We start from the raw sequence: 112,302 nt of genomic DNA on the forward strand, positions 1-112,302 counted from the left end.
GGCGGGTGCGGGGCCCGGCCCCGCACCCGCCGCGCCGGGCGGATTACTTCAGCTTCGTGCCGGTGGACCGCAGGTTGGCGCAGGCCTGCGTGACGCGCTCGGCCATGCCCTTCTCGGCCGACTTGCCCCAGCTGCGCGGGTCGTAGACCTTCTTGCTGCCGACCTCGCCGTCGACCTTCAGCACACCGTCGTAGTTGCGGAACATGTGGTCCGCGATCGGCCGGGTGAAGGCGTACTGGGTGTCGGTGTCGAGGTTCATCTTCACCACGCCGTTCTCCAGCGCCGTGAGGATCTCCTGCTCCGAGGAGCCGGAGCCGCCGTGGAAGACGAAGTCGAACGGGTCGGTCTTGCCGGACTTCGCGGCGAGGCCGTCCTGCAGCTGGCGCAGCAGCTCCGGGCGGAGCACGACGTTGCCCGGCTTGTAGACGCCGTGGACGTTGCCGAAGGAGGCGGCCAGCAGGTAGCGGCCCTTCTCGCCCAGACCCAGCGCCTCGGCGGTCCGCTCGGCGTCGGAGACGGTGGTGTACAGCTCGTCGTTGATCTCGTGCGAGACGCCGTCCTCCTCGCCGCCGGTCGGGGTGATCTCGACCTCAAGGATGATCTTGGCCTTGACCGCCTCGGCCAGCAGCTCCTGCGCGATGCGCAGGTTGTCGTCCAGCGTCTCGGCGGAGCCGTCCCACATGTGGGACTGGAACAGCGGGTTCTGCCCGGCCGCGACGCGCTCCTGCGAGACCGCGAGCAGCGGACGCACATAGCCGTCCAGCTTGTCCTTCGGACAGTGGTCGGTGTGCAGCGCGATGTTCACCGGGTACTTCTTGGCGACGATGTGCGCGAACTCGGCGAGCGCGACCGAGCCGGAGACCATGTCCTTGCTGTACTGGCCACCCAGGAACTCGGCACCACCGGTGGAGATCTGGACGATGCCGTCGCTTTCCGCCTCGGCGAAGCCCCGCAGCGCGGCGTGCAGCGTCTGCGTCGAGGTCACATTGATCGCCGGGTAGGCGAACTTGCCTGCCTTCGCCCGGTCGAGCATCTCGTTGTAGATCTCAGGGGATGCGATGGGCATCTGTCCGCTCCTTGTGATGTGCGCGGGTGAGGTTCTTGGCCCTGACCTAGGGGGAGTCCTGCGGCGACGTCATCGTCGCGGCCATCCTCCCAGACTCCGTCGATTGCTCCACCCGGCGCTCGCGGGGACCACACGGACGGGGGTGGGTGGTTTCACGTGAAACCAGATCAGCTCAGGCCCCGGATCAGCTCAGACCGAGGTCGGTGAGCGAATACGCCGGTACGTAGGCCAGCCCGGCGTCCGCGATCGCGGGGGCGGCCCCGCGCTCGACGATCGTGGCGACCGCGACGACCTCGGCGCCCGCCTCGCGCGCCGCCTCGACGGCGGTCAGCGGCGAGCCGCCGGTGGTGGAGGTGTCCTCGACCACCAGCACGCGGCGGCCCGCGATGTCCGGGCCCTCGATCCGCCGCTGCAGACCGTGGGTCTTCTGCGCCTTGCGGACGACGAAGGCGTCGAGCCTCCGGCCCCGCGCGGCGGCCGCGTGCAGCATGGACGTGGCCACCGGGTCGGCGCCCAGGGTCAGCCCGCCCACCGCGTCGTAGTCCAGGTCGGCCGTGGCGTCGAGCATGACCTGCCCGACCAGGGGCGCGGCCTCGGCGTCCAGGGTGATCCGGCGCAGGTCGATGTAGTAGTCGGCCTCCTTGCCGGAGGAGAGGGTCACCTTGCCGTGGACCACGGCCTTGTCCTTGATCTGCTGCAGCAGGGCGTCACGCGCTTCGCTCATGCTCACGAGCTTAGGCGGTGCTCTTCCACCGCGTTACGCCAGCTCGCGCCAGCTCCATGTCATGGAGATCTCCAGCGGGTCGATGGGCGTGACCAGGCGCGGAAGGGTGTTCAGACCGTTCGGCGGCCCGGACTGCGGCTCGACGCACACCGCCTCCTGCTGCTCGTCGTAGACCACGACCCATTCGCTGCGGCTGGTGACCTTGAGTTCGAGCCGCTCCGGCCAGGTCAGCGTGACATCCACGCCGTCCGGCATGCCGAAGCAGTCGTCCCACGGGCCGGGGCGCGGCTGGACGCGCTGGCCGGTGGGGAGGTGGTTCTCACCGCGCTCCTCCTGCCACTCCGCGGTGAAGGACAGCTCGACGTCGGCGCCGCCCCCGCCCAGGTTACGCAGGAACCACGGGTGCCATCCGGCCTGCGCCGGGAAGGAGTCGCCATCCGTCTCCACGCTCATGGTGACGGTCAGCGCGTCCGCGGTCAGGTCGAAGCGCTGGGTGACCCGGCCCTCGTACGGCCACGGGTCGGCGAGGTCGTAGGTGAAGGTCGCGCTGTCCGGTCCGGTGCCGACCGTGCGCCAGGCGAGGTCCCGGCCGGTGCCGTGGATCGCGTGCGGCGGGGAGTTGACGGGCAGCTGGTGGCTCCGGCCGCCGTCGCGGAACCGGCCCAGCTCGACCCGGCCGCACCAGGGCACCATCGGGAAGGACCCGTACCGCGGGCCCTGCCGCAGCAGCTCCGTGCCACCGATGCGCAGCGAGCCGATACGGCAGCCGTTCTCGGGCGAAACGGTCAGCTCGGCGTCCCCGGCGGTCAGCCGGACGCCCTTGGTCTCCGTAGTCTCTTCGGTCACGCCCCGACCCTATGCGCAGCCGCTCGGCGGCGGCGAGCGATCAGAGGTGGCTTACGGGCAGCTCACCTACGGCGGCGCAGCACACGCCGTCCGACGACGACGGCCGACGCGAGCACCACGGCCGCGGCGGGCGCCGCCCAGCGCAGCGCGGCACCGGTGGACCCGGCCTCGGGCGCCGGTACGGGGGCGTAGCGGCCGCGCGGCGGGGCGTGGTCGACCTCCTCGGTCGAGCGGCCGATCATGGTGCGGCGGGCGTGCGCGGCCTCGGCCGGGGGCTCGTCGTCGTCCAGCCCGCCCAGTTCGGCCAGCTCGCTGACATCGCCCACCGAGTCGACGTCGTCGAGGTCGCCGATGTCGTCCACATCGATGTCCTCGGCCTCCTCGGGCTGATCGGTGGCGTCGGTGCGCAGCGGCAGCTCCGCCTCCGCGAGGGGGTCGTGATCGGCGGGCCGGGCGATCGGGGACGCCTCGAGACCGGACGCCAGCGACGCACCGAAGCGGTCCAGCATGCGGCGGGCCACCGTCTCGGTCGCGTGCGCGTCGAACTCGGCGAGCCGACCCTCGCTGCGCACGGTCCCGGAGCAGCGCAGCCCCGTACCGCCGCCGTCCACGGCCCGGGGCGTCAGGGTCAGCGCCAGCTTCACCGAGCCGCCGCCCCGCACCTCGGTGCCCTCGCCCTCGGCCTCCACGCCATCGCCGCGCTCCGTGACGCGCAGCGCGCCACGGTAGGTGATGGTGGATCCGCCGATGCGCAGCCGCAGCCGCCCGGCGAGCGGACCCGCGTCCTCATCGGCGTCCTGCTGGAGCCCGGGAACGCAACGGGCGATGCGGTCGGGATCCGAGAGCGCCTGCCGGACGGTGTCGACGGGAAACGGAACGAACACCTCATGCTCCATAGCTCAAGACACTACCCATCGCGCGTTCGCTGAGACCCCATCCCACGCAACTTTCGCCCTCGACGTACTCAGTCCCCGTAGCGCGGGTGCATCAGGGTCGACGGCGGCAGACCGGGCTCCCCGCTCCGTCCGGCCGCGCGCCGCGCCGCGTCCAGACCGGCCGGGGTGAGCGAGCGCGGGCGGGGGCCGTGGGGGTCGAGGGCCAGCGGGGGCGGGGTGCGGGCGGCGAGCAGGAATCCCCAGTCGCGCGGCCCGTCCCCCGCCGACCCGTACCCCGCCCGCTCGCCGCCCGCCGGGCGCGCCGCCACCACGTACGGCACCGTCCGCAGCCCCACCGAGCGCATCGTCGCGTCCACCGTCCAGTACGCGCGGGGCCGCGGGCCGAAGGGGCCCGCGTGGACGGCGAGCCGCCCGCCGGGGGCCAGCGCCCGTTCCGCGAGGCCGTAGAACTCCTGCGAGTACAGCTTGGTGCTCGGCGTGAGGCCGGGGTCGGGCAGATCGCTCACCACGACGTCGTACGCGGCGCTCCGGCGCAGCCAGTCGAAGGCGTCCGCGGTGACCACCCGCACCCTCGGATCGCGGTAGGCGTCCGCGTTGAGCGCGGAGAGCCCGGGGTCGCGGCGGGCCAGCCGCACCACCTCCGGGTCGCGCTCGACGACGGTCACCGACCGGACCCCGCCGTACCGCAGGACCTCGCGGGCCGCGAGCCCGTCGCCGCCGCCGAGCACCAGGACCCGGCGGTGCGGTCCGGCCGCCATCGCGGGGTGGATCAGCGCCTCGTGGTAGCGCATCTCGTCGTGCCCGCTGACCTGCAGCCGCCCGTCGAGGAACAGCGACAGCGGGCGCCCGTGGGTGCGGCCGCCGGTCAGCACCACCTCCTGGACCCCGGTGCGCACCGCGACGCGCACCTCCGGCCCGTACACGGCCTGCCGGGCGGCCCGTTCGAAGGAAGGGGTGAGGATGGCGCCAGCCGCCAGCAGGCCGAGCACCAGGGCGTTGCCGACGATCAGCGCCCACCGGGACCGTGCGCTCAGATCGCGGCGGAACAGCCACAGCACCAGCGCCCCGCCCGCGACCGCGTTCACCGCGCCCGTCACCAGCGCGCCGGTCAGCTGGCCGAACGCGGGCAGCAGCAGAAACGGGAAGGCGAGCCCGCCGACCAGCGCGCCCACATAGTCGGCGGCGAACAGATCGGCGACCGCGCCGCCCGGGTCCTGCCGCCGCACCCGCTGGATGAGCGTCATCAGCAGCGGCACCTCGGCGCCGATGAGCACGCCGATCGCGAACGAGAAGCCGACCAGCGCGGAGCGCGACTGCCCCCACCACGCGAAGCACGCGTACAGGGCCATCGCCGAGCAGCCGCCGAGGAGCGCGAGCACCGCCTCGACGGCGCCGAAACCGGCCGCGGCGCGGGGGCGCAGCCGCTTGGCGAGCAGCGAGCCGACGCCCATCGCGAAGACCATCACCGACAGGACGACGGAGGCCTGGGTCACCGAATCGCCCACCAAGTAGGAGGCGAGGGCGACGAGTTCGAGTTCGTAAACCAGCCCGCAGGCGGCGCAGACGAAGACGGTCACGAGGATGAGGAAGCGGCCGAACCCGGCCCGCACGGGCAGCCGCACCGGACTCTCAGACTCCGGCGCGGGCATCGGGGATTCGGTCACGAACGGAACGCTACGTTACAAATCACCCACGCCTGGTCACCCACAAGGGTGTACTGACTGCCGCTCATCCGTACACCGCATCATCCGCACACCGGATCAGCGGGGGATCAGCGGGAGGACACCGGGTGGTCGCCGGGCGGCCGGAGCCGCATCGGTATGGACGTCACGCCCAGGCAGGTACGGGTGGTGACGAGCCGCCCTTCCTGCGGATACGCGTGCCAGGTACGCCACCCCACCGTGCCCTCGTGCCACTGCGCGAGCAGCGCGGTGAACGCGTGCGGGGCGCCGGGGAACGTCCCCGCCAGGCCGTGCGGATGGTCGGCGACCAGGGCCAGTAACTCCTGGGCCCGCCCGGCGAACGACCCCTTGGACAACTCCTCGACGCGCGCCGCGAATTCGTACTCGCGGCCGTCGACGAGGGTGGAAACGCCCAGCGGGAGCGGGGTGCTGCTGCCGGACATGCAGGCGACGGTCTCAGAACAGCGCCCGTCCTCCGCTTCGAGGAGGACCTGGTGCGAGGCCCCGAGAAGCCTCAACTGCACTGCGAAACCGTGCAGTCGGAGGTCGAGCACGGCCAGGGCCGGAAGCGGTTCCCGCCCCAGGGCCCAGGCCAGGTCATCGGCGCGGGTGTCGGTGTAGGCAGTCTTGAGGGTCGTGAGCATGGGTCGGCTCCGCAAGCACGCAGGGGAAAGGTGGGCCGGCTCGCCCCGCGGTGGTCCGCCCCGCAGTGGTCCAGGGGGCTGCGGATACTCCGGCTCGTGCCCACGTGGGGTCCGTAGGGCGGTGGTATACGGAATCATGAAATGGTCGACGCCACATCGTTTTTACCCACCTTCGCCGGGTTTCCACCCCCTAGGGCGGTCCCCAGCTCAAGTGTTCAACACAGCTGCGCCCGGCGCACGTTGGCGCGCCGGGCGCATTCACACGGGGCGGTTCCCCCGAGGGGCGGCTCAGGCTCAGGAACCTCCCCCGCAGCCGCCGCCACCACCGCCACCGCCGCCACCGCCACAGCCCCCTCCGCCGCCGCAGCTACTGCTGCTGCCGCCGCAGCTGCTGCCGCCGTGGTGGTGGCCGCCACCGCAGCCACCGCCGCTCGAACCACCACTGCCGAGCCACCAGCCGCCACCGGCGCCCCCGGACGAACCCGCCCCGTAAGCCCCCCGGCGCTTCCTGGCCTTCCCGGCGCTCAGTGCCGCCACCGCCATGACCGCGAAGACCACGACGACGAACACGATGACAAATCCCATGGGGTCCTCACTCCTTCCATCCCCCGTAGCGAGCCCCCGTAGCGAGGTACCGCTCTGTCGTGCCTGACCAGCTCCTGCCCGGCTTGGTCCCCGTCAAAAGCCGAGTTGAGCAAGTTCTGAGGGTCCTATTGACGAGACGGCCCCCGACCTGCCCAGCAGGGCAGTCCAGGGGCCGTCTGTGCCTCACTGGGCCGTCTGTGGGCCGTGATCTTCCTCGGAGACACGCTGGAACACCGAGTCGATGGCACGGCGGGCACGGTCTCGGCTGTCGGGCATCAGGTGGGCGTACACCCGCAGCGTCAGCGCCGGGTCAGCATGCCCCATGTACTCGCTGACGGCCTTGATGTTCTCACCCGCGTCCAGCAGCGCGGAGGCGTAGAAGTGCCGCACGGCGTGCATCCCGTGCTCCCGCGCCGACTCGTACTTGCCGTTCTCGTCCGCTTCCGGGATGAGCCCAGCGACCGCGAGAGCGGGCTTCCACTCCTTGTTGTTGAAGTTGCTCCGCCACACCATGCCCCCCTGTTCAGCCGTGAAGATCAGCCGGAAGGACACCAACGGGCCTTCCGGCGTCTCCCACGGAAGCGTGATCTCCACGGGCTTGAAGGCATCCATGTGCGCCTGAAGAGAACCCGCCACGTAGTCAGGCAACGGTGCATCTCGCGTCTTGCCGCCCTTGGGGAGAGCGAACACCGGGTGCCCTTCTACGTGCTTGATCTGGCGAACAACATGGAGTGTGCGCCCCTCGAAGTCGATGGCGTCCTCAGCCAGGCCGAACACCTCGCCCTGACGCGGACCGCATCCGGCGCCAACATCGACCATCGCCCGATACCGCTCCGCAAGAGCCGCCCGAACGGCGAACACCTGGGCGGGCAACCACGGGACGACGAGATAGGGAGCAGGCTTGGGCCGCCGGACGGTCCGTGCTCCACACGGGTTGCGGGCCAGCAGCGTGTCATCGACAGCAGCGGACAGGACCGACTGAACGTCCGCGAAGATGTTCCGGGCGTAGGACGGGCCGACGCCGGGTTTCGCTTCCAGGGCGGCGACGAACTCCCTGATGTGCTCCGGCCTGAAGGTCCCGATCGGTCGAGAGCCAAGCACCGGGTAGGCATGCAGCCGCAGGCGTCGGCCGAGTTCCTTCCTGGTCATCGCGCTGGGTGTCTTGCTGTCCAACCACTTCTCGGCGTACTGCCGGAACGTGATCTGCATCGACTTGGGGTCGGTGTACTGACCGCGCGTCATGTCCGTTTCGATGGCGCTGAGCCACTTCTCGGCGAGGCGCTTCTTGCCGTCGGGGAAGCTCTTGGACTTCTCGGTGCCGTCGGGGCCGATGTAGCGGGCCCGGTAGCGCATGCCCGTGCCGTACCGGTCGGTCTTGACACGGACGGTCTTGCCGTCGGCGGTGGTCTCGGTTTTGTACCAGCGGTCTTGGATGTGGCCAGCCATGCGGGGCTGACTCCCTTCTCGGTAGCAGGGCAGGGGAGGGCTGCAGAGCGGCCTTCCGGCCCGTTTCGGGGGTTGCGGCAAACCAGGTGCTAGGCGCTAGTTCGCTGGTCAGGTGCCTGATCGGGTGCCAGCCGAGCTGCTAGACCTAGCGGCGGGGGGGCGCTAGATCTAGCAGCGCTCCGGCGGGGCTCAGGGAGGCAGAGACGGGGGTCTCGGATGGCTTCCTGAGGGGGTTTTCGCGGGTGCTGGGGCTGTGCCTCCCTGCCTCCCTGATGTGGCATCTGTGCTGGTCAGGCAGAGGGAGGGAGAGCAGGGAGGCGGTCAGGGAGTTCTCCCTGTCTCCCCGGCCCGGCGGGTGCTGCCTCCCTGCCGGGCCGGGGAGGCTCAGGCCGCGTCTTCGAGGGCGGTCCGTTCGGCCTCCCATGCCTGTACGGCGGCCGGGTTGAAGCGGAGGTATCGACCGACGCGGAAGCCGGGCGGGCCGATGCGCTTGCGGCGCCACTGGTACACGGTTTCGACGCTCGGGAGGCTGAACATGGTGACCAGGTCTTCGGGGGTGAGGTAGCGGTCCGGGAGGCCGCCGCGCAGGATCGCGCGCGGGTCGGTCGGCTCTTCGGTAGCCATGGCGGTGGTGACTCCTCGTGTCCGTGATCGGGTGTGCGGGAGTGCGGTCCTAGAGATTTGGGGGAAAACAGCGTCCGCAGCGCCCGTAGCGTCCGTGCGGCTCGTTCACACAGGTCGCGGGTGGTGCGGGGTGTGGACGCTGTGCGGACGCTGGAAGTCGTAGCGTCCGCACAGCGTCCGCGCTCCGGGCAGCGGTGCGGCTGCCCGGTCCGGAAAGCTCCGGATGGCGTCAGTCGAGCTCAGGTAGGGTTTCTGGCTTGGGGATGGGGGCCACAGGCGGCCATGCGGGGCCGGTAGTGGCGTCGGAGACTGCGGACGCTGGCCCCTCTTCCGCGTCGATGCGGGAGAGGACGAACAGCCGGTGCCGGTGCCGGTCCTCACTACGCTGCGTGTCGTCCACGGCGACACCGGCCGCGCGGAGCAGCGGGGCCAGTCGGCGGACGCGTCCGCCCGCGCGGGTGGCGTCCTTGGGCCAGCCTTTGACCAGCCCTTCGGGGGCGGGCAGTTGCTCCAGCAGGGCTCCGGCGGTGCCGCGCCAGGTTCCCGCAGCTTCCACCAGGGCGACGATTGCGGAGCCGAACGCGTCGCCTTCCAGGGCGTCGGTGGCCACGTTCGCTGAGGTGGCGAGGTAGGCGGGCAGGGTCTGCCAGCCCTGGACCTGGTCGACGGCCGCGAGGACGCGGGCGAAGTCGGCCATGCGGGGCATGCTCTCCAGCCGCACGGTGGGCAGCACTGCGAGCACGGAGGCCAGCAGGTCGAACAGGGCCGCGATGACGGCTGGGCGGACCGCTTCGAACGCCGCGTCCAGCTCTTCCTCCGTGCGGCGGCGGTCCTCGCTGATGAGCTGGAGATCGAGCATCAGCAGCCGCTCCGCCAGGTCCCCCGCGAGGGCTCCGGCGTCGATGGTGGTCATGGCCAGCACCCGCCGGAAGGAGAGCACCACCACGTCGTCATCGGAGTACAGGGCCCGGTCGATGACGCCATCCCCGGTCACGGCCTTGCACAGCGTGTCGGACAGCCACGGCGGGATCGATGAGACGTTGTCCAGGCACAGCGCCCAGGAGTTGAACGCCTGCACCGACCACGCCTTGACGTCCCTCGGCTGGCTGCGCTTGCTGGCCGGTGAGGGGTCGATCAGGTTCACGACCATTTGCGCGGTCTTCGACTTCCCCGTGCCCTGCTCGCCCTTGAACGTCAGAACCGGGTGCGGGATCGTCGGAATCCACGCGGCCACCAGCCAGCCGCACAGCTGCCGGAACGCGGACTCGTCCATGTTCAGCAGGCCGTGCAGCTTGGACAGCCCGTCCCCGTCCAGCACCGGCGCGGGCATGGGCGCCATGGCTCCGGACCGCCGGAAGAGCACGGGCGAGCGGGGCACGGTCTGCCAGCCGTACGGGCTGACCGTGACGCACTGGCCGTCGGCGGTGCCCAGATCCACCACGATGGCGCCAGCAGGGTCGGTGCCCACCCGCAGGTGTGCGGGGACTGGGTCGGTTGCGTCCGCGTCGCCTTCCAGCACGGTCATCGCATCAGCCAGCGCGGACTGAGAGGGCACCTCACCGTCGAAGGTGTCGGTGAACAGCCGGGAGAGTCGCTGCCGCAGACCGCCGCGCCCCTTGAACGGCAGGGCGAGGTTCGGGCCGTCCATGGCCACCGCGTACGGCCGTCCGTCCTCCGACATCACCAGCTCGTACCGCTCCCGCGCCAGCGCGACCAACCGCGACGCGGCGGACGGCTTCTTGCCCCCGTCCGACCCGTTCCCGGCCGGGTGCTGGTTGGTGGTCGGTCGGGAGCTCCCGACCGGGGCGGGGTGCACGTGCCCGTTGACGGGCCTGGTCTGGGTGCTCATACCGACACCACCCCCGCGTGCGGCCGACCATCACACGGACGCGTACGGGGTGCGTCACACAGCCGCGTGCCGTGCGCGCGGTTGGCGCGCGGCTCCGCGCGGAAGGCGCGCGGTTGGGTGTCGTGGGCGCGCGGTTGCGCGCGGCTGGCCGCGCGGTTGACGCCCGTCGATCGATGGCTGACGGGCGTCGATCGACCGTTGACGCACCTCGTTCCCGGTCGACTGGTCGACTCCAGCCGCGCGGGGTCGGCGGTCGATCGGTCGACGGGGGTCGAGGCGTGGTTGACGCCCGTCGACCGATCCCGTCCGGGTGTGTGGAGTCGGCCGACCCTGGCGCCCGTACGCTTCCCGCCCGTCGGGGGAACGGCGTACGCGTCGGCGGCCGACTGTGCAGCGTGCGCGAGTCGAGCCAAGCCCAACCAGTCGAGCACAGCCGCGCCATGCCCGTGACGGCACCCGTCACGGCCGTCACGCCCCCCGTGACGCTGACAGTCACGCAGGTCATCGGCCGACTGGGCAGCGCATGTGTGTCGGTCCAGCACCGACCGATCGACCACCAGCGGCGAGGTGGACGCAGGGGTGGAAGTCGGGTGGACGGCCGGGGTGTTCACGCCGTTCATGGCGTTCACCGGCAGGGCGTTCATGGGGTCCGTACCGCTCACCGTGGACGGCTTGGTGTTCACGGCCGGGGCATTGGCGTTCACGGTGGACGGCTCGGTGTTCACGGTCACCCTGCTGGGGGCCCTGTGGGCGCACAGAAGCAGCGCCACAGAGATCGGGAGTCGGTCGGCCTTCCGGTCGTTGCACGAGCGGCAGGCCAGTACGAGGTTCTCCGGGCGCCAGGTGAAGAGCAGGGAGATTGGCACCACGTGGTCGAGGGTGGCCGTCCGGAGGTCGGTGAACGGCGTCCAGCAGTAGGAGCAGCGGGCCCCGTCCCGCCGGGCGAGGGTGCGCTTCCTCGCCCGGCGGCGAGCCGCGTTCAGATGCGGGGTGGCGTGGTGGCTCATGCGGCCTTCTCCAGGTCTCGCACGGAACCGGGGATGGTCCAGGTGATGGGCTGGCCGGTGAGCCGGGTCCGGAGGGTGTCCACGGCCCGGTTCATGAGCTTCTGCGTACGCGTGTGGGACAGGGAGATGACTCCGGCGATCTGCTCCACGGTCAGGTCATCGAAGATGCGGAGGGCGATCACCTGCCGGTCACGGGCGGGCAGTGCCGCCAGGACGCGATTCAGGTCGATGGTCAGAGCGATCGTGCCTTCCGGCGAGGAGTGGGCATCGCTCGCGGGCTTCTCCTCGGCGCCGAAGTCGGCCGCCGTCTCGCGCCAGCTCCGGGAACTCTGCCGGTACAGGCCCAGGGTCCAGCGCGCTTGCTGCGCGACGAAGCCGTACAAGTTCCCTTCCTTGGCCGGGTCGATCTTGTGCAGCGTGCGGCCGATCTCGATGAACGTGTCCTGCGCCAGGTCCATGGCCAGGTCACGCTGATGGACACGGCGCCAGAGGTAGGACACCGTCCAGTCGAAGTAGCGCTCGTACAGCCGTCCCCAGCGCTCAGCATCGATCGGCGGCTGACTGCGGTCCGGCAGTCCGAGTTCCGTGGCGGTCTTGCCGTACACGGCCGTCAGCAGCTCCACGTACCGGGCCCGAGGTACGCCCTCGCCCCGCTCCCACAGCTTGATCCGGGTGAACAGCGGGTGGTTGTGCACCGGCAGCTTCACGTCCCGCTCCGCAGCCTCCAGCCGCAGCCGGTCGGCCAGATCCGACAGCTCCCAGCCGCACTCAAGACGCGCCGCGTACAGAGCAGTGACCTGCTCGGTGGTCCGTTCCTTGATGGCTCCAGGCATCATGGAGATACCCCTTCGAGGGTCGGGGAGCGGCTGACTGCTTGGCGGTAGGTGGCCGCTCCTTGCTTTGCCCTGGCCTTGACCAGGGCTTTTCGCGTTTCAGCGCACGCCAGACAAGCGGTCTCCGATCGACCAATCCGACCGGCGGGCACATCCCTAAGGTTCCCTAGGGCACCCTAGGGTGTCAAGGGGTACAGTAGGGACCGCGTCCACTGAGACAAGGGAGCTAGGGAGATGTCAGAGCAGGCCGACAATCGAGCGCCGTACGCGCAGATTGCCGCCCACTACACAGAGCTGATCACGTCCGGCGACCTACGGCCGGGCACGCTCCTGCCGAGCATCAAGAACCTCGCGCAGGAGTGGAAGGTCAGTACCGCGACCGCTGAGAAGGCGTTGCGGAAGCTGCGCAATGACGGGCTCATCAGGGGCATTCACGGAATCGGTACGGAGGTAGTAGACCGTCCGGCCCCGATGTCTTCGGGATCGCAGCGCCAGGACCGAGGACGCCAGACCGGCTCCAGTTGGGGATCCGGCGAACGGTCCGACTCTCACGAGGCATCAGTGGTGTCGGCACCCGCAGACGTGGCCCAAGCACTGGACATCAAGCCTGGCTCGGACGTGGTCAGGCGACGTCGCGTGTATCGCGACCGGCACGGCATCGTCGCGCATTCCACCTCGTGGATCCCCGCTCGGTACGCCAACCTGGTTCCGCAACTGACGAAGAGCGATCGTCTGACCGGGGGGACTTCGCTACAGCTCATCGCCCAGGCAACCGGCCGACCGATCAGTCATCGGATCGACAGTGCGTCGGCGCGCCTGCTGACGCCGGAGGACGCGGAGCTCTTGGAGCTGGATCCCGCGAAGCCACCGACAGAGCCAGTAGTCGTGATGACGGCGAAGTTCGTCGACACTGAGGACAACGTCGTGGAATACGGCGTCGACCTCGGAGGCCCTGGCCGTACGTGGCGGACGGAATCGGAAGTCACCCAGTGACGGCCGTCAACGCCCGTCGGCCGTTCTGTGTCCTCATGGCAGGACTCCCCGGCTCAGGTAAGACGACTCTGTCCCGTGCGCTTACAGCCCAGGGCTTCGTCAGGCTGTGTCCAGACGAAGAGATGTATCGCCGACATGGCGTGTACGGCGTCGACTTCCCTCGGGGCACGTTTCCGACCCTTGAGCGCCCAATCCTCGAAGAGATCTCCCAGGAACTCCGTGGGCAACTCCGGGCCGGGCGTGACGTGGTGGTCGACCATGGTTTCTGGACACCGGACGACCGCGCTCATTGGCGTTCGCTCGCGACCAACGCGGGTGCGAGCACGGTGCTCGTCTACCTGGAGGCGAGCCACGAAGAACTCTGGGCCCGTGTGAGCAAGCGCAATGCCCAGCATGCGGCCGATCCGAACTCGATCTACTTCGCCGAAAGTGACTTGCTCCGATACCGAACCCGGTTCGTACCTCCGGAGCCAGACGAACCGCACCTCATGTACAACGGCGACCCCGATCCGGTGCTGAAGGCGCTGGACGAAGCGACCCCGCAGGGCGGGAGATAGAAGGAGCGGCCAAGGCCGCACGACCATTAGCAGCTCGCTGCGCTCGCGCGCGGCGGCCGATGCGAACTCTGGGCGCCGTCGCGCGCTCCAGGCAAGCGTGGCGGACAAGCGGCTGCAACACCTGGTGTTGCAGCTCTCCGTCCGACGCTCAGCAGGACGCGAAGAGACCACCCGCGCCGGGCGAGGGTGGTCTCTTCTGCTTCCCGACCAGAGGTTCAGCATCCGTAGCGTCCGCAACCCGCCGCCTCCTAAGAGCCGCTTGACCTGCGAAAACCGGCTCTTAGTAGCGGGGGGTCTGGACGCTGCGGACGCTGACGGACGCTACGCATTTCGTTTTAGCGTCCGCAAGAATCATGCAGGTCAGAGGGGATGCGGGAAGCTCGGCGGACGCTGCGGACGCTATTTTCTCTTAAATCTCTAGGACAGGGCTTGGGGCGGCCTTCCAAGGGGGGAGGATCGGGGCGCTCAAGGTCGTCTCCCCTCCTTAAGAGCCATCAGCACCACGAGAGAGCGGCAGGGGCCTGGCGACCCTCTCCGTCGTCCACCGCCTGCCCCTTGGAAGGCCCCAGGACGGCTTTTCAGCGGGGGCGACGGCCATGCCAACCCGCTGAAAAGCCGTCCTGGGAAGTCCCGTGCGCGGGGGAGGCTCGACGTCGCTTACCCCCCTGATGCCATCTGCCCCAGGTAAAAGCCGCCCGGACAAGCAAGAAGAGCACCAGGGCGGGGGTGCTCTTCTTGCTTGTCCGGGGCCTGAGACGCGAGCGGCTTTTACCTGGGGGGCTCCCCGCATGGCCGCTCTGAGATGCTGCGGCGCCGCGCCGCCCACGGCGCGATGGGAGCTCCCGCCATGGGCGCCCGAAAGACGTCCGCCGAAGGCGGTCCTTCTCGTCCTTTCCGCTCTGACCCGCATCCAGCCGGGGGAGCCGTACCCCCCCTCTACCCTCTCTACCTTGCAGGTCAGAGCCCGTTACCACCCCCTCTACCGAGGTAAAGGGCCCCCGCTACCTCAGCAGCGGGCGAAGACCACCTATCCCCAGTGCGCATGGGTCGGCGACGGTGCGCGGTAGAGGGGGAGGGCTTTACCTGGGCGCGTCCGGCCCCGACGTGACGCGAAGTGTGAGGACTGGCCCCAGCAGGTGTGACGGGCCGTGTGATGCGGTGTGACGGGCCGCTGTTACGCCCGCGTCACGGCGCGTCTGCCTAGGGGTTTGGGTGTTACGCGCCAGTCACGCGTGACGGGCGTTAGGCGACCGTTACGGAGCCCTTGGGCGCCTGATAACGGTGGGTAATCGTAGTGGTTAGTGGCTACTGCCTAATGGCTACCGGCAAAGGCCCGGTAGGGCCCTGTGAGAGGCCGCAGGGGGTCGTTCTACTGGCTACTGGCAACCTTTGCGGTAGCCAGTAGCCAGTAGCGGTGTGTGGCCGTTCAGGCGCGGGCGCGAGCGAACCACGCCGACGATTCCCACGCTCCCCCGCCTGGCGCGCTCCAAAGCGTAGAACGGGTGTCAGGGTCGCCCCACGAGGGTGTCAGGCACGGTGTCAGAGGGCGTTACCGCCGGGTGTCAGGGCTCGTGACACCCGCGTGTGCCTAGGGGTTTGGGTGTCACGGCCGGTCTGACAGTCAGAGGATGTCAGGCCGTTGTGGGAGTCCCACGCGTTGCCTCCCACACGCTGCGGGGGTCCCACGCTGTGTGGGGGGCGCTGACCTGGGCGTGGGGGTGTGGGACCCCCACAGCGAGAAGGACGTGAGCCTGCTTGAGTGGAAACTCGCGCGCCGCTCGTCCTCGCTGTGGGACCCCCACGGCGGCGCGGCCCGCCGTCAGGCCAGAGCTCCCGAGTGCTGAGGCGCCCCAAAGACGTCCGCCGAAGGCGGTCCTTCCCGACCACATCTCAACGTCACGCTCAGCTACTGGGTAGTGGGTAGTGGGGCCCAACACCCCGCTACCCACTAACCCCCAATCCCTCGCCCATAGCGGCCCTCAACAGGGGCATCCCAGTAGGCACCCCACTACCCACTACCCACTACCCACTACTCACTACCCAGTAGAAGCAACAGAACGTAACTGCCAGGGTCGGCCCCTAGCGAGCGCTAGAGGCTCTTCGGGCCCCGGCGCCGGGCCGTCTGTGGGCCGCCCGAGGGTGGCCAACGACGACAGACGACGACAGTTGACGACAACTCTTCCCCTGCTCAGAGACGGCGCGTTGGGGACCGGCGCAGGTGTCCAACCGTGAAGGTAAGTTGAGCAAGTCCAGAGGTTCGATGGGGACACGCCCGTGGCTCACAGCCGCCGCAGGCGCGCCACGGCCTCGCGGAGGACGTCCTCCCGCTTGCAGAAGGCGAATCGGACCTGGCTCCGCCCGGCGTCCGGGTCGTCGTAGAAGACCGCGTTGGGGACCGCGACCACGCCGCAGCGCTCCGGGAGGCTCCGGCACAGCGCGATGCCGTCCTTCTCGCCGAGGGCCGCGACATCGGTGGTGATGAAGTAGGTGCCCTGCGGACGGAAGACCTCGAAGCCCGCCTCGGTGAGCCCGTCGGCGAGGATGTCGCGCTTGGCCCGCAGCCCCTCCCGGAACCCGGTGAAGTAGCCGTCCGGAAGCCTCAGCGCCTCCGCCACCGCGTACTGGAACGGGCCCGCGCTGACGAAGGTGAGGTACTGCTTCGCGGTACGGACGGCCGTCACCAGCGGCGCCGAGGCCGTCACCCAGCCCACCTTCCAACCGGTGAACGAGAACGTCTTCCCGCTCGACGAGATGGAGACGGTCCGCTCGCGCATCCCGGGCAGCGAGGCGAGGGGAATGTGCTCGCCGTCGAACACCAGGTGCTCGTAGACCTCGTCGGTGACCACGAGGAGGTCGTGCTCGACGGCGAGGGAGGCGATGGCGGTCAGCTCGTCGCGGGTGAGCACCATGCCGGTCGGGTTGTGCGGGCTGTTGAGCAGCAGCAGCCGGGTGCGGGGCGTGATGGCGGCGCGCAGGGCGTCGAGGTCGGGGCGGAAATCGGGGGCCCGGAGCGTGAGGGGGACGCGGGTGGCGCCCGCCATGGCGATGCAGGCCGCGTAGGAGTCGTAGAACGGCTCGAAGGCGATGACCTCGTCGCCCGGTTCCAGCAGCGCCAGCATCGACGCCGCGATGGCCTCGGTGGCGCCCGCGGTCACCAGGACCTCGGTGTCGGGGTCGTAGGACAGCCCGTAGAACCGCCGCTGGTGCTCGGCGATGGCGGTCCGCAGCTCGGGGACGCCCGGGCCCGGCGGGTACTGATTGCCCCGCCCGTCCCGGAGGGCCCGTACGGCCGCCTCGCGGACCTCCTCGGGCCCATCGGTGTCGGGGAATCCCTGGCCCAGGTTGATCGCGCCGGTACGCGCGGCGAGCGCGGACATCTCCGCGAAGATCGTCGTGCCGTGCCCGTCGAGCCGTCGGTTCAGCAGCGGCCTGCCGCCCATGTCTCCACCATTCCCTCTGCCGGTTCCAGCCATGGTCACACCGCCTCATGGGGCGGGGAAAGTTCCGCAACGGCCCTGGACACGACAAGAACCCGGTAGCGCGCCGTCGTCCTGACGGGCGGCGCGCTGGCCGGGTTCTCGTGCTGCTGTGCCGCTGTGCCTGTGTGCTGCTGTGCGTGTGCTGGCCGACCGGCCTGCTCAGGCCTCGTCGTCGCCCGGCTTCTCGTCGTCGCCGGACTCGGCGTCGGTCTCCAGGCCGAGCTGTTCGACCAGCCAGCGGTCGAACTCGATCGATGCCCGCACCCAGCTGACCGTGCTGGATACGAAGTGCTCCAGGCTGACGCCGGTGCCGATCAGCATCTGCGCCTCACCGATCAACCGGACCGTGCCGTCGTCGTTGGTGTGGCTGTAGACCTTGGGCCACAGGGTGCGGCGGTTCCAGTCGTCGATCACCTCGAGCAGCTGCGGCTTCACTTCGATGCCGTGCGGCCGGTCGTAGAACGTCCGGACGGAGAAGACCTGCTGCTCCTCCTCACCACGGAACATGAAGTAGGTGCGGAACTGCTCCCACGGCGCCGCGAGGTCTCCCTCCTCGTCGACGACGTACTTCAGCTCCATCTGCTCCAGAAGCTGCTTGACCAGGTCCTGGTCGGGCAGCACGGGGCCGCTCGGACCCGCCGGTTCGGGCTCGGGCTGGCCCCCGAAATTCGGAATCGAGGACGGGTCGATGCTCACCGTGGATTTCCCTTCGTATGGATACCGCCATCCTCCCTCACACCCGCCCCCGCCGTACAACCCTGACCGGACCTTTGCGCGATCAAGACAGGGGCGGTGGTTCAGCGCGCCGGGCCCACCAGGAGGCCGTCTCCGGCCCTCTCGACCCGGACCGTGTCGCCGTCCCGGACCTCGCCGGAGAGGATCTCCCTGGCCAGCCGGTCGCCGATCGCGGTCTGCACCAGACGGCGCAGCGGGCGCGCCCCGTACGCCGGGTCGTTGCCCTCCTCGGCGAGCCAGGCCAGCGCCTCGGGGCTGACCTCCAGGGTCAGCCGCCGCTCGGCGAGGCGCCGGGCGAGCGCGGCGATCTGCAGTTCGGCGATGCGGGACAGTTCGTCCTGGCTGAGCGCGGAGAAGACCACCAGGTCGTCCAGGCGGTTCAGGAACTCCGGCTTGAAGGAGGTACGGACCGTCTCCAGGACGCGTCGCTTCTTCTCCTCCTCGCTGAGCAGCGGGTCCACCAGGTACTGGCTGCCCAGGTTGGAGGTGAGCACCAGGATGGTGTTGCGGAAGTCCACCGTCCGGCCCTGGCCGTCGGTGAGCCGCCCGTCGTCCAGCACCTGGAGCAGGATGTCGAAGACCTCGGGGTGGGCCTTCTCCACCTCGTCCAGCAGCACCACGCTGTACGGGCGGCGGCGCACCGCCTCGGTGAGCTGGCCGCCCTCCTCGTAGCCGACGTAGCCGGGCGGGGCGCCGACCAGCCGGGCGACGCTGTGCTTCTCGCCGTACTCGCTCATGTCGATGCGGACCATGGCCCGCTCGTCGTCGAAGAGGAAGTCGGCGAGCGCCTTGGCCAGCTCGGTCTTGCCGACACCGGTGGGGCCGAGGAAGAGAAACGATCCGGTGGGCCGGTCCGGGTCGGCGATCCCGGCCCGGGTCCTGCGCACGGCGTCGGAGACGGCCCGTACGGCCTCGGTCTGGCCGATCAGCCGACGGCCCAGCTCATCCTCCATGCGCAGCAGCTTCTGGGTCTCGCCCTCCAGCAGCCGCCCGGCCGGGATGCCGGTCCAGGAGGCGACCACATCGGCCACGTCGTCCGGGCCGACCTCCTCCTTGACCATGGTGCCGCGGTCCTCCTGCTGCACCTCCGCCTCGGCCTCCGAGGCCTCGGCCAGCTCCCGCTCCAGGGCCGGGATCTCCCCGTACAGCAGCTTGGAGGCGGTGCCGAAGTCGCCGTCGCGCTGGGCGCGCTCGGCCTGGCCGCGCAGCTCGTCCAGCTTCTCCTTCAGCTCACCGACCCGGTTGAGGCCCTGCTTCTCCTTCTCCCAGCGGGCGGTCAGGCCGCGCAGCTCCTCCTCCTTGTCGGCGAGGTCGCGGCGCAGCTTCTCCAGCCGCAGCTTGCTGGCCTCGTCGGTCTCCTTGGCGAGCGCCATCTCCTCCATCTTCATCCGGTCGACGGAGCGCTGCAGCTCATCGATCTCTACGGGTGAGGAGTCGATCTCCATGCGGAGCCGGGAGGCGGCCTCGTCGACCAGGTCGATGGCCTTGTCGGGGAGGAAGCGGGAGGTGATGTACCGGTCGGAGAGGGCCGCGGCGGCCACCAGCGCGCCGTCCGCGATCTGCACCTTGTGGTGCGCCTCGTACCGGCCCTTGAGGCCGCGCAGGATCGCCACGGTGTCCTCGACGGTCGGCTCGGCGACCAGCACCTGCTGGAAGCGGCGCTCCAGCGCGGCGTCCTTCTCGATCCGCTCGCGGTACTCGTCCAGCGTGGTCGCGCCGACCATGCGCAGCTCACCACGGGCCAGCATCGGCTTGAGCATGTTGCCCGCGTCCATGGACGAGTCGCCGCCCGCGCCCGCGCCGACCACGGTGTGCAGCTCGTCGATGAAGGTGATGATCTGGCCGTCGCTGGACTTGATCTCGGCGAGGACGGTCTTCAGCCGCTCCTCGAACTCGCCCCGGTACTTCGCGCCCGCGACCATCGCGCCGAGGTCGAGCGCGACCAGCCGCTTGTCGCGCAGGCTCTCCGGCACATCGCCCTTGACGATGCGCTGGGCCAACCCCTCCACCACGGCGGTCTTGCCGACGCCCGGGTCGCCGATCAGCACCGGGTTGTTCTTCGTACGCCGCGAGAGCACCTGCACCACGCGCCGGATCTCCTGGTCCCGGCCGATGACCGGGTCGAGCTTGCCCTCGCGCGCGGCGGCGGTGAAGTCCGTGCCGAACTTCTCCAGCGCCTTGTACGTGCCCTCCGGATCGGGAGTCGTCACCCGCTGTCCACCCCTGGCCTTCTCGAACGCGGCGAGCAGCGGCTTGACGCTCGCCCCCTGCTGGTCGAGCAGCTCCCCGGCCTGGCCGCCCTTGGCGGCGACGCCGATCAGAAGGTGCTCGGTGGAGATGTAGTCGTCGCCGAGGTCCTTCGCGCGCTGCGCGGCGTCCACGAGGACCGCCTGCAGTTCGCGGCTGGCCTGCGGCGGGGCCACGGTGGAGCCCTGCACGCTGGGCAGGGCGGCGAGCAGCCGCTCGGCCCCGTTCCGTACGGCGGCCGCGTCGGTGTCGACGGCGGCCAGCAGATCCATGATGTTCTCGTTGTCCTGCCCGGACAGCAGGGCGAGCAGCAGATGGGCCGGGGTCAGATCGGCGTGCCCGGCGGACACCGCCCGGTCATTGGCCGCGCTCAGCGCCGCCCGGCTCTTGTTGGTCAGCTCGGCGTCCACGTACCTGGCTCCTCCTCATCGCGCTGCGGCGGACCACAATCCTGCCTGCACAACCAATCCTGCCGTGCACAACATGCGTAAAGTTGAGTCTATTCCACTCAACTGTGTCTCCGCCAGCGTTCTGGCCATAGGTTCCCGTCCATGGCCCTCGATCCACGCAACCCGGACCCCGCGTACCTCGCCTTCTGGCGCGAACGCCACCTCTGCACCCTCACCACCCTGCGCCCCGACGGCACCCCGCACGTCGTCCCGGTCGGCGTCACCTACGACCCCGAAGCCGGGCTCGCCCGTGTCATCGCCAGCGGTCACAGCCGCAAGGCCGCCCACGTCCGGGCGGCGAGCGAGTCGGCGGACGGCGCGCGGGTCGCCGTCTGCCAGATGGCGGGCAAGCGGTGGGCCACGCTGGAGGGGACCGCCCGGGTACGTACCGAACCCGAGCTGATCGCCGACGCGGAACGCCGCTACGCGGAACGCTACGAGCGCACGCCCCGCCCCAACCCGCACCGCGTCCTGATCGAGATCACGATCACCCGGGCGATGGGACGGGGGTGAGGCGCGCGAGGCTCACCGCCGGCCGGGAACCCCCGCACCGATCAGGGGTCGGCCCCGTCGATCCGCGCGTAGGCCTCGGCCATCTCGCCGCCGGTGTCGTACACCACCACCTGCTCGTCGCCGACCACCCACGCGTCGTGGCCGGGCGGTATCACGAACACGTCGCCGGGCCCCACCTCGGCCTCGGCGCCGTCGTCCATCCGCAGCCGCATCCGCCCCCGCACCACGACCCCGCAGTGGCGGACCTGGCAGCTCCGGGTACCGGCCAGCGGCCGGACCGACTCCCGCCAGCGCCAGCCGGGCTCGAAGGTGCCCACGGCGAAGTCCAGCCCCGTCAGATGCAGCCTCTCCAGATGACCTCCAGGGAAGTCCCGCCGCTCATCCGGCTTGTCCAGCGTCTTGATCTCCAACATGTGCGGTACCTCCTCCCACACCTCCATGGTGCGCCCGCCGCGGGCCCCGGCCACATGAGCGAGGCCCGGCGACCGTAGAGGTCACCGGGCCTGTCGCGCTGCCGAAGGGAGACGCTAATCCCTGCGCTTGGGCTTGGGACGCCAGACGACCAGGGCACTGCCCTGGTGGACGTCCTGGTAGGGCACCAGGTCGCGGCGGTACGAGGCGTGGACCTGGGCCTCGCGCTGCTGCATCGCGGCGGCCGCGCCCTCGACGGCCGACTGCAGCTCGGCCACGCGCGACTGCAGCGCGGCGACCTGGTTCTCCAGCTCGATGATGCGCTTGATCCCGGCGAGGTTGATCCCCTCGTCCTGGGACAGCTGCTGCACCTGGCGCAGCTGGTCGATGTCGCGCGCGGAATACCGCCGGCCGCGGCCGGCGGTACGGTCCGGGGAGACCAGCCCGAGGCGGTCGTACTGACGCAGGGTCTGCGGATGCAGGCCGGAGAGCTGAGCGGCGACCGAGATGACGTACACCGGCGATTCGTCGGTCAGCTCGTACGGATTACGTGACCGGCCGGGTCCCCTGCCTCCGAGGCCCCCTCGGCCGTGCGTCTCCATTGGGTCATGCTCCCTTCGCGGCCTGGAACAGCTCCGCCCGCGGGTCATCGCCCGCGGTCGCCTCCCGGTAGGACTCCAGCGCCTCACGAGCGGCAGTGCTGAGGTCCTTCGGCACCGTCACCTCGACGGTGACCAGCAGGTCGCCGCGGGTGCCGTCCTTGCGCACCGCGCCCTTGCCACGGGCGCGCATCGTGCGGCCGCCCGGCGTACCGGCCGGCAGCTTCAGGGTGACCGGCGGGCCGCCCAGCGTCGGGACCCTGATCTCGCCGCCGAGCGCCGCCTCCGGAAGGGTGACGGGGACGGTGACGGTCAGGTTGTCGCCGCGCCGGCCGAAGACCGGATGCGGGTCCACATGGACGATGACGTAGAGGTCACCGGCCGGACCGCCGGTCTCGCCCGGGGCGCCCTTGCCGCGCAGCCGGATCCGCTGGCCGTCGCTGACGCCCGCGGGGATACGGACCTGCATGGTGCGAGCGGAACGGGCCCGTCCGCTGCCCTTGCAGGTCTCGCACGGGTCCTGCGCGATCAGGCCTCGGCCCCGGCACTCCACGCACGGGTCGGTGAGCGAGAAGCCGCCCCCGCCGCCCCGGCTGACCTGCCCGGTGCCGACGCAGGTCGGGCAGACCCGCGGGGTGCCGTTCTTGTCGCCGGTGCCGGAGCACGACTTGCACGGGGCCTGGCTGGACATCCGCAGCGGGACGGTGGCCCCTTCGACGGCCTCGGTGAAGCTGAGCGTCACCTCGGACTCGACGTCCTGGCCGCGCCGCGGCTGGGTCCGGGTGGGCCCGCCGCGGTTGAAGAGACCGCCGAACACGTCGCCGAGCCCACCGCCGAAGCCACCGGCACCGCCCGCGCCACCGGGGCCGCCCTGGGCGCCCCCGAAGAGGTCCCCCAGGTCGAAGTTGAAGCTTCCGGTGGAGCCCGCCCCGCCCGGCCCGGGGCGGAAGCCCCCGTTGCCGAACAGGGAGCGGGCCTCGTCGTACTCCTTGCGCCGCTTGGGGTCGCCGAGGATGTCGTTCGCCTCGGAGATCTCCTTGAAGCGCTCCTCGGCCTTGGCGTCGCCCTTGTTGGCGTCCGGGTGGTACTCGCGGGCGAGCTTCCGGTACGCCTTCTTGATCTCCGCCTCGGTGGCGTCCTTGGGGACGCCGAGAACCTTGTAATAGTCCTTCTCGACGAAGTCCTTGGTGCTCATCCCCGACGTCCCTCCTCTCCTGGTATTCCTGCCGTCACCGTCGCGTCAGCCCTCTTCCGGGCCACCGCTCTCCTCGTCCGGCGCCGTGCCGTCGCCTTCGCCCGGGCCCTTGGACGAGGCGCCCGGCTGGGGCTCGGCGACCGCGACCCGCGCCGGGCGAATCGTTCGTTCGCCGATTCGATACCCCGGCTGGAGAATCTGCACGCACGTCGTCTCGGTGACATCCGGCGCGTACGAGTGCATGAGCGCCTCGTGCACCAGCGGGTCGAAGGGCTCGCCCTCCTTGCCGAACTGCTGCAGGCCCAGCTTCGCCGCCACGGTCTCCAGCGATTCGGCGACGGACTTGAAGCCGCCGACGAGTTCGCCGTGCTCCCGCGCCCGGCCGATGTCGTCGAGCACCGGAAGCAGCTCGCTCAGGAGGTTCGCGACCGCGACCTCCTTGACCTGCACCCGGTCCCGCTCGACCCGGCGCCGGTAGTTCTGGTACTCGGCCTGGATGCGCTGGAGGTCGGCGGTCCGCTCATTGAGGGCGGTACGCACCTGGTCCAGCTGCGCCTGAATGGCTACCTGTTCCATGTCCCCGGCCGGGGCGCCCGGACCCGCCTTGTCGGCGGACCCGGCGCCCTTCGCCGCGTCGTCGGGGGTCTGCGCGGCTTCGGAGGGGACGTCGGGCTGCTCCTCGAAGCCCGGAGTCTCCTCCGTCACGCGGCACCACCCTGGCCCTTGTCGGCCTTCTCGTCGTCGACGATCTCGGCGTCCACCACGTCGTCATCGGCCTTGGCCTGGGCGCCCTCGGCACCATCCGCACCGGCGGCACCGGCCTCACCGGCGGCGGCGTCGGTGTTGGCGTACATCGCCTGGCCCAGCTTCTGGCTGACCGCGGCGACCTTCTCGGTCGCGGTGCGGATCTCGGCGGTGTCCTCGCCCTTGAGCTTCTCCTTGAGGTCGGCGACCGACTCCTCGACCTCGGTCTTGACCTCGCCCGGGACCTTGTCCTCGTTGTCCTTGAGGAACTTCTCGGTCTGGTAGACCAGCTGCTCGGCCTGGTTGCGGGTCTCGGCGGCCTCGCGGCGCTTGTGGTCCTCCTCCGCGTACTGATCGGCCTCGCGCATCATGCGGTCGATGTCGTCCTTCGGCAGCGCGGAGCCGCCGGTGACGGTCATCTTCTGCTCCTTGCCGGTGCCCAGGTCCTTCGCCGCGACGTGCATGATGCCGTTCGCGTCGATGTCGAAGGTGACCTCGATCTGCGGCACCCCGCGCGGGGCCGGCGGCAGGCCGGTCAGCTCGAACATTCCGAGCTTCTTGTTGTACGCGGCGATCTCGCGCTCGCCCTGGTAGACCTGGATCTGCACGGACGGCTGGTTGTCCTCGGCCGTCGTGAAGATCTCCGAGCGCTTGGTCGGAATGGTCGTGTTCCGCTCGATCAGCTTGGTCATGATGCCGCCCTTGGTCTCGATACCGAGGGACAGCGGGGTGACGTCCAGCAGGAGGACGTCCTTGACCTCACCCTTGAGGACACCGGCCTGGAGGGACGCGCCGATGGCGACGACCTCGTCCGGGTTGACGCCCTTGTTGGCGTCCTTGCCGCCGGTCAGCTCCTTGACCAGCTCGGCGACGGCGGGCATCCGGGTCGAGCCGCCGACCAGGACCACGTGGTCGATCTCGGACAGCGAGATACCCGCGTCCTTGATGACGTTCTGGAACGGGGTCTTGCAGCGCTCCAGCAGGTCCGAGGTCAGCTGCTGGAACTGCGAGCGGCTGAGCTTCTCGTCCAGGTGCAGCGGGCCCTCGGCGGAGGCCGTGATGTAGGGCAGGTTGATGGTGGTCTCGGTCGAGCTGGACAGCTCGATCTTCGCCTTCTCAGCGGCCTCGCGGAGGCGCTGGAGAGCCATCTTGTCCTTGGACAGGTCCACGCCGTTGGCGTTGTTGAACTGCTTGACCAGGTAGTCGACGACGCGCTGGTCCCAGTCGTCACCACCGAGGTGGTTGTCACCGTTGGTGGCCTTGACCTCCACCACGCCGTCGCCGATCTCCAGCAGCGAGACGTCGAAGGTGCCGCCGCCGAGGTCGAAGACCAGGATGGTCTGGTCGTCCTTCTCCAGCCCGTAGGCGAGCGCGGCGGCGGTAGGCTCGTTGACGATACGCAGGACGTTGAGGCCCGCGATCTCACCGGCTTCCTTGGTCGCCTGGCGCTCGGCGTCGTTGAAGTACGCCGGGACGGTGATGACCGCGTCCGCGACCTTCTCGCCCAGGTACGCCTCGGCATCCCGCTTCAGCTTCTGCAGGATGAAGGCGCTCATCTGCTGCGGGTTGAAGTCCTTGTTGTCGAGGTTGACCTTCCAGTCGGTGCCCATGTGGCGCTTGACCGACCGGATGGTCCGGTCGACGTTGGTCACCGCCTGGCGCTTGGCCACCTCGCCGACCAGTACCTCGCCGTTCTTCGCGAAGGCGACGACGGAAGGCGTGGTCCTGGCGCCCTCGGCGTTGGTGATGACGGTGGGCTCACCGCCTTCGAGAACACTGACGACGGAGTTCGTCGTACCCAGGTCGATGCCGACCGCACGTGCCATTTCGGGATCCTCCAGCTACAGCATTGAGTGGAACAGGCTCAAGCGTGCATGATCCGCTTTTCGCTGTCAACAGACATGAGTCGTCACGGCTCAACTTTTATATGAGTCTTATGATCAAGAGAGCATTTGAGGAGGTCAGCGGGCGGGGCCGGGCGAGCGACGCAGATCACCGGCCGGTCGACTACATGGCCGTGCACCCGGCCGGGTAATCTCGGTAAGACAAAATAAGTTACTGCTTAGTAATTCCCGCTCTCGCAGGTTCGAGGAGCCCTTATGCAACTCGCCGCGATCATCGTGTCGCTGGTCCTCATCGCGGTCGGCGTCGCCCTGTTCGGCCGCGCCATCCTGCAGATCTACCGCTTCGTGACGCTCGGCCAGCCCGTCCCCGCGGGCACCCGGACGGATGACCCCACCGGGCGTACGGTCACGGTGGTCAAGGAGTTCCTCGGGCACACCCGGATGAACCGCTGGGGCATCGTCGGGGTGGCGCACTGGTTCGTGGCCGTGGGCTTCTTCTCTCTGCTGCTGACGATCGTCAACGCCATCGGCCAGCTCTTCCAGTCCGACTGGCTGCTGCCGGTGATCGGCGACTGGCTGCCGTGGGAGATCTTCACCGAGGCCATCGGCCTGATGACGACGCTGGGCATCCTCACCCTGATCGTCATCCGGCAGCTCAACCGGCCCGACGACGCGGGCCGCAAGTCCCGCTTCAGCGGCTCCAACATCGGCCAGGCCTACTTCGTCGAGGCCGTCATCCTCATCGTCGGCCTGTCGATCATGACGCTGCGGGCCCTGGAGGGCGTCCAGCACGGCGTCGACCACTACGAGATCGGCTTCTTCGCCTCGTACCCGCTGATCGCCGCCTTCAAGGGGCTGAGCCTCACCACCATCCAGAACCTCACCTACCTCGTCGCCATGATCAAGATCGCGACGTCGTTCATCTGGATGATCACGGTCTCCCTCAAGACCGACATGGGCGTGGCCTGGCACCGCTTCCTGGCCTTCCCGAACATCTGGTTCAAGCGTGAGGCCGACGGCGACGTGGCGCTCGGCGCGCTGCTGCCGATGGTGAGCGACGGCGAGCCGATCGACTTCGAGGACCCGGACGAGGACGCCCAGTTCGGCGTCTCACAGATCGAGCACTTCTCCTGGAAGGGCATCCTCGACTTCTCCACCTGCACCGAATGCGGCCGCTGCCAGTCGCAGTGCCCCGCCTGGAACACCGGCAAGCCGCTCTCGCCGAAGCTGCTGATCATGTCGCTGCGCGACCACGCGCACGCCAAGGCCCCGTACCTGCTCGCGGGCGGCGGCAAGGATGCCGAGGGCGAGGAGAAGGCCACCGCGGAGCAGCTCAAGGACGTGCCCGCGAGCGCCCTCGCCGAGGCCGAGCGCCCGCTGATCGGCACGCTCGAAGAGAATGGCGTCATCGACCCGGACGTCCTGTGGTCCTGCACCACCTGCGGCGCCTGCGTCGAGCAGTGCCCGGTCGACATCGAGCATATCGACCACATCGTCGACATGCGCCGCTACCAGGTCATGATCGAGTCGTCCTTCCCGAGCGAGGCCGGGACGATGCTCAAGAACCTGGAGAAGAAGGGCAACCCGTGGGGTCTTGCCAAGAAGCAGCGGCTGGCCTGGACGAAGGAAGTCGACTTCGAGATCCCGGTCGTCGGCAAGGACATCGAGGACCTGAGCGAGGTCGACTACCTGTACTGGGTCGGCTGCGCCGGGGCCCTGGAGGACCGCGCCAAGAAGACCACCAAGGCCTTCGCGGAGCTGCTGCACATCGCGGGCGTCAAGTTCGCGATCATGGGCGGCGACGAGGCGTGCACCGGTGACTCGGCCCGCCGCCTCGGCAACGAGTTCCTGTTCCAGCAGCTCGGCCAGCAGAACGTCGAGATGCTGAACATGGCCTTCGGCGAAGATGCTGACGAGGGCGTCGTGGTCGAGCAGGCGAAGAAGAAGATCGTCGCGACCTGCCCCCACTGCTTCAACACCATCGCGAACGAATACCCGCAGCTGGGCGGCCACTTCGAGGTCATCCACCACACCCAGCTGCTCCAGCACCTCATCGACGAGGGCAAGCTGATCCCGGTCACCCCGGTCGAGGGTCTGATCACCTATCACGACCCCTGCTACCTGGGCCGCCACAACAAGGTCTACACCCCGCCGCGCGAGATCATCGCCAAGGTGCCGGGCCTGCGGAACGAGGAGATGCACCGCCACAAGGAGCGCGGCTTCTGCTGTGGCGCGGGCGGCGCCCGGATGTGGATGGAGGAGCGGATCGGCAAGCGCATCAACAACGAGCGCGTCGACGAGGCCCTGTCGCTCAACCCGGACATCGTCTCCACCGCCTGCCCGTTCTGCCTGGTCATGCTGACGGACTCGGTCAACGGCAAGAAGAATGATGGCAAGGTGAGCGAGTCGCTCCAGGTCGTGGACGTGGCGCAGCTGCTGCTCGACTCGGTGAAGACGCCCGCCGAGCCGGAGGGCGACGGCGAGTCGGCGAAGGCCCCGGAGCCCGCGCCGGTGAAGTGACCCGCTGAGCTACGACGCACCGAGGCCCGCCTGCGCGGTTCGCAGGCGGGCCTCGTGCCGTACCTACGGCCTTACCCCCTCGGCTTGCCGTTCTTGGGCGGCGGCAGCGTCTGCTCCGTCCAGATGACCTTGCCCTCCGCCGTGTACCGCGTCCCCCACCGGTCGGCGAACTGCGAGACCAGGAACAGCCCGCGGCCGCCCTCGTCCGTCGTCGCCGCGTACCGCAGATGCGGCGAGGTGCTGCTCGTATCGGACACCTCGCAGATCAGGCTGCGGTCACACAGCAGCCGCACCCGGATCGGGCCGGTGGCGTAGCGGATGGCGTTGGTGATCAGCTCGCTGAGGATCAGCTCGGTCGTGAACGCCACGTCCCCCAGCTCCCACTCCGCGAGCTTCCCGGCCACCGCCGCCCGCATCTCGGCGACCTGGGCCGGTTCGGACGACACCTCCCAGTCGGCGATCCGCCCCGGCTCCAGGATCCTCGTACGGGCGACGATCAGCGCGATGTCATCGCTGGGGCGCTCGGGCAGCAGCGCGTCCAGCACCGCGGAACAGGTCTGCTCCGGGGAGCGTCCGGGGTGGGACAGGGCGTCGCCCAGCATTTCCATGCCCGTCTCGATGTCCCGGTCGCGCTTCTCGATCAGCCCGTCCGTGTAGAGCACCAGATGGCTGCCCTCGGGCAGTTCCAGCTCGGCCGTCTCGAACGGCAGCCCGCCCAGGCCCAGCGGCGGGCCCACCGGCAGATCGTTCAGGAACTCCACCGAGCCGTCCGGGCTCACCACGGCGGGCGGCGGATGACCGGCGCGGGCCATGGTGCAGCGCCGGGTGACCGGGTCGTAGATCGCGTACAGACAGGTGGCCCCGATGATCACCTCACCGCCGCCGTCGCCGTCCGCCAGGGCGCTGTGGCCCTCGTCCTGGTCGATGCGGGCGATCAGGTCGTCCAGATGGGACAGGATCTCGTCCGGGGGCAGGTCGAGGGTGGAGAAGTTGTGCACGGCGGTGCGCAGCCGCCCCATCGTGGCCGCCGCGTGCAGCCCATGGCCGACGACGTCGCCCACCACCAGCGCGACCCGCGCGCCGGGCAGCGGGATGACGTCGAACCAGTCGCCGCCGACGCCCGACTCGGCGGGCAGATAGCGGTACGCGACGTCGAGGGCGTTCTGCTCGGGCAGCACCCTCGGCAGCAGGCTGCGCTGGAGGGTGACGGCCATGGTGTGCTCGCGGGTGTAGCGGCGGGCGTTGTCGATGCTGACGGCGGCCCGGGTGACCAGCTCCTCGGCGAGCGAGACGTCGTCCTCCTCGAACGGTTCGGGCTTCTCCGCGCGCATGAAACTGGCCACGCCCAGCACCACGCCCCTCGCCCGCAGCGGGACCGTGATCATCGAGTGGATGCCGCAGTCGACGATCTTCCGGGCCTGGTCAGGGTCCTGCTCCTGCCACCCCCCGTGGTCGCTCAGCACGGGTACGACCGTGACGACGCCGGTGCGGAAGCCCTGGGCCTGGGGTGCGTTCGGGGTGAACCGGATCAGCTGGCCGAGCGGGTAGAGCGGCACGTCGTCGCGGATGCCGCTGAGCGCCGTACGCCGCAGGGGCGTGGGGCGGCCGTCCGCGCTCCCGCCGCCGCCCGTCGTACCGGCGGCGCCGTCCTGCGGCTCCTCGCCGCGCAGGACGGAGTCCGCGAGGTCGACGGAGACGTAGTCGGCGAACCGGGCCACCGCGTACTCCGCCAGCTCCTGCGCGGTGCGCACCACGTCCAGCGTGGTGCCGATGGACACGCCCGCGTCGTACAGCAGCTTCAGGCGGTTGCGGGCCAGGTCGACCTTGCCGGACAGCGCGCGCAGCTCGGTGGTGTCGCGCAGGGTCGCGACGCTGCCGGGCGGGCCGCCGTTGCGATCGGTGGGGCGGTGGCTGACGGACAGCAGCCGCTCGCCCGCCGTATGCACCTCGTCGGTGGCCGGGCGCCCCGAGACCAGCAGCTCGGCCGTGTACGGATCGAAGCCCAGCTCGGCGACGAGACGGCCCTCGGCGTCCTGGGGCAGGTCGAAGAGGCGGCGCGCCTCGTCGTTGGCGAGCACCAGGCGGCCGTCGCCGCTGACGATCAGCACCCCCTCGCGGACGGCGTGCAGCACCGCGTCGTGGTGCTCGTACATCCGCGTCATCTCGGCCGGGTCCAGACCGTGGGTCTGGCGCCGCAGCCGCCCGTAGACCAGCGCCGTGCCCACCGTGGCCAGGCCGAGCGCGGCCGCGGCGGCGGCGAACAGCAGCGGCAGCTGGTGGTTGGCCGCGCCGCTCACCTTCTTGATCGTGATCCCGGCCGAGACCAGGCCCACGACCTTCCCGCGCTGGTCGAGGACGGGCACCACGGAGCGCACGGAGAGGCCGAGCGTGCCGGTGAAGGTCTCCGTGACCGTACGGCCCTTCACCGCACCCTCGATGCTGCCCATGAAGTGCTTCCCGATCCGGTTCGGGTTGGGGTGGGTGTAGCGGATCCCGTGGGTGGACATGGCCACGACGAAGTCGACGCCGGAGCCCTTGCGGGCCCGCTCGGCGAGCGGCTGCAGCGCGGCGGTCGGATCGGCGCCGCGCATCGCGGCGGCCATGCCCGGGGCGTTCGCGAAGCTCTCGGCGACGGCCATCGAGCGGTTACGGGCCTCGCGCTCGCTGTCGTACCGGGACTGCAGGACGAGCGCCACCACGGCGGCGACGACGAGCAGCAGCACGACGCCCACCTGCAGGACGAAGACCTGGCCCGCGACCGTACGCACACCACGGCCCGGGCGGCGGCGCTTCCGGTCGCGCCGACGGCCCCGGAGGCCCTGCCCCTCGTAGCGCTCCCGCGCCCGCGGCGACTGGTGTGCCTGGGGCACCTCGGTTTCGTGCGCCGCGGCGTCGTGCCCGTTCCGCTCGCGGGCACTCCGTTGACGGCGGGGGCCTTGATGGCCGCGCTGATTCCGCCAGTCGGTCATGGTCCGGGCCAAGGGGACCCGTGATCGACCGAATAGTCCGGCCATGTCGTTATTTTTAGCACCCTCGTGCTGTGGCGGGCGAGCGGCATCCGCCGCTGCCGGCCGGCCACTCCCGTCCGACATCGCGCCTACACCCCGCTCGCACCCTCCATGGGTCTCGGTGCCTCACCCGTCACTGACGCATCGTGCGCATCGCACATGGCTGCCCCCGCTCGCCCGCTTCGAACATGTACCGATCCTGGCCGTGAAGTATCCCTTCTCACAACAAGGTTGTGGATCCCTACAGGATCATGCCCCACCCGGGGGTAGGTAAATGTCCTGGACGGCCCTTGTGCTCCAAAGGTCATCTTTACAGTCAAGCGGACTGATCACTCCCGTAACCTCCTTTACGCCCCACCCGTGCGCGCCACGAGCGCCCCTCGACCGCGCCGCGAGCGCCGCCCGGATCGCCCTCCGGGTTACCGCCCGGTTGCCTCCAGGAGGGCATCCGGGTTGCCTTGAGGTGGCCGTTCAGATGGCCGTCCAGTTGCCGTTCAGGTTGCCGTTCAGTTGCCGTTCAGGTTGCCGTTCAGTTGCCGTTCAGGTTGCCGCGACCCTGCCGCATGGGTTAGGGGTGACCGATGACGCCCGCGCCTCCCCCCACGCGACACTCCGGCCACACCGGCCGCACAGGCCGCACCGCCCTCGCCACCTGCGCGGTGTGGGCCGGTGTGCTCGCGCTGCTCACCGGATGCGGAGTGGGTGACTCCGGCGACGGGCCACCACAGGACCGGCGTCCGTCGTCGGCCGCGACATCCGGAGGGGCCCAGCCCGCGACCGCCCCCGTCCCGCGCGGCAAGGGCAGCGAGCTGCCCGACGACGTCAACGGCGACCGCTACCCCGACCTCCAGCTTCCGGTCCCGCCCCGCAAGCGCGGCCTGCCCAGCCGGATCGCCTTCGTCCACGGCTCGGACGACGGCCTCCGCCCCACCACCCGCACCGTCCTCCGACGGGCCGACCTGGGCCTGCCCGACGGCGACGTCGCCGTAGCGGGCGCGACCGAGGTGGCCACCGCCGACCTCGACGGCGACGGCTACGCCGACGTGACCACCACCGGCGGCGAGCGGCTGAGCGCCGCCGAGGCCAAGCGCACCCACGCCACGGTGCGGACCGCTCCGTACATCGCCTGGGGCAGCGCGGGCGGCCCGCCGCACGCCCGCGCCGCCGCCCGCGTCCAGCTCACCGGCCCCGCCGACTCCGTCGATCCGCAGCGGCCGACCGTCGGCGACTTCAACGGCGACGGCCACCACGACCTGGCGGTGGTCCGCGCGGACCGCCGCTCGTTCCTCGTCCTGTACGGGCCGTTCAGCCGCGCGGGACAGCCCGCCAGGACCGTGCCGCACCGCAGCCCGTTCCGCGGCAGCCACGCCGAGATCGGCGACCTCGTCGCCGACCGGATCCGCGGCGACCGCCCCACCGACCTGGTCGTGCACGGGCTCAGCGCGGCCACCCAGTCCGGCTCCACCCTCCTGACCGCGGGCCCACGGGGGCTGCGGCACACCGGGCGGACGCTGCGGAAGGGCAACTCGATCACGTTCGGCGACTTCAACGGCGACCGCCGCCGGGACGTCGCGGTCGGCGCCAGCGGCACCCGCGCCGACGAAGGCGGCGACGCTACGGAGAAGCCGGACATCGGCCGCACGGTGAGCGTCTACTACGGCGCCGCCACGGGCCGCTTCGTCCGCTCCTCCCCCTCCCTCCCGGTGCCGGGCATGTCGGGGACGATGGTGGCCGCCGACACCGACGGCGACGGCTCCGACGAGCTGGCCGTCCCGCTCGGCTCCGGCGGCGCCCGGCTGCTGGCCCCGCGCCCCGGCCGTACAGGCCGTGCCGGCCCTGCCGCCGTGGTTCGCCACACCCTCACCCGCACCGCCCCGGCCCGGGTGGACGGCAAGCCCGTACGCCCCGACGAGCGCGCCGCCCGGCTCTACGGCGCGGCGGACTTCGATCACGACGGCAAGGACGAGGTCGTGCTCGCCTGGGGCCCCGGCATCGCCTTCTCCCTCTACGGCGAGGGGCCCGAGCGCTGGTGGATCACGAACGGCTCCTCCGACAAGATCACCTTCTCCAGCAGGCCCTTCACGGGGGCCCGTTAGCACTCCGGCAGGCCCTGGCGGGGGGTAAACCCCCCAGGGTCCCCCTAAGGGATGTCACAGCTCGGCAGCAATGCCGGGCCTGTCCCTCCGCTCCGGCACCCCACCCCCCGCGACCGGGTACGTTCGAATGGTGGCTGGATTCAGGATCGGACGCGGACGGGACTCCCACACCGCGCAACAAGGGCAGCAGCAGCAGCGACCGCAGCAGCAGCCGCACGGGTCGCAGGACCCGTACGGCCGCACGCAGCCGCAGTGGCAGCAGCCCTCCTCACAGGGAGAGCCGGAGTACTTCGGCAGCCAGGACCCGTACTACGGGCCGGGAGGCGGCGCACCGGGCCAGGGCGGCCAGGGCGGCGCGTACAGACCGGGACCGGGCGGACCGCCCCCCGGCGGACCGGGCCCCGGCGGACCGGGTCCGGGCCCCGGCCCGGGTGGCCCCGGCGCCTTCGCGGACAACAACGCCGGTCATACGCAGGCGTTCAGCGTGGGCGAGGCGCCCGACGCGTACGACCCGTACGGCCAGGGCCCCGGTTCGTACGACGACGGCAGCACCTATCGCGCCGGGTCCTCCACCGTCCCGCCCGCCGGTCCCCGGCTGCACTGGAAGCAGCTGCTGAGCGGCATCGTGCTGCGCCCGGCGGCCACCTTCTGGCAGATGCGCGACTACACGGTGTGGATCCCGGCCCTCATCGTGACGTTCGTCTACGGCCTGCTGGCGGTCTTCGGCTTCGACGACGCCCGTGCCGACGTCCTCAAGGCCCCGCTGGGCAACAGCATCCCGTGGATCCTCAGCGCGGGCGTCGCGGTCGTCATCAGCGCCCTGGTGCTCGGCGCGGTCACCCACACCCTCGCCCGCCAGCTGGGCGGCGACGGCACCTGGGGACCGACGATCGGCCTCTCGATGCTGATCATGTCGATCACGGACGCGCCGCGGCTGCTGTTCGCGGTCTTCCTGGGCGGCGACAGCCCCCTGGTCCAGGTGCTGGGCTGGGCGACCTGGCTGGCGGCGGGCGCGCTGTTCACGTCCATGGTGAGCAAGTCGCACGACCTGCCGTGGCAGAAGGCGCTGGGCGCGTCGGCGATCCAGCTGGTCGCGCTGCTGTCGCTGGTCAAGCTCGGAACCCTGTAGGCGAGGGGCCCTGATCGGCCTGATCGGGCCCCTCTACCGTCTACGCGTCGAGAACCTGCCCGTCGCGCCGCACGACGGGCGGCGCGACGCTCCAGGGGAAGTTGATCCACTGCTCGGTGCGCTTCCACACGTACTCGCACTTCACCAGCGACTGCGACTTCTCGTAGATCACCGCGCTGCGCACCTCGGCGACGCTCCCGAGGCAGAAGTCGCGGACCAGCTTCAGCGTCTTGCCGGTGTCCGCGACGTCGTCGGCGATCAGCACCTTCTTGTCGGAGAAGTCGATCGCGTTGGGCACGGGCGCGAGCATCACGGGCATGTCGAGGGTGGTCCCCACGCCCGTGTAGAACTCCACGTTCACCAGGTGGATGTTCTTGCAGTCCAGCGCGTACGCCAGCCCGCCCGCGACGAAGACCCCGCCACGGGCTATGGACAGCACGATGTCCGGCTCGTACCCGTCGTCCGCGATGGTCTGCGCCAGCTCGCGGACGGCCGTGCCGAACCGCTCGTACGAAAGGTTCTCGCGCTCCTCACTAGTCACCAGCGGTCACACCTTCGTCTGGTGGAAGTTCTGGAACGACCGCGAGGGCGTGGGCCCACGCTGCCCCTGATAGCGGGAGCCGTACCGCGCCGAGCCGTACGGATGCTCGGCGGGCGAGGTCAGCCGGAACATGCACAGCTGCCCGATCTTCATCCCCGGCCACAGCTTTATCGGCAGCGTCGCCACGTTCGACAGCTCAAGGGTCACGTGCCCCGAGAACCCGGGGTCGATGAAACCGGCCGTCGAGTGCGTCAGCAGCCCCAGTCGCCCGAGGCTCGACTTCCCCTCGAGCCGCGAGGCGAGGTCCACCGGAAGCGTGACGACCTCGTACGTGGAGGCGAGCACGAACTCCCCCGGGTGCAGGATGAACGCCTCATCCCCCTCCGGCTCCACCAGCCGCGTCAGATCCGGCTGCTCCACCGCCGGGTCGATATGCGGATAGCGATGGTTCTCGAAGACCCGGAAATACCGGTCCAACCTGACGTCGATGCTCGACGGCTGCACCATCGCCGGGTCATACGGATCGATTCGCACCCGTCCGGCGTCGATCTCCGTCCGGATGTCCTTGTCTGAGAGAAGCACGGAACGAGGATACGCAGTGGCGCGGGCCCGGCCCCACCAGGGACCGGGCCCGCGCCCACGATCTTCGTTCGACTACCGCAACTACCCGCGACTACGCGCTGCTGCTACCGCTCTACCGCGACTCGCGCGCCACCGGCACCGAATGCCGGAGCCTCGCGCAACGCGGACACCGCAGCAGCCGCCCGGGCCCGATGCGGTCGACCGTAAGGTGCCGCATCGGGAACGAAGCGGTGCTGAACACATGCCCTTCGGCACAACGGACGACGGTGCGCTCCATTGAGTCCCTTCCCCATGAACGTGGATGAGCGGACGACAAAAGCCACATTAGGGGATCAACCGCGGACCACTCCAAGCGGCACTCCGCCCCCACACGGTACGCCCCAACTCCCGCACTCCCACAGCGCCTTCCCCCACTCCACCCCACCGAGAAGCCCCTCGAACTCCCCCCGAAAACCGCGAAAACCCCACAGCGAATGCGGCGGGGTCAACCATGGGGTACAGTGAGCGACGATGCGGCACCGAGGGATCGGGACCGTCTCGCGGGTGTAGTTTAATGGTAGAACATGAGCTTCCCAAGCTCAGAGCGCGAGTTCGATTCTCGTCACCCGCTCCATACGAAAGCCCCAGGCCAGCGGCCCGGGGCTTCTTTGTTGTCTAGACCTCTCTACGCCTCCCGTGCCCGTTGCGTGCCCGATGGGCTCCGGGCCGCCTCACGCTGTGCCCGTACGCGAGCGTCCAGGGCGGCGGCGACCTCCTTCTGACGCTCCAGGTTCGAGTGCTGGTAGATCAGCGCTGCCCGCTCCGAGGACTGTCCAGCGCGAACCATGGTGTCCCTGAGCGTCGCCCCGGACTGGGTCGAGAGCGTGTGCCCGGTGTGACGAAGATCGTAGAAACGGAAGTCGTCAGGCAGACCGACTTTCGCGCGTGCCCGTCGCCACTTCCTCCCAAAGGAGGAACGGCGGAACGGCGCTCCCTTCTCCCCCACGAACAGCAGCCCGTTGGGCTCCTTCTCGGCGAACCACTTCACGTGCCGCTCCAGGTCCTTCCGCAGGAAGCCGGGCAGCACGATGAACCGCTTCCCCGCTTCGGACTTGGTATCGCCCACCACTCGCCGCCCGGTCGTCAGCTCCGGCGCCGCCCGACGAACCCACACACCGACCGTCTCAAGGTTCACATCCGGCCGCCGCAGCTCGGCTTGCTCCTCGGGCCGCGCGGGCCCATACGCCGCGATGTAGACCATGAGGCGCCAGCGGGGCCCGATGGCGTCCGCGAGGTCGTCCACCTGGTCCACGGTGGCGATGGGCCGCTCAGGAGCCGACTCCTTGCCTGCCCCGCGAATCCGGCACGGATTGCGGCGGATCAGCTCGTCCTCAACAGCGGTTTCCAGGATGGCTTTCACCAGACGGTACGACTTGGCGACGGTCGTTTCCCCGGTGGCCTTCAGCCGCTCAGCGCGCCACGTGCGCACCCGGGGCGGGGTGATCTCGTCCAGGTCCCAGGCCCGGAACGTGGGCAGGATGTGCAGCCGCAGGAGACGCCGGTACAGCTCGTCAGTGGTCGCCGAGAGGTCTCGTTCGTCGACCCACTGCACCGCGTACTCACCGAAGTTGACCGCCCCCGCGTCGGGGTCCTGCCAGTCACCTTTGCGTACCTCCGTCTGCTGCTCAGCCAGCCAGTCATCTGCCTCCCCGGCCGTGGCGAAGGTGACTGGTGCCGGGCGGTCGACCCCATCGGGACCGAGGTACCGCGCCTGATAGCGGCCGGAGTGCAGCTTGCGAACACGGCCGAAGCGTCGCTTCTTCGATGGCTTCTTCTTCGGCATCAGGCAGCCCGCCCGAGGCGCCGACGCCGAGGCTGGACCGTATTGGCGTCGATGTACTCCTGAATGACGCGCTCCGGGATGCGGACGTGCCGCCCCACCTTCACGTACCTGATGCGCCGTTCGGCGATCAGCCGCCGGGGGAAGCGGTCTGTGGTGCCCAGCAGCTCGGCCACCTGGGCGACGCTGAGGTACCGGTCACGCATGGGTCGGTTCTCCTTCTGTTCCGGGAGCGGGGGTGATGGTGGCGGTCAGCCATTCCTCGGCGGGGGTGAGGCCGGTACCGGCGTAGGCCCAGTGGGCGAGGACGAGCGTGGTCTCGTCCTGGTCCAGGTCGGCTTGGGCTCGTCGCCATGCGGCGCGGGCATCGCGGAGCGCCCCGAGGGTGGTGGAGTAACGGCGGGATTTGGTGGAGAAATGGCCCCGGAAGCCGAGCATGTGAGCCCAGGCGCGGAGCCGGAGGTGTTCCAGCTCCTTGCGCGCGCCGAGGGCCCAGGCGGTGCGGATGAGGCGGCGGGCATGCTCGGTGATGTCGAGGTTGGCGACTTCAGCGATGAGCCGTATCGGCCGGTCCAGGGCACCGGTGGCTGTCTCGGCGCCCTTCGTCGCGTACTTGGCGATGTACGCGGCCACGGCCCGGTCGGTCAGCTCCTGCTGGCCGTTGAAGTCGGCGCCCCGGATGGGCCGTACGTCGAGTTCGTCGCCAAAGGCGAACGTGTGGGCCCGTCCGTCGATGACCGGCCCGGCAACCTGTGCCTTGGGGGTAGCCGCCTGGATGGCGTCGGTCAGCAGCTCGACCGTGGCCCAAGCCGGAGGCGGGGTGTCGCCACCGCCGGGACCGTCGATGCGGATCACGGCATGGAAGTGAACGGCGCCGCGCTTCTGGTACTCGGCGACCTTGGCGAAGGACAGCCGGGCGTGGTTGCGAAAGGCTCGCTGGCTGAGTCCGGCCCGCTTGGCGGCCTCTCGCCGAAGGTAGATCGAGAAGCGCCGCCAGAGCATGCCCGCGTGGGCGTTCCAGAGCACCGCGGATTCGTAGTCGTACCGGTGCGGGGCGAGCGGTGTGCCAAGGGCGTCGTCCTCCTGGTCGTGGCGGACGCCGCACCGGCACCGACGGATGGTGCGAGCCGGGCCGGTGGGCCGGTTGTGGACGGGGCCGAAGCTGGGCGCGGTGAAGGTGGCGAAGACGCGCGGGTGGGCGGTGACCGCTTCCGGTGTGCCTTTGCCGCCGCGTAGTCCGGCGGTGATCAGGTGGAAGGTGTCGCGGCGGTAGGTCTCGGCGCAGGCCGCACAGCGGGTGGTGCGGCGGTTGTTGCAGCGGACCAGGAGATGCCCGGCGGGCAGTTCGGTGGAGTCCAGGTGTCGGAGGATGCGGCCGATCTCGCCGGTGTCGCGGTTGACGTGGTGTTCGGTGCGGTGGCCGTCGAGGCGGATCGGGGTGGTGCAGCCTCCGAGGCCGGAGAGCTGGCGGAGCAGGGCGGGCATGGTGCCGAGCGCCGCGAGGTTGCCGAGTTGGGGCAGCGGCGGCGGGGTGGTGCGGGTGATGATGGGTGTCACCTCTTTCGAGGGGTCGGGCTGCCGGGGCGGCGGATGCTTGGCGGTATCGAGGCCGCCCCGGCAGTCGAGTTCGTTGTGGGTCAGCGGTGGCGCTGGCTGGTGAGCAGCGAGCGCATGACGACAGCGGCCACGGCGACGGATATGGCCGTGACGACGACGGCGGCCAGGAGCGCGGTCACAACGACGCCGACCGCGAGAACGACACCGACCGTCCGGGCACTGGGCCCGAGCAACGACGTCTGCCGAGCAGGCCCAGCCACAGGAGCGTGCTGGCAGGAGCAGGCCGGGGCGTGGCTGTGCTGAACCGCCGGAGCGGTCGGGGCGGGCGTGTAGACGGTCGGTGGGGTGGGGGCTTCGGGGTACTTGGGTCGGAACATGGCGATCTCCTCTTGACTACTCGTCTAGTCGTGTTCGGGGTTGACTGTGTCGACGCCGGAGCGCGTACCGGACTCCACGAAGGGCGCGAGGCCGGTGTGGGCGAGCCAGAAGCCGAACAGTGCGATGACGACGACGACCCACATGCGGACGCCCAGGAACTTGATCGCGAACCAGGCGATGACGCCGAGGACAAAGACCAGGGGCAGGCTGACGGTCACGGGCGATCTCCTTTCAACGGACGGGGCAACGGTGGGTGCGGGCCGCCAGCTCAGCAGCGGCCCGGGTGTCGTAGTCGGCGGAGAAGTCGCAGCGCGGAGCGGTGCACACGGCGGTGTGCTTCTCACGGCCCCGCAGATCGTTGGCGGTGCCGACGCGGACCGGACCGATGCGGATGACGCTGCGGAAGCGGCGAGGCGCGGGCATCAGCCGTTCTCCCCTCGGCCGGTGAAGTCGTCGGCGTGGTCGGCCAGCCAACGCCTGATCTCCGCTCGTTCTTCGATGTCGGCAGCGAGGATGACCGGTTCGGCGATGCTCACGGCCTCAACGAACCTGTCGCGACGGGTGAGTTCGGCAGCGCGCTGGAGGGCGTTCAGGGTGGAGGGGCGCACGGGTGACGTCTCCTTGATCACTTGAGGTGGGTGGCGATGGCGTCGGCCAGCGGCGCGGGGACGCCGAGGCGGGCGCGCAGGGTGTCGGTGTCCATGGGTGAGCCGGTACGGGTGCGGTGCTCGTTGGCGAGCTTGCGTGCGTGGGCGATGAGCGCGGCCGGTACGTGCGGCGCGGGAGTCTTCGGCGGCTCGGGCTCCGGTTCGACGGAAGACTCCGCAGTTTCCGGTTCGGCCGGGGCCGACGCGGTTTCGGCGGCTGGTGCGGTGTGGGCAAGCAGCGTTCCGCCGAGGAAGGCGACGGCTGGCCATCCAGCGACGAGGATGCGCAGCCAGGCCGGTACGTCGGTCAGGTCGAGCAGTCCGGCGGTGGCGACGTTGGCCCCGAGCGACGCGACCAGGGCGACGACGAACCAGCACCAGGCCGCCGCTTTGGACGAGCCCGACCGCAGCCGCTTCCAGGCCGCCACAAGCAGCAGGTCGACGGAGATCGGGTAGGCCCACGCCTTCCACCCGGTCTGCCCGGCCGCCGAGGCCAGGTCGTGCAGGTGGGCGAAGGACAGCGCGGCGGCGATGACCGCTTGCACCAGCACCGCGTCAACGCGCCCCAGGTAGCCACGCACGTCTACCCCTCCTCGCGGATGTGGCTGCTCGGTGGGATGGCGCGGGGGCCGAGTACGGCGAGCAGTTCGGCGCGCTCAGCTTCGGTGCGGGCATCCCGGTAGAGGCGGTGTGCGTCGGCCAGGGCGGTTGCGTAGTCGCCAGCTCGTACGGCGGTCTCGATCCGGCGAATCGCCTGCCACATCTCGTCGTGCATGTCGGACCTCCTTTCAGGCGTGACGGGGTAGGGACATGGCGCGATGAGGTCGCGCCGACCGATGATTGGGGGCGGGCTACTCGGTGACCGGCGACGGCTTGAGGAGCGATGTCGGAGCACTCACCGGAACGGTAGGCGCGTCCGACCGGAACGGTTCGAGCGCAGGCAACACCGGCACCAGGTGAGCGTGTTCGCGGCAGACAGCGGCAGCGTCACCAAGCGACAGATACGGCGGGCGGATGCGGGACCAGCCGCCCGAGGTGTCCCCGGCAACGGCCAGGCCGGGCCGCTCAGGAGCGATGGCGCAAGCCGCGCCGACCGCTTCGGGGGCGATGTCGCCCAGTGCCATCTTGGCGGAGGCTTCATCGTTCACGCGGTGACAGACCCTGCCGGTCAGCTGAGCCCGAAGCATCGTCGCTCCCTTGCCCAGCTCGGCGCCGAACCGCTGCCCACACACCTCCAGGTAGATGCCTGCCGCCCGGCCGAGTTGGGTGAGCCGGATGAGCTGGGTGACCATCTCGTCCCGCCGTTCCTCGTCCTTCCGCGTGGCGACGAGGAACAGCTCGGCCACCTCGTCCACGACCAGCACCACCGGCACCGGCCGCTCATCCACCGGCAAGCCCCAGATGTCAGAGGTGATCTCTTCATCCGGCGTACTCGGAGCGATGCCCTGCCGAGCCTTGATCAGGTCATACCGCTCCTCCATCAGCCCGACGAGCACGGGCAGCAGGTCAGCCGCCTGACTGGCATCGGTGGCCAGCGCCGACAGCCGAGGAGCGAACGGCGCCAGCTCCACACCCCGCTTGCAGTCGATCCCGACCAGCGCGACCGGTTGCCGCGCCAGCCCGGATATCAGGTGCCGCAGGAACATAGACTTCCCCGACAGCGTCGCGCCCAAGGTGAGCTGGTGCGGAACGGCCCGGTAGTCCCGTACGAAGGGCGTCGCGTCCTCCCGCAGCGCCACCGGCACCTTGAGGAGGCCGCCCGCCATCTTGCGGGGCATCCGCACCTTCCGCAGCACGTCGAAGCCGATCAGCCGCAGCTCGACCACCCCTGGCTTCACGACATCCACGTACACGCCGTGAACGCCCCAGGCATGTCGCAGCCGTTCGGCCGAGGCCGCCACGTCTGCCGGTTCCTGCCCTGGTGCCAGCCGAAGCCGAACCCGCAGCCCGGTCGACGTGGGCCGTATGAGCCCCCGGCGAGGAGGCACCGGCTGCACCTCCCGATGGGTGAGCGCCTGTGTCGCCCAGGCCCTCAGCCGGGACGGCGGAACGGTCAGCCCGCACGCATCCATCACGGACCCGTACGACCCCAGCAGCTTCACCGTGGAGACGGGCAGCCCGATCGTGGACCAGTACGCGGCCGGGTGCCGGGCCCGGAGGTAGGCGGCCCCGCCAACCGTCGCGGCGACCGGACCACCCACCTCCATCAACGTCATGACGTCGTTCATCAGGCTCAGGCCCCCGCACCAACCGGCATGGCAGCCGGAGCGATGGCGTCAGCGCGGAAGGCGATGCCGTGCCGCTGCTGCCCGTTGAACACGTTCTCCCACGGCCGGGCGATCAGCCCGAACAGCGTGACCGGCGAGCCGAGCGCCAGCCCTTCTGTCACCCCGCTCTCCGGCACAGTGACCTGAAGCAGGGAGGATTCCCCGCCGTCGATGTAGACGACGCCCAGGCGCATGAGCGTCTCACCGCTCTGGGCGTCCTTGGCGATCTCGCCGGTCTGCCGGTCCCTGACCTTGGGCTCCGGTGCCTCAGTCAGCAGCACCGTGGCACCAGAGGTCTCGACACGGATGGAACGCAATTACTTCTCCTTCTCTCGCAACATCACCCACCTAGTTGTCTAGATGAGTACCAGTGGTCGAACCCGATCGCGCCGGGAACGATCACCACCATGCCACACCACTCAGCCACTCGTCTATACGAGTATGGGTGTGCGTGCGTACGAGTTGAGAGAAGCGGCCCGCCACGGCCGCACAGCGCACCATCCGGCCGCCGCCTGTCAGGTGGCGGGGAGCTGGTAAGCCAGGACGTAGGCGTCAGCGGCCATCACGGTGTCGCAGACTTCGACCGCGCGCCCCTCGGAGTCGAAGGCGGTACGGATCAGCGAGATCACCGGGACGCCGGAGGCGAGCTGGAGCGTGCGCACCTCGGCGGGCGAGGGCATCCGGGCGCGGATCTCCTCATCGAAGTGGTCCAGACGGTGCCCCAGCTCTTCGAGCCGGGCGTAGATGCCGCCGGGGCCGGGGTTGGGCTGGGCGATCGGGGTGTTCCGGGCCAGGTCGAGCGGCAGGTACGAGGTGGCGAACTCCACCGGTCGCCCGTCCAGCAGATACCGGCGCCGACGTGCCAGCACCTTGCGCGGCGAACCGAGCCGGGCCGAGATGTCCGGCGACGGCCGCTCTTCCTTCACCTCCAGGCCGTCCACCTCCGGACGGCTCCCCGCAGCCTCGGCCTCCACGGTAAAGGCTGCCTTCCCCTGATCACGATGGCGCCGCGCGAACCGGTCCGAAGCCAGCCGTCGCACGGGAGGTCGCGGCCGGACGAAGACCCCCTTGCCATGCTCGGAGACCACCAGCCCCTCTTGCTGGAGCAGCGACAACGAGTTGCGCACGGTCATCCGGGACACTGCGAAGTGCTCGACCAGCTCAGTCTCCGAGGGCAGCTTGTCGCCCTCCCTGAACCGTCCCTTGTCGATCGCTTCCCGCAGCGCGTCGGCGATCTGCCGGAACACCGCCCGGTCGCTCGTGGGGTCCAATACACCCAGAACAGCGGTCAGAGAAGGCATATGCACATACTCCTTTAGGTATCTAGACGAGCGGCTAAGCGGTGTTGCTACGGTGGAAAGCCTAGCCAGCCGAGAGGGGCGTGGAACGTGAGCACTGAGCGCCCGCACTCCGTGAGCGTCGCCGGAGTCATCGTTGACGACGCTGGCCGTGCGTTGCTGATCAAGCGACGGGACAACGGTAAGTGGGAACCGCCCGGCGGCGTGCTCGAACGCGAGGAAACCATCCCCGACGCCCTGCAACGGGAAGTCCTCGAAGAGACCGGCATCAAGATCGCGCTCCCCGCGACCCTCACCGGCGTCTACAAGAACATGACCGGCCTGATCGTCTCCATGGTCTTCCGCTGCGAGGCCATCGACGGCAGCCCCACCACCGGAGCGGAAACCCGCGCCCTGCGCTGGGTCACCCGCGACGAGATCACCGAGCTTGCCGACGAGGCATACGCCATCCGCGTCCTGGACGCGATCGACAACGCGAGCCCGCCAGCCGTCCGCGCACACGACGGCGTGCGACTCATCTAGCACGCACCCACGATTCATCGCCCCTACCAGCACGAAGGAACTTGTATGGACGAGTATATGAGTAGTCCGCGAGTTTGGGGCCTGATGTGCCCAGGATTTCGAGAAGAGGTGACCCGTGCCCGCCGCTGGACCCGCGACATCCTCAGCGGCCACCCCTGCGTGGACAACGCCGAGCTGATCGTCAGCGAACTCGGAAGCAACGCCCTCAACCACACCGCCAGCGGCCGCGACTTCGGCACCTTCCAACTCACCCTGTCGCTGCTACCTCAGACCGTCACCATCTCCGTCAGCGATGCGGGCGCAAGCCCAGAACCTCACGTCACCGAGGCCGACCTGTACGACACCCACGGCCGCGGATTAAGCATCGTCATGGCCCTGGCCTGCCGCGTCGACATCACCGGCAACCAGCACGGCCGCACCGTCACCGCCCAGCTCGTAGCCCAACAGAAGGCCGACCGATGACATCCCACCCGGAGCGCAACGACGGCTCGGACCTGGACCAGCTCCACCGCGATGAGATCACCGTGACGATGAACTGGGTCATCCGCACCTGTCAGGAGATCATCCGCGATCACTGCCACAAGACGTTCTGGGTCCCCACCGGCACCTCAACCGGCACCACGCCGACCACGGACCACCTCATCAACTCGGCCCGCACCGACGTACTCAACAGGCTCCGCCACCAGCTCGACGGCGCCGAGTCCATCATCAGCAACGCCGAGCACGAACGTGCCAAGCGCAAGCAGTGAGTTACAACCTTCTCTACGGGTTCAAGGCGCCGCGCAAGCGCGGCGCGCGCGGCCCGGCGGTGCGGGCCGCCGCTCATGTCTCCGCCCCGCTCCGGCCCGACCGCCGGGCCGCGCGCCAGCAGCAGGCACCTTGGCTGAGGAGAAGAGGGTCCGTCGTGGCTGGGGGTCGGCTCCACGGCTTTAGGCACCTCCCCGGTCCGGGTCCCGCGTCGGGCAAGGCCAGGGGGCCACTCGTGCTAATTCCGGGCAGGTCCAAAGACTGCCCGAGTTGCCAATGAGCGTACGGCCCCCTGACCATGCCCGACCCCAGACCGGGCAGGCCACCGCCCAAACCCGCTCCACCGACCTGGTTAGCTGAAGATTTTGGCCAGCGCTGCTACTTTTTTGAGCTCTTTAATTTCTTCCGTCGAGGAGCCTCGTCGGACAAAGACACGATCGCCGCAGTAAGTGACGTCCTTTTGCCCTGGGATTAGTATCCGAATCACCGACATGCCCTTGTACTCGACGGTGTCGATCCCAGAAAGGATCTGGGTCGCCAGGGGCTCGCTAATGGGCTGCTGAGAGATTTTCGCGACAAACCTCTGCACGTAGGAATCCAGCGACATTTTTTTCAGCTTAGCCTCCCTTTCAATGCCGACCACATGATGCGACCCCACTTCAACCGGATCAATCCCATCTAGGATTTGGATCCGATTCGCATGGGACTCGTTATCTGCAACCCCGATGAACAGATAGCCTTCGACACCTGGCTTTACGTTAGCGATCGCACAAATCGTCTCAGTCAGGCGCTCAAAGATGGAATCGTTCCATGCGCGTTGACTGTCGAGTTGGAGCAACCCTTGCTTGAACTCGTATCGACTTGTTTCAATTCTTGACCTGCGAAGAGAATTCTCGAAATCGAGAGCGAGTCCGGGGCCATGACCGAATACAGGCGGAACCCTCGCCGTAAAGTTGCGCTGAATCAGGCCGGTAATTACGTCAATATTCGAAGTGCGATCCTCAGCCGAGGTATAGTGGCGAGCGCTCTTCAGTCGACGTCCGATTCCCCTAAGCGCGGAGACAATCGACGCGTAGTCGTCAGGAGATTTCTGCTGCCGAACAATCAAATCAAAGAACGACATAAAGATGGCATAGAAGGGCGTCCTGATCGGGTTACCACTATTTCCTGACCGCACCAAATTTCGTAGCCCGTTAGGAGAAGAAAGTTGGTCATCCATCACTTCAGCGAGTACAGAAAACGTCGACTGGATCTCTTCCTCTAGTCGACGCACCCCGTAAGCGGCCAGGTTGCGCTCGATACGCTTATGCTTTTCGCTCTGGGCATCATAGATTTCGTCGAATTCTTCTTTACTTGCCGGAAATGGGTTCCCCAGAAGGATTGATGCGGCGATATCGGCAACCATTTGCTCGTCGTCGCCTTCACGGAGTTGCTTGACGTTTAGGATTCCATGGCGAATCCAAACCGTATCCTCTGCTCTTACTCCGTACTGTTGCTTTTCGCGGGAAGATTCGATTGAAATACTCGGCATATCATGCAGCAGTAGGACATCGTCAGATACATCACCGCGCAGTGAACTTGCCACGGTCCGGACGACTTCAGAAAATGGGTTGAGCATCCCAGCTTGCCGCTTCTCCTGCACGCTCAACTGGCGCCCATTCGAATTGATTCTACTGAATACATCCGTAATTTGCTGCTCAGTTTGCGTGGGAAAGATCGTAACTGCCAACTGATAGTCCACTAAGTTTGCGCATTTTTCAGCCGGAAGCGGCATCAGAGTTTCTACCGGTTCGAACGCTTTTGAGTCTGCGGCTTGCCGGGCGCGGGCGCTCTGATTCAAATCAAAGTACATGCCGCAGTAGTCATATTTTTGCTCAATGAAGGCAAAAATTGCGTCAAGCCTCTGCATTCCGTCGATAATCTCATACTTGCCGCTACCGTGAATTTCTGGGCGCTCGGCAAGTAGGATCAGAGGAATCGGGTAGCCGTCCAAAATGCTATCGATTAGCAGTTGCTTTTCAGCTACAGACCAGACTAGTTTCCGTTGATACCGCCTGTTGACCAACAGGGCATCGTCCCTGAACAAACGGTATGCCTCCGTGACGCTCATACCTCGCGGCGTGATGGAGACATGCATCTCGCTAGCCAATGTCCACTCCAGGGGCTTGGGAACGCTAGACGGTAGCTTGGCACGCCCAGGGCGCTGTGTCCCAGAGTTTCCCAAAGATAGCTGTATGTGACTGACGTCCAGGACAGATATCAACGGCAGCGGACAGCGGGGAGTGGCGCGGACCTCAGCGGCAGTCCGTCGCTCGGCCCGGCGTCGGGGCGGACCGAATCGTGATGGGGCTTGTGAGCGGTGATCACTAGGCGAAGAGCCGTGCCCGATGCGTGCCCGATCGAGCGGTGAACGACGGTCAATCAAGGTCTTCGATGAGTCCCCTCACGGCGCCGCCGTCTACCCGTACCAGCAGGCCAGGTCCGGTTTCACGGCCGCCAGGCCCGGTGATTCCCAAGCTCAGGGCGCGAGTTCGATTCTCGTCACCCGCTCCACCACAAAGCCCCAGGCCAGCGGCCCGGGGCTTCTTTGTTGTCTAGACCTGGTTGAGCGTCGCGCACCAGATTCGCACCACTCGCGGAGTCCTCGGCGGTCTTCTCGGTCGAGCGCTATCGTGACAGCAGAGACGGCCGACAGGGAGAGTCCGATGACTGCCGCCCATGACTAGGCCGCAGTTCAGCGCACGTGGGAATCGTTGGGCTTCGAACCGTTTCGCGAAGATCTGTGGATCATGAAGCCACACCTGCGAGACCACGAAGACGCAGTGCAACGGCTGGAGGCCACACTCGCACCGCACCTCAGCCCCTTCTGAGCCTGAGGGCAACCGGTGGTGAATCACAGCCCGAAAGCGCCCGACCGCCCCGGTTCTGTGTAGCGCACATAGGGCTTGCTGGGACCGAAGCACGCACGCCTAAGCAGGCACCAAGTCGCTCAGCACCTTGTTGAGCGCAGCGTCGACAACGGGCGTCGCCGCCGTGACCTGGCGCAGGTCGTCAGCTTTCAAGTACCGGTAGCTCTGGGGCGGATGGAACGTGCCAGCAGCCCGCAGGGCGGCGAGGGGGACCGGCTCACTACTGATCACTCATCGCACCCATGTGCGCCCCCGACGCAGGGGGTCAGAGGGGCTTGGCACTCCTCGATCCTCAGATGCTCGTCGGGCGGGCGCGTGTGGTCAGGCCCGGGACGACGAGGGTGAGCCAGCGGGTTCGGGCAGCGGGTGGCTGGTCGGTGGGGGCGGTCGAGAAGAGGATGTAGATGTCGTTGACGGTGACGTCGGGGTGGATGTCGCCGTCGGCCTGGCCTGCCTGGATGAGGGCGGCCACGGCCGCGCCCGCACGGTCCTCGGCGGCGCGATCACCCGGCTCGGCATCGAGGGCCTGAGCGACGGCCTTGACCGCGCGGTCGGTCGCGGACGCCTCGACGACGCGGCCGAGGAACGCGGTCAGTTCGTCCACGGCGCGGGCGCCGGCGGTGACGCGTTCGAGCACGGCTTCGGCGTCGTCGGCGATGCGGGCGACGTGCTCGGCGACAACGGCCGCGACCAGGTCCGTCTTGGTGGGGAAATGCCGGTACAGGGTTCCCACGGCCACGCCCGCCGCGGCGGCTATCTCGTCCATCCCGACGTCGGGCCCGTGTGCGGTGATCTGCTCGCCAGCCGCGGCAAGGATCTTCTTGCGGTTGCGGACCGCGTCCGCGCGCGGCGCTTTGGCCTGGGGCATGTGACTCGTCAACCCTTCCACTTGCATCAAGGTGAACTACGGTTCAGGATAGATAGTGAACCGATGTTCATCTTAGTCATGAGGATTCGACATGCCCAAGACCGCCCTTGTCACCGGCGCCTCCTCCGGCATCGGCGAGGCCACCGCTCTCAAGCTGCGGGAGCTCGGCTACACCGTCTACGGAGCCGCCCGCCGCACCGACCGGCTGCGGAAACTCGCCGACCACGGCATCCACGCGCTGGCGATGGACGTCACCGACGACGACTCCCTGCGCACCGGCGTCGACCGCATCATCAGCGAGACCGGCCGCATCGACGTCCTGGTCAACAACGCCGGTTACGGCTCCTACGGCGCCCTCGAAGACGTCCCCTTGGACGAGGCGCGGCACCAGTTCGAGGTCAACGTCTTCGGCGCTCTGCGGCTGGCCCAGCTGGTTCTGCCGCACATGCGCGCCCAGCGCAGTGGCACCGTCGTCAACATCACCTCGATGGGCGGCAAGATCTACACCCCGCTCGGCGGCTGGTACCACGGCACCAAGTTCGCCCTCGAAGCCCTCAGCGACTGCCTGCGCCTGGAGGCCAAACCCTTCGGCATCGACGTCGTCGTCATCGAACCCGGCGGCATCGCCACCGAATGGGGCGGCATCGCCGCCGACAAACTCGAAAAGTCGTCCGTCACCGGCCCCTACGCCCGCCAGGCCACCGCTGTCGCCGCCTCCCTGCGCTCCGAGGCCAACGCCAAGCGCAACTCCCCGCCCGCCGTCATCGCCGACGCCATCGGCAAGGCCGTCACCGCCCGCCGCCCCAAGCCCCGCTACGCCACCGGCTTCGGCGCCCGGCCCCTCATCGCGCTGCGCCGGGTCCTGCCCGACCGGGCCTTCGACGCCCTCATCTCCCGTGCGGTGGGCCTGCCCCGCTGACGGTTCGAGCAAGGCCGAACGCAGCCAGGCTGCGCACATGCTCCCCGCTGGGGCGCCTGACACAGAGGCATCACACCATCACGTAGCTCTGCCACCTCTCGCTGAGGCGGGCTGGGGCGCATCGGCTCGCCCCAGCCCCGTCGCCGTCGGGCTTCCCGCGCCACAGCCTCTCCACCCGGTCCGGGGCAACGCTCAAGGGCACGATGGTTCGGGCCGGTTACGAACAGGTCCGCTCCATCGCCGCCGCCCTGGCAGGAGACCGCGAGGCCGCCGAACGCGTGGAGCTCACACTGCCGGGGACCGGCGTCTGCGGCGGCGCCGGGTTGTTCGATGAACCCGCCGATGCCGAGGCCAACGGCGGCGGCTGCTGCGCCGCCCCGCCACCGTCCAGATCGACGACGCACCCAAAACCGGTGGCTGCTGAGGGATCCCCGAAGCGGCTGTGACCGGCTCTCTTACGGACCGGTCGCGGCCGCAATGCGGTAGCCAGCCCCACAACACCGCACCAACAGGACCGCTCGCCGCACGACCCGGCTTGCTGCCAGGGCTGACGCTCATGGCGGCCAGAATCGTTTGGCCGTACACCAGGTGAGGTTGCGATCACCTGTAGTTACAAATGAAACGTCATTCTTATCATCCCGGCTGATCAGCGTGGTCGCTGCTGCCGGTGATGCGCCGCTTCACTCCAGCGTTGAGGAAGGCGTAGCGATGAAGATCATTTTTCCGTACGGCCCCACGATAACCGCGGTCGGCGCAGGGCTCTGCCTCGCGGTCATGCCGACCGCGTCGGCCGGCGCCGACGATGGGACCCAAGTGCGGTGCAACGACATCCCCGGCCTGGTGGATGCGATCAATGAGGCCAACACCAACGGCGGTCGCATCACCCTCGCGCCCCGCTGCACCTACACCCTGACCGCTCCCGACAACACGGACGACGGGCTTCCGGAGATCACCGGGAATGTGACCATCACCGGCCGCGACACCACCATTCGACGCGACCCGGACGCGGCGGAGAGCTTCCGCATCTTCCACGTGGTGGAAGACGGCACACTCACCCTGAAATCGCTCACGATCAGCGGCGGCCTCATCGGAGGCTCCGGCGGCGGCATCCTGAACGAGCAGGGCACGCTGAATTTGAACGACACGGGCATCAAGAACAACTTCGCAGCCACCGGCGGTGGCCTCTCCAACATCGGTGGACAGCTCACCCTCGACCGCACCACCGTCGAGCGCAACACCTCGGCCAGCTTCGGCGGCGGAATCTCCAACGACGGTGGCGGCACGATGACGATGAAGGGCGGGGCCCTGCGCAAAAACCGTGCGGTCAACAGCAACGGTGGCGGCCTGGAGAACATCCTGGGGACCGCGTCCCTGGAGTCCGTATCGGTCCAGGGCAACACCGCACTGGTGGGTGGCGGTATCCGCAACCCGAACGGCTCCACCGTGAACCTGAAGTCGACCACCCTCAGGGACAACATCGCGGTGACAGGCGCCGGCCTCTCCAACCTCGCCAGCACCGCCACACTGGTCGACAGCCTGGTCACGCGCAATACGGCGATCACCGCCGGCGGCGGCATCCTCAACGAGGCGGGCGGCCAGGTCACGCTCACCCGCACCAGGGTCGTCAACAACGCCCCGGACAACTGCTCCCCCGAAGGCAGCGTCCCCGGCTGCACCAACTCCGCCACCAGCGTCGCCCCGCCGCCCTCGCAGAAGTTCCTGCCTGACGACGACGTCAAGGACGACGTCAAGGACGACAAGTGAGCCCCTTGGGCTGAAACGCAGCCACGAGCCCCTGACCCAAGTCCAGCACGTGCTGGGACGGAAAGCTCGTCACCGCACGCGGACCGCCGCACTGCGACAGGTCTGTGGCGGGTCGTCGTGACCTGCTCGGCGACGCAGAAGGGCAGGGCTCACTCCCTGGGTCCCGCCCTTCTGCTGCGCGTGGCTGTTCGCGATGATCTTCGGTCACACCGGCCGCATCTGATGTCTGCGACTGCGACTGCGACTGCGTACCCAGCGCTGGGACGAGGACTGGGGCATTCCCCGCCTTGATTTCGGCGGCCCGGTCACCGCAGAAGAGATCGACCGGGCGGTCTCGGACGGCGTGGCGGACGCCGAGTGATCGTCGTCGGCGAAACTTCCGGTCTGGTCGCTGCCCCATCGACATCCCCGTTGACGAACGCGACGCAGAGCAACGGCTGGAGACCACACTCGCACCGCACCTCAGCCCCTTCTGACCTGCGTGGGCCGATGTCGACGTGCACCTGTGTCGAAATACCGAGCAAGAAGCCGTGGATCATTGACGTGACGCCGTCCACGTCGGTGTCTTCGGCGAGTTCTCCTGAGGCGATGCCGCGTACGACGCACGCCCTGATGCGTGCTCGGTCCGCTGCGCGGCGCGCCGCTACGACCTTTCGCGCTCCGGCCTCGCCCGCTCCCGGTGCCCGGACCGGCGATGTAGTGCTCGACGGCCTTCTCGAACAGTCCCTCCTTCGAGCCGAAGGCACCGTAGAGGCTCGCGGAGGACAGCCCTGTGGTCTCACGGAGCTGGGCCAGCGATGTCGCTTCGTAGCCCTGTTCCCAGAACAGCAGCATCGCGGCCTCCAAGACGGCCTCCATGTCGAAGATGCGGGGACGGCCGACGGGGGACACGGCGAAGCCCCACGCCGGTCCGCGAGCGAGCGCACGAGTCGTTCCCCGTTCCGGCACCGGTGGTGATGGCGTGTACCGGATTCATCGTGATCATGACCGAGACGCTGATACCCGCGATCGCGCTGACGCGCGGGGCACGGCGGAAGCCGCTCCTCCTCGCGGGCCTGCTCGGGTCCCTCGTCGCGAACGCCGTCACCGCGGTATCGCCGTCGTTCACGGTCGCTCTTGTCGCCCGGTTCGTCGGGGGAGCCTTCTCCGGTCTGCTGTGGGGCATGCTCGCCGGATACGCCCGGCGTATCGCCGCACCTGAGCACGCCGGGCGTGCCCTTGCCATCGCCATGACCGGAACGCCGGTCGCGCTCTGCGTCGGAACACCACTTGGCGCCTGGCTGGGCTCGACGGTCGGGTGGCGCTGGTCCTTCGCCGCGATGTCACTGCTCAGCGTCATCGTCATGGTCTCCGCGAAGTTCCTCGTGCCCGACGCCCCGGGGCAGTCGGCGCGGACACGCGCTCCGCTCAGCCGAGTGCTGGGCATTCCCGGCGTGGCGACCATCCTCGCCGTCGTCTTCGTCTGGATGCTCGCGCACAACCTGCTCTACACCTACATCGCTTCCTACCTGCAGCAGATGCGTCTCGCGCTCCGGCCCGACGTCGCACTTCTGTTCATCGTCGCCGGGGCGCTTCTCGCCGCCGCGCAGCAGTCCACTGTGCTCGTGCTGCTCGCGATCGTGGTGCTGTGGGGGCTGTGGTCGTCGATGGCGTGGGCGCACCGGTTCTTCCAGCCGGGATGATCGGCGGCGTTCTGCTCCTCGTGGGTGCGGCGGTCGGTGCCGTTGAGGGCGAACGGGCGGGGAGGGGAGAAATTTCGTGATGGCTAGCGTTCCACGGCCGCTGGGACAGCACGGCGTCGGCCGGTGACCTGCGAGGCCGGAAGACGTCCGGCCTTGGACGTGCCGGTCAGAGTGTCGCCGTCGACCGTGACCGCGAAGGCCAGGTTCAGGCGCAGGGGCTTGGTGATGGCCTGCTTCCAGGTGAGTCGGTCATCCTCGAGGGTGATGTCGCTGAGTGGGACGTTCTCTCCTGCCCCGTGGGCTGCCCCGGTCAGGACACCGTCCTGCCGGGCGAAGTCGACCACGGCTTCGATCCTGCCGATCGGGGTGGAGATGGACAGGTCCCAGACGCCTTCTGCGGCCATGGTGCTGTTCTTCCTTACGAGTGCGGTGTGGTTGAAGTGCGGTGTGGTTGAACTGCGGGGCGGCATGTGTGGTCAGAGGCCGGCGGGAACGGGGCCTTCGTGGCGCCAGACGGTGCCGCGCCGCTCATAAGCGAACAGTTCTTCGACAGCGTGGGCGATCTGAGGGCCCACCATGCGCTCCAGCAGGTACAGGCCCAGGTCGAGGCCGGAGGTGACGCCGGCCCCGGTGACGAGGTCACCGTCGTCGACGACGCGGGCGCTGACCGTGTGGACGCCAGTGGCGTCGAGCAGGTCCAGACCCATGTGGTGGGTGGTGGCGTAGCGGCCCTCCAGCAGGCCGGCCATGGCCAGGACGAGCGAGCCGCCGCACACCGCGCTGAGCGTCACCTCGGGGTTGTCCCCAGCCGCCTTCAGCAGTGTGGGCAGCTCGGTCGTCAGGGTGCGGCCCAGCAGTACGGGGATGAATTCGTCCTGCTGCCGTTCCCCGGCCGCCGCATCGTGGTCAGGGACCTCGCCGGGCTCTCCCACGCGGCCCGAGGCGCCGGGGACCAGGATCAGGCCCGCGCGTGCGGGGTCCAGGGCGGCAGTAGCGCGCAGTACCAGGCTCCCGGTGCCGCTGACCACGTCACGCGGTCCTTCCGCGGAGACCAGTTCCACACTCACCGCGCCGCCGGAGGCGGTGCCGCCGGCGTACAGCACTTCGTAGGGGGCGACGACATCGAGCGGATCGAAGCCGTCGAACAGGATGATCTGGGCATGCATGGAGAAGTTCCTTCGCGGGCGGTCGGCATCCGGCCCTTGCCGGTGTCGCTCCCGACGCTAATCGGCCGTCAGCCTGTCCCCAATTGGCTTTAGTGACGCCTTTCAACGGAATACCGCCAGGGCTGTAGGCAAGGCTCTTCGCCGGCCCGGTCAACACGCCGGAGTGAGGGCGATGCCATGGGATGGCGGCAATGAGATCAGCGTCAGCTGAGCACGCGGCCCGAGGGCGGCTACCGGGTGCGGCTGCGGATTCCCCTCAGCACGGACTGAGACCGCTGGAGCCCACAGCGGCGCCCGAGCCCGCCGCCATCCGCTGCTCCAGTACACGGGACACGGAATGCCGGAGATCATCGTCGGCCTTTGTGGCCCACTCATTGAACAGCGCCACCGCTTCGGGCCCCGCGTCCTGGGGGAGCCTGCGTCGATGGGCGGCTTGGGGTCGTATTCCATGGCCAGCTGCGAGAGTTTCGCGGACTTTTCTCCGAGGACGTGCGCAATGACCGTGAGGCCGAAGTCGATGCCCGCGGTCACGCCGCCGCCGGAGAACCTGTTCCGATCGATGCACACTCGCTCCGTCGACACCTCGACGCCCAGCCGCGCCAGATGGTCACGGGTGGACCAGTGCGTTGCCGCGCGATAGCCGTCGAGCAGCCAGGCCGCGGCGAGGGCGAGTGACCCGGTGCAGACCGAGGTGATGTACGAGGCCGTCGCACCAGATAGTCACTCCGGTGTCGGAGACAACCGGTTCGAGTGTGCTGGATATCAGGTGGACCTTCATGCCCGCGCCCCAGAAGGCCGTGTGCGGACCGATGAAATCCAGTGTCGGCGCGGCCGCGGCGCTGGAGGCGTTACGCGAAGCCCATATTGACGGGGCGCGCGTCGTGTCCATTCGCAGTGGTGTCTTCGCTCTTGCCGAGTCCGGCCTGCTCGACGGGCTGACCGCCACGACACACTGGCGGGCGGTGGACCGCCTTGCCCGACTCCACCCCGCCGTACTCATCGATCCGGACGTTCTCTACATCGACCACGGCCACCGGCACCAGCCCAACCGCCTACCGCCAGACCTTCAGCCGCCGCTGAGAGCCTGTCGGGTGGCGGTTGATGACGCCGCGACATCGCCACCTTGACCGCGGCCTCTTGCGGTCAGCTGCGGCGCGGGCGTCGATCCCGGCTGCCAACTGGGCTTCGGCCGTGGACCAGTGGGAGGAAGACCTCGTCGACGATCTCGGTGAGGGTGGCGTCCGGCACGGCCGGGGCGCCGCTCGTCACGTATTCGTTGCGCAGCAGTGCCGTGGGGGCGGACGCGACCCGGGGGTGCAGTGCCTCGGGTGCGGCTTCGCCGCGGGCCACCGCCCGGCCGAGGACCGTCAGCCATGCCGCCTGGTGTGCGTCGCCGCCGGCCGCCGGGTCGCGCAACTCGGCGACCAGTTCCCGCGTGCCGTCGGCCGCCGCGATGAGGCCGCGCAGGATCTCTCCGTACGGTGACGACCAGGTGCTGTTCGCACGCCGCAGCAGTTCCAGCGCGTCCTCCCGCAGCGAGCCGGTGTCCGGCACCGTGGCCTCGGTGGCGGCCAGTCGGCGGTACGCGGCGGCGCCGAGCGCGACGCGGTTCGGCCAGCGGCGGTAGATCGCGTTCTTGTTCGTGCCCGCCCGCCGGGCCACCGCGTCCATGGTCAGACCCGGGACGCCGGACTCCCGCAGTATTTCCGCCGCCGCCCGCAGAATCGCCTCCTCCAGCACGGCGCCACGCCGCCGCTGCGCCCCGGCCTCGCGCCCCGTGTCCGTGGACTCCGGCACTGCTTGTCCCCTCTCGTCGTACACCTTGGCTTCTACGGTACGGAACGTACTCGTCCCACGCTCTGCCGAGCCGCCTCCACTACGGTTTAAGGTACGCTCCGTACCTTAAACTTTTCGGCAGATCGGCAGAGAGGATCGCCGTGCGCGTCTTCGGCATCAACTTCGACACCGGCTTCACCAGCGCGGGGACCACCACCCGCGAGCCCTTCGACCCGGTGACCGTCCGCCGCGAAATGGAGATCATCCACGACGAGCTGCGCTGCGACGCCGTACGGATCACCGGTGGCGACCGCGACCGGCTGGAAACAGCCGCCCGCCTCGCGGCCGAGGCCGGACTCGAGGTCTGGTACTGCCCGTTCACCAACGACCTCACCCAGGACCAGCTCCTGGACTTCCTCGCCGACAGCGCCGGGCGCGCGGAGAAGCTGCGGCGCGAGGGCGCCGAGGTGGTCTTCCTCACCGGATCGGAGATCTCCCTCTTCACCCCGGGCTTCCTGCCCGGCGACACCTTCACCGAGCGGGCCGCCGTCCTCTCCGACCCCCAGCGGCTGCGTACCGCGCTGGCCACCGTGCCGGTCTTGATGAACGCCTATCTCGCCAAGGTGACAGCCGCCGTGCGGGCCCGGTTCACCGGCCGGATCGGGTATGCGTCGCTGCCGTTCGAGGGGGTCGACTGGACGCCGTTCGACATCGTCACCACGGACGCCGGTTACCGCGACGCGCAGAACGCCCCCCATCTCGCCGACGGGCTGCGGGCCCTGACCGCGCACGGCAAGCCGGCGGCGGTCACCGAGTTCGGATGCGCCCCTTACCGGGGAGCCGCCGCCGTCGGGAGCCGTGGCGACGCGGTCATCGACTGGGACGAGCGGGCCCGCCCCGCGCGGTTCAACCATCCGGTCGCCCGCGACGAGCAGGAACAGGCCGACTACCTTCGCGAACTCCTCGGCCTCTTCGAGCACTCCGGGATCGACGCAGCCTTCGTCTACGCCTTCGCCCGCTACGACCTGCCGCATGACGAGGACAACGACGACCGCGACTTCGACAAGGCGTCCTTCGGCATCGTCAAGGTCCTCACCGACGGCCGCACGGGTACGACGTATCCCGGCCTGCCGTGGGAACCGAAGGCCGCCTTCAACGCGCTCGCGGAGTACGGCCGCGGCCGTGCGTAACGGCAGCCGCCGCACCGCACGATCACGACTGGGGCCATCTTCAGCAACGCCGAGCACGAACGCAGCCCTTGATTCATCTATCGATATTCGATAGATTTCCATCGCAACTCGATGGAAGGACGGGCCATGGGACAGCTAGCAGTGCGTGCGCTTCGCGCCGTGCTCGTGGTGGTGCTCGCCGGCACCGTGTTCGTGCAGGCGTTGATGGTGTGGGTGTTGGTCACCGGGAGCGATCCGGAGGACGGGGCGCTCCCGCTGACCGCGCTGCGCGTGATCACGGTCCTGGGCACGGGCGCGGCCCAGGTCGCGCTGGTCAGCGTATGGCGGCTGGTGACGATGGTGCGACGCGGAACCGTGTTCTCCCACGCCGCCTTCCGGTACGTGGACGCCGTGATCGGCGCGATCGTGGCGGCTGCCCTCCTGTGGTTCGCGGTCACGGCCCTCAACGCGCCGGGCCAGCGGGACGACCCGGGCGTCACCGTCATCATGGGCGGGATCGGCCTGGCCATCCTGGGGGTCGCGCTCATCGTGCTCGTGCTGCGGATGCTGCTCGCCCAGGCCGTCGCGCGTGACGTCGAAGCGGCACAGATGCAGGCCGAGTTGGACGAGGTGATCTGATGCCGATCACCGTCGACATCGACGTGATGCTGGCCAAGCGGAAGATGTCCGTGGGCGACCTCGCGGACCGCGTAGGGATCACGCCCGCCAACCTGGCGGTACTCAAGAACGGCCGCGCCAAGGCGGTGCGTTTCGCGACGCTCGCCGCGCTCTGCGAGGTGCTCGAGTGCCAGCCGGGCGACCTGCTGCGCTGGGAGACCGAGGACGCCCCGGGCGCATGACGTCCCCCGGCGGGCGTGAACCGCCTGGTCCATGGACCAGCCACCGAAGTTTGTTGTCCGGACCTGACCGTCCGGGGGTCAGCGGCGCAGGCCGCGGACTCCTCTGGGGGTGCCGACGCCGGTCGGGCCGTCGTAGCCGATCTTGGCGGTGCAGAGGTAGGAGCCACCGCAGGAGCCCGTGGATCCCTGGTCGATGTCCCAGAACGCCGAGCGGTGGGCGTACGGGTAGGAGTTCGGGCGGTCCGCCGGGCCCGGCTTCCCCGCCAGCGCGTACATCCCGGCGATCAGCGCGCTGGACACGCTGGTGCCGCCGATCACCCTCCAGCCCGGGGAGCTGAACGTGGAGTAGAGGGCGAAGCCGGTGGCCGGGTCGGCGAGCGCGGAGACGTCCGCGACGGTGCGCCTGGGGCAGTCGGGGTCGGTCTGGAAGGGCGGCTTGGGCTGGAACTGGGAGCAGCCGGAGCCGGACCGGCTCCAGGCGCTCTCGTACCAGCCGGAACGCTTCTTCTGCGGGCCCGGCACCGGCTGGAGCGAGCGGTCCAGCCGGGTGCCCCCGGCAGCGGTGACGTACTGGGATGCGGCGGGATAGATGAAGCCGTTGTAGCCGCCGTTGCCGGAGGCGCCGACGAAGGCGATGCCGGGGAAGTTGAAGTAGGTCTGGTCGAGGGCCAGCTGGGAGGCGCTCTCCGGCAGGCCCCAGCTCATCGAGATGTACTTCGCGCCCTGGGTGCGGGCTTGAGCCACCGCCGTGAGCATGTTGCTGAGGGAGTTGGTGTCTGCCTCGACGAGCAGGATCTTGCAGCGGGGGCAGGCGGCACTGACAGCCTCGATATCGAGGGCGGTCTCAGTCGCCCAGGCAGGATCGGTGAGCGGTGGCGGGGTGCTGCCGCCGTTCTGGTTGATCTTCCGGAAGCAGCCATTGGCGGTGGTGCACGGCGGCAGATGGAACGTACGCCGATAGACCGCCAAGTCGCTCTCGGCCTTGGGGTTGTCGAACGCGCTGACAACCGCCACCGTCCGGCCCGCGCCCGCGTGAACGGGCAGTCGGTACGCACTTTGGATGTCGCGGGGGTGGTAGCCGGGCGGGTTGGTGCTGTCGGACGACGAGTTCGCCATCGCCGGAATGTCCGTTCGCAGCTCGGCCAGACAGGTGACCGTACCCGGCGAGGGGCTGCAGACGGGCTCGGAGGCCACCGCCTTCCCCGCCCGGCCTGCCGCCCGGCCTGCCGCCCGGCCTGCCGCCGGGGCCGGGGCCTGGGCCGTAGCCGCTGACCGTTGGCCTCCGGTGCCTACCGCCTGGGCGTTCGCACCGGCAGGGACGAAGGCCAGGCTTGCCACCAGGGGCACTGCGCCCAGCAGCACCCGCACTATGTGTATGTGTCTCATGGCCTTCTCTGATGCCTTGGGATTAATCGGAATATCCGACCAGACATCAGGAATGCTTCGAATGGAGCAGCGATCTCACCGCTTTGGCCCTCGACAAGTGAGAAGCTCCACCGCTCGCTCCCACCGGAACCGGTCACGGCCCCCGCCCGCCTTCGGCTGATGCGGTTCGTATTCGGCGACGAGCACTCCCATCTCGTCGCGCAAGCGGTTCAAGCTCTGCCGGTACGCGGGATGGGCGGCCTGGGCGGCGTTGAGGTACGGCAGGGCGGCGGTGGGGATGCCCAAGCCGTACGCCTCGCACAGGACGCCCACCGCCAGGGTGTCGGCGATCCCGGCGGCCCACTTGTTGATCGTGTTGAACGTCGCCGGGGCGACGGCGATCGCGTCCGCGGGCGGGAGGGGGCGCGGGTCGCCGGGGGAGCGCCAGGCGGAGCGGATCGGGTAGCCGGTCTGGGCCTCGACGGCCTGGGCGTCGATGAAGCCCAGGCCGTGGGGCGTGGCGATCACGCCCACGTCCCAGCCCCGCTCCTGCGCCGCGTTGATCAGCTTGCCGACGTCACCGGCGATCCCGGCCGCACAGACGACGACGTACAGGAACGGCTTCTTCCGCTCACTCACGTGGGGACTCCCGGTTTTCGGCTGAAGTGGTGCGGCGCGATGAGTTTTGCCGGGGGCGGCGGTCCTACTGTCGACACCGGTACCGAGGAGGCTTCTCATGCGCAGCGTGACCTATTCGATGAACGTCTCACTGGACGGCTACATCGTCGGGCCGGACGGCGGCTTCGACTGGACGGCGCCCGACGAGGATGTCTTTCGCTTCTGGATCGACGAGATCCGGGAGGTCGGCGTCCACCTGTTGGGGCGGCGGCTGTACGAGACGATGCTGTACTGGGAGACCGCCGACCAGGATCGCTCGCTCGACGACGCGGAGCTGGAGTGGGTCGCGCTCTGGAATCCGCTCCCCAAGGTGGTGTTCTCCACCACGCTGTCGGCGGTGCGGGGCCAGGCCCGGCTGGCCTCCGGTGGGCTGGCGGAGGAGATCGAGCGGTTGCGGGCCGAGCCGGGGGAGGGGGAGATCGCGATCGGCGGCGCGACGCTCGCCAGCGAGGCGGCCTCGCTGGGGCTGATCGACGAGTACCGGGCCATGGTCTACCCCGTGCTGGTCGGCGGTGGCATTCCGTTCTTCCCTCGGCATGAGCGCCGGGTGGATCTCGAACTCGTCGAGACCCGCACCTTCAGCTCGAAGTTCGTCTACCTCCGCCACCGCGTGGCGCGCTAGCGCGTCCGTCAGCCGGTGCGCGCGTCTCCGGCGAGGAGTTCGCCCAGGCCCTGGCGGGTGGCGGCCAGCACCACGCGGTCCTGGGAGCGCAGGACGTAGCCGGGGTGCAGGTCCCAGACCAGGCCGGGTTCCCGTGCGTCACCGTCGTACGTAGCCGCCAGGTCGCGTTGGCGGTCCGCGGGTTCCGCCGCGTCTAGGGCGATCACCCGCCAGGCGCCCGGGGTGAACGCCTCGGCGACCGTACGGCCTTCCAGCTGCGGGTGCCCGGCGACGTGCAGGGCGGCGAAGACCAGCACCCGGCGCTCGACCGGTATGGCGCCCAGGATCTGGCGCCCCATCATCGCCCCGGCGAAGGCGGGCGCCGCCAGGGTGGAGACGCTGCGGCTGCGCGTCAGGGCCTGGGGGTGGGCGGCGCGCAGGGTGCGGTAGACGGCGGTGGCGAACTGGTCGTCGTACAGGCGCAGCCCCACCCGCAGCCGGGGTTTGACGGAGCGGGCGTAGAGCGTCGCTTCCAGGTTGGTGGTGTCGGAGCTGGTCAGGGCCAGCAGGGCGTGGGCCCGCTGGATCTTGGCGGCTTCGAGGACGCCTTCCTGGGTGACGTCGCCGGTGACGGTCGGCACGCCCAGCCTGCGGGCCAGCGGGATACCGCGCGCGCCGGGGTCCTCTTCCACGCACACCACGGGAATGTCCATCTCCCGGAGCCGGGCCAGGACGCGGGTGCCGATCTTGCCCAGGCCGAGCAGGACGACGTGGCCCGAGAGGCCGCGCGGGGGTCGGCGCAGCGCGGACGCGGTACGGAACGTGCCCAGCGCCTCGAAGGCGGCGGCCACTAGGACGGGCAGCAGGAGCAGTCCGGTCAGCCCGGACAGCAGTTGGAGGATCTTGCGCGCGGTCGGCTCGTCGAGCGCCGGTTCGTCGATGGCCAGGACGTCCAGCACCGTGAGGTAGGCCGCGTGGACGAGACCGTCGCCGGTGAGCCGCCAGGAGGCGAGGGTGAGCGCGAGTACGGCGATCACCATTCCGGCGACGGACCAGCGCAGTCGGCGGGAGAACAGCGAGGCGAGGGGCACGCGGCGGCTGCCGAGCCGCCGTGACGGCATGGGTGATCCGGTGGCGGAGACGGCGTCGAGCACCACGGTGCCACGGCCGGTGGCGGCGGCGACCTCGGCGTCGCCGGGCAGCAGGCTGGGCCCTTCGTCGCCGCTGCTGTCCGAGCCCTCGCTGCCGCCGGGGTCGCTGGTGGTGGACGAGAGCAGGGCGAGGGTGCACAGGCCGGGGTCGGGGATCTCGTCGCGGCGGGGCGGGGTGCGTTCGGCCGCGCGCAGCAGCAGCCCGTCGGCCTGCACCACCTTGCTGGTGCCCGCGATGGCGGTGGCGGCCAGTGCGGGCGCGACGGTGTCGGCGTCCGAGAGGACGGTGGCGGAGGCGTCCAGCTCCGCCGCGTCCATGCCGGGGTCGGCGACCCGGGCCGCCTGGTCGAGGAGGTCTTCCAGGTGCTGGCCGAGTTTGCGGTTGTAGAGCCGGATGACCAGCCGCAGCCGGGGGTTGAGGCGGCGGGCGCGCAGGGCGGCGTGGATGTTGGCCTCGTCGTCGTCATGGACGAGGGCGAGCGCCGTCGCGCCCTCGACGCCCGCCTCGGTCAGCACGCCGTCGTCCAGGGCGTGGGCCTCCACGACGCGCACGCCCGCGTCCGGGTCGTCATCGGCCACGGGGTCGGCAACGGGGGTGGCCACGGGCTGCCGGGGCAGGGGAACCCGTCCGACGGCCGCGGTGAACCGGCCGAAGAGCGTGGCGGCGGGGCCGCCCGCCATCCGCTGCCCCGTGGGCTCCGCCAGGGGAACACCGCCCGGGATGACGACCGTGACGCGTGCCCGGTAGACGCCGTGGAGTTCGGCGGCCAGGCGGTGCGCGAGCGCGTCGTCACCGCAGACGACCATGTGCGGTGCGGCCGGGCCGGGTGGTGCGGCGGATGAGGAGAACACGACGTCGAAGCCCCCGTTGGTTGTTGACGTGGTCGGTCAGCTCAAGGCGTAGTAAGGCGAAGTACCGCAGCCACATATATCCGGCGTACGGCGGTGGCGTCACGGCGGTGGCGTCACGGCGGTGGCGACCAGGCGGATGCCCACCGCCGTATCGTCGTCTCGACGCCGCCGCACCGGGGCACGCCCGGGAGGGGGAGGGGAACGGAACGATGAGCGAAGACGAAGACCCCGCGAGCGACACGGGCGACGCGGGTCCCGCGGGTCCCGCGTCGCCGGACGCCGACCGCGTACAGCTCGTATCCCACCGTCCGCTGATCGTGCACACCCTGCCGTCCGCCCCGCGCGCCGCGGTGCTCCTCCTGCACGGAGGGAGCGCGGACGGCCTCGCCCCTCCCCCGCCGCTCAACCTGCCCGCTCTGCGGATGCGCCCGTTCCGCAGCGCGGTGTCGCGGGCCCTGGACGAACGGGGGCTGGTGCTCGCCTCCGTGCGCTACCGGTGCCGAGGGTGGAACGGCCCGCGTGCCGACGCCGCGCACGACGCCCGAGGCGCCCTCGACGAACTCACCGCCGGGCTCGCCGGACTCGCCGAACTCACCGCCCCCGGTCTGCCGGTCGTCCTGGTCGGCCACTCCATGGGCGGCCGCGCGGCGCTCCTGGCCGGGGGACACCCCTCGGTGCTGGGCATCGTCGCGCTCGCACCGTGGTGCCCGCCGAACGAACCGGTCGCCCATCTGCGCGGCAAAGCCATCGCCGTCCTGCACGACGAGCGCGACCGGATCACCGAGGCCGAGCACTCCTGGCTCTTCGCCGAGCGGGCGCGGCACGCGGGCGCCCAGGTCCACACGATCGCGATGCGGCACGGCGGCCACACCATGCTGCGCGGCGCCCGCCACTGGCACCGGCTCACGGCGGACCTGGTCGAAGCCATCCTGGACGGGTCCCCCATGCCGACCGCCTCACGGTCCACGGCCGGTCGTCGGGCTCGCACGAGTTCAATCTGACGGCGTGGCCGGGGACCGCATGCCGAGCCACTGCTCGGCGCCCCAGGCCTCGAACCGCTCCACCTCGGTGAACCCCAGCTTCGCCGCGAGACGCATCGAGCCGATGTTGGCGGTCTGGGTGGTGAGCACCACCGGCTCGCCGGGAAGCGCGTCGTCGAGCCAGCCGAGTGCCGCCGCGCACGCCTCGGCGGCGTAGCCGCGTCCCCACGCCCGCGGCAGGAACAGGTAGCCGAGATCGGCCTTCCCCATGGCAGCCGGGCGACGGTGCCCCGTCGCTCTCCTGAGCAGGATCTGGCCGATCATCGACCCGTCGAGATCAACGACGAAGCTCCCGGGCCACCGCTCGGGCGCCCTGGGCATCGCGCGCTGCAGCTCGTCGCGCGGGCGGGGACCGCCGAGGTAGGTGTGCACCTCCGGCGAGGCGAGCAGCTCGATGAACGCCGCGCGGTCCCGGGCCTCGGGCTCACGGAGCACGAGCCGCTCGGTCCTGATCGGGGCAGGTGGCCAGGCGACGGCGCCTAGGTCAGTCATGCGGGCCAGCTAATCAACCGCGCGGGGCCCGGGCCAGTGGCCCGGGGAGCTGGTCGGGGAAGCGGGGCGCCCGGAGCGGGTTCGGGCTCACCCCTTGACGCCGGGTTCCGGCGTGGGCACCATCCTCCCACCTTCAGTGAGAAAAGTTATCACTGTGCGATAAGAGTGAGGTGTCGATGCGCGTAGGGATCCTTGGGCTGGGCGAGGCCGGGGCGCTGTACGCCGCGGGTTTCGCGGAACATGGCTGGTCCGTCGTGGGATACGACCCCGGCGACGTGCCGACACCGCCCGGCACCGCCCGCGCGGGCAGCGTGGCGGAAGCCGTCGCCGGGGCCGATGTCGTGCTGGGGCTGACGGGGGCCAAGGCGGCCGCGGCGGTGGCGGCGGAGGCGGCACCGCATCTGCGGGACGGGGCGCTCTTCGCGGACATGAACGCTGGAGCACCGGACCTCAAGCGGACCATCGACGGCGTCGTCGCCGAGGGTGGGCGAGCGGTCTTCGCGGACGTATCCGTGATCGGTTCGGTGCCCGCGTACCGCCACCGCACGGCGCTGGTGGCCAGCGGCCGGGGCGCTCCGGCGGTGGCGGAACACTTCGGGGCGCTGGGTGCGCCGGTGGAGGACCTGGGCGGGGAGCCGGGGGCGGCGTCGGCCCGCAAGCTGCTGCGCAGCCTGTTCATGAAGGGGCTGGGCGCGGTCATCGCGCAGACGGTGGAGGCGGGCCGCGCCGCCGGTGACGAGGAGTGGGTACGCCGCCAGATCGCCCAGGAGCTGGCCGATGGCGAAGCCACGTTGGACCGGCTGCACGCGGGGACGTTCAAGCACGGGCTGCGGCGGGCCGCCGAAGTGGCCGCCGCGGCCGACCTGATGGCGGAGCTGGGCCTGGACACGGCCCTGGCCCGGGACATCGGCAGGCTGCACGCCCGCGCCGCCCGACCGGGCGGACTGCGCGCCGCGCCGCTGGTGACCGGGGAGCTGCTGGCGGCCTACGAGGGGCTGGCGACCGCCAACATCGGCGACGCCCGCGACCGGCTGGGACTGCTCGACTCCGGAATCAGCCCGCTGTGGACCGGCGCCCGCGCGGTGGGCCGGGCGCTGACGGTGCTGACGCGGGCCGGGGACAACCGGGCCATCCACGACGCGCTGCGGATCGCCGGGCCCGGTGACCTGATCGTGGTCAACGGGCAGGGTGACACCTCCCGCGCCCTGATCGGGGAGCTGATCGCCGAGCGCGCCCAGTCCCGTGGCGTGGTCGGCATGGTCCTCGACGGCGCCGCCCGCGATGTGGAGGTCCTCCAGGAGATCGGCTTCCCGGTGTGGGCGCGTGCGGTCACACCGGCCGGGCCGTACAAGGACGGTCCCGGCAGGGTGAACGTCGCGGTCGCCGTGGGGGGCGCGGTGTGCGGGCCGGGTGACCTGGTCGTCGCGGACGGCGACGGGGTAGCCGTGCTTCCCGCCGAAGAGGCAGAGTCGACACTGGTCGCGGCGCGCGAGGTCGAGGCCGACGAGGCGCGCCGCCGCAGCGGCATCCGGACCGCACGCGCGGCGGACGCACGAGCCACGGACGCGCGCTCGGCCAACGCACCGGGCACAGGCGCACCGGCCGCAGGCACACCGGCAGGAGAAGCCGCATGATCGCGATATGGGCCCTGGTCTGCTACATGGCGGCCATCATCGTCTGGAACGCCGTGCTGAAGCGGAACATCGGCGAAGCCCTCCTCGTCGGCTTCCTGGTGACCGGCCTGTTCGCGGGCGGCGACATCGGCCACGTCATGTGGGGCGGGTTCGCCGAGGCGATGCGGGAGGAGGTCACGTTCGCCGCCCTGGCCTTCGTGTTCATGAGCTATCTGCTGAGCCGTACGCCGGTCCTGGACCAGCTGCTGAACATCCTCAACTCCCTGCTCGGCCGTCTGCGGGGCGGACCGGTGTACACCTCGACCGTCGCGGCAGGCATCTTCGGCGCGATCGCCCACGTCGGAGCCGCCGTCACCGCCGCCGTCGGCTCGGTGACCATCCCGTGGATGAAGCGCTCGAAGGTCAGCGGCGAACTCGCCGCCACCGTCGCCGCCGGTGGCGCGGGCATGGGGGTGACCTTCCCGTTCAGCTCCACGATGTTCATCCTGATGGGCTCGGCCGGAGTGGCGTCGCTGGTCTCCAAGGACGACATCGTGCTGCCGCTGTTCCTGGGCGGGCTGTGGTGTCTGGGCTACCGCCTGCTGGCGGCGTTCTGGATGATCCGCCGACACAGGATCCAGCCCATGGACCGCGCCGACCTGCTGCCGCTGCGGGCCAGCCTGGGCGCGGGGTGGACCAGCCTGTTCCTGTTCGCCGGGATGGTCGTGCCCCTGCTGCTGACCCGTGGCCCGACCGGTGGCGAACTGGGCCGTTACGTCGGCGCCACGATGTCGGACGCGATCAGCCTCATCACCTGGATACCGGTCCTGCTCATCGCGATCGTGCTGTTCCTGGGCCGCCGCCGACTGCCCCGCTCCGGCCGTGGGTGGTGGCAGCTGCTGGAAGGGGCGGCGCCGCAGTTCGGTGTCATCGGCGTGACGATCGTGGCCGCGTTCTCCGCCTCGAACGTCCTGGGCGAACTGGGCCTGCCGCAGCAACTGACCGATCTGCTGGGGCAGTTGCAGGCGCCGAAGTGGGCCATGGCCCTGATCGTCGGGGTGATCGTCGTCGCCGTCGCCATCCCGCTCACCGCCAGCGCCACCATGGCCGCCATCGGCCCGGTCGCCGTCTCCTCCCTGGCCGAGGCCGGGGTGCCCGCCACCACCGCCTGCGTCGCCGTGCTGATCTTCGCCTCCACCGAGGGCGCCTCGCCGCCGTCCGGTGCCCCGATCTACGTGGCCAGCGGCATCGCCGGGGTCAACCCGGCCCGCACCTTCGCCCCCCTCGTCGGCTACTACTGCCTGCCGATCCTGCTGATCGGCGCGGCGGTGGCCACCGGCGTGCTCCCCGTCTGATCCGTCCCGCCTGATCCGCCCCGTCACAGCAAGGTCGTGCCATGCCTGCCATGCCCATCCATCTGATCAAAGTCCTCTTCCGCCTCGGCATCCTCGTCTTCCTGCTCGGCGGTCTGTGCATCGTCGTGGGCCAGGCGCTGGGGCTGATGCTCGGCGACGCCGCCTGGGTCAACGGTGTAGCGACCACCGCCGGGCCCCCGACCTTCATCGCCGCGGGCATCACCGGTCTGCTCGCCTACGTCCTGACGTACGCCCGGCCCCGCGACTCGGGTGCGGCTGCGGCAGCCGCACCCGAGGCACAGCCCGCCACGGCCGCGGCGCAGCCGGAATAAGACACACCGCGCTGGGTGGATCTTGTGCGCACCACGCCGCTGCTCGCATGCTGATAACACTTATCAGGAAATTCCGCAGCCGAGCAGACCACCCAGGAGCCGTGCCATGGCCGCCGCCACCCCCGCCTCTCCGATGCGCTCCGTCGACCGGGCCTTCGACGTGCTGTCCGTACTGGAGGACGCCCGCCACCCCCTTCGCCTGAGCGAGATCGCCCGCCGCTCCGAACTCCACGTGGCCACCGCCCAGCGCATCCTGAACGTCCTCATCGACCGCTGCTACGCCGTCAAGGAGGAGACCGGGTACGTCGCGGGCCCGGCGTCCGTGGCCACCGCCCACGCCTTCCTGGTCAACAACCGGCTCAGCCAGGTCGCCCTGCCCGTCCTGCAGGAACTCGCCGCGACCACCGGCATGACGTCCACCCTGTACGTACGTGTCGGCCTCGCCCGCGTGCTGATCGCACGCGTCGAGGGCCTCAACCCGCTCCGGTACCAGCTGCCCATCGGCGAAAAGCTCCCCCTGCACCTGGGCGCCGGGAAATCCCTGGCCGCCTGGCTGCCCGAGGACGAACGCGACGCCTACATCGACAGCGTCACGCCCTTCACCCGCATCTCCGGCGAGCGCGTCAGCGCCGACGACCTGCGCGGCGAGCTGCTGCGCACCAAGGACAGCGGCCACGCCATGTCTCTGAGCGAACGGGTCCTGGACGTCACCGCCGTCAGCGCCACCGTCCGCCGAGGCGAACACGTCCTCGGCGCGCTCAGCGTCGCCGGTCCCAGCGGCGACCTGCCCACCGCCGACCATCCGCGCGTCATCACCGAAGTACGCCGGGCAGCCGGGGCCATCGCCGCCCGCTGCCCCTGAGCAGAAAGCGCCGTCCCCTTGCGCCATCCCACGTACCACGAGCTGTCGCAGCGCACCGACGCCCCGCCCGGCTCCAGTTGGCACCTCTTCCCCGACCAGCCCGAACGCGGCATGGCCAACTTCGCGGGCCCCGAGCAGATCCGGCGGGCGGCCCGGGAGGTCCGCGACGGCCGGGCCTTCAACCTCGACTACGCCCTCGACGCGTTCGACCCGCCCATGTCCCGGGCCCGTGGCATCCCCCACCACCGCATCACCGCCGCACACGACCAGGCCCGGGACGACGTCCTGGACAACTTCCACCTCCAGGCCAGCACCCAGATCGACGGCCTGCGCCACCGCCGCGCCTCCGGACACGGCTTCTACAACGCCGTACCCGACGACGAGATCGCGCCGCGAAGCCCCCGGCTCGGTGTGCAGCTGTGGGCCGAGACCCCGCTGGTCGGCCGCGCGCTGCTCATCGACGTCGACGGCCTCCTCCGGGCCCGTGGCACCCCGCCCGGCCACGCGACCGGCCCCGCCCTCGGCCCCGGGCTGCTCGACGCGGCGCTGGAGGCACAGGGCTGCCAGGTCGAGCCGGGCGACCTCGTCCTCGTCCACACCGGGTGGGCCCACTGGTACCTGACCGCCGAACCCGGCGTACGGGCCACGGTCCGCGCCGAGCGGCGCGCCACCGGGTTCGCCCAGTCCCGGGACTTCGCCGCCTGGTGCTGGGACCACCGCATCGCGCTGCTGGCCACGGACACCTTCGCCGTCGAAGTCCTGCCCGTCCTCCCCGACAGCGACTTCCGCCACAGCGCCCCCGAGGACAACGGCATGATGCATCAGGAGCTGATCGCCAAGCTCGGCCTGCCGCTGGGCGAGCTGTGGAACCTCACCGCCCTGACCGCCGACTCCCGGGCCACCGGCCGCTGGACCAGCCTCCTGACCGTCAAGCCCCTCAACCTCACCGGTGGCGTCGGCTCCCCCGCCAACGCCACCGCCCTGCGCTGACGTTCGTCGTCAGTCCTGCCCCGTCACATCAATCGGTGTCGCGGTGGAGACCCGCGAACCAGTCGACGACGGCCGGGTCGCGGTGGTCGAAGAAGAGGGAGCTGCCGGTGTCCAGGGTGGCGATGGCCGCCATCTGGTCGTCGGTGAGCGCGAAGTCGAAGACGTCGATGTTCTCCGCCATCCGCTCGGCGCGGACCGACTTGGGGATGGTGACGACGTCCCGCTGGACGAGCCAGCGGAGCACGATCTGCGCCACGGACCTGCCGTGCCGCTCGGCGATCCCGCTGAGCAGCGGGTGGGTGAAGAGACCGCCCCGGCCCTCGGCGAACCCGCCCCATGACTCGATCTGGACGCCGTGCTCCCGCATGACCTCCTGGTCGGCGGTGCGCTGGAAGAACGGGTGGGTCTCGATCTGGTTGACCGCGGGGGTGACCTCGTTGAAGGAGAGGAGGTCGACGAGCCGGTCCGGGTGGAAGTTGGAGACGCCGATCGCCCGGACATCGCCGTCGCGGTGCAGCCGCTCCATGGCGCGCCAGGAGCCGTAGACGTCGTTGTAGGGCTGGTGGATCAGGTACAGGTCGAGGTAGTCGAGGCCGAGCTTGCGCAGCGAGGTGGCGAAGGCGCGCCGGGTGTTGTCCTCGCCGGTGTCCCGGAGCCACAGCTTGGTGGTGACGAACAGCTCGTCGCGGGGGATGCCGCTGGCCTTGATGGCGCGGCCGACCGCCTCCTCGTTGCCGTAGGAGGCGGCGGTGTCGAGGAGCCGGTACCCGGCGGCCAGGGCGTCGAGGACGGCCTGTTCGGTCCGCTCCGGCGGGATCTGGTAGACGCCGAAGCCGAGGATCGGCATGTCGATGCCGTTGTTGAGGGTGACGTACCGCATGGGGATGTCCTTACGTGCGTAACGTGCGTAACGGGACAGGGGAAAGGGGTCAGCGGGCGGCGCGGCGTACGGGCTCCAGCAGCCACGTGGCCGCCACGCTCGCCGCCACCACCGCCGCGGCGATCAGGAGACTGGTGTGCAGCCCGGAGACGAACCGGGCGCGGTCGGCGACCAGTGCGCCGAAGGCGGCGACGGCCAGGGCGCCGCCGAGCTGCCGGGCGGAGTTCAGCACACCGCTGGCGACGCCCGCGCGCTCGGCGGGCACCTTCTCCAGCAGCAGCGCCGTCATCGCGGGCATCGCCATCCCGCCACCGGCGGCGACGGGCACCATCAGCAGCACCGTCGGCCAGACCGGCGCCGTGGCGGGCAGGGCCACCATCGAGAGCAGGCCCGTGGCCATCAGCAGCTGACCGGTGACCATCGGCATCCGCGCGCCGAACCGCGTGGCCAGCCGGGCGGCGACGGGGCCCACGAAGGAGGTCAGCACGCTCATCGGCAGGAACGCGACCCCGGTGGCGAGCGCGCTCAGCCCGTGCACCTGCTGCAGAGAGAGCCCGAGCAGGAAGATCATCCCGTAGAAGCCGACGTTCAGCGCGAAGCCGATGGCCGCCGTGAGCGACATCGTGCGGGAGCGCAGCAGCGGCAGCGGCGTCATGGGATGCCGCCCCCGGGCCTGCGCGAGTACGTAGACGACGGCCGACACGACCGCCACGGCGAGGGCGGCCAGGACGGGCGGGGCGCCGAAGCCGACGGCTCCGGCCTCGATGGCCGCGTACGTCAGCCCGCCCATGGCGGCGACGGCGGCGATCTGACCGGCCAGGTCGAACGGCACCGCCTGGCGCGGGGACGGCTGGGCGTACCGGAGGAGCAGCAGGGCCACCGCGCCGACGGGCAGGTTGACGAAGAAGACCATCCGCCAGTCGATCACCGTGAGCAGTCCCCCGGCGACGGGCCCTGCGGCCGCGCCGACCGCGCCGCTCACGCCCCACAGGGCGATGGCCCGCGCGCGCTCGGCCGGGTCCGGGAAGGTCTCCCGCAGCAGGGCGAGCGACGACGGCAGGACCATCGCGGCGCCGACCCCCTGCACCAGCCTCGCCGCCACCAGGACGCCCAGGTTCGGCGCCAGCCCGCACACCAGGGACGCCGCGACGAACAGGGCCAGACCGGCGGCGAACGCCTGGCGGGCCCCGATCCGGTCGCTGATCGCGCCCGCGGACAGCAGGAACGCGGCGAAGGTGAGGGTGTATCCGTCGACCACCCATTGCAGCCCCGTCATCGCGCTGCCGAAGCCGCGCCCGATCGAGGGCAGGGCGACGTTCACGATCATGGCGTCGACCATGATCGTGAAGAAGCCGACCAGGACGGCGGCCATGGCCGTCCGCCCGCCGGGCCTGCTGCGCGGCGGCGGATCAGCGGGAGCTGCCTGCAGTGGGGTGGACGGAGCGGACGGGACGGACGGGGACACGGGACGATCTCCTGCGCTGGGAAGCGGGGTGGGCTGACGGAGATCGAGCCTCGCGTTTTTCCGGCCCCGGTGGCAGGCCGGGCCGTACCGGGGAGCGGCGTTCAGGGGTAACGACAGGGCCCCCCACGCGGCTGCCACGCAGGTCAGCGCGGTGTGACACTGACGCTATGGCATCCGAGCAGAGCACCAGCGGGTCCAGTGGCACCGGCTCCAGCGGTGGCGGTATGGAGCTGGGCCAGTTCCTGCGCGCCCGCCGCACCCAGACCCGCCCCGAGCAGGTCGGCCTCACCGTGGGCACCGGGCTGCGCCGTACCCCCGGCCTGCGCCGCGAGGAGCTGGCCACGCTCGCCGGGATGAGCATCGACTACTACGTACGCCTGGAACGCGGCAAGGAGACCCGCCCCAGCCCCGCCGTGCTCGACGCGCTCGCCCGCGCGCTGCGCCTCGACGACGCCGAGCACCAGCATCTGCGCGATCTCGCCACCCGCGCGGCCCGGTACGCCCCCGAGCCGCCGCCCCCGCCCAGCCGGACCGTGCGCCCGCACCTGAAGCTCATCCTCCAGACGCTGCGGCCGAGCCCCGCGTACGTCATCAGCCGCAGCATGGACCTGCTCGCCTGGAACCCCGGCGGCCTCGCCCTGTACGCGGGCGTCGCCGACTGGCCCGTCAAGCAGCGCAACATCGCCCGCTACCTCTTCCTCCACCCCACCGCCCGCGCCCTCTTCCCCGACTGGGAGGAGCAGGTCCGCGGCTGTGTCGCCCGGCTGCGCGCCCTGGCGGGCACCGCTCCCGACGCCCCCGACCTCACCCACCTCGTCGGCGAACTTCTGCTGAAGAGCCCCGACTTCGCCACCCTGTGGGAGCGCTACGACGTCGTCGGCCGCAAGCGGCCCCTGAAGACGTTCCACCATCCCGAGGTCGGGGTCCTCACCCTCAGCGCCCAGAGCATGCAGCTCGAAGGCACCCCCGGCCAGCGCCTCGGCGTCTACACCGCCGAACCGGGCACCCCCGACCACGACGCGATGCTCCTGCTCGACCTGACCGCACCCGATACCTCTGGCGATCAGGTGAGAAATCGTCCCAACGCGCGGTGAAGATTTCTGAGGCGGGGGGCGAAACCTGCTAATTTATCATGCTCGGCCGATCTCACCGTGCTACTGTTGACACGGTTGCAATTGTGGCCCCTGCGTTCGTCTGCATTTCCGCGGGTTCCGCTCTTCCAGCATTTTGCGGACGCTCCGACCTGGGTTGGATCTGTACCACTTTTGCTTGGCCCGTTCTTGCGATTCTCTGCGCTGCTCAGCGCTGCGGGAATTCCTTGATGCGTGCCGCTTCGAGGAAGGTTCTGCATGAACCGCACACGTACGAAAAATCGGGAGTTCACCCTTCCGGTAACAGCCAGTCCCGCACTCCCCGCCGTCGAGGCGTTCGCCGATCTCGACATGCCCCGCCCCCTGCTGGGGGCGCTCGCCGCCGAAGGCATGACCGTACCGTTCCCGATCCAGGCGGCGACCCTGCCGAACGCCCTCGCGGGCCGTGACGTACTCGGCCGAGGGCGCACCGGATCCGGCAAGACCCTCGCCTTCGGCCTGGCGCTGCTGGCCCGTACGGCCGGTCGGCGGGCCGAGCCCCGGCAGCCGCTGGCCCTGGTGCTGGTGCCCACCCGGGAGCTGGCGCAGCAGGTCACCGACGCGCTCACGCCGTACGCCCGCTCCGTGCGGCTGCGGTTGGCCACGGTGGTCGGCGGGATGGCGATCGGCAGGCAGGCCAGTGCGCTGCGCGGCGGGGCGGAGGTCGTCGTCGCGACGCCGGGCCGCCTGAAGGACCTCGTCGAGCGGGGGGACTGCCGCCTGGACCAGGTCGGCATCACCGTCCTGGACGAGGCCGACCAGATGACCGACATGGGCTTCATGCCGCAGGTCACCGGGTTGCTGGAGCAGGTGCTCCCCGGCGGGCAACGGATGCTGTTCTCGGCCACCTTGGACCGCAACGTCGACCTTCTGGTCCGCCGGTACCTGACGGACCCGGTGGTCCACTCCATCGACCCGTCCGCCGCCGCGGTCACCGCGATGGAGCACCACGTGCTCCATGTGCACGGCGCGGACAAGCACCGGGTGACCACCGAGATCGCGGCGCGCGAGGGCCGGGTGCTCATGTTCCTGGACACCAAGCACGCCGTCGACCAGCTCACCGGCCACCTGCTGAACAGCGGTGTACGGGCCGCAGCGCTGCACGGCGGCAAGTCGCAGCCCCAGCGCACCCGGACCCTGGACCAGTTCAAGACGGGTCATGTGACGGTCCTGGTGGCGACCAATGTGGCGGCACGCGGGATCCATGTCGACAACCTCGACCTGGTGGTCAACGTGGACCCGCCCGGTGACCACAAGGACTACCTCCACCGGGGAGGCCGCACGGCCCGCGCCGGTGAGTCCGGTCTCGTCGTCACCCTGGTGACGCCCGGTCGGCGCCGCGCCGTGGACCGTCTCATGTCGGACGCCGGAATCCGCCCCCGGACCACCCAGGTCCGCTCGGGCGAGGCCGAACTGAGCCGTATCACCGGCGCGCAGACCCCGTCGGGCGTGCCGGTCGTCATCGCCGCACCGGCGGCCGAGCGCGCCGCCGCCCCTGGTGGTCGGCGCGGTCGTGGTGCCAAGGGCCGCAGGCCCGGCCAGGCGGCGCGCCGCACCGCTCAGCGGCGGTCCACCCTCGACACGGCGGCCTAGCGGGTGGTTTCCCTCCTTCCTCTCCCCTTCCTCCTCCCTCCGATCTCCTCCTCCCCCTCCCTCCGAGCTGACTGCGAGGCATCATGCGCTGCGTCATCGCCCGTTACCCGTTCGATCTGACCAAGAGCGGGGTGCTGGCGTCGATGAAGGACGTCACGCCCGAGCCCATCACGGGCGAGTCCGTGCTCATCGGCCGCCGCCAGTACCCCGTGAAGCAGGTGGGCGAGGTCATCACCAGGCAGGACCGGCGCGACTTCAGCGCCGGTGAGGTCACCCGGGCCATGACCCGGCTCGGCTTCACCTGCCGCTCCGTCCCCGTCGTCGCACCCCCGGAGGCCTCCACTCCGTTTGAGCGGGCGTCGGCTCAGCTCGGCACCCCCGAGCCCATGTAACCGACCGGCCTCACCGACCGGTGTAACCAACCGGTCCAACCAACCAGGACCGGGACAGCGGGACACCGCTCCCCCTATGCTTCTACATGCTTGTAGAGACGCGAACGCCGATGTGCGGATCGCGCTCTCACTCGCGCCCGGAACAGAACGCATAGGCATATAAGGAGTGGACGCCACGATGGTGTTCAAACGACTGCTCGGCTCGCTCGGTGTCGGCGCTCCCACCGTGGACACCGTGCTGGACCCCGGTCCCGTACGTCCCGGCGGGCCGCTGACCGGGCAGGTCCATCTCCGGGGCGGCAGCGCGGACTTCGAGATCGAGCAGATCACCCTGGACCTCGTCGCCCGGGTCGAGGCCGAGCACGGCGACGAGGAGCGCGAGGGCACCGTCGTCTTCGACCACTTCACGGTGGGCGGCGGATTCCGGCTCGCGGAGGGTGAGCAGCGCAGCCTGCCGTTCACCGCGCATCTGCCGTGGGAGACGCCCGTCACCGAGCTGTACGGGCAGTCGCTGGGCATCGCCCTCGGGGTCCGTACCGGCCTTGAGGTGGCGGGCGCGCGGGACAAGGGCGACCTGGACCAGCTGACGGTGGGTCCGCTGCCCGCCCAGGAGGCCGTGCTGGAGGCGCTCGGACAGCTCGGCTTCGGCTTCAAGTCCGCCGATCTGGAGCTGGGTCACATCGGCGGGACGGGGCAGCGGCTGCCGTTCTACCAGGAGATCGAGCTGACTCCCGCTCCGCAGTACGCCCACGCCTTCAACGAGCTGGAGGTGACCTTCCTCGCGAACCCCAGCGGCCTGGACATCGTCCTGGAGGCCGACAAGCGCGGCGGGCTCTTCTCCCCGGGGCATGACGCGCTCACCCGCTTCACCGTCGGCCATGACGGCGTCGAGGACCGCGACTGGAACGCGGAGGTCGACGGCTGGATCCGGCAGCTCGTCGACAGCTCCCCCGCGTACGCCTCGCACGCGCACGGCTCGCACACGCACGGCTCGCACCACGAACACGACCACGGGCACGACCACGGGCACGGCAACCACCGCTCCGGCCCCAGCACCGGAGCCATCGTCGGCGGCGTCGCGGCGGGCGTCGCGGTCGGCGTCGTCGGCGGCTTCGTCGCGGCGGAGGTCGTCGACGAGATCGGCGACGCCTTCGAGGACGAAGAGGACTGAGCCCCGCACCCCACACCCCTCGGCCACTCCGCTCTGCTAACTTCTACAGTGTTGTAGAAGTTAGCAGTCAGCGACGACGTACGGAGTTGGTCATGGCCCTGTGGGACCGCATCAAGGATTCCGCCCAGACGATGCAGAGCCAGCTGCTCGCCAAGAAGAACGACCTCAAGAGTGGTGCGTTCCGCGACGCCAGCATGGCGATGTGTGCCCTGGTGGCGGCGGCGGACGGCTCGATCGACGCGTCCGAGCGGCAGCGCGTCGCCCAGCTGATCGCCACCAACGAGGTGTTGCAGAACTTCGCCGCGGACGACCTGCGGTGGCGTTTCGACGACTACCTCGACAAGCTCACCGCGGACTTCGACTTCGGCAAGGTCAGCGTCCTCCAGGAGGTGGCCAAGGCGAAGAAGAAGCCCGCCGAGGCCCGTGCCGTCATCCAGATCGGCATCGTCATCGGCGGCGCCGACGGCGACTTCGACAAGACGGAGCGGGCCGTGGTCCGCGAAGCCTGCTTCAGCCTGGACCTGGACCCCGCCGAGTTCGACCTGTAGTCGGCGGGGCCGTTACAGCGCAGCCGTTACAGCGGGGTCGCCGCCTGGAGGACCCGGAAGAGCGCGATCGCCGCGTTCGCCGAGGACAGCGCGGACGCGGTGGTCCCCCCGGCGGCGACCCAGGCGGCGACGCCCGCCGCCGTGTACGCGGGCGGCCAGTGCCGGGCGGACGGCACCGGGCCCAGCAGCGCGGCCACCCGGCGCGGGACCGGTCCGGGCGCGGCGAACCCGGCCAGCGTCGGGGCGGGGGTGCCACGGGAGACCAGCGCGGCCTTGCCGACCGCCCTCGCCACGACCTTGCGGTCCGCCACCGCACCGGCCGCCTCCTCGTCCGCCCACCGCTCGGCGCAGTACGCGACCGCTCCGCGCAGCGGGAGCAGCAGGGGGTTGGCCCGCGCCGCCAACTGAGCGGCCAGCAGATAGCGGTGATGCCGTCCGGCGAGATGGGCGTGCTCATGAGCGATCAGGGCGCGCTGTTCGGAGGCGTTCAGACAGGCGAGCATCGCGGTGGAGACGACGATCCGGCCGGGCCTGCCGGACGCGGCGGGCAGCGCGTACGCGTACGCCTCGTCGTCGGGCAGGGTCGTGACCAGCTCGTCGGCCAGCCCGGCAACCGCCTCCTGGGCGCGCCGCCGCGCCCGGAGGTGCCGCCGAACCGTCGCCGCGCACGCGAGGGCGACGGGGATGAGCGCGAGGATGGCCGCCTTCCCGGCGACCTCGTCGAACGGCACCGCCGCCCGCACCTCGGGGTCCGACCAGCCGTCCGGCAGCGGGTTACCCGGCAGCTGGGCCGTGCCGACGACCACCAGCAGCGCCAGGCACAGCGTGGAGGACACCGCGAGGACGCCTCCCACCAGCGACAACAGCCGGGTGGCGCGGCGTGGATGGAGGTACTGCTCGGCAAGCCGCGTGATCGGCAGCGCCGTTAACGGCAGAACCAGGGGCAGAAAGACGAACATACCCAACGCGGCTCAGTCTCCCTCCGCTTCGCTCAACAGGCCACGCAGCAGCTGCTCGTCGTCGGCCGTCAGACCCGTCACAAAGCTGGCCAGCACCGCTCCCCGGTCGTCCTGGCCGTCCAGGACCCGGCGCATCCGCAGCGCCGCGAGCCCCGCCTCATCCGACTCCGCCTGCCATACGAACGACCGGCCCGCCCGCTCCCGGGTCACCGCCTGCTTCGCCTGCAGCCTGGAGAGAATCGTCATGACCGTGGTGTACGCGAGATCGCCGTCGAGCCGCTCCTGCACCCAGGCGGCCGTCACCGGGCCGTCCGCCCGCCGCAGCACCGCCAGCACCTGCGCCTCCAGCTCGCCCTGCCCCCGCCGCCGGAAGCGCGGGCCCGGGTCGCCCTCGTCCTGCTCTCTCACGCCATCTCCCTCCGGCACGCCGCCGACAACCAGCCGTCAGGTGACGGTACAGGGTCCACTTACTTCTACAGTGCTGTAGATTCTTATGGGTATACGCCGCATCCATCGACCACCAAGGAGAAGATCGTGGGAGTTTCCCTGTCCAAAGGCGGCAACGTCTCACTCAGCAAGGAGGCGCCGGGCCTGACCGCGGTCCTGGTCGGCCTGGGCTGGGACGTACGGACGACCACGGGCACCGACTACGACCTCGACGCCAGCGCCCTGCTGTGCGACGAGGCCGGAAGGGTCGTGTCCGACCGGCACTTCGTCTTCTACAACAACCTCACCAGCCCCGACGGTTCGGTCGAGCACACCGGCGACAACCTCACCGGTGAGGGCGAGGGCGACGACGAGTCGGTCAAGGTGAACCTGGCGGCGGTCCCCGCCGACGTCACCCGCATCGTCTTCCCCGTCTCCATCCACGACGCCCAGAGCCGAGGCCAGAGCTTCGGCCAGGTCCGCAACGCCTTCATACGGGTGGTCAACCAGGCCGACAACGCCGAACTCGCCCGCTACGACCTGAGCGAGGACGCCGCGTCCGAGACCGCGATGGTCTTCGGCGAGCTGTACCGCCACGGCGCGGAATGGAAGTTCCGCGCGGTCGGCCAGGGCTACGCCTCGGGCCTGGCGGGCATCGCCGCCGACTTCGGCGTCAGCCTCTGACCACCGCGCCGCCCCCGCCCCCGGGCCTGACCTGAGGACACCGACATGAATGGCACCCCACCCGCGTTACGGCCGGAAGACGAACCCGACGTCGAACGGGTGCTGTGGCAGGCGCTGAACACCCCGGAGATCCGCGCGGCCCTGCGGCGGCACGGATCCGCCGGGGGCGCGGCGGCCGAGCGGCTGCGGGCGCGGGCCCTCGCCGAACGCACCGGCATCGCCACGGCCGCCGCCCCCGAGTACGCCGCCTACCTGCGCCAACGCACAGCGGCAGCCCCCGGCGTACGCATCCCCTCCGCCCCGGCGGGCGCACGCGGACTGCTGCCCGCGCTCGCGGTCCTGGCGCCGGTGCTGGCGGCGGCCGCGACCGCGGTCTTCCTGCTCCTCGGCTCCGTCCTGGGGCTCGGCAGCGCGGGGCGCGAACTGGGCGACGCGCTGCTGACCGCGGGGCAGACCGCGGCCGTGATCACGGCGGTGACGACGGCGTGCGGAGTGGCCTGGCTGCTCAGCACCGCCGCCCGCCACCGCACCCCGGCCCCGCCCAGCGCCACCCCGGGCACGGCCGAGGCCCGCGACACCTGGCGGCGTGCCCTGCTCGAACGTGGCGTCCTCCCCTACCTGCGCGCCGAGCTGCGCCGGACCGAGCCGAGCCGGACCGCCCCTTCCGGCCACCGCCCGAGCCTGGGCTACACCAGCCCGGACTTCGCGGGCCCCGCCCTTCCCGACCAGCGCGGCTGAACGACCAGCCGTCAGCTCGGCTGGTGGCGGGGGCCTCGGCGGGTTTGGGCCAGCCATTCCGGGGGCGGGTCGGCGGCGCCGTAGGTGTCATGCCAGTCCCACCACTCGTACGGCGCGGTCTGGGGGTAGCCCTCGGGGGAGTTCTCCCAGCTCTCCTGCCGCCCCAGGGCGGTCATGTCGAGGTAGCTCCAGGTGCTGCCCAGGGACTCGTCGCCGCGCGCGTTGATGAGGTAGGTGCGGAAGACGTGGTCGCCGTCGCGGATGAAGGCGTTCGTGCCGTGCCACTGGTCCACGTCGAAGTCGGCGTCGAAGTCGTCGGTGATCGTGTACCAGGGCATCGTCCAGCCCATCCGCGCCTTCACGTCCTCGATGTTCCGCTGCGGCGCGCGCGAGGCGAAGACCAGCGTGGTGTCGCGGGCGTTCAGATGGGCGAGGTCGCCTACGTGGTCGGCGACCATGGAGCAGCCACGGCAGGCGTGCTCGGGCCAGCCGAAGACGCCGGGCTCGAAGAAGGCGCGGTAGACGATCAGCTGGCGGCGGCCCTTGAACAGGTCGAGGAGGCTCACCCTGCCCTCGGGGCCGTCGAACGCGTACTCCTTCTCCACCGCCACCCAGGGCATCCGGCGGCGCTTGGCGGCCAGCGCGTCATGGGCGTGGGTCAGCTGCTTCTCCTCCACGAGCAGCTCCTGGCGCGCCTCCTCCCACTCCCCCGGCGAGACGATCGGCGGAGTCTTCATGATGACCACCTTCCGGTTCGGTCGGCCGACCCCTTCATCCAGGGTCTGCCGCCGCGCTCCCGGACGCACGCCGATCGACAAAGCCCCAGGCCAGCGGCCTGGGGCTGAGGGTGCCGAGGGTGCGGGCGAGGTTACTTTCCGCTGCCGACGGGCTCCACCTTGATGGCGGAGGTGGCGCTGTCGGAGGCGGGGACGTTGATGGTGACCGGCACGGAGGCGGCGTGGGTCTCTCCGGGCGGGGTGACGGCGAGGCTGGTGAAGGTCGCGCCGGTGCCGCCGGAGGTGTTCGGCGGGTAGGTGAGGGTGAAGCGGGTCTCCTCGCCGGGCTTGACGCTGACCTTCTGCGGGGTGTCATCGCCGCGTTCGGCGCTGATGGACCCGTCCTTGCTCTTGAGGTCGACGCCGGGGAAGCCCTGGAGGGCGCAGTCGGCGGACCCGGTGTTCTTGAGGTTGACGAGGAGGGTGCCCTCGCCCATGCCGTGGGAACTGCTGAACTCGAGCTGGGACGTCTTGCAGGCGTCCGAGCTGGCCCCGCCGCCCGCGTCGGCGCCACCGCTCGCGCCGATGTCGCCGGAGGAACCGGAACCGTCGGAACCGTCGGAGCCGTCGGGGCTGTCCGTGCCGGTGTCCGACTTCGGGGCGGCGGATGCGCTGCTGTCGCCCGAGCCCTGGGAGGAGGAGTCGCCCCCCTGGCAGGCGCTGAGCGAGAGACCGGCCGCGACGGCCAGGGGGAGGAGGGAGATTTTCTGAACGCGCATCATTTCTCTTTCAGGGCGGTGCCCCAGGGCGGGCAGGGGGCATTCCGTCCAGCGACCCCCTGATGCATGGCTATTACACGCGTCCTGGGCATGATCACCTTATCCCGGCCACCCGCGCCGGTTAGGCGCGGCCTAACCTAGGGGCGGTTGTGGGGGGTTGGGTTAAGGGGAAAGGGGATCCGGCTATGCCGCTGAGTACCGATGATCCGGCGTCCATCGGCGGTTACGTCCTGCTCGACCGGCTCGGGTCGGGCGGTATGGGGATCGTCTATCTGGCGCGGTCGGCCTCGGGGCGGCAGGTCGCGGTCAAGCTCACGCACGCGCAGTACGCGCAGGACGAGGAGTTCCGGACGCGCTTCCGGCAGGAGGTCGCGGCGGCGCGCAGGGTGAGCGGGGCGTTCACCGCCGCCGTCGTGGACGCCGATCCGGAGGCCGAGCGGCCGTGGATGGCCACGCAGTACGTGCCGGGGCGCACCCTCGCCGAGGCCGTGCTGCGGGACGGCCCGTTCGGCGGGCGGGAGTTGCGGCGGCTGGGGCTGGGGCTCGTCGAGGCGCTGCGGGACATCCACCGCGCCGGGGTGGTGCACCGGGATCTGAAACCGGCCAACATCCTGATGGCCGGGGACGGGCCGCGCGTCATCGACTTCGGCATCTCGCGGGCCGCCGACAACCAGACGCTCACCGTCACGGCGGGGCGGGTACTCGGTACGCCGCGCTTCATGTCGCCGGAGCAGCTGCGCAGCCCACGGGACGTCACCGCCGCCTCGGACGTGTTCTCGCTGGGGGCGCTGGTGGTCTACGCGGCCATCGGCATCGGGCCGTTCGACGCCGAGAGCCCGTATCTGTCGGGGTACCAGGTGATGTACGAGCCGCCGGTGCTGGACGGCGTGCCGGAACCGCTCGTGGGGCTCGCCAAGCGGTGCCTGGACAAGGATCCGGACGCGCGGCCCGGCCTGGACGAACTGCACCACCTGCTCGGCGCGCTGCCGGACTTCGCCGCCGCGACCGCCCCGGAGGCGGCCCCGAAGCGTCCGGCTCCGCGCCTGGCCCCGCCGGAGAAGCGGGCGCGGCGGAAGCCCGGGCGGCGGGCGATCCTCCTCGGGGTCGGCGCCGTGGCCGTCGCCGGGCTGGTCGCGAGGGTGGCCTACCGCGTGGTCGACGAACCGCCGCCGTACCGCCCCTCCACCGCCGCCAGCGCCGTCGCACACCCGGTGTCCCTGCCCGAGGGCTGGCGCCCGTGGCGGACGACGCTGCGGTACGAGGCCCCGCTGCCCCCGCTCGTGTACGGGGACGCCGCGTGCGTACCGGACCGTGGCGTCGCCCTGTACTGCGGCGGCAAGGGCTTCACCGTGGCCAAGGTCGACGCCGCCACCGGCAAGGTCCAGTGGCGGAACGGCACCAGGCCGCAGGACGCGCGCCCCATCGGGGTGCGGGACGGCCTCGTCTACAGCTACTCCGCGCCGGAGGACCAGGGCCGCCGGGTGACCGCCCTGGACACCGACACCAAGAAGCAGCGGTGGGAACGCGGGATCAGCCAGTCCGCGTCGGTGCGCCTGTTCCACGGCGGGCTGCTGACGCTGTCGGCCGACGACCGTCAGCTCGTCGCCTACGGGAAGTCGGGGCAGCCGCTGTGGCAGTCGCCCGCGCTGGAGGGGCAGTTCTGCGACCCGGCGACACCGGTCGCCTCCGGCGTCCCGTACGCGCTGTGCTCGCGGCTCACGTCGGACGGGCTGGCCGAGGAGGGCCCGTACACCCTGCTGCGGCTCGACCCCGCCGACGGTTCGCGGCGCGCCGTCGCGAGCCTCCCCAAGAAGGCGCTGCACCTCGGCTCCGAGGACGGGGCGCCGCTCTTCCTCGCCCCGCAGACGGCGAAGGAGGTGTACGAGGCCGGGTACGAGCGCCCGTACAACGCGCTGATCCGGGTGGACCCGCGCACCGGCGACACCACGCGCGTCCCGCTGCGGCACCCCGTACACGGCTCGGCCACCCTGCTGAACGGGGTCGTCTACGCGGTGCGGACCAACGGGACGGTCACCGCGCTGTCGGCGCGCAGCGGCGAGCAGCTGTGGCAGCGGGAGACGGAGACGGAGAGCCTGTCCGCGCCGGTGGAGTCGAAGCGGCAGGGCAGGCTCTACTTCGCCAACCGCTTCGGCCGCCTGCTGTCGCTGAACAGCGCCACCGGGGCGGAGGTGTGGCGCACCTCGGCGCTGACCGAACCCGGGGACACGGCGCAGGAGCGGCCGCCGTCCGTGCTGCTCGTCAAGGACGCGATCGTGGCGATGGCCGGGGACACGGTGTTCTCCGTACGCCCGGATCAGCCGAAGCTCCCCTCCTCGCCGTGACTCGGCCGGACCTGTGGGTTCAGCGGGAGCCGTCGGTTCAGCGGGAGCCGTACGGGATCAGGGCCATTTCGCGGGCGTTCTTGATGGCGCGGGCGATCTGGCGCTGCTGCCTGCGCGTCACATGGGTCACCCGGCGGCTGCGGATCTTGCCCCGGTCGGAGATGAACTTCCGCAGCAGGTCGGTGTCCTTGTAGTCGACGTAGGTGATGCCCGCGGTGTCCAGCGGGTTGGCGCGGCGGCGCCGGGGGTCGGGGCGCCCGGCGGTGCGGCGGGAGGGCATGGGGTGTCCTTTCCGTACGGGAACAGGGCCTTCAGGCGACCGGGTCGAGGAGGTCGTCGAAGGCGTGCGGCAGGTGGTGCTTCCAGCCGTCCGGGCCCGCCGCGTACTCGTCGTCGGTGAGCAGGCAGGAGTCGAGCAGCGACAGCAGGCCGTCGCGGTCGAGCCCCGGGGACGTGAAGGTGAGGTGCTGGCAGCGGTCGCCGTGTTCCGGGTGCCAGTCGAGGGAGGCCGCGACGCGGCGTTCGGCGGGGACCATCTCCCAGGCGGCGTCCGGGAGGGCGGCGAGCCACGGGCCGCGGGACTCCACGCACAGCGCGCCGCCCGCGGCGTCCCACGCGAGGAGCGCGTCGGGCCGGTCGGCCAGCCAGAAGCGGCCCCGGCTGCGGGCCGCGGCGCACGCCAGGTCCTCCAGCGCGGCGTAGAGCCGACCGGGGTGGAAGGGGCGGGCGCGCCGCCAGACGAGGGTGGACACGCCGTGTTCGTCGCTCTCCTGCGGCAGCAGGGCGCACGCCGGGTGCTGACGGGCGGCCGCCGCCTCGATGTCGAAGCCGTGGAGGAGGGCGGGTCCGAGAGCGCCGTCGCCGAGGCGCAGCCGCTGGGCGCCGGGGGTGAGCTGGGTGAGCAGGGCGTGATCGGCGTCGTCGGCTTCCGGCTCGTCCTGCACGGCGTGCTCGGCGACGGCGATCAGCGTCGGGTACTCCAGCTGCCGGGCGAAGGTGTCGGCCACCGTGCGCTGGTCGGTCGGGGCGGCGGCGAGACCGGTGTCGGCGAGGTCGTCGCCGCCTGCGAGGTACGGCACGACCAGCGCCGGGTCGACCGCGGTGGCCACCCCGGTCAGCGCCAGGGGCGCGCCCTCGGCGGCGATGACGGCGGCCATGGCCTGCGGTTCTACGGAGTCCCACAGCTCGACCACGGCCAGCCGGTGGCCGCCGCCCCCGGCCAGCCGCAGCAGCTCGGGGATCAGGTCCTCGCGCAGGGCGCAGCAGGCGCAGTCGTTGACCAGCGGCGCCTCACCTCCGCCGCCGAGGGGGCCGGTGGCGTCCCGTACGGTGCGGCGCACGGCGCGGTCGGTCGCGGCCGACAGGTCGTGGTGCAGGGCGACGGCGCCGGGCACCGTACGGAGGATCTCGTCCACGGCGGCGCGGCGGGCGTCGGCGTGCAGCCCGCCGACGACCGCGACGGCGAGCCGGTCCCCGTCCGCGCCGCTCACCGGGCGCCCCGTCCCGGCCCGTAGCGCCGCTCGAAGCGCTCCACGCGGCCCGCGGTGTCCATGATCCGCTGGGTGCCGGTGTAGAAGGGGTGGCTCGCCGAGGAGACCTCGACGTCGATCACCGGGTAGGTGCGGCCGTCCGCCCACTCCACGGTCTGGTCGCTGGTGGCCGTGGAGCGGGTCAGAAAGGCGAAACCGGCGGCGCGGTCGCGGAAGACGACCTGCTCGTACGCGGGGTGGATGCCGGGCTTCATGGCGGTCAGCGCTCCTCTCGGAAGTCGACGTGGCGGCCCACGACCGGGTCGTACTTGCGCAGGACCATCCGGTCGGGGTCGTTGCGGCGGTTCTTGCGGGTCACGTAGGTGTAGCCGGTTCCGGCGGTGGACCTGAGCTTGATGATCGGGCGTAGTTCGTTCCGGGCCATGCCCCAGAGAGTACATGGTTCTGGTTTTCATTTTCATCTACCCCTGCCGCCGGGCCTGGGCCGTACGTTTCCCGCCACACCTTCAACCCCTACGGCCGCCGATGAGCGGAACCGCCCCGGTTTTCGTATCGCAGTACGACAACTACCAATGAGGGGCGTAGTGGTGAGAAACAAGAAGAGACACAAGCGGTCGAGGGTGCTCGTCGTGTCCGGGGTCGGCGTCGTGGCCCTGGCGGTCGGCGGCGGGGCGCTGATGATGACCGACAACAGCGCCTCGGCCGCCCGGCAGGCCCCCAACCGGACCGAGTCCGCCCGCCAGTCCTCGATGACCATCCAGTGCCCCGATGTCGCCACCAAGCTGTCGAACGTGCCGCAGAAGGCGCGTCCCGCGGTGGACAAGGAACTGGCGGCGTTGGACACCCAGGTCGCCGACGCCTACAAGCAGCTCTCCGCGCAGGGCACCAAGGCCACCGACCAGGCGTGGGTGCGCACCCGCGTCCTGGAGCCGCTGTCCACCCAGCGCCGCAGCGCCCTGAACCGCATCTCCACCCAGATGGGGAAGGGCTCGCAGCAGGCGTCCGGGCTGGGCTCGATGGCGTCCTGCACGGTGAAGCAGGGCGAGGTGAACGCCGCCCCGGCGGCCGCACCCGCAGCCGCCAAGGCCGCCGGTCCCCAGAAGTCCGACTTCGTGGACATCAAGAAGGTGCAGCCGAACGTCAAGAACCCGCGCAAGCAGGCGGGCGCCTCCAAGGGCACCTTCTCCTCGCGCTGCGGGCGCAACGAGAACAAGAAGTTCAACTCCGACAACGTCATCGTCGCCCCCGGCGTGAGCAACGGCGCCCACCACATGCACGACTACGTGGGCAACCAGAAGAACGACGCCTTCGCCACCGACCAGATCCTCGCCACCGCGACCACCTCCTGCACCAACGGCGACCGCTCCACCCACTACTGGCCGGTGCTGCGCCTGCAGAACGGCAAGAACGAGAAGGACGTCAACGCCCCGGGCGGCGGCACCGAAGGCAACATCGGCACCATCCTCCAGCCCACCTCCGTCCAGCTCACCTTCCGCGGCAGCGCGGTCGGCAAGGTCGCGGCGATGCCGAAGTTCCTGCGCATCATCACCGGTGACGCCAAGGCCTTCACCAACGGCACGGCCAACGCCAACGCCTCCTGGAGCTGCACCGGCTTCGAGAACCGCCAGCTCAAGGACAAGTACCCGCTGTGCCCCAAGGGCAGCAACGTGGTGCGGACGTTCAAGTTCCAGAGCTGCTGGGACGGCCGTAACGCCGACAGCGCCAACCACCGCACCCACGTGGCCTTCGCCGGGGCCAACGGCGCGTGCGGCAAGGGCTTCAAGGCCATCCCGGCCCTGACCCAGCGGATCACCTACAAGATCGCGCCGAACTCGGTCTTCGCGGTGGACAGCTTCCCCGAGCAGCTCCACAAGCCGGTCACGGACCACGGTGACTTCATCAACGTGATGTCCGACTCGCTGATGAAGCAGGCCGTGAAGTGCATCAACAGCGGCCGTAAGTGCGGCTGACGCACGCACCGCACGCACCGACCGGCCCGGTGGGATGGCTGCCCCCATCCCACCGGGCCCCGCGCCTCACAGCTCGTCGCCGCTCCCGTCGATGGCCGGGCCCGTCCCCGGCGGGAGGTTCTCCACGACCAGCGCATACGCCTCGTCCAGCGCCGCCGCCTCCCCGAGCCTGACCCCGTCCGACAGCCGGATCACCGTGTATCCCCCACCGCTGCGCGAATACACCGTCGGCACGTCCCTGGTGAGCGGGAAGCGCGTGCACCGGCTCAGAAACAGCGTGCCGTGGCTGACCCCCGGGAAGAGCTGCCGCAGTTCGGGGTAGGCGTAGGCGCTGCGCGGAATCTGCGGATCGATGAGACCCGCTTCCTCGGCCAGGACACTCTGCCACTCCAGCGCGACGATTTCGGCAGCGCTGGAAGCGGATTCGTTCTGTGCCATCAGCCCGTTTTATCCTTCTTCTGGTGGTAATGCGGATCGATCTCCACGATATCCGGCTTGGGGATGTGGACCCGCTCATTGTTCGAGTACCAGTGAATGTCTTCCCAGGGCCTGCCGTCCGGCGGATCGCCGTACTTCACGGCGATCTCATGGTCCCGTACGGCCTTCGCCAAGGCGCTCATTTCCCATGCCGTTCCGTTACCGGGCGAGGGCCACTTGTCCGGGCTGCCCAGACTGAAGTTGTCGCCGTGTCTGACGGCGACGTGGAAAGCCTCGAGGATGGACTCGGGAGTGTCCCACAGCCCCTTCTCTCCCTTCAGGTTGGGCATTCCGTCCAGGGTCACGGACAGCGTGGTGTTATCGCGGTCGGCGAGCGCATCCAGGACGTTGGTCATCCACACCGGACCACCCGCTTCGACGCCCGAGTAGTCGTCGCCGTTGTAGGTGTGTGCTCCCGGGTCCCCATTCTCGCGCAGGTGCCTGGCAAGACTTTCCGAGTGTCCGCCAGGTCTGTTCACACCCAGCACCACGCTGTGGCGGTGTTCGCCACTCGATCGGTGGGGGCAGCCTGCCAGGCCCAGGGGGTCTGTCCCGAGCAGGGGGTTGTCGACGTAGGTGAAGGGGTTGGGGGCCGGGGTGAGGCCCAGGGGGTCGGGGGAGAGGTAGCGGGCGGCGTCGGGGTCGTAGTGGCGGTGGTGGTTGTAGTGGAGCCCCGACTCGGGGTCGAAGTACTGGCCGGGGAAGCGGAGGGGGGTGTAGCCGGTGGCGGTGCGGTTCCAGGTGGTGGTGCCCCAGAGGGTGGCGCGGGTGTGCCAGGCGATCTCGCCCCGCTCGTCGATGAGTTCACGCGGGGTGCCGACGAGGTCAGTGACGATGGTGAAGAAGCGGCGGTCGACCTCGTGCTGGGTGAGGTCCAGCTTGCGCTCGGTCTGGGCCACCGGGGTGAGGCCGTCGTGGTCCCAGGTCAGGACGGTGGGCCCGGAGGAGCCGGGGGTGTGGGTGGACTGTTCGCAGAGGGTGTCGCCGTCCCAGGTGAAGTCGGTCCGCTCAAGGACCGTGGTGCTGTCGTCGGCGAGGCGGAGCTTGGCGGTGCGGCGGCCCAGCGGGTCGTAGAGGTAGCGCCAGCGGGTGCCGTCGGGGGTGGTGACGGAGGTGAGGCGGTCCTCGGCGTCCCAGGTGTAGCGCCAGGTGTCGGGTCGGTGGGAGAGGCGGCGCTTCTGGCGGAGGGTGACGCGGCCCTGGGCGTCGTGTTCGTAGCGGATGCTCCCGGCGCGGGTGATGCGGGTGCCGGTGTACGCGCGGGGACCGGCGGCGCCGCCGTCGTGGGGCCAGGAGGCTTCGGTCTGGTTGCCCGCCTCGTCGTAGGCGTAGCGCTCGCTCCAGTTGTCGGCGGTGACGGCGGTGATCCGGCCGTCCCGGGTCAGGTCCAGTTGGCGTCGTCCGCGTACGCGGTCGTCGATGGCGGTGAGCTGGCCATCGGGGCGGTAGGTGTAGGCGCGGTGCTGCACGGTGGCGTCGCCGGGGCCGCGCACGAGCTGGTCGGTGACGCGGCCGAGGGTGTCGTAGCCGTGGTCGATGGTCAGGGTGTCGTCGATACGGCGGGTGGTCTCGCGGCCCGCCTCGTCGAACTCGAAGACGATCCGGTGCCCGGAGGTGTCAAGCAGGGCGCGCCGGTCGGCCGGGTAGGTCCAGGTGCTGACGGCTCCGGTGGGGGTGGTGCGGCGGACGCGGCGGCCGGAGGAGTCGTAGGTGTGGGCGAGGGCGCGGCCGTCGCAGATCTCGCTGACGATCCGGCCCGCGTCGTCGCGTACGTACGACAGCGACGCGTCGGGGCCGACCGCGCCGGACAGGCGGCCGAGGGCGTCGTAGGTGAAGTGGGTGAGGGCGCCTTCAACGTCCTTGGTGACCACGCGGCCCGCGGTGTCGCGTACGTAGCGGATGGTCTGGCCGCAGCCGTTGGTACGGGTGGCGAGGCGGCCGAGGGCGTCATGGGTGTAGCCGAGGGTACGGCCGTCGAAGTCGGTCTCGGCGGTGAGGCGGCCCGCCTGGTCGTAGACGTAACTCCAGTTCAGCCCCTGCGGGTTGGTGACCTGGGCGATGCGCAGCTCGGTGTCGTGGGTGAACGCGTGGCGGGCGCCGTCTGGGGTGGTGCGGGCGGCGAGCAGGTCGAAGTGGGTGTATTCGAAGCGGGTTTCGCCGCCCGCCGCGTCCCGGTGGAGCAGGCAGTTGCCTTCGCCGTCGTACGTCCACGACTGAGTCGCCCCGTCCGGGTCGGTGCGCCGGGCGAGCTTGCCCTCGACGGTCCACTCCAGCTCGGTGGTGCCGCCGTCCGGGCCGGTGATACGGGTCGGGCGGCCGAAGGCGTCGCGGGTGTAGCGGGTGACGGTGCCCATCGGGCCGCGGGCGGCCAGCGGGAGCCCGGCCGGGTCGCAGCGCAGCCGGTCCAGCGCGCCGAACGCGTCGTCGACGCCGATGAGGTGGCCGTGCGCGTCGTGGGTGAGCCGGGTCGTCGTGCCGTCGGGGCGGGTGAAGGCGGTGGGGTTGCCTCGGTCGTCGTACTCCTGGCGCCAGATGGCGCCGTCCGGGCCGGTGACGGAGGTGATCTGGTGCAGGCCGTTGTAGGTGACGGCGGCGGTGCTGCCGTCGGGGTGGGCGACGGCAGTGAGGTCACCGGCGTCGTCGTACGTGTAGGTGGTGGTCCGGCCGAGCGGATCGGTGCGGGAGAGCAGCCGGTCGTAGCGGTCCCAGGTCTGGTGGGTGGTGCGGCCGAGGGGGTCGGTCTCGGCGACGACCTGGAGGTGGTGGTTGAGGTAGTGGACGGTCGTCGCGCCCGTGGAGTCGGTGTAGCGGGTGATCGGGTCGCCGGTCTCCGGGTGGACGTCGTAGGCGAAGGCGGACGACAGACAGCCGTCCGGTCCGATGGTCCGCACGACCCGGCCCTCGGCGTCGTACACGTACCGGAAGGCGGAGCCGTTCCGGTCGGTCCAGGAGGTGATGCGGGCGTCCGGATCGTAGGTGAAGCGCAGGGGCTGACCGGAGGAGTTGATGACCTCGGTGAGGTTGCCAGGCGCGTCGTAGCCGTAGTGCAGCACGGTGACCGGGCCGTCGGGGGTGCGCACGGCGAGTTCGCGGATGCGGGCGTCGTCGGTGGTAAGGGTGGCCAGATAGCCGCCGGAGTGGGAGACCGAGGTCGGGGTGCCGTCCGGGCGGCGGGCGAAGGCGATGCGGTTCCCGTTGCGGTCCTCGACCTCGGTGAGCCAGTACGCGGACGACGCGTGGTACGGGCTGCCGGTGAAGGAGCGGGTCAGGCCGGTGTGCGGGTCGGTGACGAGGTACGTGGTGGCGGAGTTGTCCTCGCCGCCGTACGTGAGGGCCAGCCGCGGGCCCTCCTCGGGATACACGGGCTCCGGCGCGTCGGGGCGCGGCAGCCGGGGGTAGACCAGGACCGAGCCGTCCTCGCGGGCCCATAACGCGCCGCCGCCGAGGCGATCCAGCTCGATACGCTCGTCGAGGGTGGAGGCCCAGCTGCGGCCGAACCAGTGGCCGTGGCGGTACTCGGACAGATGGGTGCGGCGGAGGACGAGGGGGAGGGCGCCGGGGAGGGACAGGTCCGTCTCCGGGAGCAGCATCTCGCCGGTGGCGACGTCGATCGGGTCGTTCTCACAGACCGTCTTGTCGAGCGGGACGCCGTTGCGGCGCGGTGCGTCCTTGGCGTCGCGGAGGGCGTCCGGCTTGGTACGGGACGACTTGGCACCATTGGCGCCGCCCCTTCCGCCGCCCTTGCCGCCTCCGGCGTCACCGCCCAGGTCGCCGTCCTTCTTCCGCTGGTCCCTGGCGAACGTGGAGCGGATGTCCAGGTCGGTGTTCCGGTGGTCGGTGGAGACCTGCTTGACGGCCTTGGGCAGCTTGGTGCTGACGTGGTCGCCCATGGTCGTGAGCGCCTTCTCCAAGGCGTCGATGGCCTTGTCGGCGACCGGGTCGATGGCACGGGCGATGTCGTCCCGGCCACGGGTGCGGCCGTGGTGGGTCTTCGCCGTGGAGAGCCTGCCCGCCGTCTTGCCGCGGAAGTTGACGCTGAGGCCGCTGAGCTGGGTCGAGGCGTGGTCGTGCTCACTGTGCTCGATGTGGAAGCCCTTGCCCGCCGCGCCCCTGCCACCACCACCGGCACCGGAACCGGCACCGGAGCCGCCGCCCGCCGAGGCCAGCTGCATGGCGTCCTTGGCGCCCTGCACCCCGTCCGTGAAGCCGTCCTTGCCCGCCTGCTGGGCTTGGCCGACATCCACCCCGTCCTGCAACCCCATGGCGGTGGCGCCCAGTTGCACCACCAGATCGGCGGCCAGGTTCTCCAACGCGGCGACCGCCGGTTCGGTCAGCGCCGCGACGATGTAGCCGACCGCCTCCTCCAGGCACTCCTTGATCAGCCGCCGCACCACCTCCTGCGTCGCCCGTATCGCCCCCGCGCCGAGCAGCGCCGAAAGACCACCCGTCACCGGGATCAGCGATAGCGCGATACCGGCCTCACCCGCCAGATAGCCCAGCTGGACCACCGCGGCGCCCTTCATCCCCTCGATCGCCGTCGCGGCCGTGTCCAGCGCCCCGGCGATGGTGCGCGCGGCCGACGCGATGTCCTTGAGATGGGTGCCCTTGACCTTGCCCCAGTGGAGGTTGAGGGCATCCATCGCCTCGCCGTACCCCGACGACAGCAGCCGCTCCACATGCCCGTTGGCCAGTTGCCCGTCGTCCTCCAGATCGTCGGCGAACCCGCGCAGCGAGTCCGCCATGTCCCGGTAGGCGTCCTCGTCCACGTTCGGCCAGGACACCCCGATGAGGTCCAGCAGAGTGTCCGCCCAGTCCGGCACCGTGACAGCCACGATCCCCATCCCCCCGTATATGCCTGCATCACCCGGATGCACCCGAATGCTCGTGCGAACAGAGTTTCGCAGTAAACCGCTTGCCCACCTAGGGTTTTGATCTCGTGACAGCAAGTTGAGGGGGCAGAACGCGATGAGTCGGATACCGGAAACGGAGCACGACTTCGTCATCGTCGGGGCGGGTTCTTCCGGGAGTGTGATCGCGCGGCGGCTGCTGGACCGGGGGCATTCGGTTCATGTCATCGAGGCGGGGCCGGCGGATGACGACGAGCGGGTGCACAGCCCGCAGGGGTGGCCGATGCTGCTCCAGTCCGAGCTGGACTGGGCGGCCATGACGGTGCCGCAGCGGCACGCGAACGACCGGCGGCTGTTCTGGCCCCGGGGCAAGGTGCTCGGCGGCAGCAGCTCGCTCAACGGGATGATCTACGTACGCGGGCACCGCAGCGACTACGACGCGTGGGCCTACCAGGGCTGTGCCGGGTGGGACTGGGACAGTGTGTTCCCGCTGTTCAAGCGGTCCGAGAACCACATGGACGGGGCGAGCGAGTGGCACGGCGGCGACGGGCCGCTGCCGGTCAGCCGGATCGCCGACCCGCATCCCACGGCGGAGGCGTTCGTCGAGGCCGCGGTGGCGCTGGGGCACCCGCTGACCGAGGACTTCAACGGCGAGCGCATGATCGGCGCCGGGTTCAACCACACCACCACCCGCGACGGGCGCCGGATGAGCGCCTGGCAGAGCTTCATGGCGCCCGTGCTGGACCATCCGAAGCTGACCGTCACCACCGGCGCGCGGGTGCACCGGGTGCTGCTGGAGGACGGCCGGGCGACCGGGGTGGAGTACGCGGCGGACGGCGCCCTGCACCAAGCGCGCGCCGCCTCGGAGGTGGTGCTGAGCGGTGGGGTGATCGGCTCGGCCGCGCTGCTGCTGCTCTCCGGCATCGGCCCGGCCGCGCACCTGCGCGACGTCGGCGTCGAGGTGGCCGTGGACCTGCCGGGGGTCGGCGAGAATCTGCATGACCACCCGCTGGTCAGCAATGTGTACGAGGCGACGCGGCCGCTGCCGCCCGGGACGGCGAACCTGCTGGAGAGCCAGCTGTTCGCGAGCACCGACCCGCGCCGCCCGGGCCCCGACCTGCAGCCGCTCTTCCTGCACCTGGTCTATCCGGCCGAGTCGTACGAGATGCCGGAGCACGGCTACACCCTCGCGGCCGGAATCGTCCGCCCGCTCTCGCGCGGCACCCTGCGGCTGGCCTCGTCCGACCCGGAGGCGGCGCCGCTGCTGGACCCGAACATCCTGGCCGAGCGGTACGACATGGAGGCCATGGTCGACGCGGTCGAGATATGCCGGGAGATCGGCGCCCACACCGCGTTCGACGACTGGCGCAAGGCCGAGGCCGCGCCGGGCCCGGAGGCCCGTACCCGGGAGGACCTGCGGGAGTTCGTGCGCCGCGCGGTCGGTACGTACCACCACCAGGTGGGCACCTGCAAGATGGGCCAGGACTCCCTGGCCGTCGTCGATCCGGAGCTGCGGGTGTACGGCGTGGCGGGGCTGCGGGTCGCGGACGCCTCGATCATGCCGTCGATCTCGTCGGGGAACACCAACGCCCCGTCGATCATGATCGGTGAGAAGGCCGCCGACCTCCTGACCGGCGTCTGACCACTGTCGCGGAAGGCCCCGGTGCGAACAGCCCCGGGGCTTCCGGCGGCCACTAGAATCGGGGCGTTACCGCTGGTTGGGGGCCAGGTGTGAGGGTGGGGTCCGGTGGGCCCGGGGGGAGTCGTATATGAGCCGTCGCTACGGTCGATCCGGCGTTCTGATCTCCCTGTGGGCCGAGGCCCAGCGGCAGCGCGAGGCCCAGGAGCGGGCGCGGGCGCGGCAGGAGCGCGACGAGGAGCGGCGGCGGCGGGCCGCCGAGCGGGAGCGGGCGCGCGATCAGCGGGAGCGGCAGGCGGCGTACCGGCGGCAGCGCGAGGCGGACGCGCGGCGGCGTACGGAGGAGCTGGAGGCGCGGGTCGAGGCGTTGCGGTCGCTGCTGGCGGCCGGGTGCCGGGCACCGGCGTTCCGCCCGGCCGGGCTCCAACAGCCCGAGCGGGTCGAGCCGTTCGACCCGGGCGCGCTGGCCCACCCCGTACCGATGCCGGACCAGCGGCACTACCAGCCGCAGGGCGGCTGGGGCTTCGGCGCCGGGCGGCGGGAGCGGGACGAGGCGCGGGAGCGGTACGAGCGGGACTGGCGGGCCGCGCAGGCGGCGGAGGCCGAGCGGGTGCGGCGGCTGGAGGCGTACCGGCGGCGGTACGAGGAGTGGGCCGCCGAGCGGATCGCGGAGATACGCCGGTACAACGCGGGCGTGGCGGACCTGGTCGCGGAGGTGCGGGCCGGTGACCCCGAGGCGGTGGTGGAGTACTTCACGGCGGCGCTCTACCACGCCTCGTACGCCTCCCCGGTGTGGCCGGAGGGCCCGCCCCGCGAGGTGTCCGCCGCGTACGACCCGGCCGCGCGCCAGCTCGTACTGGACTGGGAGCTGCCGCGCTACGACATCGTCCCGGAGGTCAAGTCGGTGCGGTACATGGCCGGTGCCGACGAGGACCGGGAGACGGCGCGCTCCGCCGCGCAGCGCCGGGCGCTGTACCGGGACGTGCTGGCGCAGTGCGTGCTGCTGGCGCTGCGGGACCTGTTCGCGGCGGACGAGGCCGGAGTTGACGGGTCCGGGACGTTGGAGTCGGTCGCGCTCAACGGGTTCGTGGACGACCACGATCCGGCGACCGGCCAGCGGGCCCGGATCGTCCTGGCGACCGTCACGGTGACCCGTACCGCCTTCGCCGAACTGCGTCTTGAGCAGGTGAGCGCGGTGGACTGCCTGGTCGACGGCGTCCAGGGGCGGCTGTCCACGCGCCCCGACCAGCGCGCCGCCGTGACGCCCGGGCGGACGCCGGACGAGGTCGGCTCCGGCGTCCTCACCCAGGGCGGGGGCGACGAACCGGATCTGCTCGCGATGGATCCGATCGCCTTCGAGTCGCTGGTCGCGGAGTTGTTCCGGGCCATGGGGATGCGGGCGGTGACGACCCAGCGGTCGAACGACGGCGGGGTGGACGTGGAGGCGATGGACCCCGCGCCGATCCGGGGCGGCCGGATAGTGGTGCAGGTGAAGCGCTACCGGGCCACGGTGCCGCCGACCGCGGTGCGCGATCTGTACGGGACGGTCCAGGGCAGCGGCGCGAACAAGGGCGTCCTGGTCACCACTTCGCGGTTCGGGCCCGGCTCCCATACGTTCGCCCACGGCAAGCCGCTGGAGCTGGTGTCCGGGGTGGAGCTGGTCGACCTGCTCCACCGGCACGGGCTGCGGGGGCGGCTGGGCGACGGCGCCGCCGCCGGTCCCGCCTCACCCTCGCCTGACGCGCCCGACTCCCCTGATGCGCCCGACTCTCCCGATGCGCCCGATCACAACGTGCTGGGCATGTCCTGGTCGGGCGAGGTCGCCCTCGACGTCTGCGCCCTCGTCTGCGACGGCGACCGGGTGCTGAGCGAGGACCACTTCGTCTTCTTCAACAACCCCCGCACCCCCGACGGCACCGTCAGCGCCCTGCCCGCCACCGCCCCCGACCGGGCGGCGGTCCGTGTCGCCTTCGACGCGCTGCCGCCCGAGGCCGACCGTCTCGTCCTCGTCGCGGCCGTCGACCCCGAGGTCGACCCCGGGGCGGACCTGTCCGGCTTCGCCGACGCCCGGATACGGCTGCTGGACGCGGCGGGCGCCGAACTCGGCCAGCTGGAGGTCTCCGATGGCCGCCGGGGCGAAACCGCCCTGGTCCTCGGCTCGTTCCGGCGCCGGGCCAATGACGACTGGGACTTCGTGATCGGCGGCAAGGGCTACCCGGGCGGGCTGGAGGCGCTGGTGCGGGAGTACGGCATCGACGTCGCGTGATCGTGACGCGCGGCGGAACAGTCGGAGAGACAGTCGGGGACTGGGTGTCGCTGGCACAGCTTCATCCGACATACTGCCGGGCGTGGAGCAGCGTATAGGTCCGATCACCCCGCCCGTACCCGCCGCCGGGACCGATCCGGGGCACATCCCCGGCCTGACGCCCCCGCGCCCGGACGCGCCCGAGGAGGTGACCGCGGAGGCGAAGAAGACGGCCCCGGAGGCCTCGGACGCCCCGGAAGCGCCGGAGGCCCCGGAAGAGGCCGGTCCGGAGCCGGAGGACGAGGACGAGGAGACAGCGGAAGCCGAAACCGAGGCCGGAACCGAGGCCGAGACCGAAGCCGAGGAGCCGGACGAGGCAGCGGACGAGCCGGACGACGCGAAGGAGCAGGCCGAGGACGGGCCGGTCTTCGAGGTCTCCGACCGCCGCGGCTCGATCACCGCCGGGCGCTCCGGCGTCGCCTTCCACCTGGACGGCGAGAACGCCGAGTTCTCCTGGGACGAGATCGGCGCGGTGGAGATCGACACCCCTCGCTTCGGCCGCCGCTTCAGCGTCACCGTCTACACGACCGCCCACCGCTGGTACGCCGCCGACGTCGAGGCCTCGGCCCGTGGCGCCCTCAAGGACTGGGCGGCGAAGCTGGACGAGGTCCTCGACGCGTACTTCGAAGACACCCCTTCCTAGGGGGCATCAGCTCACGGCACGCGCCAGCCGAACTGGTGGGCGCCCGCGCCCTCGCCCTTGAAGGTGACCGCGACCGGCTGATCGCCCGAGGGCATCATGTGGACGGAGCACATGGTGAGCGAGGACTTGGGCTTCAGCCGGGTGTGCGCCACGGCGCTGCGGCAGTCGCCGACGCCGTTGCCCGGGGTGGAGAAGTCCATGAACGTCATGGGCTGGATCCGCTGTCCGCCCGCGCTGCTCACCGCGACGCCGTCCTGCATGGTGGGCAGCAGCACGTGCGTGCCACGGTTCCGGTAGCGCAGGGTGACGTAGTACGGGGTCATCTTCTTCTGTTCCGCGCTCAGCTGGAAGCGGCTCAGGTCCCCGATGTCGCCCTCGCGCATGCCGGTGAGGGTGACGGTCATCGGGACGTCGCGGTTGTCGTCCTGCCACATGGCGTCGGCGGACTGGCCGACCGCCATCAGGCCGTTGGTGCCCGCGTAGCCCTTGCCGTCGCCGATCTTCCACGTCAGCGCGCCGCTCGCCTCGTCGGTGTACGAGACGATCGCGGGCGTCCGGTGCTTGGGCAGCATGACGATCTGGCACGCCTCGCCCGTACTCCCCGGCGGCAGGGTCGCGGGGCCGCCCTTGTCGCACTCCTTGGGCACGGCCGACTCGGTGGCCAGCGGGTTCATGTTCATCAGCTCGATCGGGCGGCCGGGGGTCCCGTCGGCGAGGGTGATCGTGAAGTTGTCCTCGGGGTCGGGCCGTTGCAGCGTCGCCTTGCCGGTGTTGGTGTACGAGACGGTGAGGTAGAACGGCACCATCCCGTCGACGTTGTCGTCGAGCCGGACCCGCTTGAGATCCGCGTCCTTGCCCCGGATGAGCCGGATGGGCGCCACCTTCAGCTGCCGCGCCTGGTCCTGGTCCGTCCAGGTGGCCTTCTTCACGGTGGTCTCCATCGGCACCGATGGCGCGGCCGTCGGCTTGGTGTCCGGCTTCTTGGCCACGTCCGTCGTACCGCCCTCGCCCGAGCCGCCACACCCCGTGATGAGCAGTGCCCCGGCGATGGCACCGGCCATCCTCATGCGTGTCCGCATGTGTCCCCCGTTGTTCGTTATGCCTGGTGATTCCCCGCCGTACCGTCCCCGGCGGATTGCCGACAGCGTAGAACCCCAAGGGACTTGGGCTACCGTGAGGGGCGCGCAGCCAGTCGAGAGGGCCGAGGAAACGTGACCGTGGACCGCCCGCACACAGTGAACGTCGCCGGTGTCATCGTCGACGAGCGGGACCGGGCGCTGCTGATCAAGCGCCGGGACAGCAGGACCTGGGAGCCGCCGGGCGGGCCGCTGGGCCCGGACGAGACGATTCCCGACGCCCTGCGGAGCGAGCTGCTGGAGGAGACGGGCGTGAAGATCGCGCTTCCGGCGGCCCTGACCGGCGTCTACAAGGACATGAACGGCCTGGGCGTCTGTCTCGTCTTCCGCTGCCGGGCCCTCGACGGCACCCCCGCGACCGGCCCGCGCACCCGGGCCTGGCGCTGGGCGACCCGGGCGGAGGTGCCGGACCTGGCGAGCGAGGCGTACGCGGCCCGCATCCTGGACGCGCTGGACGCGCCCGACACCGCCGCCCCGCCCGCCGTCCGCGCCCATGACGGCGAGCGGCTGCTCTAGCCTCCGAGCAGGCGGGCCAGTTCGGTGGCGACCGCCTGCGCGGCGGGGCTGATCCAGCGGCGGCGGGCGTGGGTCAGCTGGACCGGCACCGGGGGGATCTCGGGGCCGTGGACCTCGGCCAGCGTGCCGTCGGCCAGCTGGCGCCGCACCGTGGCCCGTGGGAGCAGGGTGAGGCCGAGCCCGGCGGCGACGCAGGAGCGGGCGGCCTCGATGCTGCCGAAGCGGGTGAGCCGGGGCGGAGGACCGGGGACGGTGCGCAGGGTGCGCACCAGGTGGTCGCTGTACGAACAGCCCTCCTCGTGGACGAAGAAGGTCTGCCGGGCCAGCTCGGCCCAGCCCACGGTGCGGTCCGCGAACGGGTGGCCGGGGGCGGCGAGATAGACGAGCGGTTCGCGGGCGAGGGCGCGGGCGGCGAGGTCGGCGTGGTCGACCCGCTGCTCCAGGAGGAGCGCGAGGTCGAGGCGGCCCGCGCGCAGCCCCTCGACGGCGGCGGCGCTGCCCGCCGGGTGGAGGTTGAGTTCGATGCCGGGGTGGCTGCGGGCGAGGGAGGCGATCACGGCGGGCAGCCGGGAGGCGCACAGGGACTCGCCCGCGCCGAGGGCCACCTGCCCCTCCGGCGGCCCCTGGGCCCCGGCGACGCCTGCGGCCGCCGCGCGCAGCCGGGCCTCGGCGTCGAGCACGTCCTCGGCCTCGGCGAGCAGCCGCCGCCCGGCGCTGGTGGGGACGGCGCCGGTGGGCAGCCGGTCGAACAGGCGGGTGCCCAGCTCCCGTTCCAGGCCACGGACCTGGACGGTGACCGTGGACTGGGCGAGATGCAGCTCGGCGGCGGTGGCGGTGAAGCTCCCGGTCCTCGCCAGGGCCGCGAACGTGCGCAGGAGTCTGGTGTCCACGTAAGGAGGGTATCGGGTTTCTCGATGGAGGCCAGCGAAAGGAATCGTTGGACGCGATGGCGACCCGGTGGAAGCGTGGACGGCATGACCGAAGTGCTGCGCTACTCCGCCTTCACCACCCACCCCTCCGGCGGCAACCCCGCCGGTGTGGTCCTCGACGCCGGTCCGCTCGGCGAGGACGCCGCCGCCATGGTGGCGCTGGCCGCCCGGGTCGGGGACTCCGAGACCGTGTTCCTCACGGCACGCGACGCGGCCCGGCGCCACTACCGGGTGCGGTACTTCAGCCCGCGCGCCGAGGTCGCCTTCTGCGGGCACGCCACCGTCGCCGCCGCCGTCGCCCTCGCCGAACGCGACGGCCCCGGCGAGCTGGTCTTCGACACGGCGGCGGGCGAGGTCCGGGTGACGACGAGCACGGACGGCGGAGCGAGCACGTACGGCGGAGCGAGCACGTACGGCGGGGCGCCGTACGCCACCCTCACCAGCGTGCCCACCCGGACCCGCCCCGCCGACGAGGCCACGGAGACCGCGCCCGCGCTGGCGGCGCTGCGCTGGTCCCCGGACGACCTCGACCCGGCCCTCCCGCCGCACGTGGCGTTCGCGGGCAACGACCACCTCGTCCTCGCCGCCGCCACCCGCGCCCGGCTCGCCGACCTCGCGTACGACTACGGCGCGCTGGAGGAGCTGATGCGGCGGCGCGGCTGGACCACCGTGCACCTGGTGCACCGGCCGGACCCGGACCGGCTCGACTTCGACGCCCGTGATCCGTTCCCGGTCGGCGGGGTCGTGGAGGACCCGGCCACCGGCGCCGCGGCCGCCGCCTTCGGCGGCTATCTGCGCGCGACCGGCCAAGTCGAGGAGGCGGCCAGGGTCCGGATCCGGCAGGGCGAGGACATGGGGCGGCCCAGCGAACTTCTGGTGGACATCACTCCCGACGACACCCGCGTCCGCGTCAGCGGCCACGCGGTGAGGATCCCCGCATGACGACACGGAACACGACGCGTTACTACGAACTCCCCCGCTTCACCGGCGTGGACGCCCTCCGCCCCGCCGAGCGCGACGTCCCCGCCCCCGGGCCGCGCGAGGTGCTGGTCCGGATGCGCGCCTGGTCGCTCAACTACCGCGACCTGATGATCGCTTCGGACACCTACGGACGCGCGCTCACCCCCGGCCTGGTGCCGCTGTCCGACGGCGCGGGCGAGGTGGCCGACGCGGGCGCCGAGGTCACCCGGTGGTCCGCCGGGGACCGGGTGGTGGGCATCTTCATGCCGCGCTGGATCTCCGGCCCGGCCACCGCGGACAGGACCTCGGGCGCGCTCGGCGGCCCGTCCGGCGGCGTCCTCGCCCAGTACGTCCTCTTCGACCAGGACGCCCTCGTCGCCGCCCCCGCCCACCTGGACTTCGCCGAGGCCGCCACCCTCCCCTGCGCCGCCGTGACCGCCTGGCACACGGTGGTCACGGGTGGCGGGGTCGCGCCGGGACAGACCGTGCTGACGATGGGCAGCGGTGGCGTCTCGCTCTTCGCGCTGCAATTCGCCGCGCTGGGCGGCGCCCACGTCATCGCCACCTCCAGCAGCGACGCCAAACTGGCCCGGCTGCGCGCGCTCGGCGCGGCGGACGGCATCGACTACGTACGGACGCCCGCGTGGGGGCAGGCGGTGTACGAGGCGACCGGCGGCGGCGTGGACCACGTGGTGGAGGTCGGCGGCGCGGGCACCCTGCCCCAGTCGCTCACCGCCGTCCGCACCGGCGGCCGGATCAGCGTCATCGGAGTGCTGGCCGACGGCAGCGGGGTCGATCCGATCGCGGTGGTGCGCAAGGGGATCACGCTGCAGGGGATGTACGTGGGCAGCCGGGAGATGTTCGAGGAGATGAACCGGGCGCTGGAGCGCCACCGGCTGCGTCCGGTGATCGACCGCGCCTTCCCGTTCGCGGAAGCGCCCGCCGCGTACCGCCACTTCGCGGGGCGGGGGCACTTCGGGAAGGTGGTCATCACGGACGCGTGATCGCGGAGCGGGGCGGGGCTACGGGAGGCCGTGGATCTTCGCCAGCAGGCGGTTCAGCAGATGGACCCGGTCGTCGCCGTTCGGGCGGCAGTCCTCCAGACGGCGTACGACACTCGACCGCACATGGTCGGGGCCGACGAGGTCCACGGCCTTGTCGAGGGCGCGGATGCCCCAGTACTGGCTGAAGGCCAGGGGCTCGTCCACCACGGCGTCCGCCAGCAGGTCCAGCGCACCGTCCGGTACGGCGTACAGGCGGGCGTAGGCCGCGAGGCGCAAGCCGCCGTCGGATGACCTGAGCCAGGCGGTCAGTTCCGGGTCGGCGATGCGCTGGGTGGCGCGCACCAGGCGCGCGAAGATGCCGTTCATGCGCTGCGTACGGGCCGATCCGGAGCGCATGGAGTCGCGCACCGACAGGTATTCGGCGGCCAGCCTGCGGACCTCCTCGCGGGCCGCCGGGTCGTCGGTGTCCCCCGCGCCCCCGCCGCCGCCACCGACGAGCGCGGCGTCGGCCATGGCCTCGGCCGCCTCGATGCGCTGCTCGACGTCCCGGAACTCGACCCGGAGCCCGCCGGGCAGTTCGATGCTGGTGAAGAGGGTGCGCAGCCACGGGACGATCGCGATGACCAGCAGCGCGACGGTGACGTTGTCTATCTTCAGGTCGGGCTTGACGAGATGGGCGACCGCCACCCCGAGGGCGAGGACGCTCACCGCCCCCGCGACGAGGTGCCGCCGCCATGCCCGATTCCGCCCGCCGCGCTCTCCCCGTTCGCTCACGGGGGCATCTTCTCAGCTCATGGCTTCTCGACGACCACGTTGGTCGACTTGATCACCGCCACCGCGGGGACGCCCGGTTCGAGGCCCAGCTCCTCCGCGGATTCCCGGCTGATCATGGACACCACCCGGAACGGCCCCGCCTGGATCTCCACCTGCGCGGACACATCGCCGAGGATCACCTCGGTGACGATGCCCGTGAAGCGATTGCGGGCCGAGGAGACGCCGTTGCCCTCCCGTTCCGTGCCACGGCTCAGCTCCCGCGCGAACGCGGCCAGCGCCGGGCCCGGGACGATCCGGCGGCCCTGTTCGTCCCGCTCGGCGGTGAGCCGTCCGCTGTCGACCCAGCGGCGCAGGGTGTCGGCGCTGACGCCCATCAGGGCCGCCGCCTCTCCGATCCGGTACGTGTGCATCCACCCATGATGCGTGAGGGATCAGTACACGTCGCGGGCGTAGCGCTTGTCGGCGGCGAGCTGCTTGACGTACAGCTCGGCCGCGTCCTCGTCGAGCCCGCCGTGGGCGACGGCGATGTCGCGCAGCGCCCGGTCGACGTCCTTGGCCATCCGGGTGGCGTCCCCGCAGACGTAGAAGTGGGCGCCGTCCTGGAGCCAGGCCCACAGCCGGGCGCCGTGTTCGCGCATCCGGTCCTGGACGTACACCTTGGACCGCTGGTCGCGGGAGAAGGCGGTGTCGAGGCGGGTGAGCGTGCCGTGGCGGCGCAGCTGCTCCAGCTCGTCCGCGTAGTAGAAGTCGCTGGCGCGGCGCTGCTCGCCGAAGAACAGCCAGTTGGGGGCGGTCGCGCCGCGCGCCCTGCGCTCCTCCAGGAAGCCGAGGAACGGGGCGACGCCGGTGCCGGGGCCGACCATCACCATCGGCGTCGTCGGATCGGCCGGGGGCCGGAAGGCGGGCGCGCGCTGGACGAAGACGGACACCGGGTGGTCGGCGGCGGCGTCCGCGAGGTGGGTGGAGGCGACGCCCTTGCGGAGCGTGCCGCCACGGCTCTCGTAGCGCACCACGGACACGGTCAGCCGCACCTCGTGGGGGTGGGCGAGGGGGCTTGAGGAGATGGAGTACAGCCGGGGCTGGAGCCGTTTGAGGACGTCGGCCCACTCCTGGGCGGAGGCCCGTACGGGGTGTTCGGCGAGGACGTCCACGGCCTGGCGGCCCCAGGTCCACTGGGCCAGACCGTCCCTGTTGTCCGGGCGCAGCAGCCGCTTGAGGTCGTGGTCGTGGGTGCGGTCGAGGACGAAGCGCAGCAGGTCCGGGGTGATCTTCGCGATCTCCAGGTGGCTCCGGAGGGCGTCGGCGAGCGGCATCGGCGCCACGTCGGCGCCGGGGACGGCCTGGACGGCCACCTCGGCGGCCGGGTCGAGGCCGGTGACGGCGAGCCATTCGGCGACCAGGCCGGGGCAGTTCTCGGGCCAGACGCCGAGCGCGTCCCCGGCCTCGTACGCGAGCGCGCCGTCGCCGGTGTCGAACGCGAACTGCCGCACCTCCTTGGCCGCTCCGGGCAGGCTCAGCAGCCGGTTGCCGATGAGGCGGGTGGTGAACGGCTCGGCCTTGGTGGGGCGGGCGGCCGGGGCGGGCGGTCCCGGCGGAGGCGGGCTGGTGTCCGCGCTGCCCAGGGCGTCCAGGACGGTGTCCAGCCAGGCGCGGGCGGGCTCGTCGTAGTCCGGTTCGCAGTCGGTGCGCGGGGCGAGGCGTACGGCGCCCAGCTCGTCGAGGCGTTCGTCCAGGCGGCGCCCGTGGCCGCAGAAGTCGTCGTACGAGGAGTCGCCGAGGGCGAGGACGGCGTAGCGGGTGCCGTCCAGGCGGGGCGCGTCGGGGGCGGAGAGGGACTCCCAGAAGCCGGAGCCGTTGTCGGGGGCGTCGCCGTCGCCGAAGGTGCTGCTGATGACGAGGATGTCGGCGGGCCGGGGGAGGGTGGCGGCGGCGAGGCCGTCCATCTCCAGCAGCCGGGCCTGCCGCCCGGTCTCGGCGAGGCGGCGGGCGGTGGCACCGGCGACGTCCTCGGCGTTGCCGGTCTGGGAGGCCCACAGGACGACCACTTCGCGGGGGCCCGCCCCGGGTGCGGCGGTGTCCGGGGCCGCCACGGGGGCGGGGGCGCCCGCCCGCGAAAAGGCCCCGGCCAGGACGCCGTTGACCCACAGGGCGTGCTCGGGCGCGAAGGGCGCGTCGTGCGGCAGGACGGGGACGGCGGTGGCGGCCGCGGCCACGCCGGGAAGCCCGGCGAGGAAGCCGCGCAGGTATTGCCGCTCGGGCTCGGTGAGCAGCGGCGGCGCGAGGTCGGCGACCCCGAAGGCGGCGACCAGCCCCTCGACCACACCACCCCCGGCAACCGGGGCGGCCTCGGTGGCCGCGTCCAGGCCGCCGAAAACCGTGGCACCACCCGCAGCCGGGGCGGAGCCCGTTCCCGCGGCCGCGTCGGAGGCGGACCGTGGGGCCGATGCCACCTTGGCCAGGGACACCGCGCACACCTTGAACTCCGGCTGCAAGGACACCGGGTCGACCGCGTCATGGGTGACCGCGTTGACGCTGAGGTACTCCCCGAACAGATCGTTCCAGTGGAACGGCGCGAAGCAGTTGCCCGGCCGCACCCGGTCGGTCACCACCGCGGGCAGCACCGCGCGCCCGCGCCGCGAGGCCACCTCCACCGCGTCGCCCTCGCCCACACCCAGCCGCTCCGCATCGCGCGGATGCAGCTCCACGAACGGCCCCGGGTTGAGCTTGTTCAGCTTGGCGACCTTGCCGGTCTTGGTGAGCGTGTGCCACTGGTGCTGCACCCGCCCGGTGTTCAGCACGAACGGGAAGTCGTCGTCCGGCAGCTCGGCGGCGTCCATGTGCGGGCGGGCGTGGAAGACGGCGCGGCCGCTTGGCGTGGGGAAGACCAGGCGCGGCCGGGTGCCGTCCTCCCGTACCAGGAGCGTCTGGCTGACGCCGTCGTTCACGTACCGCACCGGGTTGCGGTCGTCGCCGTCGCTGTCACCGTCACCCGGCGCCGCAGGCCACTGCACCGGGGTCTCGCGCAGCCGCCCGTACGTCACCCCGCGCAGGTCATAGCCGGTCCTCGGGTTCGAGGCGCGTTTGATCTCCTCGAAGATCTCCTCCGCGCTCTCATAGCCGAAGGCGTCCCCGTACCCCATCTCGCAGGCGATCCGGGCGATGATCCGCCAGTCCGGCAGCGCCTCGCCGGGCGGGTCGACGGCCGCTTGCGCGAGCGTGAGGTTGCGCTCGGAGTTGATCATCACGCCGTCGGCCTCGGCCCACATCGCGGCGGGCAGCACGACATCCGCGTACGCGTTGGTCTCGGTCTCGGCGAAGGCGTCCTGCGTGACGACGAACTCGGCCGCCTCCAGCCCCTCGATCACCGTCCGGCGGTTGGCGACCGAGGCGACGGGGTTGGTGCAGATGATCCAGCACGCCTTGATGTCCCCGTCCGCCATGCGCCGGAACATCTCGACGGTGCCAAGACCGGCCCCGTCCGTCCGCAGGGTGCCGGGCTCGATGCCCCACAGCTCCTCCGTGAACGCCCGGTCGTCCGCGTCCAGCACCGACCGCTGCCCGGGCAGCCCCGGCCCCATGTACCCCATCTCGCGGCCGCCCATCGCGTTGGGCTGGCCAGTGAGCGAGAAGGGCCCGCTGCCGGGGCGGCAGATCGCGCCGGTGGCCAGATGCAGGTTGACCAGGGCGTTGGTGTTCCAGGTGCCGTGCGTGGACTGGTTGAGCCCCATCGTCCAGCAGCTCATCCACTCCCCGGCCTCGCCGATGTACCGCGCCGCCGCGCGGATGTCCGCCTCCGGGATGCCGGTGATCTCCGCGACCCGCTCCGCCGGATAGTCGTCCAGGAAGGCGGGCATGGCGTCCCAGCCCTCGGTGTGCTCGGCGATGAACTCCTGATCGGTGTAGCCGCCCTCGATGAGCAGCCGCAGCAGCCCGTTGAGCAGCGCGAGATCCGTCCCCGGCCGTATCTGCAGAAACAGATCCGCCTTGGCGGCGGTCGCGGTGCGCCGCGGATCGACCACGATCAGTTTGGCGCCCGCCTTCACCCGGTCCATGAGCCGCAGGTACAGGATCGGATGGCAGTCGGCCATGTTGGAGCCGATGACGAGGAACACCTCGGCGTGCTCGAAGTCCCGGTACGACCCGGGCGGCCCGTCCGCCCCCAGCGACAGCTTGTAGCCACTGCCCGCGCTGGCCATGCACAGCCGTGAATTGGACTCGATCTGATTGGTGCCGATGAACCCCTTGGCCAGCTTGTTGGCCAGGTACTGCGCCTCCAGCGTCATCTGCCCGGACACATAGAGGGCGAGCGCGTCCGGCCCGTGCTCGTCGAGGACCGCCCGCAGCCGCCGCGCGGTCGCGGTGATCGCCTCGTCCACCCCGACCGCCGCCGGTTCCGCGCCCCGGTCGTCCCGCGACAGCGCCATCTCCAGCCGTCCGGCCGCCCGGAGCATGTCCGCGCTGGTGGCGCCCTTCGTACACAGCCGTCCCGCGTTGGCCGGGTGCGCCTTGTCGCCGGACGCCTTCAGCACCGTCCGCCGCCCGTCCGGGCCCCGCCCGACGTCGAGCACGATCCCGCACCCGACCCCGCAGTACGAGCACACGCTCCGCACCGGCCCCGCCACCCCCGGGGCAGCGCCGGTGCGCGCCGCCCGCGCCGACTGAGCCGATGCCGTCACGAATGCCCCTCTCTCGCTCGCGGTGGGCCTCTCCCACTGCCCCACACCGTAAAAACCCCCGGTTGCGAGCGCGTCACATCCGCCGATCGCGAGCGATTACGTCCCCTGCACACTCCCCTTCCGCCACGTGTGAGGGAAGGGGGACCCGACCAGGGAAAGCAATTGCCTGAGGCTACTGATGCCTCATACAACAAGTCGCGCGTACGGCGAGAGCGTGGCGCAGCCGGTGGCACTCCCTGACGCACCGTCATGCACACATCTGACGATACGTCACTCACGACCCGAGGGCCCCGGGGCGGCGTGGTTCGGGACCCTTGGACACAACTCCTCCGTCACTCCTCTATCGTCTCTTGTCAGTCGACTCACGGACGTGAAAGGCTCGGCCCACCCGTGAAGGGGAATCCCCAACTCCGAGTCAGATCTGTGCTGTTGGCTGCCCAACCCCGCGGCCCCATGTGAGAGGCTTGCCCCCGTTGGCGGGGGCGCCACTGTTCGTGAGTGAGGAATGTGCCTCCATGCCCGACCACTCGGCATCCCGGGACGGCGCCTTCGCGCCACCCGGCCAACCGTCCGTCACCGCGGCGGACAGCGACGCCGTCTCCCCGACGGCCCTGCTCAACCTTTACTGGGACGCGGTAGCCGACTACGCGAACCTGTGCACCACCACCCCTGAAGACGGCATGCGGCTGGCCACCGAGGCGTTCCGGCGCGGTATCCGGGCCGCCCGCAATCGGCGGGCCCGTTCCTGGGGGCCGCGGTTGCCGTGGCTGCCGCTGCTCCTGACGTCCGTACGCAAGACCGCCGCCGACTGGCACACCACCCGGGACGGCGACCGGCTCGACCCGGAGCTGCGGGTCTGGCTCTCCTCGACGGGCGTCGCCCGCTACGCCGTCCCGCCACGAGAACAGCCGCTCGCCCTGCGGGGGCTGCGTGACCTGGGGGAACGCGACGGGGCGATGCTGTGGGAAATCGAGGTGGAGTCGCAGCCGGTCGAGGCGCTGGCCTGGCAGCTGGGCGGCGACATCGCGTACGCCACCGAGGAGATCGCCCGGGTGCGGGCCGCCTTCCGGCAGCGCTGCCAGCGCAACCATCTGGACACCCTCAGCCATGAGGAGTGCCGCAGCTACGCCAAGCTGCTGGACGCCGCCACCCGTTCGCCGGATGCCCACTCCCCCGCGGACCTGTGGCAGCACCTGGCCCGCTGCCGTAACTGCCGTGAGGCCGCCGCGTGCCTGTATCTGCACGGCGGCGGGCTGCCCAACGCGCTGGCCGGAGGAGTGCTGGGCTGGGGCGGGCACGGGTACGTGGCGCGGCGCCGAAGAGCCGTCGAGCGGGCCCCGGGCGCCGCCCCCGCCTCGACCGCACCGGCGTCGCACGCCGTCCGCATCCCGTTACGGGACCGGGTCCTGGACAAGGTCGGCGGCCCGCTGATGATGGCGCCGCGCCTGCTGCGCCAGCGGGTCGGCCCGACCGGGCGCCGAAGAGCCGTGCACGGTGTGCGCAGGGCCCGTACGGCGACCGTCGCCCTGGCGGTGGTGGCCGTGGTGGCGCTGGCCACGACGGTCGCGCTGACCAGGACCGCCGCGGTGTCCGGCGACGGGAACGGGGACCAGGCCACCGGCCGGGTGAGCCGCGGTTCCAGCGCCCCGATCACCCCCTCGGACGCCGCGCCTGCGGGCAGCGGGACCCCCAGCCGCACCGGCGGCGGGTCCGCCGAGCCGTCGTCCTCCCGCAGCGGCGACGGCGTGGGCGGCAAGGCCGGGAAGGACGACCGTAAGGACGACACCGGCCGCGCGGGGGACAAGGACGGGAAGCGCGCCGACCCGCCCGCCTCCTCGCCCGCCGCGGAGGGCCGGGGCCACCAGCCCTCCGACGGCCCCACCCGGAAGCCCAAGGACAAGGACAAGGGCAACGGAAAGGGCAAGGGCAAGACCAAGCCCAGCTGCACGGCCCGCTACGACCTGGTCACCGAATGGCCCGACGGCTTCAAGGCCGAGGTCACGCTGACCTCCCGCAGCGCGCTCGACACCTGGCGGATCACCTGGGACTTCCCCGACCGCCAGCGCGTCACCCAGATGTGGAACGGCTCTTTCACCCAGCGCGGTTCCACGGTGACCACCACACCGGCCGACTACAACCAGCGGATCGACGCGGGCAAGCCCTTCTCCGTGGGCTTCCTCGCCACCTGGGACAGCCGGAACTCCCCGCCCCGCGCCTTCACCCTCAACGGTGAGCGCTGCTCGGCCTGAGGGCCGTAAAAGCGGACGGACGCGGCCCGGCATTCCGGGCCGCGTCCGGTGCGCGAGCCCCACCCGGATGGCCGTACGGGACCCCCGACCGTGTTACGCGAGGGGCGCGGGTGGCATGTAATGGCGCGCATGAGCAGTGTCCTCAGCGGCATCGTGTCCCTGCCCCCGGACACCCCCACGGTGCGGGCGGCACGGGTGGTGGTGGAGGTGCGCAACGTGTCCCGCGCCGATGTGGCCACCTCCGTGGTGGGGGCGCAGGTGCAGACCGATGTGCCGCTGAGCCCGGCCGGTCACATCCCGTTCAGCGTCACGGTCCCGGGCGATCTTGACCCTGACGACGCCTACGGGCTGCGCGTCCACGTCGATCTGAGCGGTACGGGCTTCCTGGAGCGCGGCGACCTGGTCAGCGCCCGGGTGGGCCCGGTACCCCCGGCCTCCACGGCCGGGCTGATCGCCCCGGTCAGCGCCGTCTGAATCACCTCTGCTGCATCACCTCTGCATCACCTCTGCATCACACGGCGTGGTGGGCCAGCGGGCCGTGCGGGTCGGGGGACCGGTCGGACGGGGCCGGGTCGGCGTGGATGAGGGCGGCGGTCAGCCGGGGGACGGCGTGCAGCAGGGCGTGTTCGGCGTCCACCGCGACCCCGTGGGCCTCCCGTACGGTCAGCTCGCCGCCGACCACGACCGCGACCTCCGCGCGCAGCCGGTGGCCGATCCAGCGCAGCCGCAGCTCGCCGATGTCCTGAACCCCCGGAACGGCGCGCAGGGCGCGCTCGGCGGCGTCGGTGAGGGCCGGGTCGACGGCGTCCATCACCCGGCGGAACACCTCGCGGGCGGCGTCGCGCAGCACCAGCAGGATCGCTGCGGTGATGGCGAGGCCGACGAGGGGGTCGGCGAGCCGCCACCCGAGGGCGGCACCGGCCGCGCTCAGCAGGACGGCGAGCGAGGTGAAGCCGTCGGTACGGGCGTGCAGACCGTCGGCGACGAGGGCGGCCGAGCCGATCTCGCGGCCTACCCGGATGCGGTAGCGGGCGACCCATTCGTTGCCGAGGAAGCCGACCACGGCCGCGGCGGCCACGGCGGGCAGCTGCTCGATGTCGCGCGGGTGCAGCAGCCGGTCCACGGCGGTCCAGGCGGCGAACGCGGCGGAGGCCGCGATGGTGAGCACGATCGCGATCCCGGCCAGGTCCTCGGCCCGCCCGTACCCGTAGGTGAAGCGGCGGGTGGCGGCGCGGCGGCCGAGCAGGAAGGCGAGGGCGAGCGGGAGGGCGGTCAGGGCGTCGGCGGCGTTGTGGACGGTGTCGCCGAGCAGCGCGACGGACCCGGAGACGACCACGACGACGGCCTGCGCGACGGCGGTCACGCCGAGGACCGCGAGGGAGGTCCACAGGGCGCGCAGGCCCCGCGCGGAGGACTCCAGGGCCCGGTCCGTCTTGTCGGCGGAGTCATGGGAGTGGGGGCGCAGGAGATGGCCCGCGCGGTGCCGCCAGGCCCTGCGGCTGCGGTGGTGGCTGTGCCCGTGCCCATGGTCATGCCCGTGATCGTGCGTGTGCCGGTCGTTCGTCATGGCCTCCGCCTTCCTCCTGCGCTTCGCACGTACTGGACACAGTGCGTCCCCGCGGCCCATTATGTGCGTATGAGCGCACGCATGCACCTATCAGCTGCGCACGATGCGCATCCGCACACCCCGAGCGCCGAGCAGTACGCGCGCGCCGCCGAGGTGCTGGGCCTGCTCGCCGACCGCACCCGGCTGACGCTGCTGCACACCCTGGCCTCGGGCGAGGCCGATGTGACGGCGCTGACCGCCGTCTGCGGGGCGGCCCGCCCGGCCGTCAGCCAGCACCTGGCCAAGCTGCGGCTGGCCGGGGTCGTCACCTCGCGCAAGGACGGCCGACGCGTCGTCTACGCCCTCCGGGACGGGCACCTGGCCCGGCTGGTCACGGAGGCGCTGAACCACGCCGACCACGAATTGTCGGGTCTCCCCCGGCACGACTGACGCGATTGCGGCCGTACCCGTTCAGTCCCGGCAGGCCCACTGGTTACGATCTGGCGCGATGGGCAGAGGGCGGGCCGGAGACGAGGGCTTACGGATGCGCAAGGTGCGAGCCACCACGCGTGCCGCCCTCAGGCGTGTCGTACCGCTCCTCGCCACCGTGCTGTGGGTGGCGCCGTCGTGCGTCCACTCCGGCGGCGACCACCCGCCGATATCGGTGGGCTGTCCGCACCGCCTCATAGCCGAGCCGCAGCTCGAACGGCCCCCGCTGGAGCGGTCCCTGGCCGCCCTCGACGTCCCTCAGCACGTCCCGCCCGGCACCCCGGCCACCGGGGACGGCACGAACACCCCGGGCGACGGCAGCGGCAACGGCAACGGCAGCGACGACTGCGTGGCCGGTCCCCGTGGCGGGAACCCCGCCCTGGTCCCCGCGCCCGTCCCGCCGCCCGCCCCCGCCGGGCTCCGGCCGCCGGGCGGCCCCCGGGTCACGGACTCCGTACGGGCACCGCCCGACCCACCCGTCCACGCCCTCGGCCTCCATCAGCTCCAAGTACTCCGCACCTAGGCCGATCGCCGTCATCCGCCATCACTTCACTCATTCAGTGCGACAGTGCGAGAACGCGAGGACTGGACAGCCATGGCTTCCAAGGGATCGAAGACGAAGGGCGCGGCCGAGCGCCGCGCGAAGATAGAGGAGCTGCGCCGCGCCGAGAAGGCCCGCGAGCGCAGGTACCGGATCATCACCATCACCTCCTGCACCGTGATCGTCGCCGCTCTGGCGGTCGGCGGCTTCTTCCTGGTCGACGCGGGCAACAAGAAGGAGGAGAAGGCCGCGAAGGTCAGCTCGTCGGTCGTGAAGACCGGTGAGTTCAAGGGCATGAAGACCTGGAAGAACCTGGGCCGCACCCATGTGGGCGGCTCGGTGAAGTACGCGATGTCCCCGCCGGTCGGCGGAAACCACAACCAGGTCTGGCAGAACTGCCAGGGCGACGTCTACACCAAGCCGCTGGCCAAGGAGAACGCGGTGCACTCGCTGGAGCACGGCGCGGTGTGGGTGACGTACAACGACAAGGCGTCCAAGGAGGACGTCGCCACCCTCAAGGCCCGGGTGGAGAAGACCAAGTACTCGCTGATGAGCCCCTACGAGGACCAGGACGCGCCGATCGTCCTCAGCGCGTGGGGCAACCAGCTGGAGATACAGAAGGCGTCGGACCCGCGGGTGGCCGCGTTCTTCAAGAAGTTCGTCCAGGGCAAGCAGACCCCCGAGCCGAACGCCTACTGCACCAACGGGAAGTCCTCGTGACGGAGGGGACCACCGCCCTCGGCCGCGCGTCGCGGCAGCCGCTGG

Annotated in this window: 108 protein-coding genes and 1 tRNA gene (1 of these 109 only partly in view); 45 read left to right on the forward strand and 64 right to left on the reverse strand. The window is 70.7% G+C overall.

Going from position 1 to position 112,302, the window contains the following annotated elements; all coding sequences use genetic code 11:
- Positions 1–43: 43 nt before the first annotated feature.
- The 12 genes from fbaA to ACWC5C_RS26220 form a co-directional block, all read right to left on the reverse strand.
- On the reverse strand, positions 44–1,084 hold the full coding sequence (gene fbaA, locus ACWC5C_RS26165) for a class II fructose-bisphosphate aldolase (protein WP_385444064.1): 1,041 nt from the start codon (positions 1,082–1,084) through the stop codon (positions 44–46).
- 166 nt (positions 1,085–1,250) lie between these two features.
- Complete coding sequence (gene pyrE / locus ACWC5C_RS26170; RefSeq protein WP_385443962.1) at positions 1,251–1,790, reverse strand: orotate phosphoribosyltransferase; 540 nt, start codon at positions 1,788–1,790, stop codon at positions 1,251–1,253.
- A 33-nt stretch (positions 1,791–1,823) separates the two neighbouring features.
- Entirely contained in the window at positions 1,824–2,636 is an 813-nt protein-coding gene (locus ACWC5C_RS26175) for an aldose epimerase family protein (RefSeq protein ID WP_450879108.1), read from the reverse strand.
- Positions 2,637–2,698: 62 nt separating this feature from the next.
- Entirely contained in the window at positions 2,699–3,532 is an 834-nt protein-coding gene (locus ACWC5C_RS26180) for an SRPBCC domain-containing protein (protein WP_450879110.1), read from the reverse strand.
- 68 nt (positions 3,533–3,600) lie between these two features.
- Positions 3,601–5,181 carry a polyamine aminopropyltransferase gene (locus ACWC5C_RS26185; protein WP_450879434.1) on the reverse strand — a complete coding sequence of 527 codons (1,581 nt, stop codon included), beginning with the start codon at positions 5,179–5,181 and terminating at the stop codon, positions 3,601–3,603.
- Positions 5,182–5,303: 122 nt separating this feature from the next.
- A complete protein-coding gene (locus ACWC5C_RS26190; RefSeq protein ID WP_450879112.1) occupies positions 5,304–5,858 on the reverse strand; it encodes a DUF2617 family protein in 555 nt (184 codons plus the stop codon).
- Between the two features lie 294 nt (positions 5,859–6,152).
- Positions 6,153–6,443, reverse strand: a complete 291-nt coding sequence (locus ACWC5C_RS26195) for a hypothetical protein (protein ID WP_450879114.1) — start codon at positions 6,441–6,443, stop codon at positions 6,153–6,155.
- 183 nt (positions 6,444–6,626) lie between these two features.
- Entirely contained in the window at positions 6,627–7,889 is a 1,263-nt protein-coding gene (locus ACWC5C_RS26200) for a tyrosine-type recombinase/integrase (protein WP_450879116.1), read from the reverse strand.
- Between the two features lie 384 nt (positions 7,890–8,273).
- Positions 8,274–8,513: a helix-turn-helix transcriptional regulator gene (locus ACWC5C_RS26205; protein WP_205385076.1), complete on the reverse strand. Its 240-nt coding sequence runs from the start codon at positions 8,511–8,513 to the stop codon at positions 8,274–8,276.
- Between the two features lie 229 nt (positions 8,514–8,742).
- Entirely contained in the window at positions 8,743–10,362 is a 1,620-nt protein-coding gene (locus ACWC5C_RS26210; RefSeq protein WP_450879118.1) for an ATP-binding protein, read from the reverse strand.
- Positions 10,359–11,369: an HNH endonuclease gene (locus tag ACWC5C_RS26215; protein ID WP_450879120.1), complete on the reverse strand. Its 1,011-nt coding sequence runs from the start codon at positions 11,367–11,369 to the stop codon at positions 10,359–10,361. Before ACWC5C_RS26215 ends, ACWC5C_RS26210 begins: the two co-directional genes overlap by 4 nt.
- Complete coding sequence (locus ACWC5C_RS26220) at positions 11,366–12,205, reverse strand: RNA polymerase sigma factor (RefSeq protein ID WP_450879122.1); 840 nt, start codon at positions 12,203–12,205, stop codon at positions 11,366–11,368. The genes ACWC5C_RS26215 and ACWC5C_RS26220 overlap by 4 nt, the downstream gene beginning before the upstream one ends.
- Positions 12,206–12,436: 231 nt before the next feature.
- Between ACWC5C_RS26220 and ACWC5C_RS26225 the strand changes: the two genes are divergently transcribed.
- Both ACWC5C_RS26225 and ACWC5C_RS26230 read left to right on the forward strand, forming a co-directional pair.
- Positions 12,437–13,195, forward strand: a complete 759-nt coding sequence (locus ACWC5C_RS26225) for a GntR family transcriptional regulator (RefSeq protein WP_450879124.1) — start codon at positions 12,437–12,439, stop codon at positions 13,193–13,195.
- The gene (locus ACWC5C_RS26230; protein WP_450879126.1) at positions 13,192–13,752 is read left to right on the forward strand and encodes an AAA family ATPase; all 561 of its coding nucleotides are present in this window, start codon (positions 13,192–13,194) and stop codon (positions 13,750–13,752) included. Before ACWC5C_RS26225 ends, ACWC5C_RS26230 begins: the two co-directional genes overlap by 4 nt.
- Before the next feature lie 2,279 nt (positions 13,753–16,031).
- Here the strand turns inward: ACWC5C_RS26230 and ACWC5C_RS26235 are convergent.
- The 3 genes from ACWC5C_RS26235 to clpB all read right to left on the reverse strand — a co-directional run bounded on the left by ACWC5C_RS26235 (position 16,032) and on the right by clpB (position 20,623).
- Positions 16,032–17,192 carry a pyridoxal phosphate-dependent aminotransferase gene (locus ACWC5C_RS26235; protein ID WP_450879128.1) on the reverse strand — a complete coding sequence of 387 codons (1,161 nt, stop codon included), beginning with the start codon at positions 17,190–17,192 and terminating at the stop codon, positions 16,032–16,034.
- 198 nt (positions 17,193–17,390) lie between these two features.
- Positions 17,391–17,927: a type III secretion system chaperone family protein gene (locus ACWC5C_RS26240; RefSeq protein ID WP_385443950.1), complete on the reverse strand. Its 537-nt coding sequence runs from the start codon at positions 17,925–17,927 to the stop codon at positions 17,391–17,393.
- A gap of 101 nt (positions 17,928–18,028) precedes the next feature.
- A complete protein-coding gene (gene clpB / locus ACWC5C_RS26245) occupies positions 18,029–20,623 on the reverse strand; it encodes an ATP-dependent chaperone ClpB (protein ID WP_450879131.1) in 2,595 nt (864 codons plus the stop codon).
- Positions 20,624–20,764: 141 nt separating this feature from the next.
- Here clpB and ACWC5C_RS26250 point away from each other — a divergent pair, with 141 nt between their 5' ends.
- On the forward strand, positions 20,765–21,175 hold the full coding sequence (locus ACWC5C_RS26250; protein WP_450879133.1) for a pyridoxamine 5'-phosphate oxidase family protein: 411 nt from the start codon (positions 20,765–20,767) through the stop codon (positions 21,173–21,175).
- Between the two features lie 41 nt (positions 21,176–21,216).
- Here ACWC5C_RS26250 and ACWC5C_RS26255 read toward each other — a convergent pair whose 3' ends face one another.
- From ACWC5C_RS26255 to dnaK, 5 genes are all read right to left on the reverse strand, one after another.
- Positions 21,217–21,588 carry a cupin domain-containing protein gene (locus ACWC5C_RS26255; RefSeq protein ID WP_450879135.1) on the reverse strand — a complete coding sequence of 124 codons (372 nt, stop codon included), beginning with the start codon at positions 21,586–21,588 and terminating at the stop codon, positions 21,217–21,219.
- Between the two features lie 114 nt (positions 21,589–21,702).
- A complete protein-coding gene (locus tag ACWC5C_RS26260; RefSeq protein WP_450879137.1) occupies positions 21,703–22,188 on the reverse strand; it encodes a heat shock protein transcriptional repressor HspR in 486 nt (161 codons plus the stop codon).
- Between the two features lie 4 nt (positions 22,189–22,192).
- Positions 22,193–23,380 (reverse strand): molecular chaperone DnaJ, encoded by a 1,188-nt coding sequence (gene dnaJ, locus ACWC5C_RS26265; protein ID WP_450879139.1) that lies wholly within the window; start codon positions 23,378–23,380, stop codon positions 22,193–22,195.
- A 45-nt stretch (positions 23,381–23,425) separates the two neighbouring features.
- A complete protein-coding gene (gene grpE, locus ACWC5C_RS26270; protein ID WP_450879141.1) occupies positions 23,426–24,085 on the reverse strand; it encodes a nucleotide exchange factor GrpE in 660 nt (219 codons plus the stop codon).
- Positions 24,082–25,950: a molecular chaperone DnaK gene (gene dnaK, locus ACWC5C_RS26275; RefSeq protein WP_450879143.1), complete on the reverse strand. Its 1,869-nt coding sequence runs from the start codon at positions 25,948–25,950 to the stop codon at positions 24,082–24,084. Before dnaK ends, grpE begins: the two co-directional genes overlap by 4 nt.
- A 273-nt stretch (positions 25,951–26,223) precedes the next feature.
- Here dnaK and ACWC5C_RS26280 point away from each other — a divergent pair, with 273 nt between their 5' ends.
- Positions 26,224–28,488: a heterodisulfide reductase-related iron-sulfur binding cluster gene (locus ACWC5C_RS26280; protein ID WP_450879145.1), complete on the forward strand. Its 2,265-nt coding sequence runs from the start codon at positions 26,224–26,226 to the stop codon at positions 28,486–28,488.
- A 71-nt stretch (positions 28,489–28,559) separates the two neighbouring features.
- Here ACWC5C_RS26280 and ACWC5C_RS26285 read toward each other — a convergent pair whose 3' ends face one another.
- Positions 28,560–31,358, reverse strand: coding sequence for a SpoIIE family protein phosphatase (locus ACWC5C_RS26285; protein WP_450879147.1), 2,799 nt, complete (start codon positions 31,356–31,358; stop codon positions 28,560–28,562).
- A 719-nt stretch (positions 31,359–32,077) separates the two neighbouring features.
- Here ACWC5C_RS26285 and ACWC5C_RS26290 point away from each other — a divergent pair.
- Both ACWC5C_RS26290 and ACWC5C_RS26295 read left to right on the forward strand, forming a co-directional pair.
- Positions 32,078–33,592 carry an FG-GAP repeat domain-containing protein gene (locus ACWC5C_RS26290; protein ID WP_450879149.1) on the forward strand — a complete coding sequence of 505 codons (1,515 nt, stop codon included), beginning with the start codon at positions 32,078–32,080 and terminating at the stop codon, positions 33,590–33,592.
- Between the two features lie 127 nt (positions 33,593–33,719).
- Entirely contained in the window at positions 33,720–34,721 is a 1,002-nt protein-coding gene (locus tag ACWC5C_RS26295) for a Yip1 family protein (RefSeq protein WP_450879151.1), read from the forward strand.
- Between the two features lie 40 nt (positions 34,722–34,761).
- Here ACWC5C_RS26295 and ACWC5C_RS26300 read toward each other — a convergent pair whose 3' ends face one another.
- Together ACWC5C_RS26300 and dcd are read right to left on the reverse strand one after the other, a co-directional pair.
- Complete coding sequence (locus tag ACWC5C_RS26300) at positions 34,762–35,262, reverse strand: phosphoribosyltransferase (RefSeq protein ID WP_450879153.1); 501 nt, start codon at positions 35,260–35,262, stop codon at positions 34,762–34,764.
- Positions 35,263–35,268: 6 nt separating this feature from the next.
- Positions 35,269–35,844: a dCTP deaminase gene (gene dcd / locus ACWC5C_RS26305; protein WP_385443925.1), complete on the reverse strand. Its 576-nt coding sequence runs from the start codon at positions 35,842–35,844 to the stop codon at positions 35,269–35,271.
- A 539-nt stretch (positions 35,845–36,383) separates the two neighbouring features.
- Between dcd and ACWC5C_RS26310 the strand changes: the two genes are divergently transcribed.
- Positions 36,384–36,457: transfer RNA gene (locus ACWC5C_RS26310), tRNA-Gly, on the forward strand.
- 51 nt (positions 36,458–36,508) lie between these two features.
- On the opposite strand, the gene ACWC5C_RS26315 is transcribed toward ACWC5C_RS26310, so the two are convergent.
- The 12 genes from ACWC5C_RS26315 to ACWC5C_RS26370 form a co-directional block, all read right to left on the reverse strand.
- Positions 36,509–37,666: a tyrosine-type recombinase/integrase gene (locus ACWC5C_RS26315; protein WP_450879155.1), complete on the reverse strand. Its 1,158-nt coding sequence runs from the start codon at positions 37,664–37,666 to the stop codon at positions 36,509–36,511.
- The gene (locus tag ACWC5C_RS26320) at positions 37,666–37,869 is read right to left on the reverse strand and encodes an excisionase family DNA-binding protein (RefSeq protein WP_450879157.1); all 204 of its coding nucleotides are present in this window, start codon (positions 37,867–37,869) and stop codon (positions 37,666–37,668) included. Before ACWC5C_RS26320 ends, ACWC5C_RS26315 begins: the two co-directional genes overlap by 1 nt.
- Positions 37,862–39,148, reverse strand: a complete 1,287-nt coding sequence (locus ACWC5C_RS26325) for a replication initiator (protein ID WP_450879436.1) — start codon at positions 39,146–39,148, stop codon at positions 37,862–37,864. Before ACWC5C_RS26325 ends, ACWC5C_RS26320 begins: the two co-directional genes overlap by 8 nt.
- Positions 39,149–39,300: 152 nt before the next feature.
- The gene (locus ACWC5C_RS26330) at positions 39,301–39,597 is read right to left on the reverse strand and encodes a hypothetical protein (protein WP_450879159.1); all 297 of its coding nucleotides are present in this window, start codon (positions 39,595–39,597) and stop codon (positions 39,301–39,303) included.
- A gap of 24 nt (positions 39,598–39,621) precedes the next feature.
- On the reverse strand, positions 39,622–39,816 hold the full coding sequence (locus tag ACWC5C_RS26335) for a hypothetical protein (RefSeq protein WP_450879161.1): 195 nt from the start codon (positions 39,814–39,816) through the stop codon (positions 39,622–39,624).
- A 13-nt stretch (positions 39,817–39,829) separates the two neighbouring features.
- Positions 39,830–40,021: a mobile element transfer protein gene (locus ACWC5C_RS26340; protein ID WP_450879163.1), complete on the reverse strand. Its 192-nt coding sequence runs from the start codon at positions 40,019–40,021 to the stop codon at positions 39,830–39,832.
- Positions 40,021–40,206 carry a hypothetical protein gene (locus tag ACWC5C_RS26345; RefSeq protein ID WP_450879165.1) on the reverse strand — a complete coding sequence of 62 codons (186 nt, stop codon included), beginning with the start codon at positions 40,204–40,206 and terminating at the stop codon, positions 40,021–40,023. The genes ACWC5C_RS26340 and ACWC5C_RS26345 overlap by 1 nt, the downstream gene beginning before the upstream one ends.
- Before the next feature lie 17 nt (positions 40,207–40,223).
- The gene (locus ACWC5C_RS26350) at positions 40,224–40,826 is read right to left on the reverse strand and encodes a DUF2637 domain-containing protein (RefSeq protein ID WP_450879167.1); all 603 of its coding nucleotides are present in this window, start codon (positions 40,824–40,826) and stop codon (positions 40,224–40,226) included.
- A 2-nt stretch (positions 40,827–40,828) separates the two neighbouring features.
- Positions 40,829–41,020 carry a hypothetical protein gene (locus tag ACWC5C_RS26355; protein ID WP_450879169.1) on the reverse strand — a complete coding sequence of 64 codons (192 nt, stop codon included), beginning with the start codon at positions 41,018–41,020 and terminating at the stop codon, positions 40,829–40,831.
- A gap of 76 nt (positions 41,021–41,096) precedes the next feature.
- Positions 41,097–42,473 carry an FtsK/SpoIIIE domain-containing protein gene (locus ACWC5C_RS26360; protein WP_450879171.1) on the reverse strand — a complete coding sequence of 459 codons (1,377 nt, stop codon included), beginning with the start codon at positions 42,471–42,473 and terminating at the stop codon, positions 41,097–41,099.
- A gap of 5 nt (positions 42,474–42,478) precedes the next feature.
- A complete protein-coding gene (locus tag ACWC5C_RS26365) occupies positions 42,479–42,829 on the reverse strand; it encodes an SCO3933 family regulatory protein (RefSeq protein ID WP_450879173.1) in 351 nt (116 codons plus the stop codon).
- A 198-nt stretch (positions 42,830–43,027) separates the two neighbouring features.
- On the reverse strand, positions 43,028–43,813 hold the full coding sequence (locus tag ACWC5C_RS26370; RefSeq protein WP_450879175.1) for a GntR family transcriptional regulator: 786 nt from the start codon (positions 43,811–43,813) through the stop codon (positions 43,028–43,030).
- 111 nt (positions 43,814–43,924) lie between these two features.
- On the opposite strand from ACWC5C_RS26370, the gene ACWC5C_RS26375 reads away from it, so the two are divergent.
- The 3 genes from ACWC5C_RS26375 (at position 43,925) to ACWC5C_RS26385 (ending at position 45,081) form a co-directional block, all read left to right on the forward strand.
- The gene (locus tag ACWC5C_RS26375; protein ID WP_450879438.1) at positions 43,925–44,332 is read left to right on the forward strand and encodes an NUDIX hydrolase; all 408 of its coding nucleotides are present in this window, start codon (positions 43,925–43,927) and stop codon (positions 44,330–44,332) included.
- Positions 44,333–44,440: 108 nt separating this feature from the next.
- Positions 44,441–44,794: an ATP-binding protein gene (locus tag ACWC5C_RS26380; protein ID WP_450879177.1), complete on the forward strand. Its 354-nt coding sequence runs from the start codon at positions 44,441–44,443 to the stop codon at positions 44,792–44,794.
- Positions 44,791–45,081 carry a hypothetical protein gene (locus ACWC5C_RS26385; RefSeq protein ID WP_450879179.1) on the forward strand — a complete coding sequence of 97 codons (291 nt, stop codon included), beginning with the start codon at positions 44,791–44,793 and terminating at the stop codon, positions 45,079–45,081. The genes ACWC5C_RS26380 and ACWC5C_RS26385 overlap by 4 nt, the downstream gene beginning before the upstream one ends.
- Before the next feature lie 350 nt (positions 45,082–45,431).
- Here the strand turns inward: ACWC5C_RS26385 and ACWC5C_RS26390 are convergent, their stop codons facing one another.
- Positions 45,432–47,189: a GmrSD restriction endonuclease domain-containing protein gene (locus ACWC5C_RS26390; protein ID WP_450879180.1), complete on the reverse strand. Its 1,758-nt coding sequence runs from the start codon at positions 47,187–47,189 to the stop codon at positions 45,432–45,434.
- A gap of 1,091 nt (positions 47,190–48,280) precedes the next feature.
- Entirely contained in the window at positions 48,281–48,856 is a 576-nt protein-coding gene (locus ACWC5C_RS26395) for a TetR/AcrR family transcriptional regulator (RefSeq protein ID WP_450879182.1), read from the reverse strand.
- Between the two features lie 91 nt (positions 48,857–48,947).
- Between ACWC5C_RS26395 and ACWC5C_RS26400 the strand changes: the two genes are divergently transcribed.
- On the forward strand, positions 48,948–49,775 hold the full coding sequence (locus tag ACWC5C_RS26400) for an oxidoreductase (protein ID WP_450879184.1): 828 nt from the start codon (positions 48,948–48,950) through the stop codon (positions 49,773–49,775).
- 651 nt (positions 49,776–50,426) lie between these two features.
- Positions 50,427–51,539, forward strand: coding sequence for a right-handed parallel beta-helix repeat-containing protein (locus tag ACWC5C_RS26405; RefSeq protein ID WP_450879186.1), 1,113 nt, complete (start codon positions 50,427–50,429; stop codon positions 51,537–51,539).
- 462 nt (positions 51,540–52,001) lie between these two features.
- On the opposite strand, the gene ACWC5C_RS26410 is transcribed toward ACWC5C_RS26405, so the two are convergent.
- Positions 52,002–52,397, reverse strand: a complete 396-nt coding sequence (locus tag ACWC5C_RS26410) for a TetR/AcrR family transcriptional regulator (protein ID WP_450879188.1) — start codon at positions 52,395–52,397, stop codon at positions 52,002–52,004.
- Positions 52,398–52,522: 125 nt separating this feature from the next.
- Here ACWC5C_RS26410 and ACWC5C_RS26415 point away from each other — a divergent pair, with 125 nt between their 5' ends.
- Positions 52,523–53,221: an MFS transporter gene (locus tag ACWC5C_RS26415; RefSeq protein ID WP_450879190.1), complete on the forward strand. Its 699-nt coding sequence runs from the start codon at positions 52,523–52,525 to the stop codon at positions 53,219–53,221.
- 83 nt (positions 53,222–53,304) lie between these two features.
- Here ACWC5C_RS26415 and ACWC5C_RS26420 read toward each other — a convergent pair whose 3' ends face one another.
- The 3 genes from ACWC5C_RS26420 to ACWC5C_RS26430 all read right to left on the reverse strand — a co-directional run bounded on the left by ACWC5C_RS26420 (position 53,305) and on the right by ACWC5C_RS26430 (position 55,083).
- Positions 53,305–53,625: a hypothetical protein gene (locus tag ACWC5C_RS26420; protein WP_450879192.1), complete on the reverse strand. Its 321-nt coding sequence runs from the start codon at positions 53,623–53,625 to the stop codon at positions 53,305–53,307.
- 72 nt (positions 53,626–53,697) lie between these two features.
- Positions 53,698–54,387: a DJ-1/PfpI family protein gene (locus ACWC5C_RS26425; protein ID WP_450879194.1), complete on the reverse strand. Its 690-nt coding sequence runs from the start codon at positions 54,385–54,387 to the stop codon at positions 53,698–53,700.
- Between the two features lie 150 nt (positions 54,388–54,537).
- The gene (locus tag ACWC5C_RS26430) at positions 54,538–55,083 is read right to left on the reverse strand and encodes a DJ-1/PfpI family protein (RefSeq protein WP_450879440.1); all 546 of its coding nucleotides are present in this window, start codon (positions 55,081–55,083) and stop codon (positions 54,538–54,540) included.
- 32 nt (positions 55,084–55,115) lie between these two features.
- Here ACWC5C_RS26430 and ACWC5C_RS26435 point away from each other — a divergent pair, with 32 nt between their 5' ends.
- Positions 55,116–55,514, forward strand: a complete 399-nt coding sequence (locus tag ACWC5C_RS26435) for a hypothetical protein (RefSeq protein ID WP_450879196.1) — start codon at positions 55,116–55,118, stop codon at positions 55,512–55,514.
- 16 nt (positions 55,515–55,530) lie between these two features.
- Here the strand turns inward: ACWC5C_RS26435 and ACWC5C_RS26440 are convergent, their stop codons facing one another.
- Complete coding sequence (locus ACWC5C_RS26440; RefSeq protein ID WP_450879198.1) at positions 55,531–56,184, reverse strand: TetR/AcrR family transcriptional regulator; 654 nt, start codon at positions 56,182–56,184, stop codon at positions 55,531–55,533.
- Positions 56,185–56,324: 140 nt separating this feature from the next.
- On the opposite strand from ACWC5C_RS26440, the gene ACWC5C_RS26445 reads away from it, so the two are divergent.
- The 3 genes from ACWC5C_RS26445 (at position 56,325) to ACWC5C_RS26455 (ending at position 58,192) form a co-directional block, all read left to right on the forward strand.
- Complete coding sequence (locus ACWC5C_RS26445; protein ID WP_450879200.1) at positions 56,325–57,353, forward strand: hypothetical protein; 1,029 nt, start codon at positions 56,325–56,327, stop codon at positions 57,351–57,353.
- Between the two features lie 126 nt (positions 57,354–57,479).
- Positions 57,480–57,971 carry a DUF2975 domain-containing protein gene (locus ACWC5C_RS26450; protein WP_450879202.1) on the forward strand — a complete coding sequence of 164 codons (492 nt, stop codon included), beginning with the start codon at positions 57,480–57,482 and terminating at the stop codon, positions 57,969–57,971.
- Positions 57,971–58,192, forward strand: a complete 222-nt coding sequence (locus tag ACWC5C_RS26455) for a helix-turn-helix domain-containing protein (protein WP_450879204.1) — start codon at positions 57,971–57,973, stop codon at positions 58,190–58,192. Before ACWC5C_RS26450 ends, ACWC5C_RS26455 begins: the two co-directional genes overlap by 1 nt.
- 78 nt (positions 58,193–58,270) lie before the next feature.
- On the opposite strand, the gene ACWC5C_RS26460 is transcribed toward ACWC5C_RS26455, so the two are convergent.
- Positions 58,271–59,386 carry a S53 family peptidase gene (locus ACWC5C_RS26460; RefSeq protein ID WP_450879206.1) on the reverse strand — a complete coding sequence of 372 codons (1,116 nt, stop codon included), beginning with the start codon at positions 59,384–59,386 and terminating at the stop codon, positions 58,271–58,273.
- A 267-nt stretch (positions 59,387–59,653) separates the two neighbouring features.
- Positions 59,654–60,196: a flavoprotein gene (locus ACWC5C_RS26465; protein ID WP_450879208.1), complete on the reverse strand. Its 543-nt coding sequence runs from the start codon at positions 60,194–60,196 to the stop codon at positions 59,654–59,656.
- A 97-nt stretch (positions 60,197–60,293) separates the two neighbouring features.
- On the opposite strand from ACWC5C_RS26465, the gene ACWC5C_RS26470 reads away from it, so the two are divergent.
- Positions 60,294–60,857, forward strand: coding sequence for a dihydrofolate reductase family protein (locus ACWC5C_RS26470; protein WP_450879210.1), 564 nt, complete (start codon positions 60,294–60,296; stop codon positions 60,855–60,857).
- An 8-nt stretch (positions 60,858–60,865) separates the two neighbouring features.
- Here ACWC5C_RS26470 and ACWC5C_RS26475 read toward each other — a convergent pair whose 3' ends face one another.
- The gene (locus ACWC5C_RS26475; protein WP_450879442.1) at positions 60,866–62,794 is read right to left on the reverse strand and encodes an NAD-binding protein; all 1,929 of its coding nucleotides are present in this window, start codon (positions 62,792–62,794) and stop codon (positions 60,866–60,868) included.
- A gap of 254 nt (positions 62,795–63,048) precedes the next feature.
- Between ACWC5C_RS26475 and ACWC5C_RS26480 the strand changes: the two genes are divergently transcribed.
- Positions 63,049–63,840, forward strand: coding sequence for an alpha/beta hydrolase (locus tag ACWC5C_RS26480; RefSeq protein ID WP_450879212.1), 792 nt, complete (start codon positions 63,049–63,051; stop codon positions 63,838–63,840).
- Here the strand turns inward: ACWC5C_RS26480 and ACWC5C_RS26485 are convergent.
- Positions 63,832–64,371 carry a GNAT family N-acetyltransferase gene (locus ACWC5C_RS26485; protein ID WP_450879214.1) on the reverse strand — a complete coding sequence of 180 codons (540 nt, stop codon included), beginning with the start codon at positions 64,369–64,371 and terminating at the stop codon, positions 63,832–63,834. The two genes, ACWC5C_RS26480 and ACWC5C_RS26485, sit on opposite strands and share 9 nt — an antisense overlap.
- A 176-nt stretch (positions 64,372–64,547) precedes the next feature.
- On the opposite strand from ACWC5C_RS26485, the gene ACWC5C_RS26490 reads away from it, so the two are divergent.
- From ACWC5C_RS26490 to ACWC5C_RS26510, 5 genes are all read left to right on the forward strand, one after another.
- The gene (locus tag ACWC5C_RS26490; RefSeq protein WP_450879216.1) at positions 64,548–66,005 is read left to right on the forward strand and encodes an RraA family protein; all 1,458 of its coding nucleotides are present in this window, start codon (positions 64,548–64,550) and stop codon (positions 66,003–66,005) included.
- Positions 66,002–67,339 carry a TRAP transporter large permease subunit gene (locus ACWC5C_RS26495; protein WP_450879218.1) on the forward strand — a complete coding sequence of 446 codons (1,338 nt, stop codon included), beginning with the start codon at positions 66,002–66,004 and terminating at the stop codon, positions 67,337–67,339. Before ACWC5C_RS26490 ends, ACWC5C_RS26495 begins: the two co-directional genes overlap by 4 nt.
- Positions 67,340–67,380: 41 nt before the next feature.
- Positions 67,381–67,671, forward strand: a complete 291-nt coding sequence (locus tag ACWC5C_RS26500; protein ID WP_450879220.1) for a hypothetical protein — start codon at positions 67,381–67,383, stop codon at positions 67,669–67,671.
- 106 nt (positions 67,672–67,777) lie between these two features.
- Positions 67,778–68,533 carry an IclR family transcriptional regulator gene (locus ACWC5C_RS26505; RefSeq protein ID WP_450879222.1) on the forward strand — a complete coding sequence of 252 codons (756 nt, stop codon included), beginning with the start codon at positions 67,778–67,780 and terminating at the stop codon, positions 68,531–68,533.
- Positions 68,534–68,551: 18 nt separating this feature from the next.
- A complete protein-coding gene (locus tag ACWC5C_RS26510) occupies positions 68,552–69,523 on the forward strand; it encodes a cyclase family protein (RefSeq protein ID WP_450879224.1) in 972 nt (323 codons plus the stop codon).
- Between the two features lie 28 nt (positions 69,524–69,551).
- Here ACWC5C_RS26510 and ACWC5C_RS26515 read toward each other — a convergent pair whose 3' ends face one another.
- Together ACWC5C_RS26515 and ACWC5C_RS26520 are read right to left on the reverse strand one after the other, a co-directional pair.
- Positions 69,552–70,403: an aldo/keto reductase gene (locus ACWC5C_RS26515; protein WP_450879226.1), complete on the reverse strand. Its 852-nt coding sequence runs from the start codon at positions 70,401–70,403 to the stop codon at positions 69,552–69,554.
- Between the two features lie 49 nt (positions 70,404–70,452).
- A complete protein-coding gene (locus ACWC5C_RS26520) occupies positions 70,453–71,868 on the reverse strand; it encodes an MFS transporter (protein ID WP_450879228.1) in 1,416 nt (471 codons plus the stop codon).
- A gap of 167 nt (positions 71,869–72,035) precedes the next feature.
- Between ACWC5C_RS26520 and ACWC5C_RS26525 the strand changes: the two genes are divergently transcribed.
- From ACWC5C_RS26525 to ACWC5C_RS26545, 5 genes are all read left to right on the forward strand, one after another.
- On the forward strand, positions 72,036–72,962 hold the full coding sequence (locus tag ACWC5C_RS26525; RefSeq protein ID WP_450879230.1) for a helix-turn-helix transcriptional regulator: 927 nt from the start codon (positions 72,036–72,038) through the stop codon (positions 72,960–72,962).
- 255 nt (positions 72,963–73,217) lie between these two features.
- The gene (locus ACWC5C_RS26530; protein WP_450879231.1) at positions 73,218–74,591 is read left to right on the forward strand and encodes a DEAD/DEAH box helicase; all 1,374 of its coding nucleotides are present in this window, start codon (positions 73,218–73,220) and stop codon (positions 74,589–74,591) included.
- 83 nt (positions 74,592–74,674) lie between these two features.
- Entirely contained in the window at positions 74,675–74,983 is a 309-nt protein-coding gene (locus tag ACWC5C_RS26535; RefSeq protein WP_450879233.1) for an SCO5918 family protein, read from the forward strand.
- A gap of 178 nt (positions 74,984–75,161) precedes the next feature.
- Positions 75,162–76,154: a sporulation protein gene (locus ACWC5C_RS26540; protein ID WP_450879235.1), complete on the forward strand. Its 993-nt coding sequence runs from the start codon at positions 75,162–75,164 to the stop codon at positions 76,152–76,154.
- A 92-nt stretch (positions 76,155–76,246) separates the two neighbouring features.
- Positions 76,247–76,702, forward strand: coding sequence for a tellurite resistance TerB family protein (locus ACWC5C_RS26545; protein WP_385446419.1), 456 nt, complete (start codon positions 76,247–76,249; stop codon positions 76,700–76,702).
- A gap of 26 nt (positions 76,703–76,728) precedes the next feature.
- Here the strand turns inward: ACWC5C_RS26545 and ACWC5C_RS26550 are convergent, their stop codons facing one another.
- Both ACWC5C_RS26550 and ACWC5C_RS26555 read right to left on the reverse strand, forming a co-directional pair.
- A complete protein-coding gene (locus tag ACWC5C_RS26550) occupies positions 76,729–77,667 on the reverse strand; it encodes a M56 family metallopeptidase (protein ID WP_450879238.1) in 939 nt (312 codons plus the stop codon).
- Between the two features lie 6 nt (positions 77,668–77,673).
- The gene (locus tag ACWC5C_RS26555; protein ID WP_385446421.1) at positions 77,674–78,069 is read right to left on the reverse strand and encodes a BlaI/MecI/CopY family transcriptional regulator; all 396 of its coding nucleotides are present in this window, start codon (positions 78,067–78,069) and stop codon (positions 77,674–77,676) included.
- 126 nt (positions 78,070–78,195) lie between these two features.
- On the opposite strand from ACWC5C_RS26555, the gene ACWC5C_RS26560 reads away from it, so the two are divergent.
- Both ACWC5C_RS26560 and ACWC5C_RS26565 read left to right on the forward strand, forming a co-directional pair.
- Positions 78,196–78,771, forward strand: coding sequence for a TerD family protein (locus ACWC5C_RS26560; RefSeq protein ID WP_450879240.1), 576 nt, complete (start codon positions 78,196–78,198; stop codon positions 78,769–78,771).
- Positions 78,772–78,816: 45 nt separating this feature from the next.
- Positions 78,817–79,509, forward strand: coding sequence for a hypothetical protein (locus tag ACWC5C_RS26565; RefSeq protein ID WP_450879242.1), 693 nt, complete (start codon positions 78,817–78,819; stop codon positions 79,507–79,509).
- 11 nt (positions 79,510–79,520) lie between these two features.
- Here the strand turns inward: ACWC5C_RS26565 and ACWC5C_RS26570 are convergent, their stop codons facing one another.
- Both ACWC5C_RS26570 and ACWC5C_RS26575 read right to left on the reverse strand, forming a co-directional pair.
- On the reverse strand, positions 79,521–80,246 hold the full coding sequence (locus ACWC5C_RS26570) for a DUF899 domain-containing protein (RefSeq protein ID WP_450879244.1): 726 nt from the start codon (positions 80,244–80,246) through the stop codon (positions 79,521–79,523).
- A gap of 131 nt (positions 80,247–80,377) precedes the next feature.
- Positions 80,378–81,004 (reverse strand): DUF4232 domain-containing protein, encoded by a 627-nt coding sequence (locus ACWC5C_RS26575; protein WP_450879246.1) that lies wholly within the window; start codon positions 81,002–81,004, stop codon positions 80,378–80,380.
- Between the two features lie 185 nt (positions 81,005–81,189).
- Between ACWC5C_RS26575 and ACWC5C_RS26580 the strand changes: the two genes are divergently transcribed.
- On the forward strand, positions 81,190–83,346 hold the full coding sequence (locus ACWC5C_RS26580) for a protein kinase domain-containing protein (protein WP_450879248.1): 2,157 nt from the start codon (positions 81,190–81,192) through the stop codon (positions 83,344–83,346).
- Positions 83,347–83,383: 37 nt separating this feature from the next.
- Here ACWC5C_RS26580 and rpsR read toward each other — a convergent pair whose 3' ends face one another.
- From rpsR to rpmG, 4 genes are read right to left on the reverse strand one after another with little or no spacing between them, the layout of a single operon-like run.
- Positions 83,384–83,626 carry a 30S ribosomal protein S18 gene (gene rpsR / locus ACWC5C_RS26585; protein WP_385446427.1) on the reverse strand — a complete coding sequence of 81 codons (243 nt, stop codon included), beginning with the start codon at positions 83,624–83,626 and terminating at the stop codon, positions 83,384–83,386.
- A gap of 31 nt (positions 83,627–83,657) precedes the next feature.
- Positions 83,658–84,836, reverse strand: coding sequence for a GTP-binding protein (locus tag ACWC5C_RS26590; RefSeq protein ID WP_450879250.1), 1,179 nt, complete (start codon positions 84,834–84,836; stop codon positions 83,658–83,660).
- Positions 84,833–85,090, reverse strand: a complete 258-nt coding sequence (locus tag ACWC5C_RS26595; RefSeq protein ID WP_450879252.1) for a type B 50S ribosomal protein L31 — start codon at positions 85,088–85,090, stop codon at positions 84,833–84,835. Before ACWC5C_RS26595 ends, ACWC5C_RS26590 begins: the two co-directional genes overlap by 4 nt.
- Before the next feature lie 5 nt (positions 85,091–85,095).
- Positions 85,096–85,260 carry a 50S ribosomal protein L33 gene (gene rpmG / locus ACWC5C_RS26600; protein WP_009716346.1) on the reverse strand — a complete coding sequence of 55 codons (165 nt, stop codon included), beginning with the start codon at positions 85,258–85,260 and terminating at the stop codon, positions 85,096–85,098.
- 148 nt (positions 85,261–85,408) lie between these two features.
- Between rpmG and ACWC5C_RS26605 the strand changes: the two genes are divergently transcribed.
- The gene (locus tag ACWC5C_RS26605; RefSeq protein WP_450879254.1) at positions 85,409–86,806 is read left to right on the forward strand and encodes a DUF1996 domain-containing protein; all 1,398 of its coding nucleotides are present in this window, start codon (positions 85,409–85,411) and stop codon (positions 86,804–86,806) included.
- A 66-nt stretch (positions 86,807–86,872) separates the two neighbouring features.
- Here the strand turns inward: ACWC5C_RS26605 and ACWC5C_RS26610 are convergent, their stop codons facing one another.
- Entirely contained in the window at positions 86,873–87,244 is a 372-nt protein-coding gene (locus ACWC5C_RS26610) for a DUF6193 family natural product biosynthesis protein (RefSeq protein ID WP_450879256.1), read from the reverse strand.
- Positions 87,244–92,115 (reverse strand): DUF6531 domain-containing protein, encoded by a 4,872-nt coding sequence (locus ACWC5C_RS26615; RefSeq protein WP_450879258.1) that lies wholly within the window; start codon positions 92,113–92,115, stop codon positions 87,244–87,246. Before ACWC5C_RS26615 ends, ACWC5C_RS26610 begins: the two co-directional genes overlap by 1 nt.
- A gap of 133 nt (positions 92,116–92,248) precedes the next feature.
- Here ACWC5C_RS26615 and ACWC5C_RS26620 point away from each other — a divergent pair, with 133 nt between their 5' ends.
- The 3 genes from ACWC5C_RS26620 to ACWC5C_RS26630 all read left to right on the forward strand — a co-directional run bounded on the left by ACWC5C_RS26620 (position 92,249) and on the right by ACWC5C_RS26630 (position 96,717).
- Complete coding sequence (locus tag ACWC5C_RS26620) at positions 92,249–93,772, forward strand: GMC family oxidoreductase (protein WP_450879260.1); 1,524 nt, start codon at positions 92,249–92,251, stop codon at positions 93,770–93,772.
- 127 nt (positions 93,773–93,899) lie between these two features.
- Entirely contained in the window at positions 93,900–96,035 is a 2,136-nt protein-coding gene (locus ACWC5C_RS26625; protein WP_450879262.1) for a restriction endonuclease, read from the forward strand.
- A gap of 82 nt (positions 96,036–96,117) precedes the next feature.
- Positions 96,118–96,717, forward strand: coding sequence for a hypothetical protein (locus ACWC5C_RS26630; protein WP_450879264.1), 600 nt, complete (start codon positions 96,118–96,120; stop codon positions 96,715–96,717).
- A gap of 11 nt (positions 96,718–96,728) precedes the next feature.
- Here ACWC5C_RS26630 and ACWC5C_RS26635 read toward each other — a convergent pair whose 3' ends face one another.
- Positions 96,729–97,784, reverse strand: coding sequence for a hypothetical protein (locus ACWC5C_RS26635; RefSeq protein WP_450879266.1), 1,056 nt, complete (start codon positions 97,782–97,784; stop codon positions 96,729–96,731).
- Positions 97,785–97,928: 144 nt separating this feature from the next.
- Between ACWC5C_RS26635 and ACWC5C_RS26640 the strand changes: the two genes are divergently transcribed.
- Positions 97,929–98,369 (forward strand): NUDIX hydrolase, encoded by a 441-nt coding sequence (locus ACWC5C_RS26640; protein WP_450879268.1) that lies wholly within the window; start codon positions 97,929–97,931, stop codon positions 98,367–98,369.
- On the opposite strand, the gene ACWC5C_RS26645 is transcribed toward ACWC5C_RS26640, so the two are convergent.
- Positions 98,366–99,259, reverse strand: a complete 894-nt coding sequence (locus tag ACWC5C_RS26645; protein WP_450879269.1) for a LysR family transcriptional regulator — start codon at positions 99,257–99,259, stop codon at positions 98,366–98,368. The genes ACWC5C_RS26640 and ACWC5C_RS26645 overlap by 4 nt on opposite strands.
- Positions 99,260–99,343: 84 nt before the next feature.
- Between ACWC5C_RS26645 and ACWC5C_RS26650 the strand changes: the two genes are divergently transcribed.
- Both ACWC5C_RS26650 and ACWC5C_RS26655 read left to right on the forward strand, forming a co-directional pair.
- Positions 99,344–100,240 (forward strand): PhzF family phenazine biosynthesis isomerase, encoded by an 897-nt coding sequence (locus ACWC5C_RS26650; RefSeq protein ID WP_450879271.1) that lies wholly within the window; start codon positions 99,344–99,346, stop codon positions 100,238–100,240.
- Entirely contained in the window at positions 100,237–101,262 is a 1,026-nt protein-coding gene (locus ACWC5C_RS26655; protein WP_450879273.1) for a zinc-dependent alcohol dehydrogenase family protein, read from the forward strand. The genes ACWC5C_RS26650 and ACWC5C_RS26655 overlap by 4 nt, the downstream gene beginning before the upstream one ends.
- An 18-nt stretch (positions 101,263–101,280) precedes the next feature.
- Here ACWC5C_RS26655 and ACWC5C_RS26660 read toward each other — a convergent pair whose 3' ends face one another.
- The 3 genes from ACWC5C_RS26660 to ACWC5C_RS26670 are packed head-to-tail and all read right to left on the reverse strand — an operon-like array spanning position 101,281 to position 106,646.
- Positions 101,281–102,036, reverse strand: a complete 756-nt coding sequence (locus ACWC5C_RS26660) for a hypothetical protein (protein ID WP_450879275.1) — start codon at positions 102,034–102,036, stop codon at positions 101,281–101,283.
- A gap of 17 nt (positions 102,037–102,053) precedes the next feature.
- Positions 102,054–102,446, reverse strand: a complete 393-nt coding sequence (locus tag ACWC5C_RS26665; protein WP_450879277.1) for a TOBE domain-containing protein — start codon at positions 102,444–102,446, stop codon at positions 102,054–102,056.
- A 21-nt stretch (positions 102,447–102,467) separates the two neighbouring features.
- The gene (locus tag ACWC5C_RS26670) at positions 102,468–106,646 is read right to left on the reverse strand and encodes a molybdopterin-dependent oxidoreductase (RefSeq protein WP_450879444.1); all 4,179 of its coding nucleotides are present in this window, start codon (positions 106,644–106,646) and stop codon (positions 102,468–102,470) included.
- Positions 106,647–107,227: 581 nt separating this feature from the next.
- Between ACWC5C_RS26670 and ACWC5C_RS26675 the strand changes: the two genes are divergently transcribed.
- Together ACWC5C_RS26675 and ACWC5C_RS26680 are read left to right on the forward strand one after the other, a co-directional pair.
- On the forward strand, positions 107,228–108,961 hold the full coding sequence (locus ACWC5C_RS26675; protein ID WP_450879279.1) for a cellulose binding domain-containing protein: 1,734 nt from the start codon (positions 107,228–107,230) through the stop codon (positions 108,959–108,961).
- A gap of 129 nt (positions 108,962–109,090) precedes the next feature.
- Complete coding sequence (locus ACWC5C_RS26680) at positions 109,091–109,435, forward strand: hypothetical protein (protein ID WP_450879281.1); 345 nt, start codon at positions 109,091–109,093, stop codon at positions 109,433–109,435.
- Positions 109,436–109,472: 37 nt separating this feature from the next.
- Here ACWC5C_RS26680 and ACWC5C_RS26685 read toward each other — a convergent pair whose 3' ends face one another.
- Positions 109,473–110,528: a cation diffusion facilitator family transporter gene (locus ACWC5C_RS26685; RefSeq protein WP_450879283.1), complete on the reverse strand. Its 1,056-nt coding sequence runs from the start codon at positions 110,526–110,528 to the stop codon at positions 109,473–109,475.
- 69 nt (positions 110,529–110,597) lie between these two features.
- On the opposite strand from ACWC5C_RS26685, the gene ACWC5C_RS26690 reads away from it, so the two are divergent.
- The 4 genes from ACWC5C_RS26690 to ACWC5C_RS26705 all read left to right on the forward strand — a co-directional run.
- A complete protein-coding gene (locus tag ACWC5C_RS26690; RefSeq protein WP_450879285.1) occupies positions 110,598–110,957 on the forward strand; it encodes an ArsR/SmtB family transcription factor in 360 nt (119 codons plus the stop codon).
- A 58-nt stretch (positions 110,958–111,015) separates the two neighbouring features.
- Entirely contained in the window at positions 111,016–111,519 is a 504-nt protein-coding gene (locus ACWC5C_RS26695; protein ID WP_450879287.1) for a hypothetical protein, read from the forward strand.
- Positions 111,520–111,591: 72 nt separating this feature from the next.
- The gene (locus tag ACWC5C_RS26700; RefSeq protein ID WP_450879289.1) at positions 111,592–112,257 is read left to right on the forward strand and encodes a DUF3105 domain-containing protein; all 666 of its coding nucleotides are present in this window, start codon (positions 111,592–111,594) and stop codon (positions 112,255–112,257) included.
- On the forward strand, positions 112,254–112,302 hold the start of the coding sequence (locus ACWC5C_RS26705) for a DUF305 domain-containing protein (RefSeq protein WP_450879291.1). 692 nt of this gene lie beyond the right edge of the window; only the first 49 of its 741 coding nucleotides appear in the window; its start codon is at positions 112,254–112,256; its stop codon lies beyond the right edge, outside the window. Before ACWC5C_RS26700 ends, ACWC5C_RS26705 begins: the two co-directional genes overlap by 4 nt.

This window comes from Streptomyces sp. NPDC001700 (assembly GCF_053596435.1).

Bases quoted from the DNA above. Each gene is read 5' to 3' on its own strand.
- ACWC5C_RS26480 (WP_450879212.1), top strand. From the start codon at position 63,049: ATGAGCGAAGACGAAGACCCCGCGAGCGACACGGGCGACGCGGGTCCC.
- ACWC5C_RS26650 (WP_450879271.1), top strand. From the start codon at position 99,344: ATGACCGAAGTGCTGCGCTACTCCGCCTTCACCACCCACCCCTCCGGC.
- ACWC5C_RS26610 (WP_450879256.1), bottom strand. From the start codon at position 87,244: ATGGCACAGAACGAATCCGCTTCCAGCGCTGCCGAAATCGTCGCGCTG.
- ACWC5C_RS26355 (WP_450879169.1), bottom strand. From the start codon at position 41,020: ATGCACGACGAGATGTGGCAGGCGATTCGCCGGATCGAGACCGCCGTA.
- ACWC5C_RS26655 (WP_450879273.1), top strand. From the start codon at position 100,237: ATGACGACACGGAACACGACGCGTTACTACGAACTCCCCCGCTTCACC.
- ACWC5C_RS26395 (WP_450879182.1), bottom strand. From the start codon at position 48,856: ATGCCCCAGGCCAAAGCGCCGCGCGCGGACGCGGTCCGCAACCGCAAG.
- ACWC5C_RS26475 (WP_450879442.1), bottom strand. From the start codon at position 62,794: ATGGTCGTCTGCGGTGACGACGCGCTCGCGCACCGCCTGGCCGCCGAA.
- ACWC5C_RS26545 (WP_385446419.1), top strand. From the start codon at position 76,247: ATGGCCCTGTGGGACCGCATCAAGGATTCCGCCCAGACGATGCAGAGC.
- ACWC5C_RS26580 (WP_450879248.1), top strand. From the start codon at position 81,190: ATGCCGCTGAGTACCGATGATCCGGCGTCCATCGGCGGTTACGTCCTG.
- ACWC5C_RS26390 (WP_450879180.1), bottom strand. From the start codon at position 47,189: ATGAGCGTCACGGAGGCATACCGTTTGTTCAGGGACGATGCCCTGTTG.
- ACWC5C_RS26685 (WP_450879283.1), bottom strand. From the start codon at position 110,528: ATGACGAACGACCGGCACACGCACGATCACGGGCATGACCATGGGCAC.
- ACWC5C_RS26495 (WP_450879218.1), top strand. From the start codon at position 66,002: ATGATCGCGATATGGGCCCTGGTCTGCTACATGGCGGCCATCATCGTC.
- ACWC5C_RS26215 (WP_450879120.1), bottom strand. From the start codon at position 11,369: ATGAGCCACCACGCCACCCCGCATCTGAACGCGGCTCGCCGCCGGGCG.
- ACWC5C_RS26490 (WP_450879216.1), top strand. From the start codon at position 64,548: ATGCGCGTAGGGATCCTTGGGCTGGGCGAGGCCGGGGCGCTGTACGCC.
- ACWC5C_RS26625 (WP_450879262.1), top strand. From the start codon at position 93,900: ATGAGCCGTCGCTACGGTCGATCCGGCGTTCTGATCTCCCTGTGGGCC.
- ACWC5C_RS26280 (WP_450879145.1), top strand. From the start codon at position 26,224: ATGCAACTCGCCGCGATCATCGTGTCGCTGGTCCTCATCGCGGTCGGC.
- rpmG (WP_009716346.1), bottom strand. From the start codon at position 85,260: ATGGCCCGGAACGAACTACGCCCGATCATCAAGCTCAGGTCCACCGCC.
- ACWC5C_RS26665 (WP_450879277.1), bottom strand. From the start codon at position 102,446: ATGCACACGTACCGGATCGGAGAGGCGGCGGCCCTGATGGGCGTCAGC.
- ACWC5C_RS26250 (WP_450879133.1), top strand. From the start codon at position 20,765: ATGGCCCTCGATCCACGCAACCCGGACCCCGCGTACCTCGCCTTCTGG.
- ACWC5C_RS26695 (WP_450879287.1), top strand. From the start codon at position 111,016: ATGGGCAGAGGGCGGGCCGGAGACGAGGGCTTACGGATGCGCAAGGTG.
- ACWC5C_RS26410 (WP_450879188.1), bottom strand. From the start codon at position 52,397: ATGGAGGCCGTCTTGGAGGCCGCGATGCTGCTGTTCTGGGAACAGGGC.
- dnaJ (WP_450879139.1), bottom strand. From the start codon at position 23,380: ATGAGCACCAAGGACTTCGTCGAGAAGGACTATTACAAGGTTCTCGGC.
- ACWC5C_RS26415 (WP_450879190.1), top strand. From the start codon at position 52,523: ATGACCGAGACGCTGATACCCGCGATCGCGCTGACGCGCGGGGCACGG.
- ACWC5C_RS26680 (WP_450879281.1), top strand. From the start codon at position 109,091: ATGAGCAGTGTCCTCAGCGGCATCGTGTCCCTGCCCCCGGACACCCCC.
- ACWC5C_RS26675 (WP_450879279.1), top strand. From the start codon at position 107,228: ATGCCCGACCACTCGGCATCCCGGGACGGCGCCTTCGCGCCACCCGGC.
- dnaK (WP_450879143.1), bottom strand. From the start codon at position 25,950: ATGGCACGTGCGGTCGGCATCGACCTGGGTACGACGAACTCCGTCGTC.
- ACWC5C_RS26575 (WP_450879246.1), bottom strand. From the start codon at position 81,004: ATGCGCGTTCAGAAAATCTCCCTCCTCCCCCTGGCCGTCGCGGCCGGT.
- ACWC5C_RS26340 (WP_450879163.1), bottom strand. From the start codon at position 40,021: ATGCCCGCGCCTCGCCGCTTCCGCAGCGTCATCCGCATCGGTCCGGTC.
- ACWC5C_RS26235 (WP_450879128.1), bottom strand. From the start codon at position 17,192: ATGGGCGGCAGGCCGCTGCTGAACCGACGGCTCGACGGGCACGGCACG.
- ACWC5C_RS26420 (WP_450879192.1), bottom strand. From the start codon at position 53,625: ATGGCCGCAGAAGGCGTCTGGGACCTGTCCATCTCCACCCCGATCGGC.
- ACWC5C_RS26485 (WP_450879214.1), bottom strand. From the start codon at position 64,371: ATGACTGACCTAGGCGCCGTCGCCTGGCCACCTGCCCCGATCAGGACC.
- ACWC5C_RS26210 (WP_450879118.1), bottom strand. From the start codon at position 10,362: ATGAGCACCCAGACCAGGCCCGTCAACGGGCACGTGCACCCCGCCCCG.
- ACWC5C_RS26450 (WP_450879202.1), top strand. From the start codon at position 57,480: ATGGGACAGCTAGCAGTGCGTGCGCTTCGCGCCGTGCTCGTGGTGGTG.
- ACWC5C_RS26295 (WP_450879151.1), top strand. From the start codon at position 33,720: ATGGTGGCTGGATTCAGGATCGGACGCGGACGGGACTCCCACACCGCG.
- ACWC5C_RS26690 (WP_450879285.1), top strand. From the start codon at position 110,598: ATGAGCGCACGCATGCACCTATCAGCTGCGCACGATGCGCATCCGCAC.
- ACWC5C_RS26505 (WP_450879222.1), top strand. From the start codon at position 67,778: ATGGCCGCCGCCACCCCCGCCTCTCCGATGCGCTCCGTCGACCGGGCC.
- ACWC5C_RS26595 (WP_450879252.1), bottom strand. From the start codon at position 85,090: ATGAAGCCCGGCATCCACCCCGCGTACGAGCAGGTCGTCTTCCGCGAC.
- ACWC5C_RS26535 (WP_450879233.1), top strand. From the start codon at position 74,675: ATGCGCTGCGTCATCGCCCGTTACCCGTTCGATCTGACCAAGAGCGGG.
- ACWC5C_RS26500 (WP_450879220.1), top strand. From the start codon at position 67,381: ATGCCTGCCATGCCCATCCATCTGATCAAAGTCCTCTTCCGCCTCGGC.
- ACWC5C_RS26185 (WP_450879434.1), bottom strand. From the start codon at position 5,181: ATGCCCGCGCCGGAGTCTGAGAGTCCGGTGCGGCTGCCCGTGCGGGCC.
- ACWC5C_RS26635 (WP_450879266.1), bottom strand. From the start codon at position 97,784: ATGAGGATGGCCGGTGCCATCGCCGGGGCACTGCTCATCACGGGGTGT.
- rpsR (WP_385446427.1), bottom strand. From the start codon at position 83,626: ATGCCCTCCCGCCGCACCGCCGGGCGCCCCGACCCCCGGCGCCGCCGC.
- ACWC5C_RS26225 (WP_450879124.1), top strand. From the start codon at position 12,437: ATGTCAGAGCAGGCCGACAATCGAGCGCCGTACGCGCAGATTGCCGCC.
- ACWC5C_RS26320 (WP_450879157.1), bottom strand. From the start codon at position 37,869: ATGCGTGACCGGTACCTCAGCGTCGCCCAGGTGGCCGAGCTGCTGGGC.
- ACWC5C_RS26540 (WP_450879235.1), top strand. From the start codon at position 75,162: ATGGTGTTCAAACGACTGCTCGGCTCGCTCGGTGTCGGCGCTCCCACC.
- ACWC5C_RS26570 (WP_450879244.1), bottom strand. From the start codon at position 80,246: ATGAAGACTCCGCCGATCGTCTCGCCGGGGGAGTGGGAGGAGGCGCGC.
- ACWC5C_RS26255 (WP_450879135.1), bottom strand. From the start codon at position 21,588: ATGTTGGAGATCAAGACGCTGGACAAGCCGGATGAGCGGCGGGACTTC.
- ACWC5C_RS26315 (WP_450879155.1), bottom strand. From the start codon at position 37,666: ATGCCGAAGAAGAAGCCATCGAAGAAGCGACGCTTCGGCCGTGTTCGC.
- ACWC5C_RS26205 (WP_205385076.1), bottom strand. From the start codon at position 8,513: ATGGCTACCGAAGAGCCGACCGACCCGCGCGCGATCCTGCGCGGCGGC.
- ACWC5C_RS26180 (WP_450879110.1), bottom strand. From the start codon at position 3,532: ATGGAGCATGAGGTGTTCGTTCCGTTTCCCGTCGACACCGTCCGGCAG.
- ACWC5C_RS26190 (WP_450879112.1), bottom strand. From the start codon at position 5,858: ATGCTCACGACCCTCAAGACTGCCTACACCGACACCCGCGCCGATGAC.
- ACWC5C_RS26400 (WP_450879184.1), top strand. From the start codon at position 48,948: ATGCCCAAGACCGCCCTTGTCACCGGCGCCTCCTCCGGCATCGGCGAG.
- ACWC5C_RS26515 (WP_450879226.1), bottom strand. From the start codon at position 70,403: ATGCGGTACGTCACCCTCAACAACGGCATCGACATGCCGATCCTCGGC.
- ACWC5C_RS26605 (WP_450879254.1), top strand. From the start codon at position 85,409: ATGAGGGGCGTAGTGGTGAGAAACAAGAAGAGACACAAGCGGTCGAGG.
- ACWC5C_RS26565 (WP_450879242.1), top strand. From the start codon at position 78,817: ATGAATGGCACCCCACCCGCGTTACGGCCGGAAGACGAACCCGACGTC.
- ACWC5C_RS26360 (WP_450879171.1), bottom strand. From the start codon at position 42,473: ATGAACGACGTCATGACGTTGATGGAGGTGGGTGGTCCGGTCGCCGCG.
- ACWC5C_RS26325 (WP_450879436.1), bottom strand. From the start codon at position 39,148: ATGCCCGCCCTGCTCCGCCAGCTCTCCGGCCTCGGAGGCTGCACCACC.
- ACWC5C_RS26425 (WP_450879194.1), bottom strand. From the start codon at position 54,387: ATGCATGCCCAGATCATCCTGTTCGACGGCTTCGATCCGCTCGATGTC.
- pyrE (WP_385443962.1), bottom strand. From the start codon at position 1,790: ATGAGCGAAGCGCGTGACGCCCTGCTGCAGCAGATCAAGGACAAGGCC.
- ACWC5C_RS26220 (WP_450879122.1), bottom strand. From the start codon at position 12,205: ATGATGCCTGGAGCCATCAAGGAACGGACCACCGAGCAGGTCACTGCT.
- ACWC5C_RS26200 (WP_450879116.1), bottom strand. From the start codon at position 7,889: ATGGCTGGCCACATCCAAGACCGCTGGTACAAAACCGAGACCACCGCC.
- ACWC5C_RS26455 (WP_450879204.1), top strand. From the start codon at position 57,971: ATGCCGATCACCGTCGACATCGACGTGATGCTGGCCAAGCGGAAGATG.
- ACWC5C_RS26195 (WP_450879114.1), bottom strand. From the start codon at position 6,443: ATGGGATTTGTCATCGTGTTCGTCGTCGTGGTCTTCGCGGTCATGGCG.
- ACWC5C_RS26700 (WP_450879289.1), top strand. From the start codon at position 111,592: ATGGCTTCCAAGGGATCGAAGACGAAGGGCGCGGCCGAGCGCCGCGCG.
- ACWC5C_RS26530 (WP_450879231.1), top strand. From the start codon at position 73,218: ATGAACCGCACACGTACGAAAAATCGGGAGTTCACCCTTCCGGTAACA.
- ACWC5C_RS26470 (WP_450879210.1), top strand. From the start codon at position 60,294: ATGCGCAGCGTGACCTATTCGATGAACGTCTCACTGGACGGCTACATC.
- ACWC5C_RS26385 (WP_450879179.1), top strand. From the start codon at position 44,791: ATGACATCCCACCCGGAGCGCAACGACGGCTCGGACCTGGACCAGCTC.
- ACWC5C_RS26260 (WP_450879137.1), bottom strand. From the start codon at position 22,188: ATGGAGACGCACGGCCGAGGGGGCCTCGGAGGCAGGGGACCCGGCCGG.
- ACWC5C_RS26330 (WP_450879159.1), bottom strand. From the start codon at position 39,597: ATGTTCCGACCCAAGTACCCCGAAGCCCCCACCCCACCGACCGTCTAC.
- ACWC5C_RS26525 (WP_450879230.1), top strand. From the start codon at position 72,036: ATGGCATCCGAGCAGAGCACCAGCGGGTCCAGTGGCACCGGCTCCAGC.
- ACWC5C_RS26290 (WP_450879149.1), top strand. From the start codon at position 32,078: ATGACGCCCGCGCCTCCCCCCACGCGACACTCCGGCCACACCGGCCGC.
- ACWC5C_RS26370 (WP_450879175.1), bottom strand. From the start codon at position 43,813: ATGCCTTCTCTGACCGCTGTTCTGGGTGTATTGGACCCCACGAGCGAC.
- ACWC5C_RS26620 (WP_450879260.1), top strand. From the start codon at position 92,249: ATGAGTCGGATACCGGAAACGGAGCACGACTTCGTCATCGTCGGGGCG.